Here is a 112,107-nt window from a genome sequence, read left to right on the forward strand (position 1 = left end):
TGACCGCGGAGAGGACCACGCCGGTGACCGCAATCGATCTCCCGCCGAGCCTGCTCGCCACCCTGCCCGGCTCCGCCTACACCGACCCGGCGATCTTCGCGCAGGAGCAGGCGAAGATCTTCGAGGCGGACTGGTTCTGCGCCGTGCGCAGCGCCGACCTCGCCGGGCCGGGGGCGTTCGAAACCGTCCAGATCGGCAAGGAGAGCGTCCTCGTCTCCCGCGGGCGGGACGGCAAGCTCAACGCTTTCCTCAACGTCTGCCGCCACCGCGGCGCCCGGCTGTGCACGTCCGAAAGCGGGACGGTGAAGCGGGCCTTCCAGTGCCCGTACCACGCCTGGACGTACGGCCTCGACGGCAAGCTGGTCGCCGCGCCCAACCTCACCGGCATGCCGGACGTCGACCGCACCGAGTTCGGCCTGACGAAGCTCCACCTGCGCGAGTGGCTCGGCTACGCCTGGGTCTGCCTGGCCGACGAACCGCCGTCGTTCGAGGAGACCGTCGTCGGTGCCGTCACCGAACGCCTCGGCGGCCCGACCGAGATCGACGCCTACGGCATCGACGGCCTCGCGCTCGGCAAGCGCATCGAGTACGACGTGCAGGCGAACTGGAAGCAGATCATCGAGAACTTCATGGAGTGCTACCACTGCGCGACGATCCACCCGGAGCTCACCGAGGTGCTCCCGGAGTTCGCCGACGGCTACGCCGCGCAGTACTACGTCGGCCACGGCGCCGAGTTCGGCGGCGAGATCAAGGGCTTCACCGTCGACGGCTCCGAGGGCGTCGACCGCCTCCCCGGCGTCACCGAGGCCCAGGACCGCAAGTACTACGCCATCACCATCAAGCCCGGGGTGTTCGTCAACCTCGTCCCCGACCACGTCATCGTCCACCGGATGTTCCCGCTGGCCCCGGACCGGACGCTGGTGCGCTGCGACTGGCTGTACTTGCCGGAAGTGGTCGAGTCCGGCCGGGATCTCAGCCGGTCGGTGGAACTGTTCCACCGCGTCAACCTGCAGGACTTCGAGGCGTGCGAACGCTGCCAGCTCGCGATGGACTCGCGGTCGTACGCGCGCGGCGGGGTGCTCGTGCCCAGCGAGCACCACATCGGCGCGTTCCACGACTGGGTCCGCGCGCGGCTGGGTTCCTGAAAAGCGCGGTCTAGATCAACGTGCGGATGGCGGCCTCGAAGCCGGTGACGTGCTCCAGCGCCAACGCGGCGGCCTTCTCGCCGTCGCCCTCGATGATCGCGGTGAGGAGCGGGACGTGCTCGTCGACGTGGCCGGCCATCCCGGACAGCCGGGGCACGAACACGCACCAGATCCGCGTCGCCAGGTTGTCGTACCGGATCAGCGTGTCCTCGAGGAACGGGTTGTGCACGCACCCGTAGATCGCCCGGTGCAGGGCAAGGTCGGTGCGCAGCAGCTCGGCGTTGTCCCCGGTGGGGACGCCGGCGTCGAGCTGCGCGCGCAGCTCGGTCAGGGTCGCCCGGTCGGCCGCGGTCGCGCGGTCGGCCGCGGCGGCCGTCGCCATCGGCTCCAGCGTCCGCCGGACCTCGGAGATGTGCGCGAGGTCGGAGATGTTGACGTCGGTGGCGAACGTCCCGCGCCGCGGGTAGGCGACGACCAGCCGCTCGGACTCCAGGCGCTTCAGCGCTTCGCGGATCGGCGTCCGGCCCATGCCGAGTTCGCTGCCGAGCTCCTCCTCGTTGATGGGGGAGCCGGGCCGGATGTCCAGCATGACCAGGCGATCACGGACGAAGTGGTACGCCTGTTCCGCCAGGGACGGGGGATTGACCTGCGGGTGCATGGCGCTTAGCCTACATCGACGATTGATATATCAGAAGTCGACCACGAAGGGTTCATGATGCTCAATCACTCCCTGGCCGACTACGACCCCGTGGTCGCCGAAGCGATCGGCGCGGAGCTGCACCGGCAGCAGTCGACGCTGGAGATGATCGCCTCCGAGAACTTCGCGCCGCTTTCGGTGCTCCAAGCCCAGGGCTCGGTGCTGACCAACAAGTACGCCGAGGGCTACCCCGGCCGGCGCTACTACGGCGGCTGCGAACACGTCGACGTGCTCGAACAGCTCGCCATCGACCGCGTCAAGGCGCTCTTCGGCGCCGGGTTCGCCAACGTCCAGCCGCACTCGGGTGCCCAGGCCAACGCGGCCGCGATGGCCGCGTTGCTCAAGCCCGGCGACCGGATCCTCGGCCTCTCGCTGGCCCACGGCGGGCACCTGACGCACGGGATGCGGATCAACTTCTCCGGCCTGCTCTACGACGTCGCCGCGTACGAAGTGTCCGAAAAGGACTACCGCGTGGACATGGCCGAGGTCGAGCGGCTCGCTCGCGAGCACCGGCCGAAGGTGATCATCGCCGGCTGGTCGGCCTACCCGCGTCAGCTGGACTTCGCCCGGTTCCGCGAGATCGCCGACGAGGTCGGCGCGTACCTGATGGTCGACATGGCGCACTTCGCCGGGCTGGTCGCCACCGGCCTGCACCCGTCGCCGGTGCCGCACGCGCACGTCACGACGACCACCACGCACAAGACCCTCGGTGGCCCGCGCGGCGGCGTCGTGCTGACCAATGACCCGGCGCTGGCCAAGAAGATCAACTCCGCCGTCTTCCCCGGTCAGCAGGGCGGTCCGCTCGAACACGTCATCGCCGCCAAGGCCGTCGCGTTCAAGATGGCCGCCGAGCCCGAGTTCGTGGAACGCCAGCAGCGCACTCTGCGCGGGGCGAAGCTCCTGGCCGAGCGGCTGCTGGACGGCGGGGTCGATGTGCTGACCGGTGGCACCGACGTCCACCTCGTGCTCGCCGACCTGCGCGACTCCGAGCTGGACGGCAAGCAGGCCGAAGACCGGCTGCACGAGGTCGGCATCACGGTGAACCGCAACGCCGTCCCGTTCGACCCGCGGCCGCCGATGGTGACGTCCGGGCTGCGGATCGGCACGCCGGCGCTGGCCACCCGCGGGTTCGGCGACGCCGAGTTCCGCGAGGCCGCCGACGTCATCGCCGAGGCGTTGAAGCCCGGCTTCGACGTCGAGAAGCTCCGCGCCCGCGTCACCGCACTGACCGAGCAGTTCCCGCTGTACCCGGAGGCCACCCGATGACCCGCACGCCCGGCGCGGACCTGCCGGACCACCCCGACTTCCTCTGGCCCGACCCCGAGCCGGAAAAGGCCTACGACGTCGTCATCGTCGGCGGCGGCGGGCACGGCCTCGCCACCGCGTACTACCTGGCCAAGCAGGGCATCACGAACGTCGCCGTGCTGGAGAAGGGCTGGCTCGCCGGCGGGAACATGGCCCGCAACACCACGATCATCCGCTCCAACTACCTCTGGGACGAAAGCTCCGGCATCTACGAGCACTCCCTCAAGCTGTGGGAAGGGCTCGAAGAGGACCTCGGCTACCCGATCCTGTTCAGCCAGCGCGGGGTGCTGAACCTGGCGCACAGCCTGCAGGACGTCCGCGACAGCGTCCGCCGCGTCGAGGCCAACAAGCTCAACGGCATCGACGCCGAGTGGGTGGACGCCGACGGCGTCAAGGAGATCTGCCCGATCGTCAACACCTCCCCGGACGTCCGCTACCCGGTGCTCGGCGCGACCTTCCAGCCGCGTGCGGGCATCGCCAAGCACGACTACGTGGCCTGGGGGTTCGCCCGCGCCGCGCACGAGATGGGCGTCCACCTGATCCAGAACTGCGAGGTCACCGGGATCTCCACGGTGGACGGACGGGTCACCGGCGTCGAGACGACCCGGGGCCGGATCGCCGCCGGCAAGGTGGCGCTGTGCGCGGCCGGGCACACGTCGGTGCTGGCCCGCATGGTCGGGCTGGACCTGCCGCTGACTTCGCATCCGTTGCAGGCATTGGTGTCCGAGCTGCTGGAGCCGATCCACCCGACGGTCGTCATGTCGAACGCCGTGCACGTCTACGTTTCCCAGGCGCACAAGGGTGAGCTCGTGATGGGCGCGGGCATCGACAGCTACAACGGCTACGGCCAGCGCGGCTCGTTCCACATCATCGAGCAGCAGATGGCGGCCGCGCTGGAGCTGTTCCCGGTGTTCGCGCGGGCGCACCTGCTGCGGACGTGGGCCGGGATCGTCGACACCAGCCCGGACGCGTCGCCGATCATCGGCCTGACCCCCGTCGAAAACCTGTTCCTCAACTGCGGCTGGGGTACCGGCGGCTTCAAGGCCACCCCCGGCGTCGGGGACGTTTTCGCGCAGACCATCGCGCGGGGCAAGCCGCACGAGTACGCCGAGCCCTTCGCCCTCGACCGGTTCACCACCGGTGCCCTCGTCGACGAGCACGGCGCCGCGGCCGTCGCGCATTAGGAGTGTCCACATGCAACTCATTCCCTGCCCCTGGTGCGGGCCGCGCGAGGAAGCCGAATTCCACTACGGCGGCCAGGCGCACGTCGCCTACCCGGCGGATCCGTCGGCACTGTCCGATGAGGAATGGGCGAAGTTCGTCTTCTTCCGGGAGAACCCGAGCGGGCCGTTCGCCGAGCGGTGGAGCCACTCCGCGGGCTGCCGCCGGTGGTTCAACGCCGTCCGCGACACCCGCACCCACGACCTGAAGGCGGTCTACCGCCTCGACGAACCCAAGCCGGTGATCCCATGACCCGACTGTCCGGCGTCCCGCTCAAGTTCACCTTCGACGGCCGCGAGCTGACCGGTTTCCTCGGCGACACCCTGGCGTCCGCGTTGCTGGCCAACGGCATCCACCAGGTCGCGACCAGCATCAAGTACGGCCGGCCGCGCGGCATCGTCGGCGCCGGCGTCGAGGACTCGAACGCCTTGGTGCAGATCGAAAAGCCGTTCCCGGAGCCGATGCTGAGCGCGACGACCGTCGAGCTGTACGACGGTCTGGTCGCCCGCGGCCTGCCCGGGCAGGGGCGTCTGGCCGCCGAGCCGGACCCGGCGCGGTACGACGCCAAGCACGTCCACTGCGACGTCCTGGTGATCGGCGCCGGACCTGCCGGGCGCGCCGCCGCTGCCGCCGCGTCCGGGCGGGTGCTGCTCGTCGACGACCAGCCTGACGGCGAAGCTCCCGAAGGAGTCCGGTTCCTTTCGCGCACCACGGCGTTCGGCGTCTACGACGACGGGTTCGTGCTGGCCCTGGAACGCCGTGGCGAGCCCGCCGCGCCCGAGCGGATCTCGCGGCAGCGGGTCTGGCGGATCCGGGCGAAGCGGATCGTCATCGCCACCGGCGCCCACGAGCGGCCGATCGTGTTCCCGGACAACGACCGTCCCGGCATCATGCTCGCCGGTGCCGCGCGGACGTACTTGAACCGGTACGGCGTCCTCGCCGGGCAGCGCGTGGTCGTGTTCACCACCAACGACTCCGCGCTCGCCGCCGCCGCCGACCTGGCCGAGGCCGGGGCCGAGATCGTGCGGATCGTCGACGCCCGCGAGGGCTACGGCGTCATCGGCACCGACGGCGACCAGCACATCACTGCCGCGTACGTCGCTCCGCTGGGATCGATGGAGGGGGAGCGGGTCGAGTGCGACCTGCTGCTCGTGTCCGGCGGCTGGAACCCGGCCGTGCACCTCTACAGCCAGGCCCGCGGCACCCTCCGGTACTCACCGGAACTCGGTGCGTACGTCCCGGCCGGAGACCTCCCGAACGTGAGCGTCGTCGGCGCGGCCGCGGGCGAGGGACTGCCGGAGACCAAGGTGCTCTGGCAGGTGCCCGCCCCGGAGTCCGAAGTGGACACTCGGTTCGTCGACCAGCAGCGCGACGCGACCGTGTCGGACGTCCTGCGCGCCACCGGCGCCGGGCTGCGGTCACTGGAGCACATCAAGCGCTACACGACGATCGGCACCGCGCACGACCAGGGCAAGACGTCCGGCATGCTCGCCGCCGGCATCACGGCCGAGGCCCTCGGCGTCGACCTCGCCGACCGGCGGCCGACGACGTTCCGGCCGCCGTACACGCCGGTCCCGTTCGCCGCGCTGGCCGGACGGAACCGCGGTGACCTGCACGACCCGGTGCGCGTCACGACGATCCACCCGTGGCACGTCGAACACGGCGCCGAGTTCGAGAACGTCGGCCAGTGGAAGCGCCCGTGGTACTACCCGCGCCCCGGCGAATCGATGGCCGACGCCGTCCGGCGCGAGTGCCGCGCGGCCCGCAACGACGTCGCGTGCATGGACGGGTCCACGCTCGGCAAGATCGACGTCCAGGGCCCGGACGCCGGCTGGTTCCTCGACATGCTCTACACGAACCTGATGAGCACCCTGCGCGTCGGGCGCATCCGCTACGGCGTGATGTGCGGGGTCGACGGCATGGTGATCGACGACGGGACGGTCATCCGGGTCGGCGAGGAGCGGTTCCTGGTCACCACGACCACCGGCAACGCGGCGAAGATCCTCGAGTGGATGGAGGAGTGGCTCCAGACGGAGTGGCCGCACCTGCGCGTCTTTGCGACCTCGGTGACCGAGCACTGGACCACCATCCCGCTGGTCGGCCCGCGGTCGCGGGAAGTCCTCGGCCGCCTCGCGCCGGACCTGGACGTCTCGAACGAGGCCTTCGGGTTCATGACCTGGCAGGACGCCGAGGTCGCCGGCCTCCAGGCGCGCGTCTGCCGGATCAGCTTCTCCGGCGAGCTGGCGTATGAGATCAACGTCCCCTCGTGGCACGGGCCCGCGCTCTGGCAGTCCATAGTGGACCAAGGGGTCACGCCGTACGGCACCGAGACCATGCACGTCCTGCGCGCCGAGAAGGGCTACCCGATCATCGGCCAGGACACCGACGGCACGGTCACCCCGCAGGACCTCGGCATGTCCTGGGCGGTGTCGAAGAAGAAGGCCGACTTCATCGGCAAGCGCTCCTTCGCCCGCGCCGAGAACAACCGCCCCGACCGCAAGCACCTGGTCGGTTTGCTCGCGGCGGACCCGTCGGTGCTGCTGCCCGAGGGCTCGCAGCTCATCGAATCGGAGGTCGTGCCCGAACCGCCGGTGCGGATGCTCGGCCACGTCACCTCCAGCTACGACAGCGCCGCCCTCGGCCGCACCTTCGCCCTCGCCCTGGTGCGCTCGGGTCGCGAGCGGATCGGCGAGACGCTGTACGTGCCGGTCGGGGACCAGGTCGTGCCGGTGACCGTGACCGAATCCGTGCTCTTCGACAAGGAAGGAGCCCGCCGTGACGGTTGACGCGGTCGACGAACCGTTCCGCACCCAGCTCACCGTCTGCCTCCGCGACGGGCAGGCCCTGCTCGGCGTCGACCTGCCCACGCCGTGCACGTTCACCAGCGGCAACGGCGTCGACATTCTCTGGATGGGCCCCGACGAGTACCTCGTGCTCGCCGAACCCGGTCGCCAGGCCGAGCTGGAAGCGGCCCTTTCCCGTGAAGCGGACGCTGTGGTGGATGTCTCGGCGCAGCGCAACGTCGTGCGGCTCACCGGGACGCACGCGGCCGACGTCCTGGCGCACGGGTGCTCGATCGACCTGGAGGTGTCACCGCCGGGTACGTGCGTGCAGACCTTGCTGGCGCGCACCGGGATCGTGCTGATGGTCCGGGAAGAAGGCTTCACGATCCTCGTGCGACAGTCCTTTTCGGACTACTTCAAGGCGTGGCTGGCCGACGCGAGCTGGGAGTACGTCTCGTGACCTTCACCTTGACGCTCAAGTGCCCCGAACGCTCGGGCATCGTCCACGCCGTCACGACGTTCCTGGTCGGGCAGGGCTGCGACATCGTCGAGCACCAGCAGTTCGACGACGACGTCCGCGGCTCGCTGTTCCTGCGCACGTCGTTCACCTGCACCGAGGCGACCACAGTGGACGATCTGACCCGCGCGTTCGCCCCGGTGGCCGGCGACTTCGGCATGGAGTTCGGCTTCTCCGACGGCACGCCGCCGCGGATCCTCGTGATGGTGTCGAAGTTCGGGCACTGCCTCAACGACCTGCTGTTCCGCTGGCGCGCGGGCGGCCTCGGCGCCGAGATCGCGGTGGTTGTGTCGAACCACGAGGACCTGCGGCCGATGGCCGAAGCGGCCGGCGTGCCGTTCGTGCACGTCCCGGTCACGCCGGACACCAAACCGGAGGCCGAGCAGCGGCTGCTCGACCTGGTCGGGGAGTTTTCCGCGGATCTGGTGGTGCTCGCCCGGTACATGCAGGTGCTGTCCAACGAGCTGTGCCAGAAGCTCGAGGGCCGCGCGATCAACATCCACCACTCGTTCCTGCCCGGGTTCAAGGGCGCCAAGCCCTACCACCAGGCCTACGACCGCGGCGTGAAGTACGTCGGCGCGACCGCGCACTACGTCACGCCCGACCTCGACGAGGGCCCGATCATCGAGCAGGAGGTGCAGCGCGTCGACCACACGTACTCGCCGCGCGAGCTCGTGACCGTCGGCCGCGACGCCGAAGCCCTCGCCCTCTCCCGCGCGGTCCGCTGGCACTGCGAACACCGCGTCCTGCTCAACGGCAACAGCACCGTCGTCTTCCGTTAGGAGTTCGCCATGACCGCACCGCGAGTCGTGATCATCGGCGCCGGCATCGTCGGCGCGAACCTCGCCGACGAGCTGACCGCCCGCGGCTGGACCGACGTCACCGTGCTCGACCGGGGCCCGCTGCCGCGCACCGGCGGGTCCACTTCGCACGCGCCCGGCCTGGTGTTCCAGACCAACGCGTCCAAGGCGATGACGGACTTCGCGCGCTACACCGTTTCGAAGCTGAAGGAGCTGGACTGCTTCCTCCAGGTCGGCGGCATGGAGGTCGCGACCACCCCGGCCCGCTGGGAAGACCTCAAGCGCAAGCACGGCTGGGCAACCTCGTGGGGCGTCGCCGGGAGCCTGATCGACGCGGCGGAATGCGTCGAGCGGTGGCCGCTCCTGGACGGTTCGCGGATCTTCGGCGCGCTGCACGTCCCGACCGACGGGCTCGCGCGGGCCGCCAAGGCTGTCGAGGTGCTGGCCACGCGGGCGGGGTCCCGTGGGGCGAAGTTCATCGGGTCCACTCGCGTCACTGACGTGCTTCAGGAAGGCGGCCGCGTCACCGGTGTCCGGACCGACCAGGGTGACTTCCCGGCCGACGTCGTCGTGTCGTGCGCGGGGTTCTGGGGCCGCGAGATCGGCGCGATGGTGGGCATGGACGTCCCGCTGTTGCCACTGGCGCACCAGTACGCGAAGACCGGCCAGGTGGCGGAACTCGTCGGGCGCAACACCGAGGAGGTCGAGGCGAGCCTGCCGATCCTGCGCCACCAGGACCAGGACCTGTACTTCCGCGAGCACGTCGACCGGCTCGGCATCGGCTCCTACGCGCACCGGCCGATGCCGGTCGAGGAGTCCACATTGGACCCTTCGGTGACCGAGACGGCGATGCCGTCCATGCTGCCCTTCACCGAGGACGACTTCGCACCTTCTTGGGAACAGAGCCGGCTGTTGCTTCCCGCATTGCGTCAGACGAAGGTCGAGGAAGGCTTCAACGGCATCTTCTCCTTCACGCCGGACGGCCAGTCGCTGGTCGGCGAGTCGGCCGACGTCCGCGGGTTCTGGCTGGCCGAGGCGATCTGGGTGACGCACTCGGCCGGCATCGCGAAGGCGGTCGCCGAGCTGCTCGTCGACGGGCATTCCGAAGTGGACACCCACGACATCGACGTCCACCGCTTCGAGGAGGTCCAGCTCGCGCCGTCGTACGTGAGCGAGACAGCGCAGCAGAACTTCGTCGAGGTCTACGACATCCTGCACCCGTTGCAGCCCAAGCTGTCCCCGCGCGACCTGCGCGTGACGCCGTTCCACGCGCGGCAGCGCGAACTGGGCGCGGTGTTCCTGGAGGCGGGCGGCTGGGAACGGCCGCACTGGTTCGAGGCCAACGCGCCGCTGCTGAAGAAGCTCCCGCACGACGCGCTCCCGCCGGCGCGGGACGCGTGGTCGGCGCAGTTCCACTCGCCGATCGCGGCCGCCGAGGCGTGGCAGACGCGCAACGGCGTCGCGCTGTACGACATGACTCCGTTGAAGCGCGTCGAGATCAGCGGACCCGGATCGCTGGAGTTCCTGCAGTCGTTGACGACCAACCAGCTCGACAAGTCGGTCGGCTCGGTGACCTACACGCTGATGCTCGACAACGCGGGCGGCATCCGCAGCGACGTCACCGTGGCCCGGCTGGAACCGGAGCTGTTCCAGGTCGGGATCAACGGCGGTATCGACGTCGACCACTTCGTCAAGCACGCGCCGGCCGGGGTGCGGGTCCGGGACACCACCGGCGGAACGTGCTGCGTCGGCGTCTGGGGCCCGCTGGCGCGGGACCTCGTGCAGCCGTTGTCGCGCGAAGACTTCTCGCACGCCGGGCTGAAGTACTTCCGGGCCCGGCGGGCGCGGATCGCCGGGGTGCCGGTGGTCGCGATGCGACTGTCCTATGTGGGCGAGCTCGGCTGGGAGGTCTACACGAGCGCGGACAACGGCCTGCGGCTGTGGGACGCGCTGTGGGCGGCCGGGCAGCCCCTCGGCGTCATCGCGGCCGGGCGGGCGGCGTTCAACAGCCTGCGGCTGGAGAAGGGCTACCGGCTGTGGGGCACCGACATGACGACCGAGCACGACCCGTACGAGGCCGGCGTCGACTTCGCGGTGCGGCCGGCGAAGGGGGAGTTCCTCGGCCGGGACGCGCTCGAGGGCCGGACACCGTCGCGGCGGCTGCGGTGCCTGACGATCGACGACGGCCGCACGGTCGTGCTGGGCAAGGAACCGGTGTTCGTCGACGGCGTGGCCGCGGGCTACGTCACGAGCGCGGCGTACGGGTACACCGTCGGGCGACCGATCGCCTACGCGTGGCTCCCGGCGTCGGCGGACATCGGCAGCAGCGTGGAGATCGAGTACTTCGGCCGCCGGGTCGCGGCCACCGTGGCCGCCGAGCCGCTGGTCGACCCCGGCATGGAACGGATCCGGCGGTGACCGGGCGGACGGCCACGATCCGGGTGCCGACGTAACGTCGATCACGTCGGCATGCCGGCTCGCCGGCGCGGGTACATCCACAGCAAGTCCATGGAAGCGCGCCAGGAAATTCTCAGGAACGAGGCGTTTCCTGGAGGGGCCGGAGGCTTGTCGAGGGCTGGAGCTGTGCATGAGCGAGTACGACCGAGGACCGCAGGGCGGCGGCGAGTACCCGTACGGCTACGGCCAGGGCTACTACGACCAGCAGCCCCGTGACCAGTGGGGCCGTCCGTACCCGCAGCAGTACACCCAGCCCCAGGGCTTCTACGGCCCCGACGGGCACACGCAGGGCTTTTACGGCCCGCCGGCGTACGGCTACCCGCCGCCCGTTCCGCAGCCGCCGCGCCGGCGGCCCGTGCGCGCGCTGGCGTTCGCCGTCTTCGCGGTGGCGATCGCCGTGGTCGCCGGGCTCGGGATCGGGCACCTCATCTCGGCCTCGACCAGCCCGAGCGCGAGCGGCAACCAGAACTTCGGCTTCTCCGGCCAGCCCAGCTCGTCGCAGACGGTGCTCGACGCCGACGCCGTGGCCGCGAAGGTCAACCCGGCCATCGTCAACATCAACACCGAGCTCGGCCTGCAGGGCGCGGCCGCGGCCGGCACCGGGATCGTGCTCACCGCGGACGGCGAGATCCTGACGAACAACCACGTCGTCGCGGGCGCGACCAGTATCAAGGCCACCAGCATCGGCACCGGCGACACCTACAAGGCGCACGTCGTGGGCTACGACCGCAGCGAGGACATCGCGGTCATCCAGCTCGAAGGCGCCTCCGGCCTGCCCACCGCGAGCATCGGCGACTCGGGCACGGTCAAGGTCGGCGACCAGATCCTCGGCCTCGGCAACGCGGGCGGCAAGGGCGGCGACCCGGTGCCGGCGCCCGGCACGGTGACGGCGCTGGACCAGTCGATCACGGCGTCCGACGAGTCGAGCGGGTCGTCCGAGCAGCTCACCGGCCTGATCCAGGTCCGCGCGAACATCGAGTCCGGCGACTCCGGCGGGCCGCTCGTCAACGCGGACGCGCAGGTCATCGGCGTGGACACGGCCGCGTCGACGGGTTACCAGCTCAACGGCCGCCGCAGCGGCGGGGCCGGGCAGGGCTTCGCGATCCCGATCAACCAGGCGGTCGACATCGCGCACAAGATCGTCGCGGGCACGGCGACCGACAAGATCCACATCGGCAAGACGGCGTTCATCGGGGTCTCGGTGTCGGACGGCCAGGGCGGCGCCCAGGTCCGCGAGGTGGTCTCCCGCGGCCCGGCCCAGCAGGCGGGCTTGGCGGCGGGCGACGTGATCACGGCGATCGACGGCAAGCCGGTCGACTCGGCGACGACGTTGACGAACGTGATGGACACCCACCACCCGGGCGACAAGCTGACGCTGTCGGTCACGGACGCGTCGGGGGCGCAGCAGCAGCTGCCGGTGACGGCGGCCGAGGGGCCCGTCGGCTGAGCCGGTGCCGGTGGGCTGACGGCGGCTGCCGCTGGCTCGCGGGGCACCACCACCGATCCCGACGATGGTGGTGGTGCCCCGCGTGTTCCCGGCGGTGATCCGAAGCGGTCAGTCCGCGAGGGCCAGGAGATCGGCCTCAGGGACCGGCTCTTCGGCCGGCTTCCGGCGCGCGACCAGGCCGCTGATCGCGATCAGCAGGCCCAGCACCGCGATGCCGGTGACCACGCTCAACGCCGGGGTCAGCCCGGTGAGCAGCGCGGCCGGCGAGGCCTCACGGCCGCCGTTGGCGGTCAGGACCGCCGTCACGACCGCGAGGCCGATCGCGCCGCCGACCTGCAGCGACGTGTTCAGCAGACCGCCCGCCAGGCCCTGCTCGCTGTCCGGGACCCCGGCCGTGGCCTGGATGTTCAGCGACGAGAACGCCAGCGTGAAGCCGATGCCGAGCAGGATCATGCTGGGCAGGACGCTGCCCGCGTACCCCGAGTGCTCGTCGATGCGCAGGAACAGCGCGTAGCCGATGACGTGCGCGACCACGCCCGCGAAGATCGTGCGCGGCGTGCCCACGCGGTCGATCAGCGGCTCGATGCGCGGCGAACCAAAGGCCACGATCAGCGCCGCCGGCAGGAAGCCGAGCGCCGTCTGCAGCGCGGACCAGCCGAGCACCCGCTGCAGGTACAGCATCACGACGAACTGGAACCCGATGTACGCGCCGAAGAACAGCGCGCCGCCGAGGTTCGCGCGGGCCAGCGGGCCGGACTTGAGGATCCCCAGGCGCAGCAGCGGGTGAGCGCTGCGCTTTTCGATGACCACGAACGTCACCAGCAACGCGAGAGCGACGGCGAACGTGATCAGCGTGCGCGGCGCGGCCCAGCCGATCTCCGGTGCCTCGACGACGCCGAACACCAGCAGCAGCGACCCGGCGGCGCCGGTGACGGCGCCCGGGAAGTCGTAGCCCTTGCCCTCTTCCGGCCGGTACGTCGGGATCAGCTTCCAGGCCGCGACCAGCGCGACGAGCGCGATCGGGGCGGGCAGCAGGAACGTCCAGCGCCAGCCGACCTCGGTCAGCAGGCCGGAGAACACCAGGCCGGCGGAGTACCCGCTGGCGCCGAACACGGCGAAGATGCTGATCGCCTTGTTGCGGGCCGGGCCCTCCTGGAACGTCGTGGTGATGATGGAGAGCGCGGCCGGCGCGGTGAAGGCGGCGGCGAGGCCCTTGACGAAGCGGCTCGCGATGAGCAGCGCGCCGTCGTCGACGAGGCCGCCGAGCAGCGAGGCCAGCGCGAACACGGCGACGGCGACGAGGAACACGCGGCGGCGGCCGAGCAGGTCGGCGGTGCGGCCGCCGAGCAGCAGCAAGCCGCCGTAGCCGAGGACGTACCCGCTGACGACCCATTGCAGCGCGTTGGTGGACAGGCCGAGGTCGGCCTGGATGGCGGGGAGCGCGACTCCGACCATCGAGACGTCGAGCGCGTCGAGACCGACGACGATCGACACGGTGAGCAGGACACCCCAGAGACGTGCGTCCCACCGGGTTGAAGTGGTGGACAAGGACACGGAAGAGCTCATGGCGGCGACACTACATGCACGCGCATCTAATGTCTAAGCATTTAATGCGTTTGCATCTGATGTCCGTGCATGGTAAGTTGACCGCTGTGAGCGACGTCGCTGAGCAAGGCCTGGTCGAGGAGTGGCACGAGTTGCTGGCCCGCTACTCGGCCGTGTTCACCACGCTCGAGTGCCGCCTCCAGGAGCGCCACGGCATCGGCGCGAACGAGTTCGAGGCCTTGGAGCGCCTCGCGACGTGCGACTTCAAGTGCCGCTCGGCCGACCTGACCGGAGCGATCCACCTCAGCCAGAGCGCGACGTCACGACTGGTCGCCCGGCTGGAGAAGGAGGGCCTGGTCGAGCGCGCGCTGTGCGAGGTCGACCGGCGCGGCATCTTCGTGACGATCACCGAGGCCGGCCGGGAGAAGTACCTCGCGGCCAAGCGGACGCACCGCGAAGTGCTCAACGAGACCCTGCGCTGACCACCGGGACCGGCCGGCAGTACTCACGGCGAGTCAGCGCGCGACCCGCTCGTCCGTGCCCGGCACCTTCGCCGTGGTGATCGCGATGCGGTTCCACGTGTTGATCGTGAAGATCAGCGCGAGCAGCTGGGCCAGTTCCTCCTCGGCGAACTGACCGGCCGCCCGGGCGTAGACGTCGTCCGGGACGCCGTCCGCGATCAGCGTGACCGCTTCGGTCAGCGCCAGCGCGGCCTGCTCCTTCTCGCTGAAGAAGCTCGCGGCCTCGTGCCACACCGCGATCATGTGCAGCCGCTCCTCGCTCTCGCCGGCCTTGCGGGCGTCGGAGGTGTGCATGTGCAGGCAGTACGCGCAGCGGTTGAGCTGTGACGCGCGGATCTGGACCAGCTCGACCAGTGCGGGGTCCAGCCCGGCGCGGGCGGCGGCGTCGAAGCCGATCAGGGCCTTGAAGGCTTTCGGGGCGGTCTTGGCGAAGGTGAGGCGGGAGTTCGTCATGACCAGAAATCTAGGGCCACTTTGACCCCCGTGTAGGGTGCATTTCCGTGCCGGAATCGTGGGTCAATTCGGGAGTCGACCTCCACCTGGAACTGGCGGCCGGCGGCAAGCGGGCCGCGCTCATCACCGCCCTGCGCGACGCCGTCCGCACCGGCCGGCTCGCCCCCGGCACCCGGCTCCCGCCGTACCGGGCACTGGCCGCCGACCTGGGGCTGGCCCGCAACACCGTCGCCGACGCCTACGCCGAACTGGTCGCCGAAGGCTGGCTGACCGCGGTCCAGGGCTCCGGGACGCGCGTCGCCTCGCGGGCCGAGCCGCTCCCGCCGGCCAGGACGCCGAAGAAGGCGCCCGTGCCGGCGCCGCGGCACAACCTGCGTCAAGGCCAGCCGGACGCGACGTCGTTTCCGCGCACCGAATGGCTCGCCGCCGCCCGGCGCGCGCTGAACGTCGCCCCGCACGACGCTTTCGGGCCCGGCGACCCGCGTGGCCGGCCCGAACTGCGGGCCGCGCTGGCCGGTTACCTCGCGCGGGCCCGCGGGGTGCGGACGGCGCCGGAGCGGATCGTCGTGTGCTCGGGGTTCGCGCACGCGCTGCGGCTGCTGTTCCCCGCGGTGCTGCCCGGCCCGCTCGCTGTCGAGGCCTACGGCCTGCCGTTCCACCGCTCGATCTTCGACGCGGCCGGCGTCGAAACGATTCCCCTTGCCCTGGACGAAAAAGGCGCGCGCGTCGACGAACTGACCGTCCCGACCGTGCTGTTGACGCCCGCGCACCAGTTCCCGACCGGCGGCCCGCTGCACCACGACCGCCGCGCGGCGGTGCTCGACCACGTCCGCGCGACCGGCGGCGTGCTCATCGAGGACGACTACGACGGCGAGTTCCGCTACGACCGCAAGCCGGTCGGCGCGGTGCAGGGGCTCGACCCCGAGCACGTCGTCTACGTCGGTTCGGTGAGCAAGAGCCTGTCACCCGCGTTGCGGCTGGGGTGGCTGGTACTCCCGGAGGCGCTGATCGACGCGGTGCTGGCGGCGAAGGGCGAACGCGAGGCGTGGGCGGGGGTGGTCGATCAGCTCACGCTGGCGGAGTTCCTGCAGGCCGGTGCGTACGACCGGCACATCCGGCGCATGCGCCAGCGGTACCGCCGCCGGCGCGACCTGCTGGTCGACGCGCTGGCGGACCGGGCGCCGCACGTGGTGCCGACCGGCATCGCCGCGGGACTGCACGCGGTGCTGCGGTTGCCGCCGGGAACCGAGCGGTCGGCGGTGAAAGCCGCTGCGTGGCAGGGACTCGCGCTCGACGGCTTGGCCGGCTTCCGTCACCCGGCGAGCAGGATGTCCACAATGGACGGACTGGTGGTGGGTTACGCGACCCCGCCCGAGCACGCGTACCCGGCGGCGATCGACGCCTTGTGCCGCGCGCTGCCACCGCGCTAGGCGGGCTGCCACAGCTCGACGCGATTGCCCTCGGGGTCCACCACCCATCCGAACCGGCCGACGCCGTCCATCTCCTGGACGTCGTCGACCACCTCGGCGCCCTTCTCCCGCAGCTGGGCGAGCATCGCGTCCAGGTCGCGGACCCGGAAGTTCAGCATCGTCTGCTGCGCCGGCGAACCGAAGTAGTCCGTCGACGCCTCGAACGAAGCGAACACCGTCGGGCCCGGCTGCTGCTGCCACACACCGGTCGCGTCGGCGTCCAGGCCGAGGCAGTCCCGGTACCAGGCGCCCAGCGCCTCCGGGTCCGCCGCGCGGACGAAGTACCCACCGATGCCGAGCACGCGTTCCATGCCGCGATCCTGCCAGATCGTCCTCAGCCGACGATGTCGATCTCGAACGGGTCGGCCGCGCTGTAGTTGATGTCGGCCCACACCGCGCCCGGCAGGTCGTAGCGCCGGTGGGACGTCAGCTTGTTGTTGTAGCCCGCGACCTGCGTCGGGTTGTGGCCGACACCCTGGTGGTCGTTGCCCCACGCGAAGATGTCGCCGACCCACATCGGCTTCGAGAAGCCGTCACCGCCCAGCCGCGGCCGGACGATGACCGCCGCGCCGGGGCTGCCGGACAGGAACACCCGCACCGTGTTCTGGTTGGCGTTCGGCGGGGTGACGGTGATGCGCTCCATGATCTCCACTCCAGTCGAGGCGGAACCGTTTCCGTCCACTCCGGGCCAGTAGTCCGCGACGGACGAGACGTCGTAGCCCGGGGCGACGTCTCCGCGGTACTGCTTGGCGATCGCGCCGGCGGGGATGGCGGGATCGCCGTTGTAGTGGGCGATCCAGTAGTGCGGCTCGGCGACGCCGGCCGACGAGAACGCCGACCGCACCGTCGGCCAGGTCGAGAGGTTGCAGTAGATCGTGGGGTCGGCGCCCGCCGCGCGGCGCATCCGGACCCAGCCCGGCGCCTCCGCCGGGGTGGCGTCCCCGGGTTCGACGTCCAGGACGTGACCGTCGTTGGTCGAGGCCTTCTTGACGATCGTGACCTTGACCGCGTTCGGGAAGCGGGCCCAGTCGGCGGCCGACCAGGGTTCGAGCTTGATCTTGTCGATGTATCCCGCGACCATCTCCGCGCCGGCGGGGATGTTCGCGGCCGTGACCGCGTCGTACATCGTGCGCACGGGTTGCGTCTCCGTTCGGTGCCGTTCGCCGTTTCGGGGACGGCGAAATCGTCATCGCGATCCGCCATCGTGCTGTTACCCATGTGGGACGGGCGTCAAGCGCGAATGTTACGCAGTTCGGAGCAATCACCAAAACGGCCGCATCGCGCAATTCCTTCACCACGGTCTCACGCACCCGTGGTCACTTTCCGCTGCCGGGTCTGGCTTCCCGCTCACCCGGCTGGCAAGCTGCCAGGACTCCACGACGGAAGGCGAGTGCATGGCGGCACACCCGGCGCGGGCCCGGCGCGTCGACGCGCGGGTCGTCGTCCTGACCGTGCTGCTCGTGGTCGCCCTGCTCGCGTGGGCCGGCGTCGACTGGCTGCGCGACCGCCTCGCCGCCGGCGGCTGCGACACCACGACCCCGGTGCGCATCACGGCGGCGCCGGACGTCGCGCCGGTGCTCAGCGCGCTCTCCCGGACCGTGCCGGCGCCGGACTGCTACACCGTCGAGGTCACCGCGGCCGCGTCGACGGCCACCGCGGCGGCGCTCGAAGCCAACGGCGCGAACGGCCCCGACGTCTGGGTGCCGGAGTCGAGCAGCTGGCTGCTGCAGGCGCGCGACCTCGGCGCGTGGAACCTGCCCGAGTCCGGCCAGTCGGTGGCGAGCTCGCCGGTCGTGCTGGCGCTGACCGACGAGGTCGCGAAACAGGCGGGCTGGCCGGGGAAGTCACCGTCCTGGTCGGACGTCCTCGCGGGCAGCCCGGTCGGCCTGCCCGACCCGAGCCGCGACCCGTCGGCGATCGCCGCGTTGATCGGCCTCCAGCAGCTGACCAAGGACGCGCCCGACCCGGGCGCGGCGTTCACCGAGGAGATCCGCAAGGTGTCCGCGGTGAAGCAGCCGTTCACGGCGTCGCCGGCGTCGGAGCAGTCGGTGCTGGCGCGCAAGCTCGTCGCCGCGTACCCGGCGGCCGGCGTGCCGAGCTTCGACTACCCGTACGTCGTGCTGCCGCGCGCGTCGGAGGCGTCCCGGTCGGCGGCCGAGCGGTTCCTGCGGCTGCTGCTCGACCAGACCGCGACGAAGACGTTCGCCGACGCCGGGTTCCGGACGCCGGCCGGCCAGCTGCTCGGCGACCGGCCCCGGGACACGCGCACGGACGCCGCACCGCGCCCGGCCGGGCCGCCGGCGCCCGACGCGATGTACGGCGTGCTGCAGGCCTGGGCCGGCGCGAACCTCAGCGCGCGCGTCCAGGTGCTGCTCGACGTCTCGGGCTCGATGGCCGCCACCGTGCCCGGTACCAGCCGCAGCCGGATGGCCCTGACGCTGGAAGCCGCCACCCAGGGCCTCGGGTTGTTCAAGCCCACCACGGAAATCGGGCTCTGGCTGTTCTCGACCAAGCTCGACGGCGACAAGGACTACAAGGAACTGCTGCCGATGCGGCCCATCTCCCAGCAGCTCGCCGCCGGCGGCGTCGCGACGCTGCAGGCGGTCAAGCCGAAGGCCGGCGGCGCGACCGGGCTGTACGACTCGATCCTCGCCGCGTACCAGAACGCCCGCCAGAACTGGCAGCTCGGCCGCATCAACGTCGTGGTCGTGCTCACCGACGGCCGCAACGAGGACAGCGACTCGGTCGGCCTGCCCGGGCTGCTCGGTGAACTCGGCCGGCTGCAGGACCCGCGGAAGCCGTTGCCGGTGATCGGGATCGGCATCGGCCCGGACATCGACGCGAGCGAGCTGAAGCGGATCTCGGCCGCCACCGGTGGCGACTCGTTCACCACGCCCGACCCGCGCAAGATCTCCGACGTCTTCTACCAGGCACTGAGCAAGCTCATGTGCCAGCCGCCCGCCTGCAAGAATTGAGGACGCCCGTGTTGGTGGAGACCGAAAAGCCCGCGCCACGGGTGACGCGAAGACCGTCCACTGTGGTCCTGGCGGCGTTCGTCGCCGGGGTGGTGCCGTTCGCGTTCCACGCCTGGGCGGCGCTGCACGGGAGTTTCGCGCAGGACGACTTCGTCGTCACCTACCGGGCCGCCGCGGCCGGGCCGTTCGACCTCGGCTACCTCTTCCAGGACTACCACGGGCACCTGCAGCCCGGCGGGTTCTTCCTCGCCGCGGTGCTGACGTGGTGGGCGCCGCTGAACTTCGCCCTGCTCATGGCGCCGCTGCTGCTGATGCGGGCCGTCGCGACGGTGCTGTTCTGGTGCGTGCTGGTGCGCTGCTTCGGCCGCCGCTGGGCGATCCTGGTGCCGTTCACCGTGTTCACGGCCTCGACGCTGCTGCTGGTCCCGACGCTGTGGTGGTCGTTCGGCGTGCAGCTGGTGCCGGTCGTGCTGGCCGCGGCCGGGGCGCTGCACGCGCACGTCCGCTACCTCGACGGCGGCGGCCGGTGGTGGATCGGCGCGTTCGCCTGGACGCTGTTCGGCCTCGCGTTCTACGAGAAGGCCGCGCTGATCCCGGTGCTGCTGGCCGGCGTGACCGTCCTGCTCGGACGGTCCTTCCGGGACCACGCCCGCTACTGGGCGGGGCATGCCGCGCTGCTGGCCGCGTTCGTGGGCGGCTACTTCGCGTTGACGGCGAGCCAGATCGGGACCGGCGCGCAGCCGGTGTCCGCCGGTACGGTCGCCGACCTGACCGGCCGGATGCTCGGCGACACGCTGCTGCCGGGCCTGGCCGGCGGGCCGTGGTCGGGCGCCGGTGCGGGCGCGACCTGGGCGGCGTCGCCGTTCGCGGTGGTCGTTGCGCTGCTCGTCGCCGCGATCGCCGTGGCGCTCGCGGGGGTGCGGGCCGGCGGCCGGCGCGCGTGGGGCGCGTGGGCGCTGCTCGCGGCCCTGTTCGCGGTGGACGTCGGGCTGCTGGCGCTGACCCGGCTGCGCGAAGTCGGGCCGTCGGCCGGCGACGATCCGCGGTACGTCGCCGATCTCGTGCTGGCGGCCGCCCTTTGTGGAGCGTTCGCGTTTCTGCGTCCCGGGGAAATTGCGCCGTCCGGCGGAAAGCGTGAACGGCCGATCGCGCTAACTCTGTGCGTGCTTTTGCTTGTCAGCTCCGCGATCGGGTTTTCCGGGCTGGCGCCGGCGTTGCGCTTCGGGCATTCCGCGCAGTACCTCGGCAACGTCCGGGCGGCCGTGGCCGAGGATCCGGACCTGGTTTTCTACGACACCTTCGTGCCGTCCGATGTGGTCCACGAGTGGTTCGGCGCCGACTCCCAGGCTTCCCGGGTGGCCGGCCTGATCCCCGGCACGCACTTCGACCAGCCGACGAACCGGATGCACCTGCTCGACGCCACCGGCACGCCGCACGCGATCACCGGGGTCGACGCGGAATCCCGCGGTCTCCAGGGGCCGGTGCCGAACTGCGGGTACACCGTCGGCGAGACGCTGGTGCGCGTCCCGCTCGACAAACCGGTGCTCGGCCGGCACCTGCTGAAGATCGACTACTTCACCTCGGACGGCGGCGAAGGACTCGTCGACCGGACGCCGGTGTGGTTCCAGGCCGGGCTGCACTCGCTGTACCTGCCGGTCGACGGCCTCTTCGACCACGTCGGCCTGCAGCTGTCGAGCCCGGGCGCGCCGGTGTGCGTCGCGAAGGTCGAGGTCGGGAAACCGGTTGCTCAGTAGGGGTCGTACGGGCTGTCGTGCCCGAGCAGCCGCGCGACCGGCCGCAACCGCAGGCGCAGCAGCACCTTGAGCACGACGTTGCGCGCGAACCACGGCAGCTGCGCCAGCACGCGCACGCGGTCCGCCGTGGACGGTGGCGTGAGCTTGAACCGCGCCAGCGACGTCGCCCGGTCCACATAGGTGTACCGGCGTCCGAAGAGGACTTTCGCGATCGTGCCGAGCGTGACGCCGATCGAGGAAAAGCAGTCGTGCACCAGGATTTCCGCGCCCGGCGGCAGGTGGTCCGACCAGCGCAGGTCGTCGGTGTAGGTCCAGTAGTCGTGCTTGCCGTCGATGTAAAGCAGCTGTAAGGGCCGGTCCCAGTCGGGCCGCAGTTCCGTGCTGTAACCGGCGACGAGCTCGACGACGTCGTCCAGCCCGGCTTGGCGGATGTTGCGCTCGAACAGCCGGCGCGTCGGCGATCCGCCGAACAGGCGGCCGTCCACGAAGGGGTCGACGGCGATCACCGTGGCGCCGACCGTGCGCGCCGCCGCGCCGAGGACGATCGTGGATCTGCCCTGGTGGCTGCCGATTTCCAGGACGACGTCGCCCTTCTCCAGGCGGCACACCGCGTTCCAGAGCGCTTCGCCCTGCGCGCGCGTCATCCAGCCCTTGACCGGCTCGGCCAAGGCCCAGGCATCTTCGAACGAGATGGCGCACCTGCCAGGAGTTCGGGGGACCCAACAAAATCGTCGGCACATCGTAGCCAGGTTTCCGCCTAGTATCTACCGGATGGTAACCGCCACCCGCGAACGGTCCCGGGACGACGCCCCGCCCTCGAGCGGCGCCCGGAAGTTCTCGGTGGGCGCGTTCGTGCGCCGGCCGAGCACGTGGATCGTGCTGGCGCTGACCACGTTGTCATTCCTCCAGATGCCGGGCAAGACGACGTTCGACACGAAGCTCGACCTCGCCGTCGACCCGCTCGCGTTCCTCGGCCGCGCGCTGCACCTGTGGAATCCCCAGGCGACGGCGGGGGAGCTGCAGAACCAGGCGTACGGCTACCTCTTCCCGATGGGCCCGTTCTTCGCGCTGTGCCAGGCCGTCGGCATGCCCGCGTGGATCGCGCAGCGGCTGTGGGGCGCGATCCTGCTCATCGCCGCGTTCGGCGGTGCCCTGCTGCTGGCGCGCGCGATGAAGCTCGGCACCGAACGCACGCGGCTGATCGGCGCGCTCGGGTACGCGCTCGCGCCGCGCATGCTGACCGAAATCGGTGGCCTGTCCGCGGAAATGCTGCCCGCGGTGCTGCTGCCGTGGGTGCTGGTGCCGCTGGTGCGGGCCGGGACGATCGGTTCGCCGCGGCGGGCCGCCGGGCTGTCGGCCGTCGCCGTGCTGTGCATGGGCGGGGTCAACGGCGCGATGGTCGTGATGGCGCTCGTCCTGCCCGGACTGTGGCTGCTGACGCGCAAGTGGACGCGCCACCACGTCGAACTCGTCCTGTGGTGGTTCGTCTTCGTCGTCGGCGCGACGCTGTGGTGGATCCTGCCGCTGCTGCTGCTCGGCGAGTACAGCCTGCCGTTCCTGGACTACATCGAGTCCGCGACGAACACCACCGCGCCCATGTCGCTGTTCGAGGTGCTGCGCGGAACCAACCAGTGGGTCGCCTACGTCGTGCAGGGCACGCCGTGGTGGCCGGGCGGCTGGTCGCTGATCGACAACCCGGTGCTGATGCTCGCGACCGGCCTCGTCGCCGGCGTCGGCCTGCTCGGCCTGACCCGCCGCGGCCTGCCGGAACGCCGGTTCCTCGTGCTGGGTGTCCTCACCGGACTGACGCTGCTGACCATCGGGTACGTCGGCACGCTCGACAGCCCGCTGGCCGAGCAGGTGCGGCACCTGCTCGACGGCCCGCTCGCGCCGCTGCGCAACGTCCACAAGTTCGAGCCGGTGCTGCGGCTGCCGCTGATGCTGGCGTTCGTCCACGGCATCGCGAGCCCGGTGCGGGTGAAGTCCGCGCGCCGGTTCCTGCGGCCCGCGCTGGGCCTGCTGCTGGTGCTGGTGATGGCCGCGCCGGCGTGGCTGCTGAACCTGCGCTCCGGCCCGGGCTGGGACGAGGTTCCCGGCTACTGGTACGACGCCATGGGCTACGTCGCCAAGGCCGACCCGAACGCGCGGACGCTGCTGCTGCCGGCCACCGGGTTCGGCGAATACGACTGGGGCCGCACGGTCGACGAACCCGCGCAGGCCATCGCGAGAAGCCCGTGGGCGGTGCGCAACCAGGTGCCGCTCGGGTCCGAAGGCAACACGCGGCTGATGGACTCGGTCGACGCGGCGCTGGCCGACGGCCGCGGCGACCCCGGGCTCGCCGCGTTGCTCGCCCGGTCCGGCTACCGGTTCCTGCTGCTGCGCAACGACATCGACCGCGATCGCACGAACGCGCCGCCGATCGCGACGCTGCGCGCCGGGCTGGCCGGCTCGCCCGGCATCGGCAAGGCGGCGGAGTTCGGGCCCCTCGAGGTCTACGAGGTGCGCAAGCCCGTGCCCCTCGCGACGGCGACGGCCACCACGGACGTCCCGACGGTCAGCGGCGGCCCGGAAAACCTGCTCCCGCTGATCGATTCGGGCCAGCTCGACCCGTCGACGCCGACGGTGCTGACCGGCGACGGCGGTTCGCCCGGCGGCCCGCGGCTGGTGACCGACGGCCTGCGCCGCGCCGAGCGGAACGTCGGCGGCGTGCGCGACAACCTCAGCCAGACCCTCACCGCCGGCGAGGCGTTCCGGCAGCAGCGCGCGGCGGGGGACGTGCTGCCGTTCCCGGGCGAGGAACACCAGACCGTCGCCGCCTACCGGGGCATCCGCGCGGTGACGGCGTCGACGGCGGCGTCGTTCGCCGACGCGTTCGGCGGGTCCGACCCCGGGCACCAGCCGTTCGCGGCGATCGACGGCGACCCGCGCACGTCGTGGCGTTCGTCGTCGTTCACCGGTCCGATCGGCCAGTGGCTCGAAGTCGAGCTGGACACACCGAGGCTGGTCAACTCGGTGGACCTGGAGATGGTCGACGACCTCCGGGTCGGCTGGCCGGCCACGCGGGTCCGGATCACCACCGACAACGGTTCGGTCGACCAGCAGGTGATCCGCGGGGCCGGGCCGCACACCTACGCCGTGGCGGCGGGTGTCACGCGCAAGGTGCGGATCACCCTGCTGTCGCTGGTGGTCGGGCGGCAGGACGGCAACGTCGGCATCGCGGAGCTGACGATCCCCGGCACCGAACCGCAGCGTGCGCTGGAAGTCCCGGCCGACCTGCCCGCCGGGCCCGCGCCCGGGTTCGCGTTCACCCGCGGCGCCCAGCCGCGGTACGCGTGCCTGCCCGCCGGCGGCGCGGTCCGCTGCGATGCGTCCGCGGCCCGCGACGGTGAGGAACCCGACGGCATCCGGCGCCTGTTCAGCACGCCGGCCGAGCAGACGTTCCTCGTCGGCGGCACGGTGCTGCCCGCCGGCGGCGGCAAGAACCCGGTCGCGCTGCCGGGCGTCACGGTGGCGTCGACGTCGCAGCTGGGCGGCGACCCGGCGGCGGGCGGGTTCGCGGCGGTGGACGGCGACGCGGGCACGACGTGGCGTCCCGACGTCACCGACCTGCGCCCGGCGCTGACCCTGAACTGGGGCGCCCCGAAACGGATTTCGGGGCTGCACATCGGGGTCGCGCCGGCGAGCGGCGCGCGGGCGCCGAAGCAGCTGGAGCTGGTGGGGAAGTCCGGGTCGCGCACGGTCCAGCTCGACGCGAGCGGGTCGGCGACCTTCGAACCGCTGGACACCGACCAGCTGCAGATCGTGCTGCCGGGCGATGACGACGACCCGGCCGCGCGGGCCGTGGTGGGCATCGGGAGCCTGGAGCTGTCCGGCACGGACGGGCTGCTGCCCGGGCCGGACCCGGCGTTCACCGTGCCGTGCGGGTCCGGGCCGAACGTCCACCTCGACGGGCTGGACTACCGGACGTCGGTGCAGGGGACGCTGTCCGACGTCGTCGCGCACCGGCCGCTGGAGCTGCGGATGTGCCGGGACTCGGAGGGCGGGATCTCGCTGCCGTCCGGCGGGCACGAGCTGCGGACGGACCGGTCGGACTCGTTCGTCGTCCAGGACCTGTGGTTGCGTCCCGCGGTGGAGTCCGCCCCGCCGGTGCACCGCGCGGTGCAGGTGGGGAAGTGGGACGCGGCTTCGCGGTCGGTGACGGTCGCGCCGGGCGCGGAAGCGGTACTGGCGGTCCCGGAGAACGCGAACGCGGGCTGGGTGGCCACAATGGACGGACGCGAGCTGGCCCGCACCCGCGTCGACGGCTGGCAGCAGGCGTGGATCGTCCCGGCCGGCGCGGGCGGCGTGGTGACGCTGTCGTTCACGCCGGACTCGGCGTACCGCATCTCGCTGCTGGTGGGGGCGGTGGCGGTGGTTCTGCTGCTGCTGGGCGTCTTCTGGCCGGCCCGGCGGCGGGCGTTCCCGGTGCGGCCGGGTGGTTCCTTCGTGCCGGTGGTGCTGATCGGGCTGCTGGTGGCGCTGGGCGGGATGCTCCCGGTGGTGCTGCTGATCGCGTGCCTGCTGGCGCGGCAGTTCTGGGACCGGGCGCCGCGCTACCTGGCGTTCGGCGGAATGACCGTGGCGGCGGCTGTGTCGGTGACGGGCCGCATCCTGGGCCACGGCCAGGAGTGGGCGTACGGCCCGGTGACCCAGGCGGCATTGCTCCTGGCGGCGGCCGCGATGGTGTCGACGTGCGTGGACTGGTTCACCCGCAAGGACAACCCGACCGAACCGGCTGGTTAGCCGGGGAAACTGTCGGTGCCTCCCGGTAGCGTGGAAAACGGGGGCTGCTCAGGCCGGGGATGAGATGAACGGGTCGTTCACCTCGCCGGATGCGATGAACGAGTCGTTGATGACTACGGAAGCTCGGCATTCTGCTGAAGCGGCTCTTCGGTCCAGCGTTCCGCGGGCGGTCGTGCCGGGCGGGGGCAGCTGTTTCTGCCAAAGCCCCTCCGGCACCCCGAAGCTGTCATTGTGACTACGGCCGGCAACACCGCGTCAAGGCGGGAAAGATGCCTTGACCCGGTGTTGCCGGCCGTGTTCTGGCTTCGGATCGGGGTGCGGGGGAGTCTGGGTTCTCGTCGGTGCACGTTCTCGGGGGCCTCTCGCCTTTGGCACAGTCGTTCAGGCGGCGGTTGGCATGAACGAGTCGTTCATGTCGTTCGCCGCGCCCGCAGCTCCAAAACCGCGCCCGCCATCGCCAGCCCGCCTGCGCAGCAAGCCGCGACCGTCACCACCTGCGTTGCCGACCCGTGCAGCCAAGCCGTGATCAGCAACGCCTCCACGCCCACCGCCGCCCACATCAGCACCGCCACCCGGCGGTCCCCGTCGGCCAACCGCGCGTACAGCAGGATCTGCACCAACGCCAGCATCGACCCCGCCAACGCGAACGGCCACACCGGCATCGTGCTCCCGGCGTACCGCGCTCCACCGATCAGCCCCAGCAACGACGGCCCCAGCACCACCGAAGCCAGCACCACGAACGCGTCCAGGAACGCGCACACCGCCAACGCCACCGGCAGCACCCGCCGGCGTCCGGCAGAAGCCGCGAACCGGGGCAGCACCAACACTCCTACCGCCTGCGGCAGCCAGTACGCGATCTTCGTGACGATCGCCCCGAGCGCGTACTCGCCGGCGGACGCCGACGGCAGCGTGTGCCGCGCCAGCACCAGGTCCAGGTTCACCAGCAGCACCAGCGCCAGCATCGCTTGCGCCGTGTGGAGTACTTCGGCGCCGTGCCGGTCGGCCCAGCGGGGACGCGGGCGGCCGCAGACCCACCAGCCCGCCACGACCACCGCCAGTGACCCGAGCGCCGTCCCGGCCAGCGCGCCCGTGGGGGAGCCCGATACCAGCAGGCCCACCAGGGAACCGCCGACCTTGCCCAGCCCCTCCAGCGCGATCAACCCGGCCAGCACCGCGAACCGGTGGGCGCCCTGCAGCAGCCCGTGGAACACCCCCAGCAGCGTCAAGGGCCCGAGCGCGGCCGTCACCAGCAGCGCCGGCGTCAGCGACCCCAGGTGCAGCAGGAGCACCAGCAACGGGCTGAGCGTCAACGCCGCCGTCGCGACGATCGCGCTCGTCATCAGCCCCAGGGCGAACAGCGAACCCTGCGCCGACGATGGCGACCGTGCGACCCGCAGCGCCACCACCGTCTGCAGCCCCATCGCCGGGACGACGCCGATGACCAGCACCGCCAGCAGCGAGCTCAGCTCCCCGAAGGCCCCCGGCGCGAGGATCCGTGCGGCCGCGAGGCTCAGCACGTAACTGCCCGCGTTGTTGCCCGCGAGCGCGAGCGAGACGAGGATCGCCGCGACCCGGTTGCCGGTCCGGGCCGGTTCTTCGGTGGCTACGCTCAACGGCGGGCTCCCATTACCGGCGGGTAATTTCCAGGGACCCTAACCGCGCGGACACCGGAAAGGAAGGGCAGTGGACGCACCGGGCAGACGGCTCGCGCTCCCCGTGGTGTCCGTCCTGCTCGCGTTCGCCGTCTGCGCGCCGCTGCTCGGGCGCGGGTTCGTGCTGAGCTACGACATGGTGTTCGCGCCCCGCCAGTACTTCGTGCCGGACGCGTTCGGGATCGGCAGCACGCTGCCGCGGTCCGTGCCCGCCGACGCCGCCGTCGCGCTCGCCACGACCGTGCTGCCCGGCGACATCGTCCAGAAGATCGTCCTGCTGCTGGCCGTTTTCGCCGCCGCGCAGGGCGCCGGCCGGCTCGTCCCGACCGAACACCTCGGCACGCGGCTCGTCGCCGCGACGGCGTACGCCTGGACGCCGTACGTCGCGGAGCGGCTCTTCATCGGGCACTGGCCGCTGCTCCTGATGTACGCGGCCCTGCCCTGGATCGTCGAGGCCGGGCTCGCCGCGCGGAAGCACGAACCGAACGCGTTGCCGAGACTCGTGATCGCCTGCGCGCCCGCCGTCCTGACGCCGCCGGGTGGCGTGCTCGCCGCCGCCGTCATGGCCGTCGCCGCCGGTTCCCGCCGCCTCTGGCAGACGCTCGCCATCGCGATCGTGCTCAACCTGCCGTGGCTGGTCCCGACGTTCCTCGACGCGGGGGGCACGTACTCCGACCCGGCCGGCGTCACGGCGTTCAGCGCCCGCGCCGAAAGCTGGGGCCCCGCGCTGCTGAGCGTCCTCGGCCTGGGCGGGATCTGGAACTCCGAAACGGTTCCCGGCAGCCGGGCCATGCCGCTCGTCCCGGTGCTGACGCTCGTGGTCGTCGCCATCGCGGTGGCCGGTCTCAAGCCGCTCACCGAGCGCTGGGGGAAGGCGCCTGCGCGTTCCCTGTTCGCTCTCGGTGCCGCGGGTGTGCTGCTGGCGTCATTGGCGACGCTGCCGGGCGGGGACGCGTTGCTGACCGCCGCCACCCGCCACCTGCCCGGCGCCGGGCTCCTGCGTGACGCCCAGAAATGGGTTGCCTGGTGGGCGTTGCCGCTCGCGCTGGGGTTCGCGCTCGCCATCGAGGTCGCCGCGGCCAAGCTCAAGACCGAGCGCGGGCGCGTCGCGCTGGTGACGGCGGCGGCCGTCTTCCCCCTGCTCACCCTGCCCGACCTGGCGTGGGGCGGCTGGGGCCGGCTCGCCACCGTCCGGTACCCCGCCGACTGGCAGGCAGTGTCCGAAGTGCTCGGTGACCACCCCGGCGACGTGCTGACGCTGCCGCTGTCGGCGTTCCGCGGGTTCGCCTGGAACGACGACCGCACGCAGCTCGACCCGGCGCCGCGCGTCCTCCCGAGACCCGTGCTGATGGACGACACCCTCCAAGTGGGAGCGGACCGCATCGCCGGCGAAGACCCGCGCGTCGGCGACGTCCGGGCCGCGACGTCCGCGCGTGAGCTGACGGAGGCGGGCATCGGCTGGATCCTCGTCGAACACGGGACACCCGGCGACGTCGACGAACGGTTGCTCGCCGACGCGACGCAGGTGTGGTCCGGTGACTGGCTGACGCTCTACCGGACCCCGGGTGTGCCCGCCGTCAAGGCGATCTCGTGGACGCCCGCCTTGGTGGCAAACGGAGTAGCGCTCACGTTGCTGTGCGTCGCACTGTTGTGCCGCATGTTACCGATGCGTACATTGGGCCGCGGCAGGAATTCCCCGCCGCGGAAGGAGTGACACGTGGGCACGGTCATCGGCGTGGTCGCCGCCGTCATCCTCGGAGGCGGTCTCGCGACCGGAGCGGGCTTCGCCCTCACCAAGGGCGCGGACCCGGACAGCTCCGCCCAGGTGCAGGAAAAGCTCAACGCGCAGGTGAAGTACAACCCGGCCGACCACCCCGGGAAGATCTACGGGGACCGCTGACGCGTGACCCGGCTCGCCTCCGACCACGCCCACCGCGTCGTCGGGCTCTACGGCGACCCCACCGTTTCCTGGAGCATCCTCCTCGAAGCGGAACTCGGCACGGCCGCACCGGACCCGGAAAAGCTCCGCGCCCGGCTGGCGGCCGCTGTCCAGCAGTACCCGCACCTCGGCGCCGTGCCGGAAAACGAGCGCGTCACCGATCTGCCGTCCACTCGCGACCGGTTCGCGTCGGCTCCCTACGAACGCGGGGCGCCGCTCCTGCGCGTCGCCGCCGGCGAGTCGACTCTCCTCGTCGCGGCGCACCACGGCGCCCTCGACGGTCTCGGTCTGCTTTCGCTGCTGGGCATCCTCCTCGACGTCCCGGTTTCCTCGGGTGCGACGGGGATCGGTGAACGCACCGGCGGCAAACCCTTTGCGCTTTCGGCCCTCCAGCGGCTCGCTGAGGCGCTTTTCGCGCCGCCAGGCCGGATTACGCCGGATCGCGGTGCCGAGGCCGTGGGAGACGTCTTCGCCGCCCGGCACGAACCACGGCTGCGCTTGGGCGCGGCGGGGTTCGTCGCGGCGGCCGCCCGCGCCACCGAACGCTGGAACGGCGCGCACGGCGCCCGCACCGCGCGGGTCGTGGCCGCGCTGGGCGCGTCGTGGCGGTCCGGGGCCGCGCCGGAACCGGTGCACGACAGCGCGTTCTTCCGGCTGCGGTTGCGTCCCGGCGCGGACGTCGCCGCGGTTCTGGCGGCCCAGCCACCGGAACCCGACTTCCCGGCCCGCAGCAGCAGGCTCGCCCGGCTGGGCACGCGGCTGCTGGCGAGCCGGCTCGGCTCGACGTTCCTGGTGTCCAACCTGGGCGTGGTGTCCACCGGGGATTCCGTGCGCTCGCTGGCGTTCTACCCGGCGGCGAGCGGGCGGTCAGGGGTGGCCTTCGGGGCGGCGACGACCGGGGACGTCACCACCGTGACGGTGCGGGCTCGTCGGAAGGACTTCGACGCGGCGGCCGCCGGGAGGTTGCTCGACGAGTTCCGTGACGCAGTCCGGGAGCAGGCGCCGCCGCGATGACATGAACGACTCTTTCATGTCGTGTGGCGACGTGAATGACCCTTTCATGTCGTCTGGCGGGGCGGCTCACGGATGCGGCACCACCGCCCGACGCCTGGCCGGCCGAACGCGAGACGCCAGGCCGAACGGGCGTTTCACCGAGATCCCAGGTTCCTGCGGTCATGAACGACCCGTTCACCGCATCCGGCGCGGTGAACGACTCGTTCATGACGTTGCCGGCCGCCGGACCGGCCACGCCGACCCGACTTTGCCGAGACCCTGTCACCAGACGACATAAATGACTCATTCATGTCGTCTGGTGACAGGAATGAGTCATTCACGTCGTTCGGTCATGACGCCAGAGCCGTGCCGTGCGCCACCTGACCCAGGACCCGCGGCCGGGGCCCGGGAAGCCCGGAGACGTCCCGAACCAGCGCCTCGAACTGCCCGACACTCGCGTCCCAGCTGTACATCCCGGCCCGCTCCGCGCCGGCCAACCCCATCTCGGCGCGCCGCAGCCCGTCGGCGAGCAAGCCGTCCACCTGGGCCGTGAAGTCCTCGAAGTCGTCCGCGAGCAGGCCGGTGCGGCCCTCCACAATGGATTCGGCGACGCCACCGGCCGCGCGGTAGGCGACCGACGGCACGCCGTGCGCCGCCGCCTCCATGATGACGATGCCCCAGCCCTCCTTGACCGACGGGCACAGGTGCAGCCACGACCGCGCGAGGATCTCGTGCTTGGCGTGCTCGTCGACCCAGCCGTGCAGGACCACGCGGTCGGCGACCCCGCGCGACGCCGCGTGCTCGCGCAGCACCTCGTCCCACGGCCCCTGGCCCACCACCTCGAGCTTCAGCGCGGGCCACCGCCGCGCGAGCCGCGCGACGACGTCGATGGCGTGCTCGATCCGCTTGTGCGGCACCAGCCTGCTCACCGCGACCAGCGTGGGCGTGGTGTCCCGTTCGGACACGCCTGCCGGTGGTGCGTCGAGCCCGTTCGGCACCACGGCCACCCGGGCGCGTTCGACGCCCAGCCCGGCCAGTTCGGCCTTGGTGACCTCGGAAACCGTGACGTACCGGCACTTCCGGAACAGCCACGGCGCCAGCCGCGACTCGATCCACCAGCCCACCCTGCCCAGCGTCTCGCCGAGCGCGCTGATCCACTGTTCCTTGTGGACGTGGTGCACGAGCACCAGCACGGGACACCCCGCGACCAGCCGGGCGAAGAAGGGCATGCCGTTCTGCACGTCGACCACCAGGTCGGCGCGGGCCCGCCGGATGGCGCGCAACGCGTGGACGTACACGCCGAACTTGTTGCCGCGGCGGCGGTAGCGGACGCCGTCGCGCCACTCGCCCGCGGTCGCGCCCGGGTAGGCGGCGCACTGGATTTCGACCCGGTACCCGGCTCTCGCGAGCCCTTCGGCCATCCGCTCGACGTACCGCTCCGACCCGCCGCCTTCGGGGTGGCCGGTGTCGCGCCAGTTGACGAGGAGCACACGAGGTCGTTCCATCGGGTTATCCAAACTGTAGCGACGATGCTAGGTTACCGGTGCGTACACAGTAGATGAACGTAATCGGGAAAGCGACGGTTCAATGGTAGGTAATTCTGTTGTCGACCGGCCGCACCGGGCGACGCTCGGCCGTTCCGTGACGCTCTTCCGCACGTTCCTCACCGAGCAGAGCGACCCGGACGGCTTCTATTCCGCGCTGGCCGCCGACTCGGTCCGGCAATTGGCGGCGCACACTCCGCTGTCCGGGCGCACGGTGCTCGACGTCGGCGGCGGCCCCGGGTACTTCTCCGACGCCTTCCGCGCGGCCGGCGCGGTCTACCTCGGCCTCGACCCGGACGTCGGCGAGCTGTCCGCGCGCGGCGAGCCCGGCGAGAACATGATCCGCGCCAGCGGCACGGAACTGCCCGTGCGCAGCGGATCCGTCGACGTCTGCTACTCGTCGAACGTGCTGGAGCACGTCAGCGAGCCGTGGGTGATGCTCGACGAGATGTGCCGGGTGACCAAGCCCGGCGGCACGGTCTTCGCGTCGTTCACGCCGTGGTTCTCCCCGTGGGGCGGCCACGAGACCGCGCCGTGGCATTTCCTCGGCGGGTACTACGCCCGGCAGCGGTATTCCCGGAAAGAGGGGAAGCAGCCGAAGAACAAATTCGGTGAAAGCCTGTTCCCGGTTTCGGTCGGCGCCGCACTTCGCTGGGCGAAGACGACGCCGCTCGCCGATCTGGTGGCCGGGTATCCGCGTTACCACCCGAGCTGGGCGATGTGGATCGTGCGGATTCCCGGCCTTCGTGAGATCGCTTCGTGGAATCTGGTTCTGGTCCTGCGCCGGAGGTGAACTACCGGTCGGCGCCGACCGGCACCCGGTGCCGCCGCTGCGGCGGGGCCGGCGGCTCGGCCGGGCGGCGGCGGGCCAGCAGGAAGATCGCGACGAGGATCAGCACGCCACCGCCGATGCCGAGCCAGAGCGGCCCGGTGCTCGACAGGAACTCCAGCTTGCCCTTGTTCGCGTTCACCTGGTCGACCATCTGCGAGATCGTCTTGCCGTTGTAGGCGAGGGTCCCGTCGAACACGACCGTCGAGCTGCCACCGGTGCCGACGCGCAGCTCCTGGTGCTGCTGTTGCTGCTGCTTGACCTCGATCCCGGTGACCGGCTCGACCCACAGCGTGTTCACGCCGCGGTAGTAGAGGTCGGCGTCCACAGTGGACTGATCGGAGCCGACCAGTGAACCGGGCACCTTCTTCGAGTCGAGCTTGGTGTCCGGGATCTCCTGGACGAACTTGTAGGTCTCGATCCCGTTCACCGTCTCGGTGCCGGTGTAGCGCGCGGTGACGGCCGCGCCGGTGTTGTCGTCGTAGACCTTGTAGTCCTTCTGCTCGGTGCCGAAGGGGAACTTGAAGTTCAGGCCGGGCTGCGCCTTCTCGATGTTCGTCTCCGGCGGCTTCTGGCCGTCCTTGTCGGCCTTGTCCTTCAGCTCGGTGACGTAGCTGCTGTCGGCGGCGCACGACGGGTCGGTCGCGCCGCGCGGGTCGTAGCCCTCGCCGGTGCGCCGGTCGAAGCAGACCTGCCGCTTGCTCGCGCTGAGCACCGTGCCGTCGGCGTCGTCGGTGACCTGCACCGCGAGCAGCCAGACCGCGTAGTCGGTGTCCCGGTGCATCTCCGGCGCGGCGAAGTTCGCCTGCACGTGCGCCACCGCGGTCAGCTTGGCGTTCTCGCGGATGTTCGAGACCGGGCCGGAGCCGTCGTCGGTCACCGCGAGGACCTTGCTCGCGGTGCCCTCGAGTACCGACGTCGAGTCCTGGTCGAGCGGCACCTTGGCGAGCTTCGGGTAGACGTAGGTGGGGAGGAGCACCGCCCCGGCGGCGGCGAAGACGCCCAGTGCCAGCAAGATCAGGCCGAAAGCACGTCGCAACGGTCCTCCTGGGTCGTCTTCGTCGACAGCACAAATTACCCGGCGGTAATCAGTGCTGCGGATAGTGGCCCGCGCCACGCCGCGCGTCAAAGTGTGACCGGCGGTCACAGCCACCCGGTGCCACCGGAAGGTCGCATGTGCGCCGCCGTTCGGACCAAGCGGCCAACCAAGTTTGTTCCCGGGCACAACGGGCCCGGGCCCACCATCGGACGATCCTCACTCCGCCGCGCCGGACCGCAAAGGAGAGAATCCCTTTTGCCCCAGGACCCATCGATGGTCGCGATCGCGGCCACCGCGCGCTGGCGGGCCCGGATCGTGGCGGCGGCCGCGAGCGCGGGGATCACGCTGACCGACCCGCTGGCCGGCGTGCCCGGCATCCGGCCGCTCGCCTGCACGCTGGGCGACCTCGGCGTGATCGTGCCGAGGCTCGGCGGCGAGCCCTCCCGGGCGGCGATCGGCGCCCACTCGGACTCGATCGCCGACCGCGAGCTGCGCGACGCCGTCGCCGACGTGGCGGCGCTGCTTTCCCTGCACGGCAACGTGGTGCTCGACCTCGACGCGGGCGGCCGCCGCCGCCCGGCAGCCAGGCCGGACGTGGTCGTCTCGGCCGGTGTGGACCGTCCCCAGTGGACGGAGCCGGCGGTGACGCTCCCGGTGGGCACGGACCGGCGCGGGGGTCCGCTCACCGTGGCGCTCACCGCCGGTCCCGGCTTCGAAGGGACGTTGCTGGAACTGGCCCGGCTGGTCGAAGCGGACGCGGCTTAGCTGGTCCGACCAGGTGATGCCCCGGCCTTCGGCTCAACCGGTCACCCCCGGCGGCGTGGATGCCGTGTACCCATCCACGACGCCAGGAGGCAGGATCGATGAAATCCCGCATCGTCAAGACCGTGTTCGCCGCGACGCTGACGGCCGTCGGGCTGGCGGTTCCGCTGGCCGCGCCCGCGTCCGCGGCGCCCGCCTACTGCACCGCCTCGCAGTCCGGCAACGGCGCGAAGGCCTACTGCTACGCCTCGGCTTCGGGCACGCAGTTCCGGGCCGTGGCCTACTGCAAGTACGTGACACCGACCGGCAGCGTCGACTACTCGAACTTCTACGGCGCTTGGCGGGTCCAGGGCGACCCCACCTGGTCCACTGCGCCGTGCGGGCTCGGCTGGAGCTTCCTCTCGCCGAACGCGCAGACGAGGTGACGCCCCGCCCGTCGCGGATCCGTCCGCGGCGGGCTATTCGTCCACCCACTCCAGCAGGTCGCCGGGCTGGCAGCCGAGGACCCGGCACATCGCCTCCAGCGTGCTGAACCGCACCGCCTTCGCCCGCCCGTTCTTCAGCACCGCCACGTTGGCCGGCGTCAGCCCGACCTTCTCGGCGAACTCCCCGACGCTCATCTTGCGCTTCGCCAGTTCGACGTCGATGCGCACGACGATCGCCATCAGATGACCGCTTCCATGTCGGACCGCAGCGTAGTGGCCTGCCGCAGCAGGGCGCGCATGACCACCATCAGCAGGCCGAGGACGGTGATCCCGACGGTCACCAGGAACAGCAGCATCGGCATCCCCGGGTCGTCGGCGTTGAAGCCGACGAACAGCAGCATGCCGACGAACACCAGCCAGGCCGCGCCGATGGCCCACACGATCGCGTCGACCCACTTCAGTGACGCGGTCGTGAAGATCCGGTCCTTCTTGACCAGTGTCAGCAGCTGCCAGGTCGCGACGAGCACCACCTGCACGCACAGCACGAGGAACACCGCGATCGCGGTCAACGGCCAGCGCAGCGGAGCGTCGTGCGGGTTCTGCTGCGTGTGGTAGGCGATCCCGCCCGGCAGCGACAGCGTCTGGAACACGACGAGGACGCCGAACAGCACCACGAGGAACACTCTGAGCGCGCGAACGGCCCACTTCTCGGAAATCATGCGCCGACTATCGCTCGATATCTATCGAAAGTCAATCGGTCGAGTCGGGATCGAGACGTACCGACTCCAGGGCGACGTACAGCTCGCCGATGTCGACGGGGTCGGTCAGGTCGCGCTTGGTCAGGTCCTGCACGCGGCGCAGCCGGTAGCGGACGGTGTTGGGGTGCACGAACAACCGGTCCGCGGCCTCCTTCGCCGAGCCGTGGCCGGCGAACCACGCGAGCAGCGTGTCGAGCAGGACTTTCCGCTCCGCGTCCGGCAGCGCGAGCACGCCGGCCAGCGCCGAGCGCACGACGTCGCGGGCCATCCCCGGCGCCGCGGCGACCAGCGTCGTCACGGGCGAGTCGCCGAACACGACGACACCGGCCGTCCCCGACGGCAGCGAGCGGCGGGCGATCCGGGCCCGGTGCAGCGCGTCCGGGACGTCGGGGAAGCCGCTGAACGGCTTGCTCATCCCGGCCGCCACCGGCAGCGAACCCAGCACTTCGCGCAGCCGCCGGACGTCTTCGACGCGGTCGATCGCGACCAGGCCGGCCTCGCCGCCCGGCCGCCACGCCGACCGCCAGCGGCGAGCCCGCAGCAACGCCTCGACCGTGTCGTGCTCGTCGGGCTCGACGCGCTCGGTGACCACCACGACGAACATGCCCGCCGTCGGCAGGCCCAGCTCCCGGGCGGCGGCCTCCATGTCGGCCTGGCTCGCGAGCCGGCCGCGGAGCAGGTCGTCGAGCAGCCGCACGTCGGCGTGCGACGGCTCGGCCGCGACCTCCTCGTACGCCGTCGTCAGCGCGTCGGAGTAGAGGTCGATCGCCTTCCAGACGTAGGAGTTGATCTCGATCGTCCGGGTGGGGTTGAGGAACTCCGGGCCGGCCAGCTCCAGCAGAGCCTCGTAGACGAAGGTGCCGCCGATCCGGAACGCGCGCAGCACCGCGGGCAGCGGGATGCCCTGCCGCGCCTGGACGAGCCCGGTCTTGCGGGCGGCGTCGAGGGCGAGGCCGCGGCCCTCGGCCAGCGCGGTCAGCGCGCGCTCGAGGTTGGCGCGGCAGACCTGCCGCAGCTCGTCCGGCGAGACGTGGTCGACCTGCCGGTAGAACTCGTCCTCTTCACTCAGCAGCCGGGCGAGGCGGTCGGCGAACTCCGGCAGTCTGGCCAGCATCTCGCGCACCAGCTCGCGGTGTTCGCGAGGTACCGGCCTGGCTGGAGCTTCGATGCCCATTCCTCACTTTAGCTCGGGTCCCGCGCCCGGGACATGCACGAACTTGAGCAAAATTCATGTCCGCTGGGTGATCGGCCCGGTGAGGGGTTGACGCCACGATCGACTCACGAAGGGCGCCGCGCGGTGAGGTAGACGTGCGGTTCGGGCCCGGCTTCCGGGTGGTCCGGGACGAACACCGCCTGCTCCTCGCGGACGATCTCCAGGCCGGCGGCGCGGAGTTTCTCTTTCAGGGTCTCGGCGTCGAAGCTGCTCGCGCGGACCGGGTGGCCCATGAAGACGATGTCGACGCCGTCCACGTCCGCGGGCACGGTGGCGAAGACGAGCAGGCCGCCGGGCTTCAGCCACGCCGCCATCCGGCCGAGCATCGTCTCCTGGTCGGCGCGGGGGAGCTGCAGCATCGAAAAGAACGCCGTGATCGCGTCCCACGAACCGTCTTCGAAAGCCAGTTCGCGCATGTCGCCGACCTCGAACCGCGCGGCCGGCACCTGGGCGCGCGCGATCTCGACCATCTTCGGTGCGACGTCGTAGCCGGTCACCGCGTAGCCGGCCGCGGCGAGTGCGTCCGCGGTGGGGCGGCCGGTGCCGGAACCGAGGTCGAGCACGGTCGCCCCGGCCGGCAGCCGCTCGGCCAGCGCGGTGAGCGCGGCGCGCTGCTCGGCGAGGTTCCGGAAGGCGTGTTCGTAGTCCGTGCCGAGGGCGTCGAACACTTCGGCGGCGGTTTCGGGACGCGTCATGCGCCCACCCTGCCAGACAGTCGGCATTCGCAAGGAATCGACTTCTTCTTGCAAGTTTGAGGCAAAGTCTTGTTTGATTCGCGAGGGTGACTTACTCTTCCGCCGCAGTCCCTCCGGCGAAACGAGGCCCTGGATGTCGCGACGCACCTTCGGAGCCGCGCTCGTCGCGGTCACCGCCCTCGTGTCGGTGGCCGCACCGGCGGCCGCCGCCGACCGGCCGGTCGTGACGCGAGCGGCACTCGACCCCGCGCTGGTCGCCGGACGCGGCGCCAGCGTCGGCTTCCTGGAACAGGAAGCGGAAAATGCGCGTACCGACGGCGTCGTGCTCGGCCCCGACCGCTCGGCCTACACGCTGCCGTCGGAGGCGTCCGGCCGCCGGGCCGTGCGGCTGGCGCCGAAGCAGTACGTCGAGTTCACGCTGCCGGCCGCGGCGAACGCGATCACCGTCCGCTACAGCATTCCGGACGCCCCACGCGGCGGCGGGATCACCGCGCCGCTCGACGTCACCGTGAACGGCGCGCACCGGCAGCGGATGACGCTGACTTCGCAGTACTCCTGGCTGTACAACCAGTACCCGTTCACGAACGACCCCGAAGCGGACCTGCTGCACCCGGACTGGTGGATCACCGAGTGCTCGTGTGTGCCCGCGGCGACCACGCCCGCGCCGGTCGTCGCGAAACCGTTCCGCCCCACGCACTTCTACGACGAGCAGCGGCTCCTGCTCGGCTCGTCCTACCCGGCCGGCGCCAAGATCCGGCTCACCGCGTCGGCGGGCGCGGCCTGGACGGTCGTGGACCTGCTCGACTCCGAACTGGTCGCGCCGCCGCGCGTGCTGCCCTTCGCGGCCAACGCGCTGCTCTTCGGCGCCGACCCGACCGGCCACCGCGACTCGGCCGGGGCCCTCGACCGGGCCATCGCCTTCGCGCGGCGCGCGCACCTGAAGGTCTACCTGCCGCCCGGCACCTACCGGGTCGATCGGCACGTCATCGTCGACGACGTCACGATCGAAGGCGCCGGCAGCTGGTACACGATCGTCAAGGGCCACGGCGTCGGCATCTACGGCAAGGCCGAGGGCAGCCACGACGTCCACCTCGCCGGCTTCGCGATCGAGGGCGACGTACGGGAGCGCGTCGACACCGACCAGGTCAACGCGGTCGGCGGCGCGCTCAACGACTCCACTGTGGACTCCCTGTACCTGCACCACACCAAGGTCGGCCTGTGGTTCGACGGGCCGATGTCCCGCACGCGGATCACCAACAACGTCATCGCCGACCAGATCGCCGACGGCCTGAACTTCCACACGGGAGTGACGGACTCGGTGGTGGCGAACAACTTCCTGCGCAACACCGGCGACGACGGCCTGGCCATGTGGTCGGAGAAGGCGCAGGACGCGCGGAACACGTTCGACCACAACACCGTCCAGACGCCGGTGCTGGCCAACGGGATCGCGCTCTACGGCGGTGTGGACAACGTCGTCTCGGCGAACCTGATCGCCGACCCGATCCGCGAGGGCAGCGCCATCCAGGTCGGCTCGCGGTTCGGCGCGGAGCCGTTCGAGGGCAGCTTGCGGATCGCGGACAACACGACCGTCCGGGCCGGGACGTTCGAGCTGAACTGGAAGATCGGGCTCGGCGCGATCTGGTTCTACGCGCTGGAAAAGGACATCGCCGCGGACATCTCGGTGACCGGCGACCACTTCCTCGACAACACCTACAACGCGATCATGCTGGTCAGCGACTTCCCGGTGAAGGACGAGTACTCGATCAGCGGGCTGCGGTTCGCGGACCTGCGCGTCGACGGCACGGGGACGTCGGTGCTCAGCGCGCGGTCGGCGGGGTCGGCGTCGTTCCGGAACGTGGCCGCGCGGGGCGTCGGCGCGGTCGGCGTCAACAACTGCGGGTCGTTCAACTTCCCGCCGACGGGCTCGGAGTTCGCGCTGACCGACCTGGGCGGCAACGGCAGCTGGCTCGCGCCGTGGCTGCTGCCGAACACGATCACCTGCGACGACCGGCCGCCCGTCGTGCCACCCCCGGCGCCTTCGGGGTGGTGACTGCCGAAACGACATGAATGAGTCATTCATGTCGTTTGATGTCAGGGTCCCGGTGAAGTCGGATCGGTGCTGTCGGTTTGGCGGCCGGTGACCATCGAAGCTTGGCATCCTGCTGAAGCGCCTCTTCGGCCTGGCGTTCCGGGGGTGGGGTGGGGGCAGCTGTTCTGGCAAAGCGCCTTCCGGCACCCCGAAGCTGTCATTGTGACTACGGCCGGCAACACCGCGTCAAGGCGGGAAAGATGCCTTGACCCGGCGCTGCCGGCCGTGTTCTGGCTTCGGATCGGGGTGCGGGGGGAGTCTGGGTCCTCGTCGATGCCTGTTCTCGGGGGCCTCTCGCCTTTGGCGTCGGCCTTCGTGGCGAGGCGGTGGGCAGCCGTTCAGGCGGCAGTTGGCATGAACGAGTCGTTCACCTCGCCGGATGCGATGAACGAGTCGTTCATGACCACCGAAGCTCGGCGTCCCGCCGAAGCGCCTCTTCGGCCCGGCGCCCCGCGGGCAGTGGTGCCGGGCGGAGCATCGCCCCACCCGATTTTGCCGGAGCCCTGTCGCCAGACGACGTGAATGACTCATTCATGTCGTCGCGGCGTCGCGCGGGCCGGGCCGCTAGGGTTTTGCCCGTGACGGGTTTGCGGGGTGTCTTCGCCGGGTTCGGCAAGAGCAGGGCGTTCGCGGTGCTCGGGCGGGCGCTCGTGCCGGCCGACCGGGTGCTGCTGCGGGTCACCGGTGGCCGGGTCGGGGTTGGCGCGGCCGTCGGGCTGCGGACGCTGCTGCTCACCACCGTCGGCCGGCGCAGCGGCGAACCCCGGCAGGTGCCGCTGCTCTACGTCGAGCGCGGGGGCGGGTACGTCGTCATCGGCTCGAACTGGGGCGGCGAAGCGCATCCGGCGTGGTCGGCGAACCTGCTGGCCCAGCCCCAGGCGACGGTCGCGATCGGCGGCCGGACCGTCGAGGTCACCGGACGGCTCCTTACCGGCGACGAGCGCCAGGAGATGTGGGACGCCGTCGCGTCGTACTGGCCGGCCTACGACCGCTACGCCGTGCGCGCCGGCGACCGCGAGATCCGCGTGTTCCTGCTGGAGCCGGTTAGTCGATGAGGTCGGTGTGCCGGATCCGGTACACCTGCAGCCGCAGGTTGTAGTACTTCTCGGTCTCGCCGACCCACTGCATGCCGAGCCGCTTCGCGACCGCGATCGCGCGCGTGTTGTTCGGCCGCGCGACGGCGAAGAGCTCTTCGGTGTCCTGGGTGAACGCCCACTCGATCAGTGCGGTCGCCGCCTCCGACGCGTAGCCCCGGCCCCAGACGCCGGGGGCGAGCTGCCAGCTGAGTTCGAGGTCCTCTTCGAACGGCGGCAGCAGCCGGATGCCGAGGCCGCCGATCACGACACCGTCCTCCTTGCGCTCGACGGCCCAGCGCCCGCGCGGCGGCGGCAGGTTCGGCTGCGCCTCCTGCCAGGCGTTCAGCACCGCGCGCATCGCGCCGATGTCGCCGACGCGGTCCATGGCCGGTGTCAGCCAGTGCGTCACGTCTTCCGCGCCGTAGATGCCGTACGCGGCTTCGGCGTCGTCAACCGTCCAGTCCCGGATCACGAGCCGGTCGGTGCTCAGCGGGGTCTCCATACCAGGACGCTACGCCCGGTGGCCCGTGATTGTTCCCGGCTCCGGCGCACGTCACTCCGGGTTTACAGTCGCCCTGTGGACGAACTGCGTGATCTCCTGGCCCGCGCCGCCGAGCTGGCCGCCGACCACCGGGCCGGCCTCGACGACCGCCCGGTCGCCAAGCCCGTCGACCCCGCAGCTTTGCGCGCGGCGTTCGGGCAGCTCCGCGACGCGCCGACCCCACCCGCGACCGTCCTCGAAGAACTCGCGAAAGCCGCCGAGCCCGGGCTGGTCGCCACCGCCGGGCCGCGGTTCTTCGGGTTCGTCATCGGGGGCGCGCTGCCCGCCGCGACCGCCGCCGACGTCCTCGCCGCCGGGTGGGACCAGAACGCGTTCAACGCCGTCCTCTCCCCGGCCGCGGCCGCCGCCGAACAGGCCGCCGGGGACTGGCTCAAGGAGCTGCTCGGCCTCCCCGCCACCGCGTCCGCCGGCTTCGTCACCGGCGGGCAGGCCGCGAACACCGTCGGGCTGGCCGCCGCCCGGCACCACGTGCTCGCCGAAGCCGGCTGGGACGTCGAGCGCGACGGGCTCGCCGGCGCCCCGCGCGTCCGCGTCGTCGCGAGCGAAGAGCGGCACGCCACCGTCGACCGCGCCCTGCGGCTGCTCGGGTTCGGCACCCGGGCCGTGGTGCCGGTCAAGGCCAAAGCGGATGGTGCCATCGACATCGACGACCTCGCGGCCAAGGTCGACGGACCCACCATCGTCTGCCTGCAGGCGGGCAACGTGAACACCGGAGCCTGCGACGACATGCGGGCCGCCCGCGCGGTGGCGGAGAACGCGTGGATCCACGTCGACGGCGCCTTCGGCCTGTGGGCCGCCGCCAACCCCAGGACCGCGAGCCTCCTCGACGGTGTCGAGCTGGCCGACTCCTGGGCCTGCGACGGCCACAAGTGGCTCAACGTCCCGTACGACTCGGGGTTCGTCTTCTGCGCGCGCCCGGACGTCCACGCCGAGACGATCGCCTACCGCGCCGCGTACCTGACCGGCGCCGGCGAGGTGTCCGGGATGGGTGACCTGACGCTGGAGTCGTCGCGCCGCGCCCGCGGCTTCGCGGTCTGGGCCGCGTTGCGCGAATTGGGGCGCGACGGCGTCGCCGAACTCGTCGACCGCTGCTGCCGGCTGGCCCACCGCTTCGCGCGCACCCTCGCCGAAGGCGGCGCCGAAATCGCCAACGACGTCGTCCTCAACCAGGTCCTCGTGTCCTTCGGGGACAATACCGACACGATCATCGACCGCGTTCAGCGCGACGGCACCTGCTGGCTCGGCGGAACCACCTGGCGCGGCCGCCGGTACCTGCGGATTTCGGTGTCCAACTGGACGACCACTGAGGCGGACGTCGACCGCTCGGCCGCGGCGATCCTCCGGCTGGCCGCTCAGTAGCCTTCGCGCACCGAAAGCGGGTCCGTCCGCCAGCCGATCTGCTTCTCCGCACCGGTCGGCCAGCTCGACGACAGCCGCCGCCGGACGCTGCCGAGCGCGCCCAGCCGGACGAGGTCGACCCGGGAACCCTGCGCTGCCAACGATGTCACCTCGGCGGGGGTGAGCGGGACGAAGTCGAAGTACTGCGCGTCCTCGCCGCCGGACCAGTCGACGAACTCGGTGAAGATCGCGGCGAACCCCTGGCGGCACTCCGGACATTCGCGCAGCGAGATGCCGAAGTGGGACTGTTCGACCAGGCGGTGGGTTTCGCGCAGCCGGGTCGTGCAGAAGGCCAGCGCGGTGAGGGCGTCTTCGCCGGAGCAGCGGGCGCAGCCGAACTCGGTCATCGGCCGATCATGCCACGCCGTGAATTCGCGCCGGGCTGCGGTGTCATCGCGAAACCTTTGACCACAACGTTTCGCCCTGGTCCGCAGTGGTCTGGACCTGTTAGCCTCAGCGCGCCACCCAGTCCGCAGGCCGGAAGGGAAAGTCGTGCTCCGCATGAGAAAGAGCGTCGCTGTCGCCGCACTGGCGCTGGCCGCGGCCGGCGTCGTGGCGCCGTCCGCCGAAGCGAGCCAGCCCTCGGGCAAGGTGATGGCCTACTTCGCCGATTGGGACGTCTACGCCCGCAACTACCACGTCAAGGACATCGAGACGTCGGGTTCGGCCGCGAAGCTGACCCACATCAACTACGCGTTCGGCAACGTCACCGGCGGCGGGTGCGCCGTCGGCGACCCGTGGGCCGACCACGACATGCCCTACGACGCCACGATGAGCGTCAACGGCCAAGCCGACAGCGGTGCGCTGCACGGCAGCTTCAACCAGATCCTCGAGCTGAAGAAGCTGCACCCGAAGCTGAAGGTGCTGTGGTCGTTCGGCGGCTGGACCTGGTCGGCCGGTTTCGGTGAGGCGGCCAAGAACCCCGAGGCCTTCGCCGAGTCCTGCTACAACCTGGTCAACGACCCGCGCTGGGCGGGCGTCTTCGACGGCATCGACATCGACTGGGAGTACCCGAACGCCTGCGGCGACACCTGCGACACCAGCGGGCCGAAGGCCTTCACGACGCTGGTCAAGGCGCTGCGGGCGAAGTTCGGGCGCCAGCTCGTCACCGCCGCGATCACCGCGGACGGCTCGAACGGCGGCAAGATCGACGCCACCGACTACGGCAGCGCGAGCCGGTACCTCGACTGGTACAATGTGATGACCTACGACTACTTCGTCGCGGGCGGCCAGCCGGCCGGGCCCACCGCGCCGCACTCGCCGCTGCGGTCCTACCCGGGCATCCCGCACGCCGGGTACTACGCCGACGCCGCGATCCAGAAGCTGCGTCACCAGGGCGTTCCGTCGGCGAAGATGTTGCTGGGCCTCGGGTTCTACGGCCGTGGCTGGGACGGCGTGACGCAGAAGCAGCCCGGGGGCACCGCCACCGGCCCGGCGCCGGGCACGTACGAAGCGGGCGTCGAGGACTACAAGGTCCTCAAGACGACGTGTCCGGCCAACGGCAAGGTCGCCGGTACGGCGTACGCGAAGTGCGGCTCGCAGTGGTGGAGCTACGACACGCCGGAGACGGCGTCGGCGAAGGCCGGTTACGCGAAGTCGCAGGGGCTCGGCGGGATGTTCGCCTGGGAGCTCTCGGGCGACACCGCGAACGCGGAACTGCTGCGGGCCATCGCCGGCCGCTGCTGAAACAAGCTGGAGGGCCCGGGCGCGAACCCGCCCGGGCCCTTCGTCCATTCAGGACGACGCCGGGAAGCCGTGCCGCCGGGCGCCCAGGACCACGGCGAGCACCGGCAGCAGGAGCAGCAGCAACGTCCAGGGGAAGGACGCGGGGCCGGCGGCGTCGAGCAGGACGCCGCCGAGCACGCCGCCCGCGGCCATCGCCGCGTTCCACAGCGTGACGAGCATGGCTTGCGCGTTGTCCGCCGCGGCGCCGCCCGCGTTGCCGGCGGCGGTCTGCAGGAGCGTCGGGACGCCGCCCCAGCCGAGGCCCCATAGCGCGACGGCGGCGTAGACCAGCGCCGGACTGCCCGATGCGGTCGCGAGGATCGTGGCGGCGACGGCGACCAGGATGGTGCTGAGGACCGTCAAGATGCGGAGTGCGCGGTCGATCCGCGCGCCGACGACCCAGATCCCCGCCATCGACGCGACGCCGAAGACGAGCAGGACGACGTCCACCGCGTCGCCCATCCCGGCGTGGCCGAGGAACGCGGCGACGTAGGTGTAGAGCACGGTGTGGGCCAGCACGAACACCAGCGTCACGGCCAGCACGGGCGCCACGCCGGGCACGGACAGCGTGCGCCGGACCGGTGTCCGGCCGCCGGTCTGCCCGGGCTGGTCCGGGACCCCGCCGGCGATCCAGGCGAGGAGCACGACGGCGATCGCGGACATGACGCCGAACGCCGAGCGCCAGCCGAGCAGGCCGCCGAGGAACGTCCCGGCCGGGATGCCGAGCGACAGGGCCAGCGGGATGCCCGCCATCACGATCGCGATCGCCTTGCCCTGGTTCCCGGGGGCGAGCCGCCGGGCGTACCCGGCCAGCAGCGCCCAGACGACGCCCGCGGCCACGCCGGCGACGAACCGGGCCACCATCGTCAGCGGGTAGTTCGCGGACAGCGCCGTCACGGTGTTGGCGACGGCGAACCCGGCCACCCCGGTCAGCAGCAAGCGTTTGCGGGACCAGCTCGCGGTGGCGGCGGAGAGCGGGATCGCGGTGAGGGCCGTGCCGAGGGCGTAGATCGTCACGGCCTGGCCGGCCGCGGCCTCGCCGACGCCGAGGCCGGCGCTCATGCCGGGCAGCACGCCGGCGGGCAGCGCCTCGGTGAGCACGGTGACGAACGCGGCGGTGGTGAGGGCGAGGAGGGCGGGGGTCTGTCGGCGGACTTCGGTGCTCGTCATGCCGCTATGCTCGAACCTTCACATACGTGTGAAGGTCTACGTGAGGTGGGGCACATGCGGATCGGCGAGCTCGCGGAGCGCACGGGAACGTCCCGGCGGCTGCTCCGGTACTACGAGGAGCAGGGCCTGATCATCGCCTCGCGCGGGGCGAACGGCTACCGCGACTACGACGAGCCGACGGTCGACCGCGTGCTCCAGGTCCGCGGGCTGCTCGACGCCGGGCTGCCCACGAGGATCATCAAACAGATCCTGCCGTGCCTGGACAAGCCCCGCGCGATCTACTTCCCGGACGCGACCCCGGAGATGATCGCGACGCTCGAGGAGGAGCGCGACCGCATGGCGCGGCGGGCGGAGTGCCTGCTGCGCAACCGCGACGCGATCGCCGAGTACCTCGACGCGGTGCGCGCGTACGACCCGGCCTAGTCGGGTTCGTCGGGGGTCCGCACCCAGTGCAGGGTGTCGGGTTCGGGCCACCAGCCGGCGGGTTCCGGCCGGGGACGCGCCCCTTCGTCGGCCCACCAGCGCGGGGGCGCGTCCTCACCCATGGGGTCGACGCTAGGAGGGGGAGCGGTGCGAGCACACCGGTCGAGGGCGGCCAACGTCCGGTTTCGGCCGGTTCGGGCTGGCCGGAAGCGGACAGTGGCCGAACCCGCCCCTGCCGGTGCGCGGTGTCCCGGCTTTAGGTTGGAGAAGGGAAGAAGATCACTTCGCGGGGAGCAGGAAAATGATCAAGCGAGCGCTGGCCGGACTGGCCGTGGCGGCGGCGATCGGCACGCTGTGCGCACCCGCGGCGGCGGCCGCGACGGGAAACGGCGACCCGGCGTACCGCCCGCCGGGCGTGTGCGTGTGGATCTGGACCGAAGGCCCGCCCCAGTGCAAGAAGCTGGAGTAGCTCCGGGGTAGGGGGAGGCCCCGGATGGGGAAGGGACCCGGCCGGCGCGATGGGTTGGCGCCGGCCGGGCCCCAATGTGGCCTTCGGTGCGTGAGACGCACCGAAGGCCGCCTTGGGTGCGTGAGACGCAACCAAGGCCGCCTTGGGGCGCTCGGGCTCAGCCCAGCCACCCCAACCGGGTCGCCGCGAAGACCGCCGCCACCCGGTTGTCCGCCTGCAGTGCCTCCAGCAACCCCTGCACGTGCCGGCGGACCGTTCGCTCGCTCACGTCCAGGTGCCGCGCGATCGCGCCGTCCGTCATGCCCGTCGCCAGCAGGTCCAGCACCTTCGCCTGCGTCGGCGTCAACCCGTGCCGCGGCCGGGATGCCGGGCCGTGCACCGCGACCGCCTGGCTCCACACCAGCTCGAACAGCATCCGCAGCGCCGCCACGATCGTCGGGCTGCGGATGAACAGCGCGCCCTCCATGCCGCTCGGGTCCAGCGGCACCAGCGCCGAATGGCGGTCGGCGATCACCATCTTCATCGGCAGCTCCGGCGCCACCCGCATGGTCCAGCCGGCCTCGACGCTCGCGTCGACGACCGCCTTCGCCCCTTCGAACTCCAGCGCCGCGCGCTCGTAGACGTTGCGCAACGCGACTCCGCGCTCGGTCACCGCCTCGGGCAGGCGCATCACCGTGCCCGCGTCCGGCTTGCGCTTGAAGTGGTGCGTAGTGAACGTCAGGAAGTCCTCGCGCGCGGACAGGCACAGCTCCAGCGACAGCGAGCCGATGCGCCGCGGGTCCGTCAGCACTTCGACGGCCGAGTCGCCGCCCGAACCGTTCGCCGCCCGGTACACCGCTTGCAGCACGTCCAGCTGCTGGCGCGCGGCGACGATCTGCCGCTGCTGCTCCAGCAGCTGCTGCTGCGCGCCCAGGATGGCGTGGTCGACCGCGCGGACCGGCTCCATCGGCGCGATCACCGGGTCTTCGCGGTAGTCGCGGCGCACGAACCCGCGGTCGAACAGCTCCCGCATCTCCGGGCTCTCGGCCCGCGGGTCGTCCAGCGGTAGCGGCCCGGTGCGCACCATCGTGTCGTACAGCGCGCCCGCGCCGGGTGTCAGCAGCCCCTCGAGCATCCCGTGTCCCTTTCCGGCAGCGCGAGCGAGCCCGGCCGGATCCGGACACGACCGCTCTGCCGCCTACCCCACGCGCCGGACGGGGGAAAGGATTAGGCCGGTCGCGAAAAAGGGCCGGACCCGTCGAGGGGGCGGGTCCGGCTCGTCACCAGCGCCGCGACGGGTCGATCACGTGGACGGCCGCTTCCTCCGCCGAAGCCGCTCCGCCGTCGATGCCCGCGTCGGACGCGTACAGCTCTTCGTCGGTGTCTTCGCCGAAACCCTCGTCCGTCGCCACCAGACGGCCCGCGCGGACGTCGCCGACCTCGTCGTCGATCAGCTCGCCGTCGGTGTCTTCGCTGTCGCCGAGGCCGTCGCCTTCGTCGGCGGCCAGGTCCGGGACCTCGCGCGCCAGCCGGCCCTCCCAGCTTTCGCCCTCCGCGGTCTCCCGCGCGGTCGTGCCCCACTCCTCGGTCTCCCGCGGGCGTTCCGGCGGCGAATATCCCTCCGCGAGCTCGTCGCGGTCGTCCAAGGTGTCCTCGGGGTCGAGGATGCCTTCGTCGGCGTGGTCTTCGATGTCGTCGTTCATGCGTCCATCCTCGCTCAGCTCCTTGGCCCCGCGCGGCTCGGGTGATATCACCGAGCACGTCCGCCGCACGGGCGGTGTTCCGGTGAAAGGTGATCCCCAATGCCGATGAGACGCAGGGTGCTGGCCGCGGGCCTGGCCGGGGTGTTCGGCGCCGCGCTGTCCGGGCGGACCGCCCAGGCCGCGACCGCGCCGCCGGTCCGGCTCGACCAGCTGAACCTGGTGAACCTGTCGCACGTCAACGACCCCGCCACGACGAACGTCTTCCCCGGCGACCCGGCGTTCGAGCTGGAAACCATCGCCACCATCCCGGACGACGGCTACTACCTGCAGTTCGTCCGCGAAGGCGAGCACACCGGCACGCACTGGGGCGCGCCGGGCCACTTCAACACCGGCGAGCCGCTCGCCGACGACATGGACCCGGCGGATCTATTCCGGCCCGCCGTCAAGATCGACGTTAGAGCGAAGGCCGCGGGCAACCCGGACTACGCGGTGACGGTCGACGACCTCAAGGCGTGGGAGAAGCGCCACGGCCGCATCCCCGACGAGTCCGTCGTCGTGCTCTGGACCGGCTGGGACGCGAAGTGGGGCACCCCGGCCTACCCGAACACCGACGCCGACGGCGTGCTGCACCAGCCCGGCTTCTCGATCCCGGCGGTCAAGTGGCTGATCGACACCGGACGGCTCGGCCGCCGCGGCGGGACGGGTACCGACACGTTCAGCCCGGACGTCGGCACCGACGAGACGTACACGGTGTCGAAGCTGGTCTACCGGCGGCACCGGATCAGCCTGGAGATCCTGGCGAACCTGAAGGCCCTCCCGACGACGGGGGCGTGGGTGCTGGCGGGCGGCCCGATCAACCGGAAGGGAGCGGGCTCGACGGCGACGATCTTCGGCGTCCTCCCGCCCGGCGTGCACTAACCCGCGGGGATCGCCGACAGCTTCAGCGCGGACAGCGGCGCAGGGCGGCCGTACCGGTAGCCCTGCGCCGTCGTGCACCCCGCCCGCGTCACCAGCGACGCCTGTTCGGCCGTCTCGATCCCCTCGGCGACCACGTCCAGCTCCAGGTCCGCGCACAGCCCGACCAGCGACCGGCACAGCGCCGCGTCGCGGTCCGGCTGCACCCCCGTCGTCAACGCGCGGTCCAGCTTGATCAGGTCGACCGGCAGCGCGTGCAGCACGGTCAGCGAGCTGTACCCCGCCCCGAAGTCGTCCAGCGCCACCCGGACGCCCAGCGCCTGCAGCCGCCGGATCGCCGCCGCGCCCGCGGCCAGGTCGGGGACCGGGACCGTCTCGGTGATCTCGACGACGAGCCGGGACGCCGGCAGCCGGTAGCGGTCCAAAGCGGACCCGACGCTCTGCTCCAGCGCCGCCGCGCCGAGGCGGCTCGCGCACACGTTGACGTGCACCGTCAGGTCCAGCCCGGCGGAAGTGATCTCACGGCACGCCAGGTCCAGCACCAGCGCGTCCAGTTCGGCGCCCAGCCCCGCGCCTTCGGCGGCGCGGACGAACGTCTCCGGCGAAACCGCCGTACCGTCGCGCGTGGTCCAACGGGCGAGCGCCTCCACAGCCACCGGGGTCTCGTCGGCCAGCCGGACGATCGGCTGGAACACCAGGCCGAACCCCTCCGGGATCCCGCCCGACGCGCGCCGCAGCGCGGCCGGGAAGTCCGGCGGGCCGTCCTGCGACGGGCGGTAGACGACCGTCGTGTCCTTGCCCAGCCGCTTGCCCGCGTACATCGACGTGTCCGCGCGGCCCAGCAGCACGTCCGACGTCACCTGCGGCTCGGCCGGGTCCGGCACGACCAGGCCCATGCTCGCGCGGACCGGGACGAGCGTGCCGTGCACCGCGAACGGCCGCCGCAGCGCGCCCTGGATCCGGTCGGCGACGGCCTGCGGCGCGTCCAGCTCGCCTTCGAGGAGGATCGCGAACTCGTCGCCGCCCAGCCGCGCGACGGTGTCGCCCGCGCGCACGCAGCTCAGCAGCCGCTGGGCGACGGCGTGCAGCAGGACGTCCCCGCCCGCGTGCCCGAACCGGTCGTTGACCTCCTTGAAGTCGTCGAGGTCGACGAAGATCAGCACGAGCGGGTGGCCGGTGGACTCGACGGCCCGGTCGAGCCGGTCGGCGAAGAGCGCGCGGTTGGCCAGCCCGGTCAGCGGGTCGTGGTAGGCCTGGTGGGTCAGCTGCTGCTGGCCCTCGTACACCCGGCGCAGCAGCAACCGGTTGTCCAGCAAGGAAAGCAGCTGCCGGGCGAGCACGAGGAACACCACGAGCACGCCGACGAACACCTCGACGCCGTCCGGGCCGGCGCCGGCCAGCAGCTGCACGGTGATCAGCAGCGCGACGGCGGTGACCGGGACGTACGGCAGCGCCAGCTGCCACCAGTCGACGCCGGCCGCCGGACCCGCTTCCTCGCGGTGCCGGGGCCCGGGCGTGGCCAGCAGCGCGAACGCGATGAACAGCGGCCCGAGCACGAACCCGCCGTCCGACCACGGCTTCATGCTCTCCGCGCCGATGCTGACGAGGTAGGCGAAGACGCTGTCGGACGCCGCCAGCGCCACGATCCCGACCGCGGCGAGCAGCAGGTTCGCCCGGTAGGGCCGGTCCACCCGGTCGAACACGACGAGCAGCACCGCGACGACCACGATCACCAGGTCCGACAGCGGGTAGGAGATGGCGACGGCCCAGGTCAGCTTGTCCGGCGCGGTGGCGCGCACCAGCTGCCCGAGCGCCGCGGTCCAGGTGAGGATGAACAGCGAGCCGGTGACGATCAGGCCGTCGAGCACGACCGCGACGCCGAAGTGGGCGGTCCACTGGGCGGGCTGCCAGCGTTCGCGGTCCGGCCGCACGCGCGCCCGCGCCAGGACGAACAGCGCCGCCAGCGCGAACAGCGGGAAGCTGAGGTAGCCGATGTCGGCCACGGACGGCGACGGCAGCCCGCGCCCGTCGATCAGCTGGTACCACGACCAGGCGCACTGGCCGAGCGACCAGCCGGCCATCCCGATCGCGACGAGCACCCGCCACCAGCGCTGGTGGCCGCGGGCGCGGCGCGCGGCCAGCACGCCGCAGACGACCGCGCCGACCCCGGCGCTCAGCTGCATGGCGTCGTCGATCCAGAGGGCGAAGGTGTCGCCCCAGAACGCGAAGCCGTTGACGACGACGAGGGCCACCGTGAGGAAGACGAGCAGGGCCGCGACTGGGTACCGCCGCACTGTCATGGCACCTCACGTGGGTCACCCGCCGGTCGGACCGGCAAACACTACACCGCGCGCACGGCCGTGCCGGGACACCGCACCGATGGCCGGGATTCCCGCGTCAGGCGATGTCGCGGCGGTGCAGCAGCCAGCCGCCGAGCACGGCGAACGCGATCAGGTACGCGGCCAGCACGGCGGCGGCCTGCCCGGATCCCACGATCGGGTCGACCCCCGGGGCGCTCGCCCCGAACGCGGCCGCGAGCGCGCCCGCGTTCGGCCCGGGCAGCGCCTTCTGCAGCTGCGCGACCCAGTCCAGCAGCGGCGCGGCGATCGACGCGAGCAGGTTCTGCACGGCCAGCAGCCACACCAGCCCGAGCCCGATCGGCAGCGCGACCGACCGCAGCCCGACGGCGAGCAGCACGCCGAGCGCGCCCCACATCGTCGTCACCAGCCAGCCGGCGCCGAGGCCGAGCAGGACGCCGGAGACCGACGGCCAGTCCAGCGGCTGGTCCTTCAAGGACGCGACGAGCACGCTCGCCCCCGCCGTCGCCGCGAACAGCGCGAGCACCGCGGCCAGCGCTCCCACCGCGACGGTGACCAGCTTCGCGGCGAAAACGGCGACGCGCGAAGGGTGTTGCACCAGCACGGTTTTCCACGTGCCGTAGCCGTATTCGCTGCCGGCCACGAGTACGCCGAAGATCAGCGCGAGGGCGCCGACGAAGATCGGCAGGCCGCCGAGGGCACTGCCGACGAACGCGCCGGGCAGCAGCGCGTCCAGCCCGCGTCCCGAGCCCGGCGGCCCGGCGGCGCCGCTCAACCCCGCGTAGGGGACGGCGTAGCCGAACGTCAGCGAGAGCAGGACGGCGACGGCGAGCAGCAGCCAGCTCGCCGGGCGGCGGGCCTGCTTGGTCAGTTCGGCGCGGGTGTCACGCAGCATGGCCGGTACCTCCGGTGAGGGTGAGGAAGGTCTGTTCCAGGTCGGGTTCGCGCCAGCGCAGCTCGGTGACGGTCAGCCCGGCGCCGACGAGCTCGGCGTTGACCCGCCCGGCTTCCGCGCGGTCGACGTCGAGTTCGAGGGCGTCCCCGTCGACGCGGACGCCCGGGTAGAGCCGTCGCAAGTGGTCGCGAGCCTGGTCGAGCGGGTCGGCGACGACGCGCAGCGCGCCGCCCGCCCGCAGGTCCGCGACCGTGGTTTCGGTGACCAGGCGGCCGTGGTCGAGCACGCCGACGCGGTCGCAGATCTGCTCCACCTCGGCCAGCAGGTGGCTGGACAGCAGCACGGTGCAGCCCCCGGCGGCGAGCTTGCGGAGGGTGACCCGCATGTCGGCCATGCCGGCCGGGTCGAGGCCGTTGGTCGGCTCGTCGAGCACGACCAGCTCGGGCTCCTTCAGCAGGGCCGCGGCGAGCCCGAGCCGCTGCTTCATGCCGAGCGAGTACGCCGAATACCGGTCCTTCGCGCGGTCGGCGAGGCTGACGACGTCGAGCACGGCGTCGACGCGGGTCCGCGGCACCCCGGCGTGGTCGGCGAGGACGCGCAGGTTCGCCCGGCCGGACAGGTACGGGTAGAAGGCCGGGCCTTCGATCAGCGCGCCGACGCGGGCGAGGCTTCCAGGGCCGGGTTCGGCGCCGAGCACCCGGACGCGGCCGGCGGTCGGCCGGATCAGGCCGAGCAGCATCCGCAGCGTCGTGGTCTTGCCGGCGCCGTTCGGGCCGAGGAAGCCGTAGACCTCGCCGGCGTGCACCGAAAGGTCGAGCCCCTCGACGGCGGCGGTGGCTCCGTAGCGCTTGGTCAGTGCGGTGGTTTCCACCGGCTGGATCATGGGTCGCCTCCTTCGTGGCGCTTCCCATGGTCGGGTTCCGGACGGCCCCGGTCGTCCGACGGCGTACGGCAATCGCCGCTACGCCGGCGGACGTACGCGGGGCACATCCGGCTCAGCGCGAGGGCGCGCGTCCAGAACGCCTTTGTCACAGATCGCCGGCCCGGCTCGTCAGGGTGGGGTGAGCGAGAACGACGTGCTGACCGAGCGGCCGCAGCTGCTCGGGATCGCCTACCGGCTGCTGGGTTCCCTGAGCGACGCCGAGGACGTCGTCCAGGAGGCGTACGGCCGGTGGTTCGCGCTGTCCGGGCGGCAGCGGGAGGCGATCGAGAAGCCGGGGGCGTGGCTGACGACGGTCGCGAGCCGGCTCTGCCTGGACCTGCTGGGCTCGGCACGGGTCCGGCGGGAGCGGTACGCGGGCGCGTGGATCCCGGAGCCGCTGCCGCCGGACTGCCTGGCGGACCCGGCCGAGGCGCTGGTGCTCGACGAGTCGGTCACGATGGCGTTCCTCGTCGTCTGCGAGTCGATGACCCCGGCGGAGCGGGTCGCGTTCGTGCTGCACGACGTGTTCGGCTACCCGTTCGCCGAGGTGGCGTCGGTCCTGGGCCGGTCAGCGGCCGCGTGCCGCCAGCTGGCGACGTCGGCCCGGCGCCGCGTCCGGCCCGCGCCGGCTCCCGCCGGTCCGGGGGACGCGTCGGTCGTCCGGGCGTTCAAGGCGGCGTGGGAGGCGATGGACATCCCGGGGTTGATCGGGCTGCTGGACCCGGCGGCCGTCGCGGTCGCCGACGGCGGCGGGCTCGCCACCACCGTGCTGCGGCCGGTCGAAGGCGGCGAGAACGTCGCGCGGTACACGGTCGAGATCACCCGCCGCGTGCCGGCGATGACGCTGGTCGAGCGGGTCGTGAACGGGCGGCCGGGGCTCGTGGCGGAGCGGGACGGCGTGGTCGAGTCGGTGCTGGCGTTCGACGTCGCGGACGGGGTGATCCGGCGGATCTGGGCGGTGCGGAACCCGGAGAAGCTGCGCCCCTGGCAGGCGTCGGTCAAGGCTGAGCCGGTCAACTGCCCGATAGACTGAACCCGGCAGCTCCCGACGTGACGGACGGTGCAGGTGACTGAGGCGAAGGAGCGGACCCGGGACCGGATCTCGCGCCGGCAGGTGGACAAGTTCGCGGACCGCCGGGCCCAGCTGGCCGAGTCGGCGCTGCAGACCCTGGCCGAGCTCGGCTACGCGCGCACCAGCCTGCGGGAGATCGCGCAGAACTCGGAGTTCTCGCACGGCGTCCTGCACTACTACTTCGCCGACAAGGTCGACCTGCTGACCCACTGCGTCCGGCGGTTCGAGGAAGTGTGCGTCACCCGGTACGACGAGCTCGTCGCCCGCGCGCGGACGGCGGCGGAGCTGGAACGGGACTTCGCGGCGGCGATGGCCGCGACGCTGCGCGCGGACGCCAAGATGCACCGGCTCTGGTACGACCTGCGCAACCAGAGCCTGTTCGAGGCGTCCTTCCGCGCCGACGTCCTCGAGATCGACCGGCGCCGCGAGGAGATGATCCACCACGTCGTGGCCCGCTACGCCGAGCTGGCGTCGGTGCCGGAAAGCGTGCCGCAGGTCGTCGCGTACGCGCTGTTCGACGGCCTCTTCCAGCAGGCCCTGCTCCGGCACCTGGCCGGTGGCGAGGACGCGGCGGCCGAGCTCGAACGGGCGGTCCCGGCCGTGCTGGCGCGCGTCGTGGCGGGCTAGGGGCCCAGGCGCTCGTGCGGGGTCCGCGGCGCCGGTACGACGACCGCGATCACCGTCGCGACCACCCCGACGAACAGGGAGAGGTGCGCCGCGGCCGGCACGGCGCTGATCAGGAACAGCCGCAGCGACCCCGAGATCAGCAGGCGCCACATCTTCGGGTTCATGATCAACAAGTACCCCGGCCCGCGCCCGGCGACCCCACGATCACCCGCCGGGGTGGCGCGCGGGCGTTCGACACTTTCGACGCCCGGGTGCGCCGTCCGGTCGCATCGGGGATCGCGGCGATTTCCGCGGGAAATCGATGCGGCCCGTCAAGAATGCGGCGGATAACGATCCGTTTGCCGCCGCTTGATCGACTGGACATCGGCGTCGGGGCTGACGAATATTGATCCCCGTGCGGTAAGGGCGAGGGAGGAACGGTGGACCTCAGTGCGGCGGACGTGGTCGGTGAGCTGAAGGTTCTGCGCAAAGGGCGGGGAATTTTCACCACACCCCTCGCGGATCGCGTCGGACCCGCTTTGCGCGCCGCATGCGGCATTTTGGAAGATGACGACTCGGTGGCGGTGCGGCGTAAACTCACCGACCGATTGCGGCCGCTCGTCGAGTCGTTGCCGGAGGACCTGAAGATCGCTTTGCGGGCGGCGTTCGCGCTGGACGAGCGCGCGCGAAAACCGTTCTACCAGGAACGGGTGCATTGGGCGGCGATCACGCTCGACCGCGACGACCGGACGGTCCGGCGGCGGATCGACGAAGGAATCGAGCAGGTCGCGGCAATGGCCGTCGCGACGGGCGGACCGGATCCGCGGCCGCGCTATCCGAGCCGCAGTTGGCACACCGAAGAACTGCGCGTGACGCTCGCACTCGACCAGCCGGTGGCCGAGGCGTTCGAATTCCGCCGGGTCGTCGCCGACGCCGACGAAATCGCCGAGCTGGACCTGGCGCTCACGCTCACCTCGCCCGCCGAATCCGGCGATTCCGTGCGGGAGTCCGATCTCGACGTCGACGTGTTCCACGGTGGCGCGCTCGCCGGCCGCGCGATGGAGTCGAGTGACCGGATCGGGCTGGCGTTGCGCTTGCCGGAGCCGCTGCGGCGCGGCGAGCGGCACGACATCGGACTGCGGTTCCGGGCGAACATGCGCCAGCCGCACTACATCTGCGTGCCGCGGCACCCGTGCGACCTGTTCGACCTGCACGTCCGCTTCGGCGACCGGGTGCCGAGCCGGATCGTCCTGCTGGAGAAGGCGTTCCAGAACGACACGCGATCACCCCGTGGGGCGGTGCTGGAGCCCGACGACGTGGGCGAGGTGCACGTCCGGTTCCGGCACCTGGCGCCGGGTTTCGCGTACGGGATCCGCTGGCAGTGCGGTTGACGGTCAGGGCCGGATCAGCCGTTCGGGGGCGGGCCGCCGGACGATCACCCGGGCGGCCCGGGCTTTGGCGGCCAGTGCCGCACCGGCGTCCCGGGCGGCTTCGTCGACCATCGCGACAGCTCGATCGAGCGGCCCGCGGCCGCTGAGGGCGAGCGCGAGCCCGAGGTCGAGCCGGGTTTCGACGGTTTCCGGGTGCGTCCGGCCGAGGAGCCGGACCTGGGCGCCGAGGACGTCGTCGAGCAGGTCGGCTTGGCGGTCGAACTGGCGGAGCCGGGCGTGGGCGAGGCCCATGGCGTGCCGGAGCCGGTGGTGCAGCGGGTGGTCGTCGCCGAGGACCCGCCGGACGGCCGGTTCGATCCGGTTCAGGGCGTCCCGGTTTCGCGCCCGGGCGGCGTGGACGGAGGCGGTCAGGGTGAGGGGGCTTTCGATGCCGTATCGCTGCGCATAGGTCTGTTCGAGGCCGGCGGGGTCCTGGTCGACGAGGGCGGCTTCGGCCCGGATCACGTCCGCGTCGGGGCTGTCGAGTGCTCGGGCGACTTCTTGGGCTCGCTGTGCGTGGCCGGCTTGGAGGAGGTTGCGGGCGTATTCGAGGGCGAGTTCGCCTGGTGCCGGTTCGAGGAGGGCGATGGCTTCTTCGGGGTGGCCGCGCAGGCGCCGGGCTTTGGCCGCGTGGAGCCGGTCTTCGGCGGTGGCGGGGTGGTGGGTGTGCCAGAAGATCCGGTCGGCTTCGGCGTAGTCGCCTCGGCAGTCGAGGGCTTGGGCGACGACGCGGGCGGCGGGGTGGTGGCCGGCGCCCAGGGCTCGACGTGCGTGGGTGAGGGCTTCGGGGACCAAGCCGCAGGCGAGTTCAACGCGAGCGGCGGCGGTGAAGTCGGCGGGGCTCGCTTCGCCGGTGGCGAGGATGGTGGCGTGGATTTCACCGGCGGTGGCGGGGTCGCCGAGGGTTTCGTAGGCGGCCGCGACGGGTCGAAGCAGGGCTGAGCGGCGGGCGGGACTGTGTTCGGCGAGCGCTCGGGCGTGCTCGATGAGGTACGTGTGGGTGATGGTGGGCGGGTGGTCGGGTGGGGAGGTGGCGGCCGTGCTTGCGAGGCCAGGCGGGGAGGCCTCACCGAGTTCAGCCTCGCTCGGGGAGGCCTCGATCGGCTCGGGAGTGCTGCCGTGATCCGGCGGGGAGCCGTCGCCCAGCCCTACCGCTCTCGAGCCGCCAGCCAACCCCCTCAACACCGCCTCCACCGCCCCGCCGGCAGCCGGCGCCCCGAACTCACCACGGGCCACCTCCACCGCCAACCCCTGCAGCCGCACCCCGCCGGCCACCCGCACTGCGAACCCCCGAGCCACCAACTCCGCCACCGCCGGCTCGAACTCCTGACCCGCCACCTCGACCGGGATCGGCGAAGGCGCCAGCACCGACCCGAGCCGCAGCAGCTCGCACGCCGGCCGCCCCGACCGGAGGAGCACCTCGCGGATCGCGTCCGGTGCCGTATCCGGCACTTCGTCCAGCGACACACCGAGCCGCAGCAAGAACTCCGCGGCCCGGATCGTCATCGGGTGGCCGTCGCAGCGGGCGATGAACCCGGCCCCCGGCCGCAGGCCCTCGGCGACCGTCAGCCCCGGCACCTCCACCGTCGCCCCGGGCCAGCACGCCGCTCGGCTCGTCAGCAACGTCCGGACCGCCGCCGCCGGCAGCAGCACCCGGGCCAGCTCGTTCGGGGGCACCTCCGCCGGGACGTCGTCGACCAGCACCAGCACTCGCGAACCCGCCGCTTCGATGCGGGCCGCCAGCCGTGCTCGCAACCGCTCGAACCCGCCGCAGGACGTGCCCGCGGCCGCCGCCAGCGCGAGGTGGAACTGGGGGAGGAACTCGTCCGGGTCGACGTGGCCGAACGGTCCCGTCCGCAGCACCCGGCCGCCGAACCGGGCGGCCAGGCTCGCGTACCGCTCGGCCAGCGTCGTCTTGCCGGCGCCCGGCAGGCCGCGGACCAGGACCGCCCGCCGCTCGACGAGTGCACTGTGGACAGTCCAGGGGAGCACGTGCCCGGGTCCGGCGGCGGCCTCGCGCACCCGCCGGACCAGGTCCGCGAGCGGTTCCCCCGGAACGGTCGTCAGCACGCGGTCGGAAACCGCGGCGGAATGCTCGGTGAGCAGCACGCGGCACGCCGCCAGTTCCGGCGCGATCTTGTCGAAATCGTCGAAAGGTGAACCTCGGACAACGCGCAGCCCGTCGGTGCGCAGGGCTTTTTCCACCTTGCCGGCGGCCGCCAGGCACAGGAAGACGTCGGCGGTCAATGGGTGATCATGGCTTCGGTTCCCGGGAGGTCGAGTGCGGTCACGCGCCAAGGATCGGAACGGGTCGCGAATTCGCTACGGACGGCAGGATCTGTCCACTATTTGACCCGCCCGGCGGGTATGACCGCCCGGTAAGCCCGGTGGGCCGTTTCTGGTTAACGGACAATATCTGGACAAGAACCACACCGCTGCAACGTTGCTGGTCAGCGCCTCGATTACTCCGGTTGTCGGACCGGGAACCGGCGGATGCGGACAAAGGACCAGTGCGGTCCATTGTGGACGACGGGGACCCGGTCCGGTGGACGATGCGAGGAGGGAACCCGTGGACACCATGATGGCGGAGACGGCGGTCGACGGCTACGTCGTGCTCGAGGAGCTGCCGCGCCCGGACGGGAAGCTGACGAAGGAGCAGCTCGACCCGGTCGTGGCGGCGGCGCGCGCCGGCGACCCGGACGCCGTCCAGGCCCTGCTGCGGCTGATCAAGCCGACGGTCGTGCGCTACTGCCGCGCCCGGATCGGCGGGCGCGACCTGTCCTACCTGTCGGCCGACGACGTCGCGCAGGAGGTCTGCCTGGCCGTGCTGAAGGTGCTGCCGGGCTACCAGGACCGCGGCGGCTCGTTCCTCTACCTCGTGCGCGCCATCGCCGCGAACAAGGTCGCCGACGCCTTCCGCTCGGTGGCGCGCGACCGGTCGAAGCCGGTGCCGGAGCTGCCGGACCGGCCGCTGGGCGGCAACGAGCCGGAAAGCCACGTGCTCGACCTCGACCTCGGCGCCCGCCTGGGCAAGCTGATGGCGTCGCTGCCGCCGCTGCACCAGGAGATCCTGTCGCTGCGGATCGTCGTCGGCCTGTCGGCGAACGAGACGGCGGAGGCGCTGGGCATCTCCGCCGGCAACGTCCGCATCACGCAGTACCGCGCGTTGACGAAGCTGCGCGGCATGATCCCCGACGGCGGGCTCTGAGCGTCACTCCAGCCACTCGGTGATGAAGTGGTCGCTTTCGTGGATGTGCACGGCCTCGTAGACGCCGGGGCCGAGCACGGCGAACTTGTGCGGCGTGCCGGCCGGCACGACCAGCACGTCGCCGGCGCCGCCGTCGCGTTCGGTGTCGCCGACGGTGAACCGGGCCCGGCCCCGGATGATGACGAACGTCTCGGTGTAGGGGTGCCGGTGCAGGCGCGGCCCGGAGCCGACGACGTCGGTGCTTTCGCGGATGACGGAGATCCCGGACCCGACATCGCGTCCTTCGAAGTTCTCGCTGTCGCTCACCCGGCCAGGGTAGCGCCGGTTCAGCCCCCGACGACCTTGCGCAGCTGGCTGAGCGCCCGGTGCTGGGCGACCCGGACCGCGCCCGGCGTCGACCCCACCACCTCCGCCGTCTCCTCGGCCGACAGCCCCACCGCGACCCGCAGCACCAGGATCTCGCGCTGCTTCTCCGGCAGCACCTGCAGCAGCTTCGCCATCCGCTCGCCCAGTTCGCGGCGCAGGGCGTGGTGCTCCGGGTCCAGCGAGGCGTCGACCTCGTCGGGCAACTCGGCCACCGGCTCGTCCCACTGCCGCGCCGCCGCCTTGCGGGCCGCCGCGACCTTGTGACGGGCGATGCCGCACACGAAGTTCGGGAACGGCCGGTCCGGCGGCCGGGTGGTCAATGCCTTGAACACGGCGACGCACACGTCCTGCGCGACGTCGTCGGCCGAGCGCCAGGTGTCGGGCCCCGCGCCGAGCCGGGCGCGGCAGTAGCGCACCACCAGCGGCCGGGCCGCGGCGAGCAGGCGGTCCGGGGCTTCTTCTGCCGTTGTCATGGTTCCCCTCCATCCGGCGGGGGTACTACCCGTTTTCGCCCGGAACGGACCCGAACCGGGCGAAGTCCCCGGTATCCCCGGCGAATCCCGCCCGCGAGGGCGGTTCCGATGGTCATCGGGCGAGATGACCATCGGGCGGATGGCACGCCGGGGCATGACCTCCGGCCCGCACCTCGTCCAGCTCGCCATCGGACCGGGCCGTGAGGACCGCTGCCGCGCCCCGGCCTGACCGAGCTCCCGAAGTCGCCCGCCCTCGCCGGCCGCACCGGCACGGCGCCGGTGAGAAAAAGGCCGCCCCGCGGTCGGCCTCTCGGAGCCGGATTACGCGCGCGGCCGGTTGTGTTGCGAACGACCCAATTTCCTGGCCGCGTGTAGTGAATGAGTCATTCAGGACCTCCGTGGTCCTGAATGACTCATTCAAGACTTCAGGACTCCTGGTGCCGGAATGCGTCCAGCACGCGGCGCTCCCTTTTGGTCGGACGGCCCGCGCCGCGATCGCGCCGGGCGACCGGGATCGCGGTCTCCGGCGGCGGCTTCGGCGTCCGGTCCACGTAGCACGTCACCGCGTCCGGCGCGCCCACGCGTTTCTGGATCACCCGTACCACGTCGAGGATCCTGGTCGTCCCGCCGATGCGCAGGCGGACTTCGTCACCCGGCACGACGGTCGTCGCGGGCTTGGCCGGCTTGTCGTTGACGCGCACGTGCCCGCCCCGGCACGCCGCTGCGGCGTCCGGTCGGGTCTTCGTCAGCCGGACCGCCCAGAGCCAGCGGTCCACTCGGGTCGACTCCACAGTCGTCCATCATGGCCCATTCAGCGGAATCCTCGCGCAACCCGGGGAGGTTACTCGCGGGTATATGTCGACTTGTCTGCACCACTGAGTTATAACCTGTTCTAATATACCTCAACGGTGAGGACCATCACATGCGTGACGAATCCGTATGGAGAACAGCTTCTGGGCAAGTTTCCCGTCGTCTTTTCATCGCTGGAACTGGTTCTATCTTGGCGGCCGCGGCTGTGGGGAGCCGGGCGGCCGCCGCCACCATCTCCGATGCGGCGCGCGTACCCGCGCTGGTCATCGGGTCGGGCTACGGCGGCTCGGTCGCCGCCCTGCGGCTGGCTCAGGCCGGCATCGACGTCCAGCTCGTCGAGATGGGCATGGCCTGGGACACGCCCGGCTCGGACGGCAAGATCTTCGCGAACACGACCGCCCCGGACCAGCGCTCCTTCTGGTTGCGCACCAGGACGAAGCAGCCGCTGTCGAACTTCCTCGGGTTCCCGATCGACAAGGACATCCCGAAGTACACCGGCATCCTCGACGCGGAGGAGTTCGGCGGGATCATCGTGTACCAGGGCCGCGGCGTCGGCGGTGGCTCGCTCGTCAACGGCGGCATGGCCGTCACGCCGAAGCGGGAGAACTTCGGCGCGATCCTGCCGACGGTCAACGCCGACGAGATGTACAGCACCTACTACCCGCGCGCCAACGCCGGCCTCGGCGTCGGCCTCGTCGACCCGGCGTGGTTCGACTCCGCCGAGTGCTACCAGTACGCGCGCGTCGGCCGGAAGCAGGCGCAGCGGTCCGGGTTCCCGTTCGTCTTCGTCCCGGACGTCTACGACTGGAACTACATGCAGCAGGAGCAGGCGAACACCGTGCCGCGCTCGGCGCTGGCCGGGGAAATCCTGTACGGCAACAACTACGGCAAGAAGTCGCTGCAGAAGACGTACCTGCCGCAGATCAAGGCGACCAGCCGCGTCACGATCTCGCCGCTGCACCGGGTGACGTCGGTGACGCCCGCGGCCGGCGGCGGCTACGCCGTGACGCTGGAGCAGCTGAACACCTCGGGCGCGGTGATCGCGACCAAGGGCGTCACCGCGGACAAGGTGTTCTTCGCCGCGGGCAGCGTCGGCACGAGCAAGCTGCTGGTGAAGCTGAAGGCCACCGGCGCGCTGCCCAACCTCAACGGCGAGGTCGGGAAGGGCTGGGGCGACAACGGGAACGTGATGTGCGGGCGCGCCAACCACATCTGGGACCCGACCGGCAGCCTCCAGTCGTCCATCCCGTGCGGGGGCATCGACAACTGGGCCGCGGGCGGCGCGTTCGCCGAAGTCGCGCCGCTGCCGACCGGCATCGAGACCTGGGCGTCGTTCTACCTGTCGATCACGAAGAACCCGAACCGTGGCCAGTTCACGTACAACCCGGCGACGCAGGGCGTGGACCTGAACTGGCAGACGGCGTGGAAGCAGCCGTCGATCGACATGGCGAAGTCCATCTTCGACAAGATCAACGCGAAGGAGGGGACGATCTACCGGACGGACCTCTTCGGCGTGTACAAGATCTGGGGCGACCACCTGACGTACCACCCGCTCGGCGGCGCGGTGCTCGGCAAGGCGACCGACAACTACGGCCGGCTGGCCGGCTACCCGGGCCTGTACGCGATCGACGGTTCGCTGATCCCGGGCAACACGAGCGTCAACCCGTTCGTGACGATCACGGCCTTGGCCGAGCGCAACATCGAGAAGATCATCGCCACCGACTTCTAGAGTCTGCCGCAGCCGGTCGTGAGTGGGAAACAGTGTTAGAACACTGTTTCCCACTCACGACCGGTGGGACGGCAGGACGCAGACGGTGTCCAGGCCCAGGACGTGGTTCAGGCGACCGAAAGCCAGCCACGAGCCCAGGCTCATGGACAGCTCGACGATCTCCTTCTGGCTGTACACCGCGGACATCCGCTTCCAGAAGTCCTCGTCCAGGTTGTGGTGGTCGGTCGCGTACCGCTCGGCGTACTCCGCCGCGAGGCGCGTGCGCTCGTCGAAAAGCTCCGTCGTGCGCCATTCGGTGACCGCGTCGGCGAACTCCGGCTCGACCTTGACGCCGTCGCGTTCGGTGCGCCAGTCCAGGCAGAAGACGCACCCGTTGATCTGGGCGATCCGCAGCCGCGCGGCCTCGAACTCCCGCAACCCCAACGTGGTGTGCGAGTACACCGCCAGCGAGAACTGCGACGCGGCGATCCCGATGCCGGGCACCATCTCGCCCCACACGTACCCGATCGGGTCCTTGCCTTCGGGGATGTCGATGTTCACGAGCGCCTCCTTCCGAGCTTGCCGGCTGCCGGGCGCAGCGGGACGTCGAGTGCGTCGTAGAGGCCGGGTTCCGCCTCGGCCAGCCAGTCGATCGCGCCGACGAGCCGGCCGACGGCGGTGGCGTTGCCACCCGCGGACCGGTTCTCGCCTTCGTCCGAGGCTTCGACGCTGACCTCGATGCGCGGCCGGCCTTCGATGATCACGCGGTGGGCGCCGTCGCCGCTGGGCGGCGTCGGCCAGTCCGGCGCGCAGGACGGGTGGATGCGCGTCACGTGCTCGATGACGATCCGCGGTTCGCCGTCGACGATGCCCTGCACCTCGAACCGCACCGCGCCCTGCGTGCCCTTCTCGAAGTCGCCCATGGTCCGCGTGGAAACGGTTTCTTCGAGGGGACGCCGCTGCAGCGTCTCGCGCAGCTCGTCGACCTCGACGCCGAGACCGCGCGCGATCAGCCGGACCTGCCCGCCCCACACCATCGACGGCACGCCGGTCATCAGCATCGGCGGGTCGTAGTCCATCGGCTGGCCCATGCCGACCAGGTACCGGACGGAGTCGGGCTGCTCGTAGGTCGAGTAGTCGAAGATCTCCTGGCAGCGGATGACGTCGACGTCCGTGCCGAGCCCGCTGATCAGCAGCGGCAGCACGTCGTTGCCCCAGCCCGGGTCGACGCCGGAGACGAACAGCGAGCCGCCGCCTTCCTTGATCGCGGCCAGCACCGGGTCCCGCAGTTCCGGGGGCGCGTTGCGCTGGTCGTAGAGCGGGTAGAGTGCCGGCGTCACGACGACCGCGCCCGTCCCGACCGCGCGGACGATGTCGGCGAGCGCGTCGTCGAACCGGACGTCCCCCGAGGCTGCGTAGACGACGGCGCGTGGATTCGCGCCGAGCACGGCGTCGATGTCGTCGGTCGCGGCGACGCCGAGGTCTCCGACGCCCGCCAGCGCGCCCGCGTCCTTGCCGACCTTCGCCGGATCGTGCACCAGCACGGCGGTCAGCGCCAGCGCCGGATGGGCGTCGACGGCCCGGATTGCCGCACGGCCGACGTTGCCCGTGCCCCACACCACTGTGGCGATCATCTGCCCGAGTTTTCGCCGGTTCGCCCGGGTCCGGGAAGCCGTTCGTTCCGGCCAGCGGACCGCGCCGAGCCGAGTAGGCTGCAGTGCGTCCGAACGTCGTACCGGAGGGCCCCGCGATGACGATCGATCCGAAACCCCGCAGCCGCACGGTGACCGACGGGATCGAGGCCGCGCCCGCGCGCGGCATGCTCCGCGCCGTCGGGATGGGCGACGGCGACTGGACGAAACCGATCATCGGCGTCGCCAGTTCCTGGAACGAGATCACGCCGTGCAACCTGTCGCTCGACCGGCTCGCGCAGGCGTCGAAGGAGGGCGTGCACGCGGCCGGCGGCTACCCGCTGCAGTTCGGCACGATCTCCGTGTCCGACGGCATTTCCATGGGCCACGACGGCATGCACTTCTCGCTCGTGTCCCGCGAGGTCATCGCCGACTCCGTCGAGACGGTCATGCAGGCCGAGCGGCTCGACGGCTCGGTCCTGCTGGCCGGCTGCGACAAGTCCCTGCCCGGCATGCTGATGGCGGCGGCCCGGCTCGACCTCGCGTCGGTGTTCCTCTACGCGGGCACGATCGCCCCCGGCTGGGTGAAGCTGACCGACGGCACCGAGAAGGACGTCACGCTGATCGACGCCTTCGAGGCCGTGGGCGCGTGCCGGGCCGGGCGCATGGGGCCCGGCGACCTCGACCGCATCGAGCGCGCCATTTGCCCTGGTGAAGGCGCCTGCGGCGGAATGTACACCGCGAACACGATGGCGTCGGCGGCCGAGGCGATGGGGATGAGCATGCCGGGGTCGGCCGCGCCGCCGTCCGCGGACCGCCGTCGCGACCACTACGCGCACCTTTCGGGCGAAGCCGTCGTCGGGCTGCTCGAGAAGGGCATCACCGCGCGGGACATCCTCACGCGCGAGGCGTTCGAGAACGCCATCACCGTCGTGATGGCCCTCGGCGGCTCGACCAACGCCGTGCTGCACCTGCTGGCCATCGCGCACGAGGCGAAGGTCGAGCTGACCCTCGACGACTTCAACCGCGTCGGCGACCGCGTGCCGCACCTGGGCGACCTGAAGCCGTTCGGCAAGTACGTCATGAACGACATCGACCGCCACGGCGGCATCCCGGTGCTGATGAAGGCACTGCTCGACGAAGGGCTGATCCACGGCGACGCGCTGACCGTCACCGGCCGGACCGTCGCGGAGAACCTCGCCGAGCTGGACCCCGACCCGATCGACGGCGAGGTCCTGCGCACCCTCGACAACCCGCTGCACCCGACCGGCGGCATCACCATCCTGCGCGGCTCGCTCGCGCCCGATGGCGCCGTCGTGAAGTCCGCGGGCTTCGACACGGCCAACTTCGAGGGCCCGGCGCGCGTGTTCGAGCGCGAGCAGGAGGCGATGGCGGCGTTGAACGAGGGCCGGATCGAGGCCGGCGACGTCGTCGTCATCCGCTACGAAGGCCCCAAGGGCGGGCCGGGCATGCGCGAGATGCTCGCGATCACCGCGGCGATCAAGGGCGCCGGGCTCGGCCGCGACGTCCTGCTGCTGACCGACGGCCGGTTCTCCGGCGGCACGACGGGGCTGTGCATCGGCCACGTCGCGCCCGAGGCGGTCGACGGCGGGCCGATCGCGTTCGTCCGCGACGGCGACCGGATCGCCGTCGACATCAAGGGCCGCAGCATGGACCTGCTGGTCGATGCGGCCGAGCTGGCCCGCCGCCGCGAAGGCTGGGAGCCGCTGCCGAACAAGTTCCCGGAAGGGGTGCTCGGCAAGTACGCGAAGCTGGTCCGGTCGTCGTCCTACGGCGCCGTCACGAGCTGAGCGAGCGCGCGCTTGTCGATCTTGCCGACCTCGGTGAGCGGCAGCGCGGCGGCGAAGTCCACCTTCGCCGGAACGTAGTGCTCCTGGCCGAAGGCTTCCCGGGCGTGCGCCTTCAGCTCGTCTTCGGTGACGTTTTCGGCGACGACGACGGCGTGCAGCAGATCGCCGTGGCCGAACACGGCCGCGCTCCGCACCGCCGGGTGCGTCTCCAGCGCGTGTTCGACGACGGTCGTGGGGACTTTGGTGCCGTGCTCGCCGACCACGACGACGTCGTCGGCGCGGTCGAGCAGGTAGAGGTAGCCGTCGTCGTCGAAGCGGCCGAGGTCGCCGGTGCGCAGCCAGCCGGCGCCGACGTCCGGGCCGCCGAGGTAACCGTCCATCATGGACAGTCCGCGCACCTCGACCTCGCCGTCGGTGGTGAGGCGGGCCTCCATGCCGGGCACGATCCGGCCGACCGAGCCCAGCAGCTCGGGCCGCGCGATCAGCTCGGCGGCGGAGATGCTCGCGATCATCGGCGCTTCGGTGAGGCCGTAGCCCTGGCCGACGACCGGGCCGAAGACGTCGAGCGCCTGGGCGAGCCGGTGCGGCGGCAGCGGCGCGGCGCCGACGGACAGTGAGCGGACGCTGCTGAGGTCGGTGTGCTTCCGCCGGGGGTGGTCGAGGAGGGCGGCCAGCCGCGGCGGCGTCAGGGAGAGCGTGTCGATGCGGTGGTCCCGGATCGCGTCGAGGACGGCGCCTGCGTCGAAACCGTCGTGGACGACGAGGGTGTCGCGCTTCAGCAGCGTGCCGAGGACGGTGGCGTTGCCGGTCATGTGCGTCATGGGCGCGACGAGCAGCGTGCGGCCGGGGCCGGCCGGGTCCGGCGCGAAGATGTGCGCCATGCCGTCGTAGATGCCGCTGTGGCGGATGAGCTTGGGGGTGCCGGTGGTGCCGCCGGTGGGGAAGAGGAGGTGCACGGTGTCCGGCGGGTCCAGCGGCTGGGGCTCGCCATCGAGGTCGGCGAGGGTTCTGGTGTCGGCGCCGGGCCAGTCCCGGGGCCGGTCGGTGACGACGGTGGCGCCCTTCGCCGCGGCGAGCCGGTCTTGCGTGGGCGCGGAGGCCGGGACCAGGAGCACGGTCGCGCCGCGCAGGAGGGCGGCGAGCTGGACGAGGACGGTCTCGGGCCGGTTGCGCAGGTCGACGGCGACGGTTTTCCCGGTGGCCCCGAGGCCGCCGTGCAGGCGCCGGAGGCGGTCGCGGGCCTGGTGGTAGGTGGTGACGCCGTCGTGGACGAACAGCGGCCGGTCACCACCGTCCTCGAGCGCGGCGAGGACCTTCGTCAGGAAGAAGCTCACCGCGAGGACGGTACTCAGTCCTGGTACGAGAGCTTCTCGAGTTCCTGATCGAAGTCGAACCAGTCGCTCTCGCTGCCGGCGGGCACGACGTCGTAGGTCCGGTCGAGGAAGGCGGCGATCTCCTTGGCGGGCGCCTCGAGCACGGCGGCACCGTCGGGAGAGGTCAGCTCCACGACGACCAGGGCGGGGTCGCCGGCGGGCCCGACGCGGACGTCACCGTCGCCGCAGCGGGCGAGCAGGCCGTCGGCGAGCAGGTCGCGCCCGAAGAGCCAGCGGACGGCGCTCGCGCCGGCGTGCAGCACCACGGCGACCGCGTACGGGTCGCGGGTGTCGTACTCCAGCTCGGCGGGCACCGGCCGCGGCTCGGCCCCGAAGGTGCGCAGGGCGAAGTCGATGCTGGCGCTGGTCACGTTGTGCGGGTCGGCCATCGGGACTGCCTTTGCTACTCGTCGGTTAACTTCGTCTTGTTCCAGGGATAACCCATAGTGAGTTCAACGCCCAGCGTTCCGAAAAACTTTCACACTCTGGGGTGATCAAGAAGTGTCCGAGGTCACCGCCGGCGTGGCCTTACGGGCAGTTTTCTCACTCAGGGTGAGCAGTCGTTCGGAGTCCTTGCACAGGTGCAGTCGTTTCACCTTCGACGTCGTTACGTCGTGGCGGCCGCGTGCGCAGTCGGAGTCACTTCAGACATGAAGTGACTCAACTTTCGGAGTCGCGCCACCTCGGCCGTGTGTCGACGGCCGGGTGCCTGCGCGGTTGTGCCGCTGCCGGGGTGTCCTGAATGAGTCATTCAAGGCCGCGGAGGTCCTGAACGACTCATTCAGGACGTCGCCGCGTCGCTTCGACCGAGCCGCGTGCAACCGAGCAGGCCCGCCGACCGACCTCGACAGCAGACTTTCGGAGCCGTCCCGTCCCCGGATGGGTCCCGGCGCCCGAGTTGCACCGTCCGGGTGGGAAGCCTCACCGCACACCAGTCCGCACCGCCGTCCGGCCGCGAACGCCTCGCACAACCAGGGTGAGGCGGAGGGTGCCGGGCATGGGTGAGCGAGGGCGGCTGCGGCTGCAACCGGACGGAGCGCCGGTGCCCGCAGCGAACGCCGAAGAACTCCTGAGACGGGTCGCGGCGGGCGACGAACCCGCCTTCGCGGCGCTCTACGACGTCATCGCCGGGCCGGTGCTCGGGCTGGTGACGCGCGTGCTGCGCAACCACGCCCAGGCCGAGGAAGTGGCGCAGGAGGTGCTGGTGGAGGTGTGGCGCAAAGCGGCCCGGTACGTCCCGGACCGCGGGAGCGCCCTGTCGTGGGTGCTGACCATCGCCCACCGCCGGGCCGTCGACCGCGTGCGCTCGCACCAGGCCGTGCTCGACCGTGAGGAGAAGGCCGGCCGGATGGACGTGCGGCGGCCGTTCGACGAGGTCACCGAGTCCACTTTGGCCACGCTCGACCAGCAGCGCGTCCGGCAGTGCCTGGCGCAGCTGACCGATCTCCAGCGCGAGTCGATCGTGCTGGCGTACTACAACGGCTACACGTATCCCGAGGTCGCCGAGGTGCTGAAGGTGGCGCCCGGGACCGTCAAGACCCGCATCCGGGACGGTCTCATCCGGCTGCGTGACTGCCTGGGGGTGGATCGATGACCGCCGAGCTGCACACGCTGACCGGGGCCTACGCGCTGGACGCACTGTCCGATGTGGAGCGTGCCGGGTTCGAACGGCACCTCGGCGAATGCCCGGCGTGCCGCCAGGAAGTGGCCGAACTGCGCGCGACCGGCGCCCGCCTGGGCGCGGCCGACTCGGTGACCCCGCCGGCCGAGCTGAAGCTGCTGGTGCTGGCCGACGTGGCCCGCACGCGGCAGCTGCCGCCGCGGATCCCGGTCCAGCGGGGCGGAAAACCGAAGCGCGGCAGAGTCTTCCGGCTGCGCATGACGCTGGTCGCGGCCGCCGCGGCGGCCGTCGTCGCGGTCGGCGTCGGCGTCATCACCTCGGCCCCGCCGCCGGCTCCCGTCGACTCCGTGCTGTCCGCGCCCGACGCGTCCGCGATCCAGGGCACCGGCGAGGGCCACGCGACGCTGGTCGTCTCGCGCAGCCGCAACCAGGCCGTGCTGCTCGCCTCGGACCTGCCCGCGCTCGACGCCGGCCACGTCTACCAGGTGTGGCTGATCCGCGCCGGCGAGGCGCACTCGGCCGGGATCCTGCAGCCGCGGATGCTCATGTCCGACATCCCGCCCGGCACCGACCGGATCGGCATCACCGTCGAACCCGCGGGCGGATCCGCGGGCCCGACGACCCCGGCGGTCACCCGGATCTCCCTTGCCTAGCGATCGGACTGCGATGAGCACCGAACAGACGCCCGCACCGAAGCTGCGCCGGTGGGTGGCCGCCCTCCTGGGCGTCCTCGCGCTGGCGGCGGCGCTGGCGGCGGGTCACCTCGTCGCCGGCTTCGTCGGCGTCAACGCCTCGCCGTACCTGGCGGTCGGCAACGGCGCCATCGACCTGACGCCGGTGCAGCTGAAGGACTTCGCCGTCCGCACCTTCGGCACGTACGACAAGCTCGTCCTGCTCTCCGGCATGGCCGTGGTCATGGTGCTGGCCGCGGCGGCGGCGGGCCTCGCCTCCCGCCGCAAGCCGTGGCCGGGGCTCGTCGTGGTCACCGGGTTCGGCCTCGTCGGCGTGGTCGCGGTGTACGCCCGTCCCGACCTCTCCACCGTGGCCCTGCTCGCCCCGCTGGCGAGCCTGGTCGTAGGGGTCGCGACCTTCGGCTTCCTGCACCGGGCCGCGCGGCGCGATGTCGCCCCGGACGCCTCGCGCCGGACGGTCCTGCTGGCCGGCGCCGGCGTGGTCGTCGGCGCGGGCGTCGCCGGTCTCGGTGGTCAGCTCCTCGCCGGCAGCCGGGACGCGGCGGCGTCGCGCGAGGCCGTCGGGCGGCTGGTCCCGGCCCGGACCGCGCCGATGATCCCGGCCGACGCCGACTTCGCGAAGCTGGGCACGCCGACGTTCCTCACCCGCAACGCCGACTTCTACCGCGTGGACACCGCGCTGTCCGTCCCGCAGGTGCGGACCGAGGACTGGAGCCTGCGCCTGCACGGCATGGTCGACCGCGAAATCCGGTACAGCTACGGCGATATCCGCAACCGGCCGCTCGTCGAACGCACCATCACGATGACGTGCGTCTCCAACGAGGTCGGCGGCACGTACGTGTCCACGGCGAACTTCATCGGCGTCGACCTGGCCGACCTCCTCGAAGAGGCCGGGGTCCGGCCCGGGGCGGAGCAGCTCTATTCGTCCAGTGTGGACGGCTGGACGTCCGGCAGCCCGGTGGCCGCGGCGATGGACCGCGGGCGCGGCGCCATGCTCGCCATCGGGATGAACGGTGAACCGCTGCCGATCGAACACGGATTCCCGGCGCGCCTCGTGATACCCGGGCTCTACGGTTACGTGTCGGCGACGAAATGGGTCACCGACCTCGAAGTGACGACCTGGCAGGCCCGGCAGGCCTATTGGCTGAAACGCGGCTGGAGCCGGGAAGCGCCGATCAAGACGGAATCGCGGATCGACACGCCCAAGGGTTTCGAAACCGTGCCGTCGGGGAAGGTGCGCGTCGCCGGGATCGCGTGGGCGCAGCACACCGGCGTCGAGAAGGTCGAGGTGCGCCTCGACGACGGCCCGTGGCGCGAAGCCATGCTGTCCCACGAGGTCAACCTCGAAACCTGGCGCATGTGGTGGATCGAGTTCGACGTTCCGTCAGGCGGCCACCAGGTCGTCTGCCGGGCCACCGACAAAAGCGGGTACACGCAAACCGAGGACCGGGCCGGAACCGTTCCCGATGGCGCGACCGGGTGGCACGGCATCAATTTCACGGCCAGGTGACCCGCGTCACCCGATCGGGCGCCAATCCGCTTTCCGAGTAGTTCCGAATACCGAGTAAGAAGAAGTTCACAGCCGCTTTTTTGGAGTGATTTTCGTGACCAAGCTTCGTGTCGCCGGAATCGGTTTCGCCGCCGTGGCCGCGCTTTCGCTGACCGCGTGCAGCGGCAGCGACACCGCTTCCTCCGGGAGCTCCAGCAGTGCCCCGGCCCCCGCGCCGTCGTCGTCGATGGCCGCGCCGTCGTCCAGCGCGGCCGCCGGGGACGGCGTGACCACCAACGCCGACGTGTTCGGCCCGGCCTGTTCGCAGCTGCCGCAGGGTTCCGCGCCCGGTTCGCTGGACTCGATGGGCCCGCAGCCGGTCGCCTCGGCCGCGTCGACCAACCCGCTGCTGACCAAGCTGGTGGCGGCGGTCAAGGCCACCAACCTGGTCGACACGCTCAACAGCCAGCAGGCCATCACGGTCTTCGCGCCGGCCGACCCGGCGTTCGCGGCCCTGGGCGACGCCAAGTTCAACGAGCTGGCGGGCAAGCCGGCCGAACTGGCGCCGATCCTGCAGTACCACGTCGTCGGCAAGCGCTACGACGCCAAGGGCCTCGAGTCGGCCGGCACGCTGGAGTCGCTGAACACCGCCGGCGGGCCGCTGAAGATCGAGGGGTCGGGCGACAACCTGACCGTCAACGGCGCGAAGATCCTGTGCGGCAACATCCCCACGAAGAACGCCACGGTCTTCGTGATCGACAAGGTGCTGACCCCGGGTACCAACAAGTAAGTCAGGACTTCCGCCCGAGCAGGGGGCCGAGGCGTTCCGCGATGTCGGTGAGGATCTGCACGTAGTCTTCGTGTTCGAAGGTGAACGGCAGGGCGAAAGCCACCTCGTCGATCTCGCGGAACGCCTCGTGTCCGTTCAGCCGCTCGGCGATTTCCGCCGAGGTGCCGACGAAGTCGGGGGAGAACAGCATCCGCGCCGGGCCCTGCGGTGCCGCGGTGCGCGGCAGCCGTTTTTCGGCGTAGGCCTCGTACTTCGCGCGCTGCTCCGGCGTCGCGGTGTCGGTCGGGATGACGACCAGGCCCTGCGAGACACGGCCGGCGGGGTGGTGCTCGCGGAAGGTCCGGATGTGCGACAGCTGGATCGCGGCGAAGTCCGTGCTCTCGCCTTCGGCCTTGACCACGCTGCTGGTCAGGAAGTTCATGGCGTGCTTGCCCGCCCACTCGGCCGAACGCAGGCTCGCACCGCCGTACCAGAGGCGGTCGCCGAGCCCGGGCGCCTGCGGCTGGACGCGGTCGGAGAAGACCTCGAACCCTTCGGTGCCGCTGAACCCGGTGGCGGGCTTGCCGCGCACGAAGTCCAGCAGCCGCCGCACGCGCTCGTAGGAGAAGTCCTCGGCGTCCGCGGTGTCCGGGTAGAGGGCGCGCTTGACCTCGTCGTAGCGCATCGGCGGTCCGACGCTGAGCCCCGGGTTGAGCCGGCCGCCGGAGAGCAGGTCGACGGTGGCGAGGTCTTCGGCGAGCCGCAGCGGGTTCTCCCAGCCGAGCGGAATGACGGCGGTCCCGAGCTCGATCCGCTCGGTCCGCTGCGACGCGGCGGCCAGCACGGCGACGGGCGAGGAGATGCCGTGCTGCAGGTGCCGGTGCCGCACCCAGGCGCTGTCGAACCCGAGCTGTTCACCGAGCTGGATGATCTCCAGCGTCGACTCGTGCCCCCGCCGCGGGTCGGCGGGGTCGAAGAGGCCGATGGTCAGGAAGCCGAGCTTCCGCAGTGGTCGCGACACACCGCCGATTCTGCTCCGGCGCGGGGTGGTGTCCCACGTGCTGGACTACCGGTCCCGCAGCTGGTCCAAGCCGCCGAGGATGAGGTCCAGGCCGAACTCGAACTCGGCCTGGTCGTCGCACCAGCCCAGGGTCGAGTCCGGGTCGTCGTGGGCGATCTCGCTCAACATCCCGACGAGGTTCGGCAACTGCGCGGCCAGCTCCGCCGGGATCTCGGCCGACGCGCCCGCGTTCGGGTCGAACACCTCGTGGCTGAACCCCAGGGCCCGGCTGCCGAGCGCGTGCAGCGCGTGGTGGATCCGGTCGTGCGTGAAGCCGCCCTCGCGCATCACCCCGACCAGGGCGTCGTAGTACTTCAGCACCGCGAGGCTCGTCGACGACCGCGTGTCGAACAGCGCCGGGGCCCAGCGGTGGCGCAGGAACACCTCGCGGGCGGTGAGGATGCGCCGCCGGGCCGTCTGCCGCCAGTCCGGCCCGGGCGCCAGCCCGGCGACGGTCTCGTTGATCTCCTGCGCGACGACGTCGACGATCCCGTCGAGCAGGTCTTCCTTCTTGGCCACGTGGTAGTAGAGCGACATCGCCTCGGCGTCGAGCTCTTCCGCGAGCCGGCGCATCGTCACCGCGCGCAGGCCGTGCTCGTCGGCGAGCGCGACGGCGGCGCGCAGCACGCGCTCCCGGCTCAGCGGGGTCCGGGCGTCGGTGGTCACGCCCAAGATCGTACAACGTAAGGCTCCTTGACCCCGCGCGTGTTCCGCAGCTACCTTACAACGTACGACTTACAACGTAAGGGAGACGTCGTGAAGGCTCTGGTTCAGCGTGTGTACGGTCCGCCCGAGACTCTGACCTGGGAAGACGTCCCGGATCTCGTCCCGGGAGACGGCGAGGTGCTCGTCCGCGTGCACGCCACGTCGGTCAACCCGTACGACTGGCACTTCCTGAGAGGCGAGCCGTACGTCGCGCGCCTGATGACCGGCGGCTTCGGCCTGCGCCGGCCGCCCGTCGGCGTCCTCGGCTGCGACCTGGCCGGCCGGGTCGAGACCGCGGGGAAGCGGTTCTCGCCCGGTGACGACGTCTACGCGTTGCTGCCGAGGGGCGCGCACGCCGAGTACGTCTGCGTGCCCGAGGACCTCCTGGCGCCGATGCCGGCGAACCTGTCCCACGAGCAGGCGGCGGCGATGCCGATGGCCGCCGTGACGGCGTTGCTGTCCCTGCGGGGAGTGGAGCCGGGGCACCGGGTGCTGGTCAACGGGGCTTCCGGCGGCGTCGGCACCTTCGCCGTCCAGCTGGCCAAGGCGCTCGGCGCCGAAGTCGACGCTGTGTGCGGTGCCGCCAACGCCGGCCTCGTGCGCTCGCTCGGCGCCGGAAACGTCGTCGACTACCGGTCGGAGGACTTCACGCGCAGCGGGCGCCGCTACGACTTCGTGCTGGACGTCGCCGGCGGCCGCTCGCTGTTCGCGTGCCGCCGGGTGCTGGAGCGCGGCGGCACGTTCGTTGCGGTCGGTGGCCCGGCCGGGCGCTGGCTGCAGCCCGCCGGGCATGTCTTCGCCGCGCTGGCCGCCGGCCCGTTCGCGCGACGGCGCGTCGTGCTCGCGGACGCCGTCGCCTGCCGTGACAAGAAAGCGGTGCTGGGCGAGCTGACCGCGTTGGTGGAGCGAGGCGCGGTCACGCCGGTGATCGACCGGACCTACCCGTTCGACGACCTGCCCGCCGCGTTCGCCTACCAGGAAGCCGGGCACGCCAAGGGAAAGGTGTCGGTCACCCTCGGCGTGCCCGGCTGACCGGTCAGCCGTTGTGCGGGCAGTTGCCGCGGTAGTCCGAAATGGACAGGCTGGTGCCCGGGATCGGGCACAGGAACTGTTCGTAGCGGGTGTCGTTGTCGATGAACCGCTTGAGCCAGGAAAGCGTGTACTTCGCGATCGTCGTGTTCGACGAGTTCGGGGCGAAGTGGCTGGCGCCGCGCAGTTCGAGGTACGCCTTGTCCAAAGAGGACGGCAGGCTGGTGTAGAACGGGATCGAGTGCGTGGCCACCGGGGCGACGGTGTCCGCTTCCGCGCCGACGACGAGCGTCGGCACGCGCAGGGTCGACCAGTTCTTGGTCAGGTTCCAGCCGGTCAGCGGGATCGCGGCCTGCAGCGACGGCCGGGAGCGCGCCGCTTCGAGCGTGCCGCCGCCGCCCATCGAGTGCCCGACCACGCCGAGCCTGCTGCTGTCGATGCGGGACCGGACGCTGCTCTGCTGGGTGAGGTAGTCGAGCGAGGCCAGCAGCTGCCGGCCCCGGCTGTCGGGCTGGTCGCTGGTGGTCAGGGTGTCGATGGTGAACACGACGAACCCCTGCGACGCGAGCCGCGGGCCCAGCCAGGCGATGCTCGACTGGAGCGCGGTGAAGCCGGGCGCGATCGAGATCGCCCCGAACGTGCCGGCGGTCGTGGTGGTGGGGTAGTAGATGGTCCCGCCGCCGAAGCCCGAGACGGCGAGCCGCGAGACGGTGACGGTGCTGGTCGCGAAGCTGCCGCGGCTCGCTTCGATGCTGGCGGTGGTCGGGGCGGGTCCCCGTTCGTAGGGGTTGTCGGCGGCGGGTGCCGGCGAGGCGACGACGGTGGTGACCGTCAAGGCGGCCGCGAGGACCCCGGCGGCCTTGGCCCGCCACGAGCGGCGGCGGGAAATTTTCTCACCCGAGTCAGACGACGTCGGCGGACTGGTGAGTACGGACATGGATGCTCTCTTTCCCCGGGCAGGTGAAAGCGCGCCCGGACACGGACGGGCGGACCGATGGAACCGTTGCACGGCAACGAAGGGCGTGCCGCGTGCGGGACGCGGGGTAACCGCTTTCCCGTGGACTCATGAAACACTTCGCCCAAATGTTCCACAACACCCGAACGGGTGAGTAGTTGGCCGACTGTGCGCTTGCTCAGTGAGTCGGGGCAAGGTGGCACTCACAGGGGTGAGTAAAAGCTTCCCGTCAGCGAGCCGGTGCCGGCTCCAACGCCCCGCGTACCAAGGTGTCCAGCAGCGTCGTCGCGACCTTCAGGTCGACCGTCCGTGCCGCGAGCACGTCGGAGTACAAGAACGACTCGCCCAGCCGGACCACCGCGAACGCCAGGTCCGGCAGCCCGACCAGGGGCGTCAAGCCGGCCGCGGAGGCGTCCGCGCGGAACAGCTCCACGTGCGCGTCGACGAGGGCGGGCTGGACCGCGCCGCGCGGGTCCGTCAGCACGCGCAACGCCACCGTCGATTCCGCCTCGATCAGCTTGCGCATCCCCTCGTTGCCCGCGACCTCGCGGCGGTACTCCTCCATCACCCACAGGCACCGCAGGCGTCCCTCGGGGGTGCGGACGGAGGAGCCGTGGGAGGCATGCCACCGGTCCAGCGCGCGCTGCCACGTGCGGTCGGACAGCAGCCGCAGGCCGGCGCCCATCAGGTCGTCGCGGTTGCCGACGCGGCGGAAGAACGTCGTGCGCGAGATCCCCAGCTCGGTCGCCATCCGGCCGAGGTCGAGGCGGGTCCCGGCGAACAGCAGCCGCGCGGCGTGGCGGACGATGTCGTCGGTCGAGACGGTCACCGGGCCACCCTATCCACAGCTCGCGGCCGGTTACCTTGAAGTGCGTGCCACCGGCCGGGTTAGCTTGGTCGCGTGCGCGTTGACATCTGGTCCGATCTCGTCTGTCCCTGGTGCTACCTCGGCAAGCGCCGCTTCGAACGGGCGGTCGCCGACCTCGGCGCCGACGTCGAGGTGGTGCACCACTCGTTCCAGCTCGACCCGTCGTTCCCGCGCGGGACGTCCCGGCCGACGCGCGAGGTGCTCGCCGAGAAGTACGGCCGGACGCTCGAAGAGGCCGACGCGATGGAAGCGCAGATGGAGCAGCGCGCGGCCGCCGACGGTCTCGAGTACCACCTGGACGGTGTCCACATGGGAAACACCGTCGACGGCCACCGCCTGGTGCACCTCGCCGGCGAGCACGGGCTGGCCGACGCCGTCGTCGACCGGTTCTACCGCGCGCACTTCACCGAACGGCGGTCGCTGTTCGACCGCGAGTCGCTGGTGGAGCTGGCCGCCGAAGCGGGCCTCGACGCGGCCGAGGCCCGAGCGGTGCTCGAGTCGGACAAGTACGAAGCCGAAGTCGTGGCGGACGGCGAAGAAGCGCGGGCGCTGGGCGCGACCGGAGTGCCGTTCTTCGTGATCGACCGGCGGTACGGCGTCGCGGGCGCCCAGTCGCCCGAGGTGTTCGCCCAGGTGCTGCGCCGGGTCAGCGACGCCGCCGCCGGCTGAACCGCGACCGGTCGGTGGCGACGCCGGCCAGGTGCAGGGCGACGCACAGCAGCCCGGCGGTGGTCAGGGTCCCGGTGGTGATGATCGGGCCCAGGCCGAACCCGGCGAGTTCCATGAGCAGGGCGAGCCCGAAGAGGACAGCGGCGAGAATGGCGAGCATGACGGCCTCGTTTCTGCTGCGGTGCGGCCGAATGGTCCACACCACTGCGACGTTCGCGGGACCGGCGGTCCCGGCTTGGTGGCCGGTAATGCCCGCGGCTCCGCGCGCTCAAACGAGAAGTTCCGGACGGGGCGGCGCCCCCCGTCTTCCACGCTACCGGCGGGCACCGACAATTCCGGACCGCCGCGGCGACGCCCCAGCTCAAGCCGGCGGCGGGGCGGTGCTCGACCGGAGCACCAGCTCCGTCGGCACCGACACCGGCTCCCCGACCTCCGCGCCGGTCTCGATCTCCGCCAGCAGCGCCGAAACCGCGTGCCGGCCGACCGCCTCGAACGACTGGCGGATCGTCGTCAACGGCGGCCAGAAGTGCGCCGACTCCTCCATGTCGTCGAAACCGACCACGCTCACCTCCGCCGGCACCCGGCGTCCCGACTCGTGCAGTGCCCGCAGCAACCCCAGTGCCATCTGGTCGTTCGCCGCGAACACCGCCGTCACCGCTGGATCGCGGGCCAACGTCAACCCCGCCTCGTAACCCGACGACGGAGACCAGTCCCCAGTCAACACCGGGGGCACGAACGCTCCCGCCAATTCCAATGTGGCCCGCCACGACTTGCGGCGCCGCTCGGCCGAATAGGACTGCGGTGGTCCCGCGATGTGCCACACCGTCGCGTGCCCCAGGGACAGCAAGTGCCGCGTCGCCGTTGCCGCGCCGTCCGCCTGGTCCGTGTCCACCACCGGGTAGTCGTACCGCGCGCTCGAATCGATCACCACCACCGGCAACCCGTGCGGCAGTTCGATCTCGCTCTGGTCGAGCTGGTGCTGCTCGATCAGGATGATCACGCCGTCGACGGCCTGCTCGTTCAGCTTGCTGAACGCCCCCGTCACCTCGCCCTGCGTCGGGCGCGTCACCGGCATCAGGATGATGGAGAACCCCTCCGGCACGACCGCCGCCGCGATCGCGTCGAGCGTGCGGCTGTTGCCGAACGTCGGCAGCGCCGAAATGATCACGCCGATGCTGCGGAACTTGCCGTTGCGCAACGCCCGCGCCGCGCTGTTGGGCCGGTAGCCGACCCGGCGCATCGCCGCGAGGACGCGCTCGCGCGTGGCGTCGTCGACGTTCGTCCGGCCGTTCGCGACCCGGGACACCGTCTGTCCCGACACACCCGCCTCGCGGGCCACGTCCGCCATCGACGGTCCACGACGGGGGGATGCAGCCGGCACGAGTGTCTCCTCGGGAGTGTCCTGGACATGTTTACGTCAACACGTTACCCTTCGGCGCGGAAATGTTGACGTAAACATCCACAGGAAACTCCCGGAGGGACGATGACGTCCACAGCGGCACCGCCCGTCGCGGCACCGGCTCGCCCGGCGCCGTCGGCCCGCCGCCCGCGGCGGAACTGGCGGGGCTGGCTCTTCGTCGCCCCCTTCATGCTCGTGTTCGCGCTCACGTTCGTCGCGCCGGTCGGCTACGCGTTCGTCCTCAGCCTCTTCCGCGACCAGGCCTTCTTCGGTGGCACGGTGTTCGTCGGCGGCGACAACTACGCGCAGGTGCTCGCCGACCCGAAGTTCTGGGAGGCCTTCCGGCGGGTGCTGGTGTTCCTCGCCGTGCAGGTGCCGATCATGCTGGTGCTCGCGCTGATCGCGGCGCTGGCGATCGACAGCGCCCGCCTGCACGCCGCCGGGTTCTTCCGGGTCGTCATCTTCCTGCCGTACGCCGTGCCCGCCGTGGTCGCCGCCCTGATGTGGGGCTTCATCTACGGAGACCACTTCGGACTGGCCGCGGACCTCAACCACCTGTTCGGCACCGACGCGATCAAGCCGTTGTCCCAGAACTGGTTGCTCGCTTCCATCGGCAACGTCGTCACGTGGGAGTTCGTCGGCTACAACATGCTGATCTTCTACTCCGCGCTCAAGGTGATCCCCAAGGAGCTGTTCGAAGCGGCTTCGATCGACGGCGCCGGCGCGTTCCGCACGATCCTGTCGGTCAAGCTCCCGGCGATCCGCGGGGCCATCGTGATCGCCACGATCTTCTCGATCATCGGCAGCTTCCAGCTGTTCAACGAGCCGAACATCATGCGCAACCTGGTGCCGAACGTGATCGGCACGTTCTACACGCCGAACATGTACGCCTACAACCTCTCCTTCGCCGGCCAGCAGTACAACTACTCCGCCGCGGTCGCGATCGTGATGGGCGTGATCACCGCGGTCATCGCCTACGTCGTGCAGCTGCGCGGCTCCCGGAAGGGGATGTGACGTGGCGACCTTCTCGGTGACGCGGCCGCGCAAGTCCCGCGTCCTCACCGCGGTCATGGCGCTGTACCTGCTCTACACCCTGGTGCCGCTGGCCTGGCTGCTGATCAACGCCGCCAAGACCCAGGACGCGCTGTTCTCGACGTCCGGCCTGTCCTTCGGCGGCTCGTTCGCGCTGTTCGACAACATCGCCCAGACCTTCACCTACAACGGCGGGATCTTCTTCCGCTGGCTGGGCAACACCCTGCTCTACGTCGTGGTCGGCGCCGGCGGCGCGACGATCCTCGCCACCGCGGCGGGCTACGGCCTGGCGAAGTACCGCTTCCCGGGCCGCCGCGCGGTGTTCGCCGTCGTCCTCGGCGCCGTGGCCGTCCCCGCGACGGCGCTCGCCGTGCCGACGTTCCTGATGTTCAGCAAGCTCGGCCTGACCAACACGCCGCTCGCCATCATCATCCCGTCGCTGATCAGCCCGTTCGGCCTCTACCTGATCTGGGTCTACGCCGCCGACGCGATCCCCGACGAGCTCCTGGAAGCGGCGCGGATCGACGGCGCCGGCGAGCTCCGGATCTTCCTCACCGTGACGCTGCGCCAGCTCGTCCCCGGCATCGTCACGGTCGCGCTGTTCACGATGGTGCAGACCTGGAACAACTACTTCCTGCCGCTGATCATGCTCAGCGAGCCCAAGTGGTACCCGCTGACCGTCGGCCTCAACCAGTGGAGCGCGCAGGCCAACGGCGCCGGCGCCCAGCCGATCTTCAACCTCGTGCTCACGGGGTCGTTGCTCACGATCATCCCCCTCGTCCTCGCTTTCCTGCTCATGCAACGGTTCTGGCAATCCGGGCTGAGCGCGGGCAGCGTCAAGCAATAGCCGTCACACCGTCGTGAAGGGACACCCGATGTCACGCATCCGCAGTCGCGCCAAGGCGTTCGCCGCCGTGGCGCTCGCCGCCGCCCTCGCGGTCGGCTGCTCGTCCGGGAGCTCGTCCGGCCCGGCCGCCGCCACCGGCACCCAGGACTCGGTCGACGCCGCGCTCAAGGCGGGCGGGACGATCACGTACTGGAGCTGGACCCCCTCGGCCAAGGACCAGGTCGCCGCGTTCGAGAAGGAATACCCGAACGTGCACGTGAACTACGTCAACGCCGGGACGAACAAGGACGAGTACACCAAGCTGCAGAACGCGATCAAGGCCGGCAACGGCGCGCCGGACGTGGCGCAGATCGAGTACTACGCGCTGCCGCAGTTCGCGTTGACCGATTCGCTGGTGAACCTGGATCAATACGGCTTCGGTGCGTTCGAAAAGGACTACAGCGCCTCGACCTGGGCGCAGGTGAAGAACAGCAACGGGCTCTACGGCCTGCCGCAGGATTCCGGGCCCATGGCCCTGTTCTACAACAAGGAAGTCTTCGACAAGAACGGCATCGCCGTGCCGAAGACGTGGGACGAGTACATCGCGGCGGCCAAGAAGCTGCACGCCGCCGACCCCACCAAGTACATCACCTCCGACACCGGCGACCCCGGGTTCGCGCTGAGCATGATCTGGCAGGCGGGCGGGCGGCCGTTCACCGTCGACGGCAAGAACGTGAAGATCAACTTCGCGGACCCGGGCGTCAAGAAGTGGACCGCGGACTGGGACCAGCTGATCCAGGGCAAGCTGCTCGCCCCGGTCAAGGAGTGGTCCGACGACTGGTTCCGCGCCCTCGGTGACGGCACCATCTCGTCCCTGGTCACCGGTGCCTGGATGCCCGGCAACTTCATGTCCTCGGTGGCCGCCGGCAGCGGGAAGTGGGCCGTCGCGCCGATGCCGACCTACGACGGCAAGCCGGTGACCGCGGAAAACGGCGGCAGCACGCAGTCCGTGGTCAAGCAGAGCGCCAACCCGGCGCTGGCCGCGGCGTTCGTCCGCTGGCTCAACCACGGCGGCGGCGTCCAGCCGTTCATCAAGAGCGGCGGCTTCCCGTCGACGACGGCCGACCTGACCTCGCCCGCGTTCGTCGACCAGGCCGTGCCGTACTTCGGCGGCCAGAAGATCAACCAGGTGCTGACGAGCGCGTCGAAGGACGTCGCGCCGGGCTGGACCTACCTGCCGTACCAGACCTACGCCAACAGTGTCTTCAGCGACACCGTCGGCAAGGCCTACCTGAACGGCACCGGCCTGGACGCCGGGCTGGCGGCCTGGCAGCAGGCGCTGGTCGACTACGGCAACCAGCAGGGCTTCACCGCCAGCGCCGGATGAGCGTCCACATCGAAGGTGACGCGGGCGAGGTGATCGGCCCGGTCCCGCGTCGCCTCTTCGGCTCGTTCGTCGAGCACATGGGCCGGTCCGTCTACACGGGACTGTACGAACCGGGCCACTCCACAGCGGACGATCGCGGGTTCCGCGGTGACGTGCTGGAGCTGGTCCGGGAACTCGGTCCGAGCGTGCTCCGCTACCCGGGCGGCAACTTCGTCTCCAGCTACCGCTGGGAGGACGGCGTCGGCCCCGACCGGCCGCGCCGGCTCGACCCGGCCTGGCACAGCGTCGAGTCCAACCGCTTCGGCCTGCACGAGTTCGTCGCGTGGGCCGAAGCCGCGGGTGCCGAGGTGATGTACGCCGTCAACCTCGGCACCCGCGGCATCCAGGAAGCCGTCGACGTCCTGGAGTACTGCAACCTCCCGGGCGGCACGGAACTGAGCGAGCGGCGGCGCGCGAACGGCGCCGACCGCCCGTTCGGCTTCAAGCTGTGGTGCCTCGGCAACGAGATGGACGGCCCGTGGCAGATCGGCCACAAGACGGCCGACGAGTACGGCCGCCTGGCCGCCGAGACCGCGCGGGTCGTGCGGATGATCGACCCGGACGTCGAGCTGGTCGTCGCGGGCAGCTCGCACGCGGACATGCCGACGTTCGGTTCGTGGGAACGCACGGTGCTGCGCCACACCGCCGAGCTGGTCGACCACATCTCGCTGCACGCCTACTACCAGGAGCTGCACGGCGACACCGACAGCTACCTGGCCAGCGGCGCCGCGCTGGACCGCTTCATCGGCACCACCGCGGGCATCATCGACGAGACGCTCGCCGAACTGGGCCTGGACAAGAAGATCGGGATCAGCGTCGACGAGTGGAACGTCTGGGACCTGCGCCGCTGGAACGAGGTCGACCAGGCCCGGCTCGCCGAGGGCGGCTGGCGGGAGCACCCGCGGATCATCGAAGACGACTACACCGTCACCGACGCGGTCGTCGTCGGCTCGCTGCTGAGTTCCCTGCTGCGCAACGTCGACCGCGTCACCATGGCGAACCAGGCCCAGCTGGTGAACGTCATCGCGCCGATCCGCACCGAGCCCGGCGGGCCGGCGTGGCGGCAGACGACGTTCCACCCGTTCCAGCGGGTGGCCGCGCTGGCGAGCGGGGCCAGCCTGCGCCTGTCGGTCGAGGGCGACCGGCTCCGCACCGCGCAGCACGGCGAGGTCGACCTCGTCGACGTCGCCGCGACGGCGGGGGAATCCGGGCGTGGCGCGGTGTTCCTGACCAACCGCGCCACCGCGTCGCCGACCGAGGTCCGGATCCGCCTGCGCGGCGCGCGGTACGGGTTGTACGCCGCCGAAACGCTGACCACGCCCGAAGGCGGGACGCGCCACACGACCAACACCGCCACCGCGCAACCGGTCCGGCCGGTGCCGCTACCCGGCGCCGCCGCGACGTCCGACCCCGGGGGGACGACCATCACCGTGACACTGCCACCGTTGTCCTGGACCGTGCTCCAGCTGAGCCCGGAGGCGGCTTCGCATGCCTGAGTTCGCCATCGGGGACACCGACTTCCTGCTCGACGGGCAGCCATTCCGGATCCTTTCCGGTGCCCTGCACTACTTCCGGGTGCACCCGGACCTGTGGGCGGACCGGATCGACAAGGCCCGGCGGATGGGCCTGAACACCATCGAGACGTACGTCCCGTGGAACGCGCACGCCCCTTCGCCGGACACGTTCGACCTGTCCGGCGGGCTCGACCTCGACCGCTTCCTGCGGCTCGTCGCCGAGGCCGGGATGTACGCGATCGTCCGGCCCGGCCCGTACATCTGCGCGGAGTGGGACAACGGCGGCCTGCCGGCGTGGCTGTTCCGCGACCCGGCGGTCGGGGTCCGCCGGTACGATCCGCGCTACCTCGCCGCCGTGCGCGAGTACCTGACGCGCGTCTACGAAGTCGTGGTGCCGCACCAGGTCGACCGCGGCGGGCCGGTGCTGCTTGTCCAGGTCGAGAACGAGTACGGCGCGTTCGGCGACGACAAGCAGTACCTGCGGGCGCTGGCCGACCACACGCGCGCGTCCGGGATCACCGTGCCACTGACCACAGTGGACCAGCCGGACATGCTCGAAGCCGGCAGCCTGGAGGGGCTGCACCGCACCGCGTCCTTCGGTTCCGGCGCGCGGGAGCGGCTCGCGATCCTGCGCGCGCACCAGCCGACCGGGCCGCTGATGTGCAGCGAGTTCTGGAACGGCTGGTTCGACCACTGGGGCGCGCACCACCACACGACGCCGGCCGCGGACGCCGCGGCGGAGCTCGACGCGCTGCTCGCCGCGGGCGCGTCGGTCAACCTGTACATGTTCCACGGCGGCACCAACTTCGGCCTCACCAACGGCGCCAACGACAAGGGCGTCTACCAGCCGCTGGTGACGTCCTACGACTACGACGCGCCGCTGGACGAAGCCGGCGACCCGACGCCGAAGTACCACGCGTTCCGGGACGTGATCGCGCGCTACCACAAGGTTCCGGACTCCGTCCCGCCGCCGGCGCGGCCCGCCCCGACGGCCCACGCCGTGCTGCGCGACCCGGTCCGGCTGCTCGACGCCCCGGACCGCTGGGGCACCTGGGAGTTCCACGAGGAGCTGCCCGCGTTCGACGACCTGACGCCGATGCCGCGCCTGGCACTGCTGCGCACGACCGTTTCGGGCGACCGGCCGGGCGTCCTGACGTTCGGCGAAGTCCGCGACCGCGCGACCGTGTTCTTCGACGGCGACCCGGTCGGCACGCTGCAGCGCGACCACCACGAGCGGGCGATCGCGCTGCCGCGGGCGCACGGCGAGCTGCTCGTGCTGGTGGAGGACCAGGGCCGCGTCGACTACGGCCCGCGGATCGGCGAGGCGAAGGGCGTCATCGGCGGCGCGGCGCTGCACGGCGAGCCGCTGACCGGCTGGGACGTCCTGCCGCTGGAGCTGGACGCGCTCCCCGGGCTGCGGCCGGCCGCGCCGTCGCTGGTCGCCGGGGCGGTGGCCGGGCCGGTGCTGCTGCGGGCTTCGGTGGACGTCGACGCGTCCGCCGACCTGTTCCTCGACACCGGCGAGTGGGGCAAGGGCCTGGTGTGGTTCAACGGGTTCCCGCTCGGCCGGTACTGGCGGCGCGGGCCGCAGCGGACGCTGTACGTGCCGCGCCCGGTCGTCCACGCGGGCGCCAACGACCTCGTCGTGCTCGAACTGGACACGATGCTCGACCCGGCGGCGCGGTTCGTGCCGCGGCCGCTGCTGGGCCACACGGAGGCCTGAGGAAATCCCCACCGAACGAAGGGCAAGTTCGACGATGAACCTGCGGCGTTTGCTGACCGTCCTTTGTGTACCGATCGTGGCGATGGGGGTGGCCGCGGCACCCGCTTCCGCCGCCACCGCCGCCACCGCCGCCACCGCCGTCACCGTTCGTCCCGACCCGACCTATCGCCAGCAGCCGTTCGAGGGCTGGGGGTCGAGCCTGGCGTGGATGGCCGAGGCGACCGGCGGCTACCCCGACTCCGTCCGCAACCGCTTGGCGGACCTCGTTTTCGGCCCGGACGGGCTCAACCTGAACATCGCCCGGTTCAACATCGGCGGCGGCAACGCCCCGGACGTCCCGGCCTACCTGCGGCCCGGCGGCGCGGTCCCGGGCTGGTGGAAGGCACCGGCCGGGACCACCCGCGCCGACAAGGACTGGTGGACACCCGGGGACCCGGCCGAGTTCGACGCGGCCGCGGACCCGAACCAGCGCTGGTGGGTCGACAAGATCAAGAAGCGCGTCACGAAGTGGGAGGCGTTCAGCAACTCGCCGCCGTACTTCCAGACCGTTTCGGGGTACGTCTCCGGCGGCTTCGACGCAACCGACGAACAGCTGCGTCCGGACAAGATCGGCGACTTCACCGCGTACCTGGCGCAGGTCGTGCGCACGCTGGAACGCGCGCACGGCATCGAGTTCTCGTCGGTGGACCCGCTGAACGAGCCGAACACGAACTACTGGAAGACCACCCTCGGCGCCGACGGGAACCCGACCGGCGGCCGCCAGGAGGGCGCGCACATCGGGCCGGCCGTGCAGTCGCGGCTGATCCCGGCGACGGCCGCGGCGCTGCCCGGGAAGGTCGTCTCCGCGCCGGACGAGACGAACCCGGACATCTTCGCCGCGGACTGGGCGGGCTGGTCGGCCGAGGCGCGGGCGGCAGCGGGCCGGCTGAACGTGCACACCTACGGCACCGGCAACCGGCCGATCCCGCGTGACCTGGCGAAGGGCGCGTCGAAGCCGTTGTGGATGAGCGAGGTCGGCGGGAGCTGGCTGGACCGGCAGGACTTCACCAGCATGGACCCCGGGCTCGGGCTGGCCGGCCAGATCACCGACGACCTGCGCCTGCTGGAGCCGAGCGCGTGGGTCAGCTGGCAGCCGATCGAGGACTACGACAACATGAAGCCCGGTGGGGAGTCGGCGGCCGGGATGAACTGGGGCGAGATCCAGGTTCCGTTCGACTGCACCACTTCGGACTGTCCTATTAGGACCAACACGAAGTTCGACACGATGCGGAACTTCACCCACTACATCCGGCCGGGTGACCGCCTGATCGCGTCGAACGACACTTCCTCGACGGCCGCGATGCGCGGCGACGACCTGTCTTCGGTGGTCCACGTCAACTCGGGGACGGCGGAGCAGGACGTCACGCTGGACCTGGCCGGCTTCGGGTGCGTCCGGCCGGGCGCGTCGGTGACGCCGGTCGTCACCGACGTCACCGGCGCGCTGCGCCGCGGCAAGCCGGTGCGGGTGACGTCGGCCAAGGCGACGCTGCGGGTCCCGGCCCGTTCGGTGACGACGTTCGTGGTCGACGGGGTGTCGTCGACGGCCGCGGGCACGGGGCTGGGTTCGGGAAAGCCGTTCACGTTCACCGGGGTGCAGAGCGGCAAGTCGCTGTCGGCGGAGAACGGCGGACTGGTCCAGCGCACGACGGACGCGTCGGCGGCCGCGCAGCGCTGGACGTTGACCGACCGCACGGGCCGCTACGGCAACCGCGACCGGTTCTCGATCGCGTCGGCGGCGACGGGCCAGGTCTTGAGCACGTCGGGTGGCGCGGTGACGCTCGCCCCGCCGGGAACATCGGACCCGGCGGCGCAGTGGACGCTGTCGACCACGGGTGACGGGACGTGGACGTTCGTCAACGCGGCGAGCGGCCAGCTGCTGGACGTCACCGGCGAGTCCCGCGACGACGGGGCACGGATCGGGCTGTACCGGCCGACGAACGGGCCGAACCAGCGCTGGCAGGCCGTAGCGAGGTAGCCGGACCGCCCCAATGTGGCCTTCGGTGCGTCTGACGCACCGAAGGCCGCCTTGGGTGCGTCAGACGCAACCAAGGCCACATTGGGGTGCTTGGCCGGGGCTGTGGACAACCCGGGCAGCCGCGCGCGGAGGGCGCCGATTCCGTCGGTGCCCTCCGCTAGCGTGGAAACCGGGGGCTGCTCAGTCCGCTGAGCCGTACGGACGCTGCGACGCGCCCTTGTGGCCCTCCGCTTCACGGCCCTCGTCGGCCGCGATCTCCTCGGCGCCGCGGCGGCCGCTGTCGCCCGAGTCCGGCTCCACGTCCGTCGGGGACATCGTCCCCTCCGACGCGATCCCGGAACCGTGCGAACCGCTCGCCTCCCGGGCCTTGTCCGCGGCGGCCGCCGCCGTCGGGTCGTCGCCCGCGACGTCCGGTGCCCAGCCGTGGTGGTGCTCCTGTTCGGCCATGACGGCCTCCTCACCTGCCCCCTGTGCCCGGTCGCGTACCCGGCGGAGGCGGCGGCAAACCCGGCCGCGAGCTCAGCCCGCCGGTTTGAGCGGGTCGTGACCGATCGACATCAGCCGGTGCCGCCAGTGGGATTCACCCGCCGTCGGCTCGAGGTCGTCGCGGCGCTGCGCGTGCACCCGGTCGATGACCTTCCGCATCACCTCGGCGTCACGGGAGTCCGCGTCGCCCCGGCGCTTGCGCAGCACCGCCAGCACCTGGTGGCCGGTCGGCGGGCCCGCCTCGTCGGGCAGCGGCTCGGCCTCCGGGCCCGCGTCGCGCGTGCGCAGCCACTCCTCCAGCTCGCGCGACGTCATGTTCACCACCCGGTGGAACTCCGCCCACAACTCGTCGTCAACTGCCGTGTTGCTCATTTTCCCGGGCTACCCGGCGCGGCCCTCGCCAAACCGCACGCGCACGGCCGGTAGAGTTCTCCCGGACCCGTTGAAACGCCAGCGGTGGTCTCGGTTGACGCTGCTGGCGAGCTCTTTCCCATTGCTCGCCGCTTGACGCATGGGAGGGGTGGATCTTGCCGACCACTGGCGACGCCATGGCGGAGCGGGTCGACGAGCTGAACGCCGTCCTGTCCGATCTCGTCGGGGTCCTCGAATCGGTCTCGGACACGCCGGGCTTGCTGGACGCGGTGTGCGGTGAAGCCGTCCGGGTGGTGCCCGACGCGGACTTGGCGAGCATCGTGGTGGTCCGCGACGGCGTGACGCAGACCGCGGCCTTCACCGACGAGCGCGCCCGGCGCATCGACGACGTGCAGTACGCGGCGGGCGACGGTCCCGGCCTGTTCGCGGCGCTCACCGGCGAGGTGGTGCGGGTCGCCGTCGGCGACACCGGCGACCGGTGGCCCGAGTTCGTCCTCGCGGCCAAGGAACTCGGCGTGGGCAGCTACCTGGCGATCCCGCTGCGCGTGGACGACACGCTCGTCGGGGCGATCACGCTGTTCGGCTTCGGCGCGCACGGCTACCACGAGTTCGACACGAAGGTGCTGCGGCTGTTCACGTTGTGCGTGGAGACGGTCCTGCGGCTGACCCGCCGCTACCGGGAGGCCCGCCGGCTCGCCGACGAGCTCCGCAACGCGATGGAGACCCGGGCGGTGATCGAGCAGGCCAAGGGCATGCTGATGCTCATCCACCGCGCGAGCGAGGACGCGGCGATGCAGCGCCTGATCGTCGAGTCGCAGCACACGAACACGAAGCTGCGCGACGTCGCGGCCCGTTTCACGAAGAGGATGAGTTCGACCGAGGGAGGTCGTGGCTAGGGACCGCGAACACCGGGACCAGCGTCGCGTCGTTGAACGCCGTGATCCGCGCGATCCGCGTCCCGGTGACCGTCAGCACCTGCACCCCGTGCGCCGCGAACCGGTCACCCTCCTTCGCGTACTCGATCAGGGCCGGCTGGCCGTTCGCCCGCGACGGCACCAGCCGCCAGGCCCCCGGCCGCAGCACGCGGCGGCTGAGGAACCCGGCCACCGCGGCCCGGCCGGTGAACCACGTCGGGATCGGCGGCATCTCCAGCTCGACGTCGGCGCGCAGCAACGTCACCAGCGCGCCCGGGTCGGCGCGGACGAACGCGTCCACGTACCGGTCGAGCAACCGGCCCTGCCCGGCCGGTTCGGCGAGGTCCTCCTGGACCGGGCCCGCCTCGGCGAGCCGGCCGCGGGCCCGGCGCAGCGCGCTGTCGACCGCGGCCGGGGTGGTGCCGAGCATCTCGGCGACCTCGGCGGTGCCGAACGCCAGCACGTCCCGCAGGGTCAGCACCGCCCGCTGCCGGGCGGGCAGCAGCTGCAGCGCGGCGACGAACGCCAGCCGCACCCCGGCGCGCCCCGCCACGACCGCGGCCGGGTCGAGGAGCGCGTCGGGGATCGGCTGCAGCCAGGGCACCGACGGGTCCGCTTCGGCCACCGCGACCCGGTGGTCGTCGGCCGGCGCGCCCAGCCCCGACGGCAGCGGCCGCCGGGCCCGGGTTTCCAATGCCGTCAGGCAGGCGGTCGTGGCGATCTTGTACAGCCAGCGCCGCACCGACGAGCGGCCCTCGAACCCGCCGAACGCGCGCCACGCCCGCAGGTAGGTCTCCTGCACGAGGTCCTCGGCGTCGTGGATCGAGCCGAGCAGGCGGTAGCAGTGCGCGAGCAGCTCGGGCCGGAACTGCTCGGTGCGCGCGGCGAAGTCGGTCATGGCAGTCAGAGCGTACGCAGGCCGGTGCCGCTGACCTGGTACTCCGCGGCGTCGCCGTCGACGATCTCGAGGACGGCCTTGGCGACCTGCTCCGGCGTCAGGACCGATTCCATCTTCGCGACGAAGGTGTCGCGGTCGACGCCGTTGCGCGCGGCGTAGCCCTCGACGCCGGCGGTGCCGAGGCCGGTGGCGGGCGTCAGCTGCGGCAGGAGCGTGGCGAACCGGAGGCCGAGCCCGGCGCGCTCCGACTCCTCGGCGCCGTACGCGCGCAGGTACCGGATCGCGGCTTTCGCGCTGGCGTACCCACCGCTGAGCGGCGACCCGCCGATGGCCGCGCCGCTCGACATCGAGACGACGACGCTGCCCTTTTCGAGGGGCTGCCGCAGGGCGGCACGCGTCCAGGCGAAGACGTGCCGGGTGTCGACGTGCCAGTTGCGGCTGAAGGTCTCCCAGGTCTGTTCGTGCACGGGTGCCATGTGCGGCACGGCACCCGCGTTGAGGACGAGCAGGTTCGGCCGGTGTTCGCGGAGCACGCTTTCGGCGAGGGCGTCGTCGGTCGCGTCGGCGGCGACGGGGACGAAGCTCGTGCCGAGCTCGTCACGCACGGCGTCGAGTTCGGGCGCGCTGCGGGCGATCCCGACGACGGTGCGGCCGCCGGCGACGAGCGCGGCGGCGATGGCGCGCCCGAAGCCGCGGCCGGCCCCGGTGACGACGGCGGTGGACTGGGTGGACATGGGCACTCCCGAGGTGGTCGATGCGGACCGGATCGAGACCACCGGGGGAGCGCAAAACCGTCGCCGAGTGACCCAGCTCACACTCACGAGGGCTTGGCGGACGGGCGGCGGTGCAGGAGGTCGAACCGCGACCACATCGCCTCCGCGGCCTCGATCGACTCGCTCGTCCGCGCCGGGTCCACCGCCGCCAGCTGGGCGACGATCGCCTGGACCAGCGCCATGCCCGCGGTCAGCGACGGGAAGAACGTCACGCCCTCCGCCGGCACCATCAGCACCTGCTCGACCGCGCCCGCCAGGGCCGGGCTGGCCGCGTCCGTCACGGCGAACACCCGCGCGCCGCGGCTCTTCGCCTCGCTCGCCGCCAGGACCGTGCTCTCGTACAGGCGCCAGAAGCTGATCGCCACCAGGACGTCGTCCGAGGTCAGCTTCGCCGTCTGGTTGGCGAGTTCCGCGTCGCCCGCCGTCACCGCGTGGACGTCGTAGCCCGCGAGACGCGCGTTGTGCGCGAAGGCGATACCGACCGCCGCGTAGCTGCCGTCGGCGATCACCAGCGTCCGGCGGGCCGCCGCGATCGCGCGGGCGACCTCGCGGATCACCTCTTCGTCGAACCGCCGGTTCAGCAGGGCGAGGCTGTCGAGGTCGCGGCGCAGCGACGCCGAGCCGGGCGAGTCGACGCCGCGGTGCTCCTCGGCGACCTGCGGCGCGCTCAGCGACGACATGTACCGGGCCCGCAGCTCCTGCTGCAACGCCGGCCAGCCGGCGAAGCCCAGCGCCTGCGCCGTGCGCGTCACGGTCGCGACGTTGACGCCGGCGAGCTGGGCCAGCTCGGCCGTCGAGCCGAAGGACGCCCGCCGCGGCTGGGAGACGAGAACCTCCAGCACGGCGGCCGATTTCGGCCGCAGCCCGCGCTCGGGCAGCCGGTCCCGCAGCCACGCCTCGAAACCGTCGTCTTCCGCCACCGCGTGCCCTCCCATCGGATCGCGTAGACCGTAACGCAGGTGTTTCGACTTGCAACGAACGTTGCAAAAACAAGAAAACGCAGTATACGTTGTCCGCACTCCCCGGCGCCCGGACACGGAAGGCGTTCCCCATGACCCTGCTGGCACGACTGGATCGGCTGCCGCTCAGCCGGCCCCACTACAAACTGCTGCTGATCGGCGGGCTCGGCTACACCTTCGACGGCATGGACTCGGCGGTCGTCGCCTTCCTGCTGCCCAGCGCCAAGGCGGCGTGGGGCCTCGACAACGGCCAGCTCGGGCTGATCGGCTCCGCGACGCCGTTCGGCTTCCTCTTCGGCGCGATCGCCGCCGGCCTGCTCGGCGACCGCATCGGCCGCAAGAAGGTCATGATGTACGCGCTGGCCTTCTACGCGCTGTTCTCCGTCGTCGCGTCCTTCTCGCCCAACTACGAGGTCTTCCTCGGCGCGCGGGTGCTCGCCGGGGCGGGCGCCGGCGCGGAAAGCGCGATCATCGCGCCGTTCCTGTCCGAGTTCGTGCCGGCCAAGCGGCGCGGCTGGTTCGTCGGCGCGCTCGCCGGGTTCTTCTCCTTCGGGTTCGTCGCGGCCGCGCTGATCGGGCGGTTCGTCGTGCCGTCGTTCGACGAGGGCTGGCGGGTCGCGCAGCTGGTCACCGCGCTGCCGATCGTGATGCTGCTGTGGTGGCGCCGGTCGCTGCCCGAGTCACCGCGGTTCCTGCTCGCGCAAGGCCGGGTCGCCGAAGCCGAGAACGTCGTCGCCAAGATGGAGCGCGACGTCGAGAAGGCCACCCGCACGACGCTCCCGCCGGTGCCGCCCGCCGACGCCCAGCCGGCCACCGAGACGCCGAAGGTCAACCTGTTCAGTGCGCTGAAGTTCCTGTGGAGCCCCGCGATGCGGCGCCGGACGGCGGTGATCTGGACCGTCTGGTTCGTGATCACGTTCTCCTACTACGGCTTCTTCTCGTGGATCCCGACGCTGCTCGTCGAACGCGGCATCACGGTCACGAAGAGCTTCGAGTTCTCGATCATCATCTACCTGGCCCAGGTGCCCGGGTACTTCTCCGCCGCGTGGCTGTCCGAACGGCTCGACCGCAAGCACACCATCGCGCTGTACCTCGCCGGCTCGGCCGTGAGCGCGTTCTGGCTGAGCCAGACGAGCGCGCCGTGGTCGATCACGCTCGCCGGCGCGGTGCTGTCGTTCTTCCTCAACGGCACCTACGCCGGGGTGTACTCCTACACGCCCGAGGTGTTCCCGACCTGGATCCGCGCCAGCGGCACCGGCCTGTCCAGCGCGTTCGGCCGGGTCGGCAGCATCCTCGCGCCGACGATCATCGGCCTGTCCTCGGCGAGCCTCGGGTTCGCCGGCGTCTTCGGCATGACGACGGCGGTGCTGGCGGCCGGCGTGCTCTGCGTGCTCGTCTTCGGCCTGTCCACCGCGGGCCGGTCCCTGGAAGAACTGACCGAACACGGCGCGCCGAAGGCCGCCGCGAAGGAGATGACGAAGTGAGTTTGTCCACTGTGGAGGAACGGGTGCGCGACGCGATCGGCGTGCGGCTGTTCACGGTGCTCGCGTGGGTGCCGCAGCGGCGCGCGTTGCGGCGTGTGCACAGCAGCCACCCGGCGGAGTACCCGGTGGGCGGGGAGAAGACGGTCGAGGTCGCGGCCGGCTGGCTCGAGCGCTGCATCACCGCCCAGGAGCCGTACTTCGGGCCGGACCGCGCGGCGGTGCGCGAGATCTTCGCCGACCACGACCTGATCGAAGGCCTCGGCTGCGGCTCGATCATCAACGTGCCGGTGGTCGCCGACGGCCGGACGCTCGGGGTGCTCAACATCCTCGACGCCGAAGGCAGCTACGACGAAGATGCGGTGGTGGTGGCGGAATCGCTGGCGCCGCTGGCCGTGTCCGCCCTGCTCGACCTGGAGAAGGAGAACCGGTGACCGGATCACTGCTGCTGCGCAACGCCCGGCTGCTCGACCCGCTGTCCGGCGAGTACACCGAGGGCGACGTGCGTTCCGCCGACGGCCGGATCGTCGAGGTGGGGCCGGGTCTCGCCGCGGCGGACGTGCCGTCCTTGGACGTGCGGGGCGCGGTCGTGCTGCCCGGGCTGGTCGACGCGCACGTGCACGTCACGGCGTCGACGGCGGACCTGGGTTCGCTGTCGTCGTCATCACCGTCCTATGTGGCCGCTCAGGCCGCGCAGACGATGAGCCGGATGCTGGATCGCGGGTTCACCACGGTCCGCGACGCGTCGGGCGCCGACTACGGCCTGGCGGACGCCCAGGCGGACGGGCTGTTCCGCGGGCCGAGGCTGCTGTTCTGCGGTCGCGCGTTGAGCCAGACGGGCGGCCACGGCGACAGCCGCACCCGCGGTACGCAGGTGAAGGACGACCACCCGTGCTGCGCGGGGCTGGGCCGGGTGGCCGACGGCGTGGACGCGGTCCGCGCGGCCGCCCGCGACGAGCTGCGCAAGGGAGCGCACCACATCAAGGTGATGGCCTCGGGCGGCGTCGCGTCCCCGACCGACCGAATCGATTCGACGCAGTACTCGGCGGAGGAGCTGAGCGCGATCGTCGAAGAGGCGACGGCGGCGAACCGTTACGTGGCAGCGCACGCGTACACCGCGCGGGCCGTCAATCGCGCGTTGGAGCTGGGTGTTCGCTCGATCGAGCACGGCAACCTGCTGGACGACCGGAGCGTTTCGCTGTTCCTGTCCCAGGACGCGTACCTGGTCCCGACACTGGTGACGTACTGGGCGTTGAAGGAGGAAGGGCGCGAGCACGGGCTGCCGGAGGCGAGCTGGCGCAAGGTCGACGAGGTCCTGGGCGCGGGCATGGCGGCGTTGGAGCGAGCGGCCCGCGGCGGCGTGAAGCTGGTCTACGGAACGGACCTGCTGGGTGGCATGCACCGTCACCAGAACCACGAGTTCCGCCTGCGGGGTGAAGTCCAGACCCCGCTGGAGGTCATCCGTTCGGCAACCTCGACAGCGGCGGACTTGCTGAACCTGACGGGCGAGATCGGGACATTGGCCGTGGGCGCGCACGCGGACCTGCTGGTGGTGGACGGAGATCCGCTCGCGGACATCGGCGTTCTGGCGGACCCGAAGCACTTCCGCCACATCGTCCAGGCCGGCGAGGTGGTTTCGGGCTGAGCGGGGTGGTGCGCGGAGCGGCCGGTGCCGCTCCGCGCCCGTTCACCAGTTCCGCACTGCGGGCGCGTACCCCGCCGGCTTGTCGCCCACCTTCGTTTCCGGTGTGACGATCCAGTTCTGGTACTGCGCCGTGAACATCCGGTACACCGACGCCGGCGGGACCGCGCTCGCCTCGTCGAGCACCTTGCGCAGCTCGGCGGGGATTGCGAAGTCCAGTGCCGCCATGCTCGCTTCCAGCTGGCCCGCGCTGCTCGCGCCCACGATCGCCGAGGCGATGCCCGGTTGCGTGGCCACCCAGTTGATCGCCACCTGGGCCATCGTCACGCCCAGCTTGCCCGCCACCTCTTCCAGCGGCTTCAGCAGCTGCCAGTCGCGGTCCGTCCACGTCTGGGCGTCGGGGTCGGAGAACCGGCCGGAACCGCCGTCGCGGTACTTGCCCGTCAGGAAGCCGCCGGCCAACGGGCTCCACGCCGTCACGCCGAGGCCGAGTTCCTGGCCCATCGGAACGTGCTCGGTCTCGATCTGGCGCTGCACCAGCGAATACGGCAGCTGCAGGTTGATCATCGGGGTGAGCGACTGTGCCTCGGCGATGCTCTGGGCGCGGGCCGCGTACCAGGCCGGTACGTCGGACAGGCCCGCGTAACGGATCTTGCCCGCTCGGACGAGGTCGTCGAGCGTGCGGACGACCTCCTCGACCGGGGTCAGCCGGTCCCACGTGTGCAGCAGGAACAGGTCGACGTAGTCGGTGCCCAGCCGGCGCAGCGACGCCTCGAGCGCGCGGATCAGGTGCTTGCGGCCGTTGCCGCCCGCGTTGGGGTCGCCGGGGTCGACGCTGTTGGTGAACTTGGTGGTCAGGACCACCCGGTCGCGCACGTTCGCTTCGGCGATGAGGCGGCCGAGGATGGTCTCGCTTTCGCCGGCGGTGTAGAAGTCCGCCGTGTCGAGGAAGTTGCCGCCCTCGTCGAGGTACTTGCGGAAGATCGGGCGGGCTTCGTCTTCGGTTTTCCCGTAGGCGGCGTGGAAACCGCCGGTGCCGAAGTTCATGGTGCCGAGCGCGAGCCTGCTGACGCGCAGTCCGGACCGGCCGAGGAGGTAGTACTGGTCGAGTGCCATGACTTCAGCGTGCCGAGCCGTTTTTGGACCCGCAAGTCCAGTCCGCGAGCGCCCCAATGTGGCCTTGGTTGCGTCTCACGCACCCAAGGCGGCCTTCGGTGCGTCTGACGCACCGAAGGCCACATTGGGGCGCTGGGGTCAGCGGCAGCGGTAGCTCGACGCCACCGCCGGGTCGCCACCCGTGTACCGCGAGACCGACGGGTACGGGCACAGGTTCCGGGTCTTGCCGTCCGCCGAAGCGGCCGTCAGCGTCGCCGGAGCCTTGCCCTTCTCGACCCAGTCGACCAGCTGCCCGAGCGCGTTCGTCGGCTCCGGGCCGCCACCGCCGAAGCAGTGCTCGACACCCGGCGCGGAGAACAGCCGGTAGAAGTCGTTCACCCGGTGCGCGCCACCCATGGTCCGCTCCACCTCACGGCGGTAGGACAGCGTGCCGCCCGGCGGGATCAGCTGGTCGTTCGCGCCCACGAACGTGATCAGCTTGCCGCCGGCGCGGCGGAAGGCCGACAGGTCCGGGTCGGACGTGCCGATGACGTCGTCGTACTCCCGCACCGACTGGCGGAACACGTCGGCGTACTGGGCGTACGTCAGCTTCGAGGTGTCGAAGCCGGCCTGCTTCTCCACGAACGACTGCACCCACTTGACGGCCACCGGGAAGCCCGGCGCGACGAGCGTGCCGTCGGGGCCGGGTGTCGTGCCGGCCAGCCAGGTGAAGTCCGCGCCCTTCGGCAGCCCGGACCACAGCTTGCGGCCGCGCTCGTCGGTCGGGCCGGCCCAGATCTTGCGCATGACGTCGGCGTCCGCCGCCGTGACGGTGAACTCCTTGCCGTCGCAGACGACCTTCGTGCCGACGAGGCTGCGCGGGTCGTAGCTGCACTCGTCGGGCCGGTCGACGATGCCGTTGGTGACGCCGTCGTTCGCGTCGCACGCCTGGACCGCGGCGGTCCGGAACGCCGAAAGCACGCACGTGCTGGGGAAGTCGTGGCTCTGGTTCATCACGACCTGCGGCCACAGCGTCGCGACGGCGAACTGCGTCCAGTCGACGGCCGGGGCGTTGGCCAGGATGCCGTCGAAGTCGTGGGCGTAGTTCTGCGCCTCGGAGTAGCCCTGGCGGCCGCCGGTCGAGCAGCCGGTCCAGTACGAGTACGTCGCCGGGCGGTGGTAGTACCGCTGCGTGACGGCCTTGCCGATCAGCGCCTCTTCGTGCACCGAACGGGTGGCGAAGTTGGTCAGCAGCGTCTGGTCGACCTTGCCGGGGGCGGTCAGCGCCCACGACGTGTCGAGCCCGTCCAGGGACACGCCGGCGTCGGTCGTCACGCCGGTGTAGCCGTCCTTGACGGCCTGGGCGAGGCCGTCGAAGTTGCCGGCGGCGTAGGCGCTGCCGCCGAGGGCCTGCAGCCGGCCGGTCCAGCCGGTGTCGGGCAGGGCCACGGCGACCTTGACGTGGTCGGTGCCGGAGTGGGTCAGCGTGACGGTGAGCTGGCAGTAACCGGTCTTGTGCTCCGCCTGGACCGACTCGATCTTCGCGCCGGCGGGCGCCTCGACCGGCACCGCGGCACAGACCGGCGTCGTGGCCGACGCGCTCGGGGCGAGCGGGATCAGGCCGGTCAGCAGGAGCGGCACGGCGGCCGCCAAGAACTTGGGGATGCGTCTCATCGGTTCCTCGGATCGCTTGCGTGGACGCTGCGAAGCTAGGGGGCGGCGGGTGGTCGCCGCGCCCGTCGGGTGACGCTGTCGATGTACGTCACCCGGCCTTGAGCTGCGGAAACGCGGGTTGGGTAAGGTCGGTCGCATGGCGTTGCACGGGCGGGAAGCCGAGCTGAAGGAGCTGGGCGAGCTCGTCGACGGTCCCGGGGACCGCAGCGGGATCGTCCTCCGCGGCGAAGCCGGGATCGGCAAGTCGGCGCTGGTGGCGGAGACGGCGGACGCGGCGTCGGTCGCGGGCTTGCGCGTGCTGCGGACGACCGGGGCGGAGGCCGAGCAGAACCTGGCGTACGCGGGGCTGCACCAGCTGCTGTACCCGGTCCGGGCGGGGGTGGCCGAGCTGCCCGGGCCGCAGCGGGACGCGGTGCGCACGGCTTTGGGCCTGGCGGACGGCGCTTCGCCGAGCGCCTACCTGGTGGGGCTCGCGGCGTTGACGTTGCTGGCCGAGGAGGCGGTGGCGAAGCCGTTGCTGCTGGTGGCGGAGGACGTGCACTGGCTGGACCGGGCGAGCGCGGACGTCCTGGCGTTCGTGGCGCGGCGCATCGAGAACGAGCCGATCGTCCTGGTGGCGACGGTCCGGGAGGGAGCTGCGTCACCGCTGCTGGACGCGGGACTGGCACCGATGGTGGTGGACCGGCTGGCGGCGGACGACGCGGCGGATTTGCTGGACGCGGTCGCGCCTCGGCTGGCGCCGGCGGTCCGGACGAGGTTGCTGACGGAGGCGGCGGGGCATCCACTGGCGTTGACGGAGCTGCCGTCGGCCCTGGCGGACTTCGACGGGTTGGACCCGGTGCTGCCGTTGACGGAGCGGCTGGAGCGCACGTTCACGGCGCGAGTGGCGGGCTTGCCGGAGGTGACCCGCACGGCGCTGCTGGTGGCGGCGCTGAACGAGACGACGGCGCTGGCGGAGACGTTGACGGCGACGGGCGCGCTCCTGACTGCGGACGTGGAGCCCGGCATCCTTGCCCCCGCCGTCGAAGCGCGGCTCGTCGAACTCTCCGCCGGCACCGTCACCTTCCGCCATCCCCTCATGCGCTCGGCCATCCCCGCCGCCGCCGCGCCCGACGAACGGCGCCGCGTTCACCTCGCCCTCGTCGAAGCCCTGCACGACCAGCCCGACCGCCGTGCCTGGCACCAGGCCGCCGCGACCGCCGGGCCCGATGAAACCGTCGCCGCCGAACTCGAGCGGACCGCCGAACGCGCCCGGTACCGCGGTGGCGCCGCTGCCGCCATCGCCGCTCTCGAACAGGCCGCGCGGCTCAGCGAACGGCCCGGAACCAAGACCGATCGGCTGCTCAAAGCCGCCGAACTGGCCGTCGAATCCGGGCGGCGCGAGACCGCCGAACGGCTCGTGCACGCCGCCAACCCCGCCGGCGCGACCCAACGGGCCACCGCGAGCCGGCTGCTCAGCGAGTTCGAAGACGGCGTCCGCGAAGACCCCGCCCGCGTCGCCGAACTCGCGGCCACCGCCCGGACCGTCGCCGCTACCGGCGAAACCGATGCCGCCCTGCGGATCCTCTGGAGCGCCGCCATGCGGTGCTTCTGGACCGAGCCAGGGCCGGCCGCGCGGCAGGCCCTGCTCGACGTCGCCGACGCGCTGCCCGTCCCGGCCGATGATCCGCGGATCGTGGCCGTCACCGCGTACGTCGCCCCCTTCGACCGCGGCCGGAGCGTCCTGGAAAAACTGAAAGAGCTGGCCGCGCGGACCGGCGCCGATCCGGAAGTCGACCGCTACCTCGGCAGCGCCGCACTCCAGGTCGGGGCCTTCGACCTCGCCGCCCGCTTCTCCGCGGCCGCCGCGCCGGGCCTGCGCGCGCAAGGACGGCTGGGGGCGCTGCCGCGGGCGCTGGCCGTGCTCGCGTGGAGCCGCGTCCGGCTCGGGGACCTGGCCGGTGCCGTGCCCGCCGCCGCGGAGGCCGCCCGCTTCGCCCGCGAAACCGGTCAGCCGTTCATGTACGGCCTGGCCACTGCCGTCCAGGCCGAGATCGCCGCCCTGCGCGGCGACCACAAGCAGGCGAAAACCCTCGCCGGCGAGGCCGAACGCACCGGGCTGGCGGCCGGGGCCCGGCCGGTGCTCGTCACCGTCCAGCTCACGCGCGGGCTCACCAACCTGAGCGAAGGCCGCTTCGAGGACGCCTTCGCCGACCTGCGCCGGCCACTCGACCCCGCCGACCCGACCTACCAGCTGGCCCTGCGCGCGTACTGCGTCGCGGAGCTGGCCGAAGCCGCCGTCCGGGCCGGGCGGACCGACGACCTGCGGGGCGTCCTGGCCGAGCTGGAGTGCCTGGACTCGCCGTCGCCCGCGCTGCACATCGGGCTGCGGTACGCCCGCGCCGTGCTCGACCCGAGCGACGAGCGGTTCGCCGAAGCGCTCGGCGCCGACCTGAGCGGCTGGCCCGCCGAACGCGGCCGCGTCCACCTGGCGTTCGGCGAGTGGCTGCGGCGGCAGCGGCGGGTCGTCGAGTCCCGGACGCACCTGCGGACCGCGCGCGAGACGTTCGACGCCCTCGGCATGACGGCCTGGGCCGAGCGGGCCCGGCGCGAGCTGCGCGGCGCGGGCGAGTCGAGCCCGAACCGCGGCCCGGACGCGCGCGAGAAGCTGACCCCGCACGAGCTGAGCATCGCGCAGCTGGCCGCGGAGGGGCTGACGAACCGCGAGATCGGGCAGCGGCTGTACCTTTCGCACCGGACCGTCGGCACGCACCTGCACCGGATCTTCCCCAAGCTGGGCGTGAGCTCCCGCGCCGACCTCGCCGGGATGCTGAAGACCCTCGAAGGGTGACGTACACCGGCTGCGTCACCTGACGGGCGCGAAGGTCACCGAACCGGCTCTAACGTCGTGAAAGTCCCACGGTCTTTCGCACAGGAGTCACGATGATCAGCAGGAGAAGGTTCGGGCAGGCGTTCGCGGCGGGGCTGGCGGCGACGTCCTTGGCGGCCTGCTCGTCGAACGCCGCCGCCCCCGCCGCGGCGCCGCCGACGACCCCTGACCTGCGGGCCGGATCGGGTCAGCACACTTCGCTCGGCGAAGTCAAGCACGCCGACGCCGGGGTGCTGACCATGGCGTACCACGAGTCCGGGCCGGCGACCGGGCAGCCGGTGGTCCTGCTGCACGGCTGGCCGTACGACCCGTACAGCTACGTCGACGTCGCGCCGATCCTGGCCGCGGCCGGCTTCCGGGTGATCATCCCGTTCCTGCGCGGCTACGGCCCGACGACGTTCAAGTCGGTGCAGACGGTCCGCAACGGGCAGCAGGCGGCGGTCGCGCTCGACGTCGTCGCGCTGCTGGACACGCTCAAGATCGACAAGGCGGTCCTGGGCGGCTACGACTGGGGCTCGCGGACGGTCGACATCATCGCCGCGCTGTTCCCGGAGCGGTGCAAGGCCGTCGTCGCGGTGAGCGGGTACATCGTCACGAACCTGGCGGCGAACCAGAAACCCCTGGCACCGCAGGCGGAGCTGGGCTGGTGGTACCAGTACTACTTCGCGACCGAGCGCGGCCGCGCGGGCTACGCGGCGAACCGCCACGACTTCAACAAGCTGATCTGGAAGACGGCGTCCCCGGCGTGGCACTTCGACGACGCGACGTACGACCGCAGCGCGGCGGCGTTCGACAACCCGGACCACGTGGACATCGTGATCCACAACTACCGCTGGCGGCTGGGCCTCGCCCCGGGCGAGCAGCAGTACGAGGCGTACGAACAGAAGCTGCAGGCGGGCCCGGCCATCACGGTCCCGGCGATCACGATCGCCAGCGACTTCGACGGCGCGGCCAAGGACGGCAAGGCCTACCGCGGCAAGTACACGGGGAAGTACGAACACCGGATCCTCGACGGGATCGGGCACAACGTGCCGCAGGAGGCGCCGAAGCCGTTCGCCCAGGCGATCCTCGACGCCGCCCGCGGATGAGATCAGCCGCGCACCTCGCCCCCTTCCAGCCGCAACCACCGGTCGATCCCGATCGCGTCGAGGAAGCGTTCGTCGTGGCTCACCACCACGAACGCGCCGCGGAACGCCGTCAGCGCGCTCTCCAGCTGGCCCGTGCTGACCAGGTCGAGGTTGTTCGTCGGCTCGTCCAGCAACAGCAGCTGCGGGGCCGGCTCGGCGAACAGGACGCACGCCAGCGTCGCCCGCAGCCGTTCGCCGCCCGAGAGGAAGCCGACCGGCAGGTGGACCCGTGAGCCGCGGAACAGGAAGCGCGCCAACAGGTTCATCCGCTGCGCGGGTGGCAACGCCGGCGCGAAGGACGCCAGGTTCTCGGCCACCGTGCGGTCGTCGTCCAGGAGATCGAGCCGCTGGGACAGGAACGCGATCCGGCCGTCCGCGCGCGACACCGAACCGCTGTCGGGACTCAGGTCGCCGTTGACCAGCCGCAGCAAAGTGGACTTCCCGGCGCCGTTGGGCCCGGTCAGCGCGATCCGCTCCGGCCCGCGGATCGCCAGGTCGACGCCGTCCGGGAACAGCCCGCGCGCCCGCAGGCCCTCGCCGAGGAACAGCGTGCGGCCCGCCGGAACTTCGGTCTGCGGGAGCTCCAAGCTGATCTTCTGCTCGTCCCGCCGCGCGCGTTCGGCCTGGTCGAGCTTGGCTTTCGCCGCGCCGACGCGGGCCGCGTGCGTGCCGTCCGCCTTGGCCGCCGACTCCTGGGCGTTGCGCTTCATGGTACCGGCGAAGATCTTCGGCAGCCCGGCGTTGCCGAGGTTGCGCGACGCCGTGCTCGCGCGGCGGGCGGCGCGCTCGCGGGCCTGCTGCATCTCCCGCTTCTCGCGCTTGACCTCCTGTTCGGCGTTGCGGATGTTCTTCTCGGCGACCTCTCGCGCGGCTTGAACGGCCTCTTCGTACGACGTGAAGTTGCCGCCGTGGAACCGGATTTCCCCGCGGTCCAGCTCGGCGATCCGGTCCATCCGGTCGAGCAGTGCGCGGTCGTGGCTGACCACGACGAGGCACCCGGACCAGTCGTCGAGCACCGCGTACAGCCGGTGGCGGGCGTCGAGGTCGAGGTTGTTGGTCGGCTCGTCGAGCAGCAGGACGTCAGGCCGCTTGAGCAGCTGCGCGGCCAGCCCCAGCGAGACGATCTGGCCGCCGGACAGCGTGCTCAGCGACCGGTCCAGCGCGACGTCGAGGCCGAGCCGGTCGAGCTGGGCGCGGGTGCGTTCCTCGATGTCCCAGTCGGTGCCGATGGTGGTGAAGTGCGCCTCGGCGGCGTCGCCAGATTCGACGGCCGCGATGGCCGCCAGGACCGGCGCGACGCCGAGGACCTCGGCGACGGACGGCTCCCCGCTCAGCGGCAGGTCCTGCGGCAGGTAGCCGAGGACGCCGTCGGCGGTGACGCTGCCCGCCGACGGCCGCAGGACGCCCGCGACGAGCTTCAGCAGCGTCGTCTTGCCGGAGCCGTTCGGGGCGACGAGCCCGGTGCGGCCGGCCGGGAAGGTGGCGGAGAGGCGGTCGAAGACGGGGGTGTCGTCCGGCCAGGAGAAGGACAGGCCGGACAGCACGATTTCGGACATGGTGAAGACCTCGAAGTGGTGCGAAGCGAATGGGGACGTCGAAAGCGGCCCGCACCGGCACTGCCGGGGGCCTGCACACTCCGGAGCTACCCGGAGATGTCGACGTCACCTGCCACGACTGGTCTCCTCCACAAGGATCTTGCCCCGAACATAGCAGGGTTGTCCGGCGACCGGCCGGGTAACCGCCCCCGATGCGCATCGTGGTCACGGGAGCAACGGGCAACATCGGGACCGGCGTCGTCGCGGCGCTGAAGGCCGATCCGCAGGTCGAGACGGTCGTCGGGCTGGCGCGGCGGCCGGCCGAGGGCGTCGTCGCGGCCGACGTCGAGCGCGACGACCTCGCGCCGCTCTTCCAGGGCGCCGACGCGGTCGTGCACCTGGCCTGGCTGTTCCAGCCCACGCGCCGCCCGGAAACCACCTGGCGCGCGAACGTCCTCGGCTCGCTGCGGGTGTTCGACGCCGCAGCCGCGGCGGGCGTGCCGAAGCTCGTCCACTCCTCTTCCGTCGGTGCCTACTCGCCCCGGGTGGATGACGAACCGGTGACCGAAGACTGGCCGACGCACGGCTGGCCCGGCGCGGCCTACACGCGCGAGAAGTCCTATGTGGAGCGTTACCTCGACGCGTTCGAGCAGCGGCACCCCGAGCTCGACGTCGTGCGCGTCCGGCCCGCGTTCGTCTTCCAGCGCGCGGCCGCGACGGCGCAGCGCCGCCTGTTCGCCGGGCCCTTCGTCCCGGGCAGCCTGGTCCGGCCGGGACTGATCCCGGTGGTCCCGGACGTCCGTGGACTGCGCGCGCAGGTCGTGCACACCGACGACCTGGCCGACGCGGTCCGCCGGGCCGTGACGCGGCCGGTGCGCGGGGCGTTCAACATCGCGACGGGCCCGGTCGTCGACCCGAAGTTCGCCGCGGACCTGCTGGACGCCCGGACGATCCCGGTGCCGGCCGGCGTGGTCCGGGCCGCGGTGGACGCGGCCTGGCGCCTGCACGCCGTCCCGGCGACACCGGGGCTCTTCGACGCGGTCATGCGGCTGCCGCTGATGGACACGAGCCGGGCGGAGGCCGAGCTGGACTGGCGGCCGGAGCACGACGCCGCGTACACGCTGAACGAATTCCTCGAGGGCCTGCGCGAGGGAGCGGGCGCGGACACGGCCCCGCTGGCCCCGGACCGGCACCGGCTGCACGAGATCGCGACCGGCGTCGGCGAGCGCCCCTAGCCGCTGGACGGGGCCTTGCTGAGGTCGACGACGCAGAAGCGGTTGCCGTCCGGATCGGCGAGGACGACGAAGTCCGGCTCCGCGGGGTAGCGGTCCCAGCCGACCTCGGTGGCGCCCAGCTCCAGCAGCCGGGCGACCTCGGCCGTCTGCTCCGCCGTCGTGTCGACCAGCAGGTCCAGGTGCACGCGCGGGTACGGCTCGACCGGTGACTCGCTGTGCATCAGCCCGAGCGCGTGCCCGGAGCCGTCGGCGTGCTCCAGCGTGCGCCAGCGGTCGCTGGCCCACTCCTCGGCCACGACCAGGCGCAGCGCCGCCGACCAGAACGCGGCGGCGCGGTCGACGTCGGAGACGCCGAGCACCGGGAACCCGAGCCTGAGCACGGTCCGAGCGTAGTGCCGAGGCGGGCCCGGCGCCGCACGATCGGGTGGTTGACGCCGGGACCTGCGGGGTAACCGCCCTGTTCGCCGCCGACGAGGAGGGCCCATGACGACCACCGAAGTGGCATTCGAGCTGCGGGTCGACGGGACCGCGCGCCGCGTCGCGGTCGATCCGCGGCGGACCCTGCTCGACCTGTTGCGCGACCAGCTCGGCGTGTACAGCCCGAAGAAGGGCTGCGACCACGGCCAGTGCGGTGCCTGTACGGTGCTGCTCGACGGCCGCCGCGTGCTCGCCTGCCTCGTCCTCGCGGTGACCTGTGAAGGCGCCGAGGTGACGACGGCGGCGGGCTTGGCGCCGGACGGCGAGCTGCATCCGGTGCAGCAGGCCTTCCTCGAGCACGACGGCTTCCAGTGCGGTTACTGCACCCCCGGCCAGATCTGCTCCGCGGCCGGGCTGCTGACGGAGTTCTCCGAGGGCGCGCCGAGCCACGTCACCGAGCCGGTGAGCGAAACTCCACAGTGGACGGACGACGAGATCGCCGAGCGGATGAGCGGGAACCTCTGCCGCTGCGGGGCCTACGCCGGGATCGTGGCCGCCGTCCGGCAGGCGGGAGGGAACCGGTGAAAGCGTTCACCTACGGCAAGCCGGCCACGGCGGCCGAGGCGGTCGAAGCCGTCGCGGGCGATCCGGCCGCGGCGTTCCTGGCCGGCGGCACCAACCTCGTCGACCACCTGAAACTCGGTATCACGGCACCCGGCCGGATCGTCGACGTCACGGCGTTGACGTCGGCGGAGATCCGCGAGGACGCCGACGGCGGCCTGGAGATCGGGGCGGGCGTGCGCAACAGCGACCTCGCGGCCGACCGGCGCGTGCGCGAGCGCTACCCGGTGCTGGCCCAGGCCCTGCTGTCCGGCGCTTCGGCGCAGCTGCGGAACATGGCCAGCACCGGCGGCAACCCCTTGCAGCGCACCAGGTGCGTGTACTTCCAGGACGTCACGACGCCGTGCAACAAGCGAAACCCGGGCGAAGGCTGTTCGGCGCTCGGCGGGGCCACCCGTCACCACGCGATCCTCGGCGTGTCCGAGCACTGCGTCGCCACCCACCCGTCCGACCTGGCGGTGGCACTGTCCGCCTTGGACGCCCGCGTGCACGTGCTCGGGCCGGAGGGTGACCGCGAAGTCCCGTTCACCGACCTCCACCGCCTGCCCGGCGACCGGCCGGACCGCGACACCGTCCTCGAGCACGGCGACCTGATCACCGCGATCACCGTCCCCGCGCTGCCGTGGGCCCGCCGGTCGGCCTACCGCAAGGTCCGCGACCGCGCGTCCTACGCGTTCGCCTTGGTTTCCGTGGCCGCCGCTGTATCCATTGTGGACGACAAGGTCGACGACGTCCGGGTCGCGCTCGGCGGCGTCGCGCACAAGCCGTGGCGCGCTCACCGTGCCGAAGAGGTGCTGCGCGGCGAGCGTCCGGACGAAGCGCTGTTCCGCGCGGCCGCCGAAGCCGAACTCGCCGACGCCCGTCCCCTCGACGGGATCGACGGGGGAAACGCTTTCAAGCTCCCGCTCGTCACCCGCACCCTGACCGCCGTCCTGCGCGACCTGACCGCCGAGGAGCCGGGCCGATGACCGAACTGCTGGAACCGCAAGCCATCGGCCGCGCCCTCACCCGCCGCGACGGGCCGGCGAAGGTCACCGGCACCGCGCCCTACGCCTACGAGGCACCCGTCGAGCAGGCCGCCCACTGCCACCCCGTGCAGGCGACGATCGCCCGGGGCCGCTGCACCCGGGTCGGCACCGTCGCGGCCGAGTCGCTCGACGGCGTGCTGCGGGTGCTGACGCCGTTCACCGCCGAACGGCTGGCGGACACCGAGGACGCCGAGCTGGCCGTCCTGCAGGATCAAGAGGTCCCGTTCCGCGGCCGCGTGCTCGCCCTGGTGATCGCCGAAAGCCCGGAGATCGCGCGGCAGGCGGCGGACCTCGTCGAGATCGAGTACGACCACGACGAAGCCGACGTCGAGCTCCGGGCCGACCGCGACGACCTCTACCAGCCGGAGAAGGTCAACCCGTCGTTCCCGACGGACACCGACGAGGGCGACGTCGACGCCGCCCTGCGCGACGCCGAGGTCACCGTCGACCAGACCTACACGACCGCGATGTACCACAACAACCCGCTCGAACCGCACTCCACGACCGCGCTCTGGGAGGACGACGCGCTCACGCTGTGGGACTCCACGCAGGGCGTCCACCCGGTGCGCGGCACGGTCGCGAAGGTGTTCGGCCTGCCCGAAGAGCGGGTGCGGGTGATCTGCCCGTACGTCGGCGGCGGCTTCGGGTCGAAGGGCACCGCGCACGCCCACGTCGTCCTCGCGGCGCTGGCCGCACGAGCCGTGCCGGGCCGCCCGGTCAAGCTCGCGCTGACCCGGCCGCAGATGTTCAGCCTGGCCGGCTACCGCACGCCGACGATCCAGCGGATGCGCCTGGGCGCGGGCCGCGACGGGCGGCTGACGGCGATCCGGCTGGACGTCGTCGAGCAGACGTCGCGGATCAAGGAGTTCGCGGAGCAGACCGCCGTGCCCGCGCGGATGATGTACGCCGCGCCGAACCGGCGCACGAGCCACCGGCTCGCCGCGCTCGACGTGCCGGTGCCGTCGTGGATGCGCGCGCCGGGGGAGTGCCCCGGCATGTTCGGACCCGAAGTGGCGATGGACGAACTGGCGTACGAGCTGGGCGTCGACCCGGTCGAGCTGCGCGTCCGCAACGAACCCGAGCGCGACCCGGAGACCGGCAACCCGTTCTCCAGCCGCCACCTCGTCGAATGCCTGCGCACCGGCGCGGCCGGATTCGGCTGGGCGGACCGGGATCCGCGGCCGGGCGTCCGCCGGGACGGCCGGTGGCTGGTCGGCACCGGCGTCGCCGCGTCGGTCTACCCGGCGAAGCGGATGCCGGGCTCGACCGCGGTCGTCCGGTTCGAAAACGGCCGCTACACCGCGGAAATCGGCGCCGCCGACCTCGGCACCGGCGCGTGGACGGTCCTCCCGCAGATCGCGGCCGACGCCCTCGGCGTACCGGTCGAGGACGTCGACGTTCGCATCGGCGACACCGAGCAGCCGAAGGCGACGGTGGCCGGCGGGTCCACCGGGACGACGTCGTGGGGCGCGACCCTGGTCGCGGCCGCCGAGGCGTTCCGCGCCAAGTACGGCGACGACCCCGGCGACGGGGACGAGGTTTCGGCGGACACGCCGGAGAACCCGGACGAGGACCGGTACGCGATGTACGCCTTCGGCGCGCAGTTCGCCGAGGCCCGCGTCGACGCCGACACCGGCGAGGTGCGCGTCTCGCGGCTGCACGGCACGTTCGCGGCCGGCCGGATCGTCAACCCGCGCACCGCGCGCTCGCAGTTCCTCGGCGGCATGACCATGGGCCTGTCCATGGCGCTGCACGAGCACAGCCTGCTCGACCCGCGGTTCGGGCACGTCGTCAACCACGACCTGGCCGAGTACCACATCGCGGCCAACGCGGACGTCCGCGACCTGAAGGCGGACTGGCTCGACGAGGTCGACCCGCACGTGAACCCCATGGGCAGCAAGGGAGTCGGCGAGATCGGCATCGTGGGGACGGCGGCGGCGGTGGCCAACGCCGTCTTCCACGCCACCGGCGTCCGCGTGCGCGACCTGCCGATCACCCTGGACAAGCTGCTGCCGGCGCTGCCCTGATCAGTGCCCCTGGATCTCCGGCTCGGGGTACTGGCCGCGACGGCGGTCGATCGCCGTCGTCGCGATGCCGAGGGCGATCATCGCGACGCCGAGGCCGAGGTGCAGCCAGTCGTCGGCGTTGTCGACCGGGATGAAGTTGGCCGGGCTGTCGTGGTTCATCGCCAGCCCGAACACGAAGAGCAGCACGTACACCCCGCCGCCGATCATCAGGAACGCCCGCGACCCGCCGTTGCTCCGCGCGGCCAGCACGCCGAGCACGCCGAAGAGCAGGTGGACCAGGTTGTGCAGCACGGAAACGGTGAACACGCCGAACAGCCGCGCCCCCGACTCGTGCCCGGCGAAGTGCAGATCGCCGTAGCCGGCGGTGATCCCCGGCACGAACCCGAGCACCCCCACCACCAGGAACGCGATCCCGACCGCCAGCGCGGCGGACCGCGCGGTACTGCGTCGCACGTGGACTTCCGTTGTCATGACACCTCCGCGTGAATGGGTAGCTGCGTGGCTACCCGGCGGGGGCGCGGACAAACCGGTCACGCCTCGACGGCGGCGCGCACCTCCTCCAGCACCCGGCGCAGCGGCTGCCCGGTGGCGTCCGCGGCGGCCTTGACCTCGTCGTACTCCGGCTGCGCGGTGACGACGGACCCGTTGAGGAACCCGCGTTTCACGCTCACCTCGTGCCCGCGGTAGTCGACGGTCACGCGGTCGCGGGGCAGGGACCGCCGCTCGACCGGGGACAGCCGCACGCCCAGTGTCGACGTGTGCGCGAACACCGCCGCGCAGACGCCGTCGACGCGGTCGTCGGCCGCCAGCGCCGTCAGGACCATGCCCGGCCGCCCCTTCGGCGCGGTCACCGGCGCGCACCACGCGTCGGCGGCGCCCGCGCCGCGCAGCGCGGCCAGGACTTCGGGCCAGAGCCGGGGATCGAGGTCGTCGACGGTCGTCTCGACGACGGTCATCTTCGCGCGCACCCAGGCGTGTTCTTCCGAAGCCGCACCGACGACCACCCGGACGATGTTCGCGTGCCCGGGCGGATCGGCCGTGCCCGCGCCGACGCCGACCTTGACCGGCACGCACGCCGGCATCGGGCCGTAGGCGTCGGCCAGCGTGACGAGCAGCGCGGCGCCCGTCGGCGTGCACAGCTCCCGCGCCGCCGGGTGCGCGGCGATCGGCGCGCCCGCTCCGGTGAGCAGCGCGAGCACCGCGGGCGGTGGCACGGTGAGCCGGCCGTGCGCCGCGGTCACCGTGCCGCCGCCGACGGCGATCGGCGAGACCGTCACGGTCGCGTCCAGCAGGCCCAGCTGGTCGAGCCCGAGGGCGCACCCGACGATGTCGGCGATCGCGTCCAGCGCGCCGACTTCGTGGAAGTGCACGTGGTCCCGGCCGATGCCGTGCACGGCGGCTTCGGCGTCCGCCAGCCGGTCGAACACCTTGGTGGCAAAGGCTTTCACGGCGTCGGGCAGGGCAGCGGACGCGATCAGGCCGAGGATTTCCGGCAGGTGCCGGGCGTGCCGCGTCTCGGGCGCTTCGACGACGACGTGCCGCGCCCGCAGGCCGTGCCGCCGCACCACCTGCTCGGTCAGCCGGATGTCGTCGACGCGCAGCGCGGCCAGGCCTTCGGTGATCACGTCGAAGTCCGCGCCCGCGTCGACCAGCGCGGCCAGCAGCATGTCGCCGGCGCAGCCGTTGCCGGCGTCGATCCACGCGACGGTCACGGCGCCACCGACTGCCGGGCCACCCGGGCCGCGGCGACGCCCGCGCCGAAGCCGTTGTCGATGTTGACCGTCACGACGCCGGGGGCGCAGCTGTTGAGCATGGTCAGGAACGCGGTCAGGCCGTCGAGGTGCCAGCCGTAGCCGACGCTCGTGGGCACGGCGATCAGCGGCTTGCCGCACAGTCCACCGAGGACGGTCGGCAGCGCGGCCTCCATGCCGGCGATCGCCACGACGGCGTCGGCCGCGGCGATCCGGTCGCGTTCGGCCAGCAGCCGGTGCAGCCCGGCCACGCCGACGTCGACGACGAGGTCCGGCTCCGCGCCGAAGACCGCCACCGTCGTGGCGCACTCCCGCGCGACGGGCAGGTCCGACGTCCCCGCGCACACGACGGCCACCTTGCCGCGCGGCGGCGGGACGGTCCCGAGCGTCACGGTGCGGCCGGCGTCGTCGATGTCCGCGCCGGGCAAGCGATCCCGGCACCGGCTCCGGGCTTCGTCGCCGACCCGCGTGGCGAGCACCGCGCGGTCCGGATGGGCTTCGTGCAGCCGCGCGAGCGCCGCCGCGATCTGCTCCGGGGTCTTCCCCGCCCCGAACACCACTTCCGGGTCCCCGGTCCGGGCGGCCCGGTCGAGGTCCAATCGCGCAAAGCCCAGATCGGCGGTCGCCGCCGTAACCCCAGTCGATACCACCTTCGACACGTTAGCCTTCTTCCGCGTCGTATGTAAACTGCTCCCGGGGGATGTCGCACGAATACGGCAATGGGTTGACTGGGTGGACCCGCCGCGATCGACTTATCGCACGCAAGACGCCTCGAGCGGAGGACATAGTGCCGTTCTTTTGCCGAAATGGGATCACCGTGCCCGTGCTACCAGCGGGGACGCCGTAATGGACGCCGGAATCGAAGACCGGCTGCTGGAGCAGGTCCGGGCGCTCGGCGCCGTCGCCGTCGCCTTCTCCGGCGGCGTCGACTCGGCGCTCGTGCTGGCCGCGGCCGTGCGGGCGCTGCCCGGCGGCCGCGTGCTGGCGGCGATCGCCGACTCGCCGAGCCTCGCGCGGGCCGAACTCGCCGCGGCGCGGGGGATCGCGGCCGGCCTCGGCGTCGAGCTCGCCGAGGTCCCGACCGGTGAACTCGACGTTCCCGGATACCGGGACAACGCCGGCGACCGCTGCTACTTCTGCAAACGCACGGTGCTGGACGCGATCGGCGCGCTCGCGCTGCGGCGCGGGTTCGCGCACGTGGCGACCGGGACGCACGCCGACGACCACCGCGCCCTGCACCGGCCCGGCCTGCGCGCGGCCCGCGAGCTGAGCGTCGTCGAGCCGCTGGCCGCGGCCGGGCTGGGGAAAGCCGAGGTCAGGGCGCTGGCGGCCGCCTGGTCGCTGCCCGTGGCGGACAAGCCGTCGACACCTTGCCTGGCCTCACGTATCTCCGTGGGCGTGCCCGTCTCTTTAGGAAGGTTGGGACTGGTGGAACGCGCCGAGATCGCGGTGGGCGCGCGGCTGGCCGAGGCGGGGATCCGCCCGCACGACCTGCGCGTCCGCTTGCTCGGCCGGGGATTCCGGGTGGAGGTGGATGGCCCTGCGCACGGGGCAGTCGCA

General features: G+C 71.7%; 105 protein-coding genes (1 of these 105 cut by a window edge). 56 read left to right on the forward strand and 49 right to left on the reverse strand.

What is annotated here, in order from left to right:
• The first annotated feature begins 23 nt into the window (after positions 1-23).
• On the forward strand, positions 24-1,145 hold the full coding sequence (locus tag ACERZO_RS10630) for an aromatic ring-hydroxylating oxygenase subunit alpha (protein WP_372664366.1): 1,122 nt from the start codon (positions 24-26) through the stop codon (positions 1,143-1,145).
• A gap of 10 nt (positions 1,146-1,155) precedes the next feature.
• On the opposite strand, the gene ACERZO_RS10635 is transcribed toward ACERZO_RS10630, so the two are convergent.
• Positions 1,156-1,803: a GntR family transcriptional regulator gene (locus tag ACERZO_RS10635; protein ID WP_372664367.1), complete on the reverse strand. Its 648-nt coding sequence runs from the start codon at positions 1,801-1,803 to the stop codon at positions 1,156-1,158.
• A gap of 54 nt (positions 1,804-1,857) precedes the next feature.
• Between ACERZO_RS10635 and glyA the strand changes: the two genes are divergently transcribed.
• From glyA to ACERZO_RS10675, 8 genes are all read left to right on the forward strand, one after another.
• Positions 1,858-3,108, forward strand: coding sequence for a serine hydroxymethyltransferase (gene glyA / locus ACERZO_RS10640; protein ID WP_372664368.1), 1,251 nt, complete (start codon positions 1,858-1,860; stop codon positions 3,106-3,108).
• Positions 3,105-4,331 (forward strand): sarcosine oxidase subunit beta family protein, encoded by a 1,227-nt coding sequence (locus tag ACERZO_RS10645; RefSeq protein ID WP_372664369.1) that lies wholly within the window; start codon positions 3,105-3,107, stop codon positions 4,329-4,331. Before glyA ends, ACERZO_RS10645 begins: the two co-directional genes overlap by 4 nt.
• A gap of 10 nt (positions 4,332-4,341) precedes the next feature.
• A complete protein-coding gene (locus ACERZO_RS10650; RefSeq protein ID WP_372664370.1) occupies positions 4,342-4,620 on the forward strand; it encodes a sarcosine oxidase subunit delta in 279 nt (92 codons plus the stop codon).
• On the forward strand, positions 4,617-7,154 hold the full coding sequence (locus ACERZO_RS10655; RefSeq protein WP_372664371.1) for a 2Fe-2S iron-sulfur cluster-binding protein: 2,538 nt from the start codon (positions 4,617-4,619) through the stop codon (positions 7,152-7,154). Before ACERZO_RS10650 ends, ACERZO_RS10655 begins: the two co-directional genes overlap by 4 nt.
• Positions 7,144-7,611, forward strand: a complete 468-nt coding sequence (locus ACERZO_RS10660; RefSeq protein ID WP_372664372.1) for a sarcosine oxidase subunit gamma — start codon at positions 7,144-7,146, stop codon at positions 7,609-7,611. Before ACERZO_RS10655 ends, ACERZO_RS10660 begins: the two co-directional genes overlap by 11 nt.
• A complete protein-coding gene (gene purU, locus ACERZO_RS10665) occupies positions 7,608-8,450 on the forward strand; it encodes a formyltetrahydrofolate deformylase (protein ID WP_372664373.1) in 843 nt (280 codons plus the stop codon). Before ACERZO_RS10660 ends, purU begins: the two co-directional genes overlap by 4 nt.
• 9 nt (positions 8,451-8,459) lie before the next feature.
• A complete protein-coding gene (locus ACERZO_RS10670) occupies positions 8,460-10,886 on the forward strand; it encodes a GcvT family protein (RefSeq protein WP_372664374.1) in 2,427 nt (808 codons plus the stop codon).
• A gap of 169 nt (positions 10,887-11,055) precedes the next feature.
• A complete protein-coding gene (locus ACERZO_RS10675) occupies positions 11,056-12,372 on the forward strand; it encodes a S1C family serine protease (protein WP_372664375.1) in 1,317 nt (438 codons plus the stop codon).
• A gap of 108 nt (positions 12,373-12,480) precedes the next feature.
• Here ACERZO_RS10675 and ACERZO_RS10680 read toward each other — a convergent pair whose 3' ends face one another.
• On the reverse strand, positions 12,481-13,938 hold the full coding sequence (locus tag ACERZO_RS10680; protein ID WP_372664376.1) for an MFS transporter: 1,458 nt from the start codon (positions 13,936-13,938) through the stop codon (positions 12,481-12,483).
• Between the two features lie 86 nt (positions 13,939-14,024).
• Here ACERZO_RS10680 and ACERZO_RS10685 point away from each other — a divergent pair, with 86 nt between their 5' ends.
• Complete coding sequence (locus ACERZO_RS10685) at positions 14,025-14,399, forward strand: MarR family winged helix-turn-helix transcriptional regulator (RefSeq protein ID WP_372664377.1); 375 nt, start codon at positions 14,025-14,027, stop codon at positions 14,397-14,399.
• A gap of 33 nt (positions 14,400-14,432) precedes the next feature.
• Here the strand turns inward: ACERZO_RS10685 and ACERZO_RS10690 are convergent, their stop codons facing one another.
• A complete protein-coding gene (locus tag ACERZO_RS10690) occupies positions 14,433-14,891 on the reverse strand; it encodes a carboxymuconolactone decarboxylase family protein (protein WP_372664378.1) in 459 nt (152 codons plus the stop codon).
• A 47-nt stretch (positions 14,892-14,938) separates the two neighbouring features.
• Here ACERZO_RS10690 and pdxR point away from each other — a divergent pair, with 47 nt between their 5' ends.
• A complete protein-coding gene (gene pdxR / locus ACERZO_RS10695) occupies positions 14,939-16,321 on the forward strand; it encodes a MocR-like pyridoxine biosynthesis transcription factor PdxR (RefSeq protein ID WP_372664379.1) in 1,383 nt (460 codons plus the stop codon).
• Here pdxR and ACERZO_RS10700 read toward each other — a convergent pair.
• Both ACERZO_RS10700 and ACERZO_RS10705 read right to left on the reverse strand, forming a co-directional pair.
• Positions 16,318-16,671 carry a VOC family protein gene (locus ACERZO_RS10700; protein WP_372664380.1) on the reverse strand — a complete coding sequence of 118 codons (354 nt, stop codon included), beginning with the start codon at positions 16,669-16,671 and terminating at the stop codon, positions 16,318-16,320. The two genes, pdxR and ACERZO_RS10700, sit on opposite strands and share 4 nt — an antisense overlap.
• 23 nt (positions 16,672-16,694) lie before the next feature.
• Positions 16,695-17,495: a hypothetical protein gene (locus ACERZO_RS10705; RefSeq protein ID WP_372664381.1), complete on the reverse strand. Its 801-nt coding sequence runs from the start codon at positions 17,493-17,495 to the stop codon at positions 16,695-16,697.
• 259 nt (positions 17,496-17,754) lie between these two features.
• On the opposite strand from ACERZO_RS10705, the gene ACERZO_RS10710 reads away from it, so the two are divergent.
• Positions 17,755-19,335 (forward strand): substrate-binding domain-containing protein, encoded by a 1,581-nt coding sequence (locus tag ACERZO_RS10710; RefSeq protein WP_372664382.1) that lies wholly within the window; start codon positions 17,755-17,757, stop codon positions 19,333-19,335.
• 11 nt (positions 19,336-19,346) lie between these two features.
• Complete coding sequence (locus ACERZO_RS10715; RefSeq protein WP_372664383.1) at positions 19,347-21,089, forward strand: hypothetical protein; 1,743 nt, start codon at positions 19,347-19,349, stop codon at positions 21,087-21,089.
• Here the strand turns inward: ACERZO_RS10715 and ACERZO_RS10720 are convergent.
• A complete protein-coding gene (locus tag ACERZO_RS10720; RefSeq protein ID WP_372664384.1) occupies positions 21,083-21,757 on the reverse strand; it encodes a class I SAM-dependent methyltransferase in 675 nt (224 codons plus the stop codon). The two genes, ACERZO_RS10715 and ACERZO_RS10720, sit on opposite strands and share 7 nt — an antisense overlap.
• Positions 21,758-21,860: 103 nt before the next feature.
• On the opposite strand from ACERZO_RS10720, the gene ACERZO_RS10725 reads away from it, so the two are divergent.
• Positions 21,861-25,871: an alpha-(1->3)-arabinofuranosyltransferase domain-containing protein gene (locus tag ACERZO_RS10725; RefSeq protein ID WP_372664385.1), complete on the forward strand. Its 4,011-nt coding sequence runs from the start codon at positions 21,861-21,863 to the stop codon at positions 25,869-25,871.
• Between the two features lie 410 nt (positions 25,872-26,281).
• On the opposite strand, the gene ACERZO_RS10730 is transcribed toward ACERZO_RS10725, so the two are convergent.
• On the reverse strand, positions 26,282-27,484 hold the full coding sequence (locus tag ACERZO_RS10730) for a lipopolysaccharide biosynthesis protein (protein WP_372664386.1): 1,203 nt from the start codon (positions 27,482-27,484) through the stop codon (positions 26,282-26,284).
• Positions 27,485-27,554: 70 nt separating this feature from the next.
• On the opposite strand from ACERZO_RS10730, the gene ACERZO_RS10735 reads away from it, so the two are divergent.
• The 3 genes from ACERZO_RS10735 to ACERZO_RS10745 are packed head-to-tail and all read left to right on the forward strand — an operon-like array spanning position 27,555 to position 30,476.
• Positions 27,555-29,237 carry a hypothetical protein gene (locus ACERZO_RS10735; protein WP_372664387.1) on the forward strand — a complete coding sequence of 561 codons (1,683 nt, stop codon included), beginning with the start codon at positions 27,555-27,557 and terminating at the stop codon, positions 29,235-29,237.
• A gap of 3 nt (positions 29,238-29,240) precedes the next feature.
• Entirely contained in the window at positions 29,241-29,423 is a 183-nt protein-coding gene (locus ACERZO_RS10740) for a hypothetical protein (RefSeq protein ID WP_372664388.1), read from the forward strand.
• 3 nt (positions 29,424-29,426) lie between these two features.
• The gene (locus ACERZO_RS10745) at positions 29,427-30,476 is read left to right on the forward strand and encodes a hypothetical protein (RefSeq protein WP_372664389.1); all 1,050 of its coding nucleotides are present in this window, start codon (positions 29,427-29,429) and stop codon (positions 30,474-30,476) included.
• Positions 30,477-30,805: 329 nt separating this feature from the next.
• Here the strand turns inward: ACERZO_RS10745 and ACERZO_RS10750 are convergent, their stop codons facing one another.
• A complete protein-coding gene (locus ACERZO_RS10750) occupies positions 30,806-31,945 on the reverse strand; it encodes a glycosyltransferase family 4 protein (protein ID WP_372664612.1) in 1,140 nt (379 codons plus the stop codon).
• Between the two features lie 151 nt (positions 31,946-32,096).
• Between ACERZO_RS10750 and ACERZO_RS10755 the strand changes: the two genes are divergently transcribed.
• The gene (locus tag ACERZO_RS10755; RefSeq protein ID WP_372664390.1) at positions 32,097-32,792 is read left to right on the forward strand and encodes a class I SAM-dependent methyltransferase; all 696 of its coding nucleotides are present in this window, start codon (positions 32,097-32,099) and stop codon (positions 32,790-32,792) included.
• A gap of 1 nt (position 32,793) precedes the next feature.
• On the opposite strand, the gene ACERZO_RS10760 is transcribed toward ACERZO_RS10755, so the two are convergent.
• Positions 32,794-33,867: a DUF3068 domain-containing protein gene (locus ACERZO_RS10760; RefSeq protein WP_372664391.1), complete on the reverse strand. Its 1,074-nt coding sequence runs from the start codon at positions 33,865-33,867 to the stop codon at positions 32,794-32,796.
• Positions 33,868-34,140: 273 nt separating this feature from the next.
• Here ACERZO_RS10760 and ACERZO_RS10765 point away from each other — a divergent pair, with 273 nt between their 5' ends.
• Together ACERZO_RS10765 and ACERZO_RS10770 are read left to right on the forward strand one after the other, a co-directional pair.
• On the forward strand, positions 34,141-34,632 hold the full coding sequence (locus tag ACERZO_RS10765) for a hypothetical protein (RefSeq protein ID WP_372664392.1): 492 nt from the start codon (positions 34,141-34,143) through the stop codon (positions 34,630-34,632).
• A gap of 98 nt (positions 34,633-34,730) precedes the next feature.
• Positions 34,731-35,054, forward strand: a complete 324-nt coding sequence (locus ACERZO_RS10770; RefSeq protein ID WP_372664393.1) for a hypothetical protein — start codon at positions 34,731-34,733, stop codon at positions 35,052-35,054.
• 33 nt (positions 35,055-35,087) lie between these two features.
• Here the strand turns inward: ACERZO_RS10770 and ACERZO_RS10775 are convergent, their stop codons facing one another.
• The 4 genes from ACERZO_RS10775 to ACERZO_RS10790 all read right to left on the reverse strand — a co-directional run bounded on the left by ACERZO_RS10775 (position 35,088) and on the right by ACERZO_RS10790 (position 37,720).
• Positions 35,088-35,294 (reverse strand): helix-turn-helix domain-containing protein, encoded by a 207-nt coding sequence (locus ACERZO_RS10775; protein ID WP_372664394.1) that lies wholly within the window; start codon positions 35,292-35,294, stop codon positions 35,088-35,090.
• Complete coding sequence (locus tag ACERZO_RS10780) at positions 35,294-35,773, reverse strand: DUF2975 domain-containing protein (protein ID WP_086673210.1); 480 nt, start codon at positions 35,771-35,773, stop codon at positions 35,294-35,296. The genes ACERZO_RS10775 and ACERZO_RS10780 overlap by 1 nt, the downstream gene beginning before the upstream one ends.
• Before the next feature lie 31 nt (positions 35,774-35,804).
• On the reverse strand, positions 35,805-36,986 hold the full coding sequence (locus tag ACERZO_RS10785; protein ID WP_372664395.1) for a PucR family transcriptional regulator: 1,182 nt from the start codon (positions 36,984-36,986) through the stop codon (positions 35,805-35,807).
• A 104-nt stretch (positions 36,987-37,090) separates the two neighbouring features.
• Complete coding sequence (locus tag ACERZO_RS10790) at positions 37,091-37,720, reverse strand: class I SAM-dependent methyltransferase (protein WP_372664396.1); 630 nt, start codon at positions 37,718-37,720, stop codon at positions 37,091-37,093.
• 133 nt (positions 37,721-37,853) lie between these two features.
• On the opposite strand from ACERZO_RS10790, the gene ACERZO_RS10795 reads away from it, so the two are divergent.
• Positions 37,854-39,770: a glycosyl hydrolase family 28-related protein gene (locus tag ACERZO_RS10795; RefSeq protein ID WP_372664397.1), complete on the forward strand. Its 1,917-nt coding sequence runs from the start codon at positions 37,854-37,856 to the stop codon at positions 39,768-39,770.
• Between the two features lie 626 nt (positions 39,771-40,396).
• The gene (locus ACERZO_RS10800; protein WP_372664613.1) at positions 40,397-40,864 is read left to right on the forward strand and encodes a nitroreductase family deazaflavin-dependent oxidoreductase; all 468 of its coding nucleotides are present in this window, start codon (positions 40,397-40,399) and stop codon (positions 40,862-40,864) included.
• Here the strand turns inward: ACERZO_RS10800 and ACERZO_RS10805 are convergent.
• Complete coding sequence (locus ACERZO_RS10805) at positions 40,854-41,387, reverse strand: GNAT family N-acetyltransferase (protein WP_372664398.1); 534 nt, start codon at positions 41,385-41,387, stop codon at positions 40,854-40,856. The genes ACERZO_RS10800 and ACERZO_RS10805 overlap by 11 nt on opposite strands.
• Before the next feature lie 84 nt (positions 41,388-41,471).
• Here ACERZO_RS10805 and ACERZO_RS10810 point away from each other — a divergent pair, with 84 nt between their 5' ends.
• Positions 41,472-42,806 carry a pyridoxal phosphate-dependent decarboxylase family protein gene (locus tag ACERZO_RS10810; protein WP_372664614.1) on the forward strand — a complete coding sequence of 445 codons (1,335 nt, stop codon included), beginning with the start codon at positions 41,472-41,474 and terminating at the stop codon, positions 42,804-42,806.
• Here the strand turns inward: ACERZO_RS10810 and ACERZO_RS10815 are convergent.
• A complete protein-coding gene (locus tag ACERZO_RS10815) occupies positions 42,800-43,192 on the reverse strand; it encodes a hypothetical protein (protein ID WP_372664399.1) in 393 nt (130 codons plus the stop codon). The genes ACERZO_RS10810 and ACERZO_RS10815 overlap by 7 nt on opposite strands.
• A gap of 154 nt (positions 43,193-43,346) precedes the next feature.
• On the opposite strand from ACERZO_RS10815, the gene ACERZO_RS10820 reads away from it, so the two are divergent.
• Positions 43,347-44,531 carry a glycoside hydrolase family 18 protein gene (locus ACERZO_RS10820; protein WP_372664400.1) on the forward strand — a complete coding sequence of 395 codons (1,185 nt, stop codon included), beginning with the start codon at positions 43,347-43,349 and terminating at the stop codon, positions 44,529-44,531.
• 48 nt (positions 44,532-44,579) lie between these two features.
• On the opposite strand, the gene ACERZO_RS10825 is transcribed toward ACERZO_RS10820, so the two are convergent.
• Positions 44,580-45,740: an MFS transporter gene (locus ACERZO_RS10825; RefSeq protein WP_372664401.1), complete on the reverse strand. Its 1,161-nt coding sequence runs from the start codon at positions 45,738-45,740 to the stop codon at positions 44,580-44,582.
• A gap of 54 nt (positions 45,741-45,794) precedes the next feature.
• On the opposite strand from ACERZO_RS10825, the gene ACERZO_RS10830 reads away from it, so the two are divergent.
• Positions 45,795-46,163, forward strand: coding sequence for a MerR family transcriptional regulator (locus tag ACERZO_RS10830; RefSeq protein ID WP_372664402.1), 369 nt, complete (start codon positions 45,795-45,797; stop codon positions 46,161-46,163).
• Here ACERZO_RS10830 and ACERZO_RS10835 read toward each other — a convergent pair.
• On the reverse strand, positions 46,160-46,285 hold the full coding sequence (locus ACERZO_RS10835) for a hypothetical protein (protein ID WP_372664403.1): 126 nt from the start codon (positions 46,283-46,285) through the stop codon (positions 46,160-46,162). The genes ACERZO_RS10830 and ACERZO_RS10835 overlap by 4 nt on opposite strands.
• 179 nt (positions 46,286-46,464) lie before the next feature.
• On the opposite strand from ACERZO_RS10835, the gene ACERZO_RS10840 reads away from it, so the two are divergent.
• The gene (locus tag ACERZO_RS10840) at positions 46,465-46,632 is read left to right on the forward strand and encodes a hypothetical protein (protein WP_372664404.1); all 168 of its coding nucleotides are present in this window, start codon (positions 46,465-46,467) and stop codon (positions 46,630-46,632) included.
• 157 nt (positions 46,633-46,789) lie between these two features.
• Here ACERZO_RS10840 and ACERZO_RS10845 read toward each other — a convergent pair whose 3' ends face one another.
• Together ACERZO_RS10845 and ACERZO_RS10850 are read right to left on the reverse strand one after the other, a co-directional pair.
• Positions 46,790-47,746, reverse strand: coding sequence for a LuxR C-terminal-related transcriptional regulator (locus tag ACERZO_RS10845; protein ID WP_372664405.1), 957 nt, complete (start codon positions 47,744-47,746; stop codon positions 46,790-46,792).
• 145 nt (positions 47,747-47,891) lie between these two features.
• The gene (locus tag ACERZO_RS10850) at positions 47,892-48,314 is read right to left on the reverse strand and encodes a DUF5709 domain-containing protein (RefSeq protein WP_372664406.1); all 423 of its coding nucleotides are present in this window, start codon (positions 48,312-48,314) and stop codon (positions 47,892-47,894) included.
• 99 nt (positions 48,315-48,413) lie between these two features.
• On the opposite strand from ACERZO_RS10850, the gene ACERZO_RS10855 reads away from it, so the two are divergent.
• Positions 48,414-49,232, forward strand: coding sequence for a cyclase family protein (locus tag ACERZO_RS10855; protein ID WP_372664407.1), 819 nt, complete (start codon positions 48,414-48,416; stop codon positions 49,230-49,232).
• On the opposite strand, the gene ACERZO_RS10860 is transcribed toward ACERZO_RS10855, so the two are convergent.
• From ACERZO_RS10860 to ACERZO_RS10870, 3 genes are all read right to left on the reverse strand, one after another.
• A complete protein-coding gene (locus ACERZO_RS10860) occupies positions 49,229-51,523 on the reverse strand; it encodes a putative bifunctional diguanylate cyclase/phosphodiesterase (RefSeq protein WP_372664408.1) in 2,295 nt (764 codons plus the stop codon). The genes ACERZO_RS10855 and ACERZO_RS10860 overlap by 4 nt on opposite strands.
• Before the next feature lie 103 nt (positions 51,524-51,626).
• Positions 51,627-52,442, reverse strand: a complete 816-nt coding sequence (locus ACERZO_RS10865) for an ABC transporter permease (protein WP_372664409.1) — start codon at positions 52,440-52,442, stop codon at positions 51,627-51,629.
• Positions 52,432-53,325 carry an ABC transporter ATP-binding protein gene (locus tag ACERZO_RS10870; protein ID WP_372664410.1) on the reverse strand — a complete coding sequence of 298 codons (894 nt, stop codon included), beginning with the start codon at positions 53,323-53,325 and terminating at the stop codon, positions 52,432-52,434. Before ACERZO_RS10870 ends, ACERZO_RS10865 begins: the two co-directional genes overlap by 11 nt.
• A 178-nt stretch (positions 53,326-53,503) precedes the next feature.
• On the opposite strand from ACERZO_RS10870, the gene sigJ reads away from it, so the two are divergent.
• Together sigJ and ACERZO_RS10880 are read left to right on the forward strand one after the other, a co-directional pair.
• On the forward strand, positions 53,504-54,397 hold the full coding sequence (gene sigJ, locus ACERZO_RS10875) for an RNA polymerase sigma factor SigJ (protein ID WP_372664411.1): 894 nt from the start codon (positions 53,504-53,506) through the stop codon (positions 54,395-54,397).
• A gap of 33 nt (positions 54,398-54,430) precedes the next feature.
• Positions 54,431-55,063 (forward strand): TetR/AcrR family transcriptional regulator, encoded by a 633-nt coding sequence (locus ACERZO_RS10880; protein WP_372664412.1) that lies wholly within the window; start codon positions 54,431-54,433, stop codon positions 55,061-55,063.
• On the opposite strand, the gene ACERZO_RS10885 is transcribed toward ACERZO_RS10880, so the two are convergent.
• Entirely contained in the window at positions 55,060-55,227 is a 168-nt protein-coding gene (locus ACERZO_RS10885; RefSeq protein WP_372664413.1) for a hypothetical protein, read from the reverse strand. The genes ACERZO_RS10880 and ACERZO_RS10885 overlap by 4 nt on opposite strands.
• Before the next feature lie 393 nt (positions 55,228-55,620).
• Here ACERZO_RS10885 and ACERZO_RS10890 point away from each other — a divergent pair, with 393 nt between their 5' ends.
• A complete protein-coding gene (locus tag ACERZO_RS10890) occupies positions 55,621-56,433 on the forward strand; it encodes a hypothetical protein (protein WP_372664414.1) in 813 nt (270 codons plus the stop codon).
• A 3-nt stretch (positions 56,434-56,436) separates the two neighbouring features.
• On the opposite strand, the gene ACERZO_RS10895 is transcribed toward ACERZO_RS10890, so the two are convergent.
• On the reverse strand, positions 56,437-58,719 hold the full coding sequence (locus ACERZO_RS10895; RefSeq protein WP_372664415.1) for a hypothetical protein: 2,283 nt from the start codon (positions 58,717-58,719) through the stop codon (positions 56,437-56,439).
• Between the two features lie 331 nt (positions 58,720-59,050).
• On the opposite strand from ACERZO_RS10895, the gene shbA (ACERZO_RS10900) reads away from it, so the two are divergent.
• The gene (gene shbA, locus ACERZO_RS10900; RefSeq protein ID WP_372664615.1) at positions 59,051-59,680 is read left to right on the forward strand and encodes an RNA polymerase sigma factor ShbA; all 630 of its coding nucleotides are present in this window, start codon (positions 59,051-59,053) and stop codon (positions 59,678-59,680) included.
• A gap of 3 nt (positions 59,681-59,683) precedes the next feature.
• Here the strand turns inward: shbA (ACERZO_RS10900) and ACERZO_RS10905 are convergent, their stop codons facing one another.
• The 3 genes from ACERZO_RS10905 to ACERZO_RS10915 form a co-directional block, all read right to left on the reverse strand.
• Positions 59,684-59,986 (reverse strand): cupin domain-containing protein, encoded by a 303-nt coding sequence (locus ACERZO_RS10905; protein ID WP_372664416.1) that lies wholly within the window; start codon positions 59,984-59,986, stop codon positions 59,684-59,686.
• Between the two features lie 20 nt (positions 59,987-60,006).
• Positions 60,007-60,519 (reverse strand): RNA polymerase sigma factor ShbA, encoded by a 513-nt coding sequence (gene shbA / locus ACERZO_RS10910; RefSeq protein WP_372664417.1) that lies wholly within the window; start codon positions 60,517-60,519, stop codon positions 60,007-60,009.
• Between the two features lie 425 nt (positions 60,520-60,944).
• Entirely contained in the window at positions 60,945-61,310 is a 366-nt protein-coding gene (locus ACERZO_RS10915) for an RNA-binding S4 domain-containing protein (protein WP_372664418.1), read from the reverse strand.
• A gap of 209 nt (positions 61,311-61,519) precedes the next feature.
• Between ACERZO_RS10915 and ACERZO_RS10920 the strand changes: the two genes are divergently transcribed.
• A complete protein-coding gene (locus tag ACERZO_RS10920; protein WP_372664419.1) occupies positions 61,520-63,058 on the forward strand; it encodes a GMC oxidoreductase in 1,539 nt (512 codons plus the stop codon).
• 54 nt (positions 63,059-63,112) lie between these two features.
• On the opposite strand, the gene ACERZO_RS10925 is transcribed toward ACERZO_RS10920, so the two are convergent.
• Entirely contained in the window at positions 63,113-63,598 is a 486-nt protein-coding gene (locus ACERZO_RS10925) for a carboxymuconolactone decarboxylase family protein (protein ID WP_372664420.1), read from the reverse strand.
• Positions 63,595-64,671, reverse strand: a complete 1,077-nt coding sequence (locus ACERZO_RS10930; RefSeq protein ID WP_372664421.1) for an NAD(P)H-dependent amine dehydrogenase family protein — start codon at positions 64,669-64,671, stop codon at positions 63,595-63,597. The genes ACERZO_RS10925 and ACERZO_RS10930 overlap by 4 nt, the downstream gene beginning before the upstream one ends.
• A gap of 116 nt (positions 64,672-64,787) precedes the next feature.
• On the opposite strand from ACERZO_RS10930, the gene ilvD reads away from it, so the two are divergent.
• Positions 64,788-66,479, forward strand: a complete 1,692-nt coding sequence (gene ilvD, locus ACERZO_RS10935; RefSeq protein ID WP_372664422.1) for a dihydroxy-acid dehydratase — start codon at positions 64,788-64,790, stop codon at positions 66,477-66,479.
• On the opposite strand, the gene ACERZO_RS10940 is transcribed toward ilvD, so the two are convergent.
• Both ACERZO_RS10940 and ACERZO_RS10945 read right to left on the reverse strand, forming a co-directional pair.
• Positions 66,458-67,813, reverse strand: coding sequence for a class I adenylate-forming enzyme family protein (locus ACERZO_RS10940; RefSeq protein WP_372664423.1), 1,356 nt, complete (start codon positions 67,811-67,813; stop codon positions 66,458-66,460). The genes ilvD and ACERZO_RS10940 overlap by 22 nt on opposite strands.
• Before the next feature lie 14 nt (positions 67,814-67,827).
• On the reverse strand, positions 67,828-68,241 hold the full coding sequence (locus ACERZO_RS10945) for an SsgA family sporulation/cell division regulator (RefSeq protein ID WP_372664424.1): 414 nt from the start codon (positions 68,239-68,241) through the stop codon (positions 67,828-67,830).
• Between the two features lie 608 nt (positions 68,242-68,849).
• Between ACERZO_RS10945 and sigK the strand changes: the two genes are divergently transcribed.
• The 4 genes from sigK (at position 68,850) to ACERZO_RS10965 (ending at position 72,444) form a co-directional block, all read left to right on the forward strand.
• Positions 68,850-69,446: an ECF RNA polymerase sigma factor SigK gene (gene sigK, locus ACERZO_RS10950; RefSeq protein ID WP_372664425.1), complete on the forward strand. Its 597-nt coding sequence runs from the start codon at positions 68,850-68,852 to the stop codon at positions 69,444-69,446.
• Positions 69,443-70,126 carry an anti-sigma factor gene (locus ACERZO_RS10955; RefSeq protein WP_372664426.1) on the forward strand — a complete coding sequence of 228 codons (684 nt, stop codon included), beginning with the start codon at positions 69,443-69,445 and terminating at the stop codon, positions 70,124-70,126. Before sigK ends, ACERZO_RS10955 begins: the two co-directional genes overlap by 4 nt.
• Positions 70,127-70,139: 13 nt before the next feature.
• Entirely contained in the window at positions 70,140-71,675 is a 1,536-nt protein-coding gene (locus ACERZO_RS10960) for a molybdopterin-dependent oxidoreductase (RefSeq protein WP_372664427.1), read from the forward strand.
• A gap of 94 nt (positions 71,676-71,769) precedes the next feature.
• Positions 71,770-72,444, forward strand: a complete 675-nt coding sequence (locus ACERZO_RS10965) for a fasciclin domain-containing protein (protein ID WP_372664428.1) — start codon at positions 71,770-71,772, stop codon at positions 72,442-72,444.
• A gap of 1 nt (position 72,445) precedes the next feature.
• Here the strand turns inward: ACERZO_RS10965 and ACERZO_RS10970 are convergent, their stop codons facing one another.
• Positions 72,446-73,444: an LLM class flavin-dependent oxidoreductase gene (locus tag ACERZO_RS10970; protein ID WP_372664429.1), complete on the reverse strand. Its 999-nt coding sequence runs from the start codon at positions 73,442-73,444 to the stop codon at positions 72,446-72,448.
• A 45-nt stretch (positions 73,445-73,489) separates the two neighbouring features.
• Positions 73,490-74,149 (reverse strand): TetR/AcrR family transcriptional regulator, encoded by a 660-nt coding sequence (locus tag ACERZO_RS10975; protein ID WP_372664430.1) that lies wholly within the window; start codon positions 74,147-74,149, stop codon positions 73,490-73,492.
• 90 nt (positions 74,150-74,239) lie between these two features.
• Here ACERZO_RS10975 and ACERZO_RS10980 point away from each other — a divergent pair, with 90 nt between their 5' ends.
• A complete protein-coding gene (locus tag ACERZO_RS10980) occupies positions 74,240-75,220 on the forward strand; it encodes an NAD(P)-dependent alcohol dehydrogenase (protein ID WP_372664431.1) in 981 nt (326 codons plus the stop codon).
• 4 nt (positions 75,221-75,224) lie between these two features.
• On the opposite strand, the gene bdeA is transcribed toward ACERZO_RS10980, so the two are convergent.
• On the reverse strand, positions 75,225-76,154 hold the full coding sequence (gene bdeA / locus ACERZO_RS10985; protein ID WP_372664432.1) for a bis(hydroxyethyl) terephthalate hydrolase: 930 nt from the start codon (positions 76,152-76,154) through the stop codon (positions 75,225-75,227).
• 247 nt (positions 76,155-76,401) lie between these two features.
• A complete protein-coding gene (locus ACERZO_RS10990; RefSeq protein WP_372664433.1) occupies positions 76,402-77,001 on the reverse strand; it encodes a QsdR family transcriptional regulator in 600 nt (199 codons plus the stop codon).
• A gap of 84 nt (positions 77,002-77,085) precedes the next feature.
• Here ACERZO_RS10990 and ACERZO_RS10995 point away from each other — a divergent pair, with 84 nt between their 5' ends.
• Positions 77,086-77,709: a DsbA family oxidoreductase gene (locus tag ACERZO_RS10995; RefSeq protein ID WP_372664616.1), complete on the forward strand. Its 624-nt coding sequence runs from the start codon at positions 77,086-77,088 to the stop codon at positions 77,707-77,709.
• Here ACERZO_RS10995 and ACERZO_RS11000 read toward each other — a convergent pair.
• Both ACERZO_RS11000 and ACERZO_RS11005 read right to left on the reverse strand, forming a co-directional pair.
• Entirely contained in the window at positions 77,687-77,869 is a 183-nt protein-coding gene (locus ACERZO_RS11000) for a hypothetical protein (protein ID WP_372664434.1), read from the reverse strand. The two genes, ACERZO_RS10995 and ACERZO_RS11000, sit on opposite strands and share 23 nt — an antisense overlap.
• A gap of 201 nt (positions 77,870-78,070) precedes the next feature.
• Positions 78,071-79,057: a LacI family DNA-binding transcriptional regulator gene (locus ACERZO_RS11005; protein WP_372664435.1), complete on the reverse strand. Its 987-nt coding sequence runs from the start codon at positions 79,055-79,057 to the stop codon at positions 78,071-78,073.
• 135 nt (positions 79,058-79,192) lie between these two features.
• Between ACERZO_RS11005 and ACERZO_RS11010 the strand changes: the two genes are divergently transcribed.
• From ACERZO_RS11010 to ACERZO_RS11035, 6 genes are read left to right on the forward strand one after another with little or no spacing between them, the layout of a single operon-like run.
• Entirely contained in the window at positions 79,193-80,122 is a 930-nt protein-coding gene (locus ACERZO_RS11010; RefSeq protein WP_372664436.1) for a carbohydrate ABC transporter permease, read from the forward strand.
• Between the two features lies 1 nt (position 80,123).
• Positions 80,124-80,987 (forward strand): carbohydrate ABC transporter permease, encoded by an 864-nt coding sequence (locus ACERZO_RS11015; protein WP_372664437.1) that lies wholly within the window; start codon positions 80,124-80,126, stop codon positions 80,985-80,987.
• 28 nt (positions 80,988-81,015) lie between these two features.
• Positions 81,016-82,353: an ABC transporter substrate-binding protein gene (locus tag ACERZO_RS11020; RefSeq protein ID WP_372664438.1), complete on the forward strand. Its 1,338-nt coding sequence runs from the start codon at positions 81,016-81,018 to the stop codon at positions 82,351-82,353.
• Complete coding sequence (locus tag ACERZO_RS11025) at positions 82,350-83,888, forward strand: alpha-N-arabinofuranosidase (protein ID WP_372664439.1); 1,539 nt, start codon at positions 82,350-82,352, stop codon at positions 83,886-83,888. The genes ACERZO_RS11020 and ACERZO_RS11025 overlap by 4 nt, the downstream gene beginning before the upstream one ends.
• Positions 83,881-85,629 (forward strand): glycoside hydrolase family 35 protein, encoded by a 1,749-nt coding sequence (locus ACERZO_RS11030; protein WP_372664440.1) that lies wholly within the window; start codon positions 83,881-83,883, stop codon positions 85,627-85,629. Before ACERZO_RS11025 ends, ACERZO_RS11030 begins: the two co-directional genes overlap by 8 nt.
• Positions 85,630-85,663: 34 nt before the next feature.
• A complete protein-coding gene (locus ACERZO_RS11035; RefSeq protein ID WP_372664441.1) occupies positions 85,664-87,643 on the forward strand; it encodes an RICIN domain-containing protein in 1,980 nt (659 codons plus the stop codon).
• Positions 87,644-87,823: 180 nt separating this feature from the next.
• Here the strand turns inward: ACERZO_RS11035 and ACERZO_RS11040 are convergent, their stop codons facing one another.
• Both ACERZO_RS11040 and ACERZO_RS11045 read right to left on the reverse strand, forming a co-directional pair.
• Positions 87,824-88,090 (reverse strand): hypothetical protein, encoded by a 267-nt coding sequence (locus ACERZO_RS11040; protein WP_372664442.1) that lies wholly within the window; start codon positions 88,088-88,090, stop codon positions 87,824-87,826.
• 72 nt (positions 88,091-88,162) lie between these two features.
• Positions 88,163-88,501, reverse strand: coding sequence for a DUF3140 domain-containing protein (locus ACERZO_RS11045; RefSeq protein WP_372664443.1), 339 nt, complete (start codon positions 88,499-88,501; stop codon positions 88,163-88,165).
• A 176-nt stretch (positions 88,502-88,677) separates the two neighbouring features.
• Between ACERZO_RS11045 and ACERZO_RS11050 the strand changes: the two genes are divergently transcribed.
• Positions 88,678-89,397, forward strand: coding sequence for an ANTAR domain-containing response regulator (locus tag ACERZO_RS11050; protein ID WP_372664617.1), 720 nt, complete (start codon positions 88,678-88,680; stop codon positions 89,395-89,397).
• Here ACERZO_RS11050 and ACERZO_RS11055 read toward each other — a convergent pair.
• The 3 genes from ACERZO_RS11055 to ACERZO_RS11065 form a co-directional block, all read right to left on the reverse strand.
• Entirely contained in the window at positions 89,357-90,313 is a 957-nt protein-coding gene (locus tag ACERZO_RS11055) for an RNA polymerase subunit sigma-70 (protein WP_372664444.1), read from the reverse strand. The genes ACERZO_RS11050 and ACERZO_RS11055 overlap by 41 nt on opposite strands.
• A gap of 5 nt (positions 90,314-90,318) precedes the next feature.
• Positions 90,319-91,047 (reverse strand): SDR family oxidoreductase, encoded by a 729-nt coding sequence (locus tag ACERZO_RS11060; protein WP_372664445.1) that lies wholly within the window; start codon positions 91,045-91,047, stop codon positions 90,319-90,321.
• 83 nt (positions 91,048-91,130) lie between these two features.
• Positions 91,131-92,021, reverse strand: coding sequence for a MurR/RpiR family transcriptional regulator (locus ACERZO_RS11065; RefSeq protein ID WP_372664446.1), 891 nt, complete (start codon positions 92,019-92,021; stop codon positions 91,131-91,133).
• Between the two features lie 116 nt (positions 92,022-92,137).
• Between ACERZO_RS11065 and ACERZO_RS11070 the strand changes: the two genes are divergently transcribed.
• From ACERZO_RS11070 to ACERZO_RS11080, 3 genes are read left to right on the forward strand one after another with little or no spacing between them, the layout of a single operon-like run.
• Positions 92,138-93,529, forward strand: a complete 1,392-nt coding sequence (locus ACERZO_RS11070; protein WP_372664447.1) for an MFS transporter — start codon at positions 92,138-92,140, stop codon at positions 93,527-93,529.
• Positions 93,526-93,960 (forward strand): GAF domain-containing protein, encoded by a 435-nt coding sequence (locus ACERZO_RS11075; RefSeq protein WP_372664448.1) that lies wholly within the window; start codon positions 93,526-93,528, stop codon positions 93,958-93,960. The genes ACERZO_RS11070 and ACERZO_RS11075 overlap by 4 nt, the downstream gene beginning before the upstream one ends.
• Positions 93,957-95,171, forward strand: coding sequence for a metal-dependent hydrolase family protein (locus tag ACERZO_RS11080; protein WP_372664449.1), 1,215 nt, complete (start codon positions 93,957-93,959; stop codon positions 95,169-95,171). Before ACERZO_RS11075 ends, ACERZO_RS11080 begins: the two co-directional genes overlap by 4 nt.
• A 42-nt stretch (positions 95,172-95,213) precedes the next feature.
• Here the strand turns inward: ACERZO_RS11080 and ACERZO_RS11085 are convergent, their stop codons facing one another.
• Both ACERZO_RS11085 and ACERZO_RS11090 read right to left on the reverse strand, forming a co-directional pair.
• Positions 95,214-96,284 (reverse strand): aldo/keto reductase, encoded by a 1,071-nt coding sequence (locus tag ACERZO_RS11085; RefSeq protein WP_372664450.1) that lies wholly within the window; start codon positions 96,282-96,284, stop codon positions 95,214-95,216.
• A 138-nt stretch (positions 96,285-96,422) separates the two neighbouring features.
• Positions 96,423-97,937, reverse strand: coding sequence for a tannase/feruloyl esterase family alpha/beta hydrolase (locus ACERZO_RS11090; protein WP_372664451.1), 1,515 nt, complete (start codon positions 97,935-97,937; stop codon positions 96,423-96,425).
• Positions 97,938-98,073: 136 nt separating this feature from the next.
• Between ACERZO_RS11090 and ACERZO_RS11095 the strand changes: the two genes are divergently transcribed.
• Complete coding sequence (locus ACERZO_RS11095) at positions 98,074-100,767, forward strand: helix-turn-helix transcriptional regulator (protein WP_372664452.1); 2,694 nt, start codon at positions 98,074-98,076, stop codon at positions 100,765-100,767.
• 92 nt (positions 100,768-100,859) lie between these two features.
• Positions 100,860-101,894, forward strand: coding sequence for an alpha/beta fold hydrolase (locus tag ACERZO_RS11100; RefSeq protein ID WP_372664453.1), 1,035 nt, complete (start codon positions 100,860-100,862; stop codon positions 101,892-101,894).
• A gap of 2 nt (positions 101,895-101,896) precedes the next feature.
• On the opposite strand, the gene ACERZO_RS11105 is transcribed toward ACERZO_RS11100, so the two are convergent.
• Positions 101,897-103,489 carry an ABC-F family ATP-binding cassette domain-containing protein gene (locus ACERZO_RS11105; RefSeq protein WP_372664454.1) on the reverse strand — a complete coding sequence of 531 codons (1,593 nt, stop codon included), beginning with the start codon at positions 103,487-103,489 and terminating at the stop codon, positions 101,897-101,899.
• Between the two features lie 191 nt (positions 103,490-103,680).
• Here ACERZO_RS11105 and ACERZO_RS11110 point away from each other — a divergent pair, with 191 nt between their 5' ends.
• Positions 103,681-104,703: an NAD-dependent epimerase/dehydratase family protein gene (locus ACERZO_RS11110; RefSeq protein WP_372664455.1), complete on the forward strand. Its 1,023-nt coding sequence runs from the start codon at positions 103,681-103,683 to the stop codon at positions 104,701-104,703.
• Here ACERZO_RS11110 and ACERZO_RS11115 read toward each other — a convergent pair.
• A complete protein-coding gene (locus tag ACERZO_RS11115; RefSeq protein ID WP_372664456.1) occupies positions 104,700-105,083 on the reverse strand; it encodes a VOC family protein in 384 nt (127 codons plus the stop codon). The two genes, ACERZO_RS11110 and ACERZO_RS11115, sit on opposite strands and share 4 nt — an antisense overlap.
• Before the next feature lie 103 nt (positions 105,084-105,186).
• Between ACERZO_RS11115 and ACERZO_RS11120 the strand changes: the two genes are divergently transcribed.
• From ACERZO_RS11120 to ACERZO_RS11130, 3 genes are read left to right on the forward strand one after another with little or no spacing between them, the layout of a single operon-like run.
• On the forward strand, positions 105,187-105,705 hold the full coding sequence (locus ACERZO_RS11120; protein WP_372664457.1) for a (2Fe-2S)-binding protein: 519 nt from the start codon (positions 105,187-105,189) through the stop codon (positions 105,703-105,705).
• Positions 105,702-106,709, forward strand: a complete 1,008-nt coding sequence (locus ACERZO_RS11125; RefSeq protein WP_372664458.1) for an FAD binding domain-containing protein — start codon at positions 105,702-105,704, stop codon at positions 106,707-106,709. The genes ACERZO_RS11120 and ACERZO_RS11125 overlap by 4 nt, the downstream gene beginning before the upstream one ends.
• Positions 106,706-108,796, forward strand: coding sequence for a xanthine dehydrogenase family protein molybdopterin-binding subunit (locus tag ACERZO_RS11130; RefSeq protein ID WP_372664459.1), 2,091 nt, complete (start codon positions 106,706-106,708; stop codon positions 108,794-108,796). The genes ACERZO_RS11125 and ACERZO_RS11130 overlap by 4 nt, the downstream gene beginning before the upstream one ends.
• Here the strand turns inward: ACERZO_RS11130 and ACERZO_RS11135 are convergent, their stop codons facing one another.
• The 3 genes from ACERZO_RS11135 to larB are packed head-to-tail and all read right to left on the reverse strand — an operon-like array spanning position 108,797 to position 111,197.
• Entirely contained in the window at positions 108,797-109,267 is a 471-nt protein-coding gene (locus tag ACERZO_RS11135; protein ID WP_372664460.1) for a DUF4383 domain-containing protein, read from the reverse strand.
• Between the two features lie 59 nt (positions 109,268-109,326).
• The gene (larC, locus tag ACERZO_RS11140; RefSeq protein WP_372664461.1) at positions 109,327-110,508 is read right to left on the reverse strand and encodes a nickel pincer cofactor biosynthesis protein LarC; all 1,182 of its coding nucleotides are present in this window, start codon (positions 110,506-110,508) and stop codon (positions 109,327-109,329) included.
• Entirely contained in the window at positions 110,505-111,197 is a 693-nt protein-coding gene (gene larB, locus ACERZO_RS11145) for a nickel pincer cofactor biosynthesis protein LarB (RefSeq protein WP_372664462.1), read from the reverse strand. Before larB ends, larC begins: the two co-directional genes overlap by 4 nt.
• A gap of 196 nt (positions 111,198-111,393) precedes the next feature.
• Here larB and ACERZO_RS11150 point away from each other — a divergent pair, with 196 nt between their 5' ends.
• Positions 111,394-112,107 carry the 5' portion of an ExsB family transcriptional regulator gene (locus ACERZO_RS11150; RefSeq protein ID WP_372664463.1) on the forward strand. The gene runs 111 nt beyond the window's last position, so the window shows 714 of its 825 coding nt (coding positions 1-714); the start codon lies at positions 111,394-111,396; its stop codon lies beyond the right edge, outside the window.

This window comes from Amycolatopsis kentuckyensis (genome assembly GCF_041679295.1).
Taxonomy (GTDB): Bacteria; Actinomycetota; Actinomycetes; order Mycobacteriales; family Pseudonocardiaceae; genus Amycolatopsis; species Amycolatopsis kentuckyensis_A.

What these genes read in the sequence shown, in the direction of transcription:
- ACERZO_RS10635 (WP_372664367.1), bottom strand. Translation starts at nt 1,803, where the DNA reads ATGCACCCGCAGGTCAATCCCCCGTCCCTGGCGGAACAGGCGTACCAC.
- glyA (WP_372664368.1), top strand. Translation starts at nt 1,858, where the DNA reads ATGATGCTCAATCACTCCCTGGCCGACTACGACCCCGTGGTCGCCGAA.
- ACERZO_RS10645 (WP_372664369.1), top strand. Translation starts at nt 3,105, where the DNA reads ATGACCCGCACGCCCGGCGCGGACCTGCCGGACCACCCCGACTTCCTC.
- ACERZO_RS10650 (WP_372664370.1), top strand. Translation starts at nt 4,342, where the DNA reads ATGCAACTCATTCCCTGCCCCTGGTGCGGGCCGCGCGAGGAAGCCGAA.
- ACERZO_RS10655 (WP_372664371.1), top strand. Translation starts at nt 4,617, where the DNA reads ATGACCCGACTGTCCGGCGTCCCGCTCAAGTTCACCTTCGACGGCCGC.
- ACERZO_RS10670 (WP_372664374.1), top strand. Translation starts at nt 8,460, where the DNA reads ATGACCGCACCGCGAGTCGTGATCATCGGCGCCGGCATCGTCGGCGCG.
- ACERZO_RS10675 (WP_372664375.1), top strand. Translation starts at nt 11,056, where the DNA reads ATGAGCGAGTACGACCGAGGACCGCAGGGCGGCGGCGAGTACCCGTAC.
- ACERZO_RS10680 (WP_372664376.1), bottom strand. Translation starts at nt 13,938, where the DNA reads ATGAGCTCTTCCGTGTCCTTGTCCACCACTTCAACCCGGTGGGACGCA.
- ACERZO_RS10690 (WP_372664378.1), bottom strand. Translation starts at nt 14,891, where the DNA reads ATGACGAACTCCCGCCTCACCTTCGCCAAGACCGCCCCGAAAGCCTTC.
- ACERZO_RS10700 (WP_372664380.1), bottom strand. Translation starts at nt 16,671, where the DNA reads ATGGAACGCGTGCTCGGCATCGGTGGGTACTTCGTCCGCGCGGCGGAC.
- ACERZO_RS10710 (WP_372664382.1), top strand. Translation starts at nt 17,755, where the DNA reads ATGGCGGCACACCCGGCGCGGGCCCGGCGCGTCGACGCGCGGGTCGTC.
- ACERZO_RS10725 (WP_372664385.1), top strand. Translation starts at nt 21,861, where the DNA reads ATGGTAACCGCCACCCGCGAACGGTCCCGGGACGACGCCCCGCCCTCG.
- ACERZO_RS10765 (WP_372664392.1), top strand. Translation starts at nt 34,141, where the DNA reads ATGGTCGCGATCGCGGCCACCGCGCGCTGGCGGGCCCGGATCGTGGCG.
- ACERZO_RS10770 (WP_372664393.1), top strand. Translation starts at nt 34,731, where the DNA reads ATGAAATCCCGCATCGTCAAGACCGTGTTCGCCGCGACGCTGACGGCC.
- ACERZO_RS10775 (WP_372664394.1), bottom strand. Translation starts at nt 35,294, where the DNA reads ATGGCGATCGTCGTGCGCATCGACGTCGAACTGGCGAAGCGCAAGATG.
- ACERZO_RS10780 (WP_086673210.1), bottom strand. Translation starts at nt 35,773, where the DNA reads ATGATTTCCGAGAAGTGGGCCGTTCGCGCGCTCAGAGTGTTCCTCGTG.
- ACERZO_RS10785 (WP_372664395.1), bottom strand. Translation starts at nt 36,986, where the DNA reads ATGGGCATCGAAGCTCCAGCCAGGCCGGTACCTCGCGAACACCGCGAG.
- ACERZO_RS10790 (WP_372664396.1), bottom strand. Translation starts at nt 37,720, where the DNA reads ATGACGCGTCCCGAAACCGCCGCCGAAGTGTTCGACGCCCTCGGCACG.
- ACERZO_RS10795 (WP_372664397.1), top strand. Translation starts at nt 37,854, where the DNA reads ATGTCGCGACGCACCTTCGGAGCCGCGCTCGTCGCGGTCACCGCCCTC.
- ACERZO_RS10805 (WP_372664398.1), bottom strand. Translation starts at nt 41,387, where the DNA reads ATGGAGACCCCGCTGAGCACCGACCGGCTCGTGATCCGGGACTGGACG.
- ACERZO_RS10815 (WP_372664399.1), bottom strand. Translation starts at nt 43,192, where the DNA reads ATGACCGAGTTCGGCTGCGCCCGCTGCTCCGGCGAAGACGCCCTCACC.
- ACERZO_RS10820 (WP_372664400.1), top strand. Translation starts at nt 43,347, where the DNA reads ATGAGAAAGAGCGTCGCTGTCGCCGCACTGGCGCTGGCCGCGGCCGGC.
- ACERZO_RS10825 (WP_372664401.1), bottom strand. Translation starts at nt 45,740, where the DNA reads ATGACGAGCACCGAAGTCCGCCGACAGACCCCCGCCCTCCTCGCCCTC.
- ACERZO_RS10830 (WP_372664402.1), top strand. Translation starts at nt 45,795, where the DNA reads ATGCGGATCGGCGAGCTCGCGGAGCGCACGGGAACGTCCCGGCGGCTG.
- ACERZO_RS10835 (WP_372664403.1), bottom strand. Translation starts at nt 46,285, where the DNA reads ATGGGTGAGGACGCGCCCCCGCGCTGGTGGGCCGACGAAGGGGCGCGT.
- ACERZO_RS10840 (WP_372664404.1), top strand. Translation starts at nt 46,465, where the DNA reads ATGATCAAGCGAGCGCTGGCCGGACTGGCCGTGGCGGCGGCGATCGGC.
- ACERZO_RS10845 (WP_372664405.1), bottom strand. Translation starts at nt 47,746, where the DNA reads ATGCTCGAGGGGCTGCTGACACCCGGCGCGGGCGCGCTGTACGACACG.
- ACERZO_RS10850 (WP_372664406.1), bottom strand. Translation starts at nt 48,314, where the DNA reads ATGAACGACGACATCGAAGACCACGCCGACGAAGGCATCCTCGACCCC.
- ACERZO_RS10855 (WP_372664407.1), top strand. Translation starts at nt 48,414, where the DNA reads ATGCCGATGAGACGCAGGGTGCTGGCCGCGGGCCTGGCCGGGGTGTTC.
- ACERZO_RS10865 (WP_372664409.1), bottom strand. Translation starts at nt 52,442, where the DNA reads ATGCTGCGTGACACCCGCGCCGAACTGACCAAGCAGGCCCGCCGCCCG.
- ACERZO_RS10870 (WP_372664410.1), bottom strand. Translation starts at nt 53,325, where the DNA reads ATGATCCAGCCGGTGGAAACCACCGCACTGACCAAGCGCTACGGAGCC.
- ACERZO_RS10885 (WP_372664413.1), bottom strand. Translation starts at nt 55,227, where the DNA reads ATGAACCCGAAGATGTGGCGCCTGCTGATCTCGGGGTCGCTGCGGCTG.
- shbA (WP_372664615.1), top strand. Translation starts at nt 59,051, where the DNA reads ATGATGGCGGAGACGGCGGTCGACGGCTACGTCGTGCTCGAGGAGCTG.
- shbA (WP_372664417.1), bottom strand. Translation starts at nt 60,519, where the DNA reads ATGACAACGGCAGAAGAAGCCCCGGACCGCCTGCTCGCCGCGGCCCGG.
- ACERZO_RS10930 (WP_372664421.1), bottom strand. Translation starts at nt 64,671, where the DNA reads ATGATCGCCACAGTGGTGTGGGGCACGGGCAACGTCGGCCGTGCGGCA.
- ilvD (WP_372664422.1), top strand. Translation starts at nt 64,788, where the DNA reads ATGACGATCGATCCGAAACCCCGCAGCCGCACGGTGACCGACGGGATC.
- ACERZO_RS10945 (WP_372664424.1), bottom strand. Translation starts at nt 68,241, where the DNA reads ATGGCCGACCCGCACAACGTGACCAGCGCCAGCATCGACTTCGCCCTG.
- sigK (WP_372664425.1), top strand. Translation starts at nt 68,850, where the DNA reads ATGGGTGAGCGAGGGCGGCTGCGGCTGCAACCGGACGGAGCGCCGGTG.
- ACERZO_RS10955 (WP_372664426.1), top strand. Translation starts at nt 69,443, where the DNA reads ATGACCGCCGAGCTGCACACGCTGACCGGGGCCTACGCGCTGGACGCA.
- ACERZO_RS10960 (WP_372664427.1), top strand. Translation starts at nt 70,140, where the DNA reads ATGAGCACCGAACAGACGCCCGCACCGAAGCTGCGCCGGTGGGTGGCC.
- bdeA (WP_372664432.1), bottom strand. Translation starts at nt 76,154, where the DNA reads ATGTCCGTACTCACCAGTCCGCCGACGTCGTCTGACTCGGGTGAGAAA.
- ACERZO_RS11000 (WP_372664434.1), bottom strand. Translation starts at nt 77,869, where the DNA reads ATGCTCGCCATTCTCGCCGCTGTCCTCTTCGGGCTCGCCCTGCTCATG.
- ACERZO_RS11005 (WP_372664435.1), bottom strand. Translation starts at nt 79,057, where the DNA reads ATGGCGGACGTGGCCCGCGAGGCGGGTGTGTCGGGACAGACGGTGTCC.
- ACERZO_RS11010 (WP_372664436.1), top strand. Translation starts at nt 79,193, where the DNA reads ATGACGTCCACAGCGGCACCGCCCGTCGCGGCACCGGCTCGCCCGGCG.
- ACERZO_RS11020 (WP_372664438.1), top strand. Translation starts at nt 81,016, where the DNA reads ATGTCACGCATCCGCAGTCGCGCCAAGGCGTTCGCCGCCGTGGCGCTC.
- ACERZO_RS11025 (WP_372664439.1), top strand. Translation starts at nt 82,350, where the DNA reads ATGAGCGTCCACATCGAAGGTGACGCGGGCGAGGTGATCGGCCCGGTC.
- ACERZO_RS11030 (WP_372664440.1), top strand. Translation starts at nt 83,881, where the DNA reads ATGCCTGAGTTCGCCATCGGGGACACCGACTTCCTGCTCGACGGGCAG.
- ACERZO_RS11035 (WP_372664441.1), top strand. Translation starts at nt 85,664, where the DNA reads ATGAACCTGCGGCGTTTGCTGACCGTCCTTTGTGTACCGATCGTGGCG.
- ACERZO_RS11040 (WP_372664442.1), bottom strand. Translation starts at nt 88,090, where the DNA reads ATGGCCGAACAGGAGCACCACCACGGCTGGGCACCGGACGTCGCGGGC.
- ACERZO_RS11045 (WP_372664443.1), bottom strand. Translation starts at nt 88,501, where the DNA reads ATGAGCAACACGGCAGTTGACGACGAGTTGTGGGCGGAGTTCCACCGG.
- ACERZO_RS11050 (WP_372664617.1), top strand. Translation starts at nt 88,678, where the DNA reads ATGGCGGAGCGGGTCGACGAGCTGAACGCCGTCCTGTCCGATCTCGTC.
- ACERZO_RS11055 (WP_372664444.1), bottom strand. Translation starts at nt 90,313, where the DNA reads ATGACCGACTTCGCCGCGCGCACCGAGCAGTTCCGGCCCGAGCTGCTC.
- ACERZO_RS11060 (WP_372664445.1), bottom strand. Translation starts at nt 91,047, where the DNA reads ATGTCCACCCAGTCCACCGCCGTCGTCACCGGGGCCGGCCGCGGCTTC.
- ACERZO_RS11065 (WP_372664446.1), bottom strand. Translation starts at nt 92,021, where the DNA reads ATGGGAGGGCACGCGGTGGCGGAAGACGACGGTTTCGAGGCGTGGCTG.
- ACERZO_RS11070 (WP_372664447.1), top strand. Translation starts at nt 92,138, where the DNA reads ATGACCCTGCTGGCACGACTGGATCGGCTGCCGCTCAGCCGGCCCCAC.
- ACERZO_RS11085 (WP_372664450.1), bottom strand. Translation starts at nt 96,284, where the DNA reads ATGGCACTCGACCAGTACTACCTCCTCGGCCGGTCCGGACTGCGCGTC.
- ACERZO_RS11090 (WP_372664451.1), bottom strand. Translation starts at nt 97,937, where the DNA reads ATGAGACGCATCCCCAAGTTCTTGGCGGCCGCCGTGCCGCTCCTGCTG.
- ACERZO_RS11095 (WP_372664452.1), top strand. Translation starts at nt 98,074, where the DNA reads ATGGCGTTGCACGGGCGGGAAGCCGAGCTGAAGGAGCTGGGCGAGCTC.
- ACERZO_RS11100 (WP_372664453.1), top strand. Translation starts at nt 100,860, where the DNA reads ATGATCAGCAGGAGAAGGTTCGGGCAGGCGTTCGCGGCGGGGCTGGCG.
- ACERZO_RS11105 (WP_372664454.1), bottom strand. Translation starts at nt 103,489, where the DNA reads ATGTCCGAAATCGTGCTGTCCGGCCTGTCCTTCTCCTGGCCGGACGAC.
- ACERZO_RS11110 (WP_372664455.1), top strand. Translation starts at nt 103,681, where the DNA reads ATGCGCATCGTGGTCACGGGAGCAACGGGCAACATCGGGACCGGCGTC.
- ACERZO_RS11120 (WP_372664457.1), top strand. Translation starts at nt 105,187, where the DNA reads ATGACGACCACCGAAGTGGCATTCGAGCTGCGGGTCGACGGGACCGCG.
- ACERZO_RS11130 (WP_372664459.1), top strand. Translation starts at nt 106,706, where the DNA reads ATGACCGAACTGCTGGAACCGCAAGCCATCGGCCGCGCCCTCACCCGC.
- ACERZO_RS11135 (WP_372664460.1), bottom strand. Translation starts at nt 109,267, where the DNA reads ATGACAACGGAAGTCCACGTGCGACGCAGTACCGCGCGGTCCGCCGCG.